This window comes from Duganella sp. BJB1802 (assembly GCF_013369445.1).
GTDB classification, from domain to species: Bacteria; Pseudomonadota; Gammaproteobacteria; order Burkholderiales; family Burkholderiaceae_D; genus Rugamonas; species Rugamonas vulcania_A.
Genome location: NZ_JABWEF010000010.1, coordinates 113691 through 225773 on the forward strand (window position 1 = coordinate 113691; position 112083 = coordinate 225773).

Consider the following 112083-nt stretch of genomic DNA (forward strand, 5'->3'; position numbering starts at 1 on the left):
GGCGGCGAGGATATCCGCGTGCTCAACGGCGGCGCCGACTGGCCGCGCATGCACCTGCGCTACACCCTGGAGCAGGACGGCAAGGTGCTGCGCAGCGGCGACGAGCAGGTGTCGAACATGAACTACATGCAGGGCTTCAGCCGCTACAGCGACGGCGACACCCTGCGCTTCGAGAAGCAGATGCTGGACGACTGGTTCAACAAGACCATCGTGCCCAAGGTGGCCAAGCGCTGACGCGCGGCGTCAGCCGATGCGGTTGACCTTGGGGAACTTGGCCAGGAACTCCGGCGCCATCGGCGTCACCTGGCCGCTCTGGTAGTTGAAGAAGACGAAGCCCGACTTGGCCATCGCCACCAGCTTGCCGTCCTTGGGGCGGGTCACGCGGAAGGTGATGTCGCCGCCGTACTGGTTGAAGTCCATCACGCCGATCTCGAACAGCAGCTGGTCGCGCGCGTGGGCTTCGGCCTTGTAGGTGGTGGCCAGGTCGGTGACGATGATGCCGACGCCGTCGCTGCCGGTTTCCTGCACGCCGAACTCGTACAGGAAGCGGGCGCGCGCCTCGGAGATCATCGAGATCATCGAGTCGTTGCCCAGGTGGTTGGCGCCGTTGATGTCGGTCACGCGCACCGTCAGCTGGGTCGAGTAATAGTATTGGTCCTCGGGGAAGGCCAGCGTCAGGCGCGCCATTACAGCTGCTCGCCGATGAACAGCAGCGTGTTGCCGTGCGCCTGGGCGGCGGCGCGCTGATGGTAGGACGAGCGGTGGTTGCAGTTGAAGCCGTGCTCCGCGCCCGGATAGACGTGGATCTCGACCTGCTCGTTGTCGCCGAAGCGCTCGGCGATGCTTTGCACCGCGGCCGGCGGGATGTGGCTGTCGGCGCCGCCGAAGTGCATCAGCACCGGCACCGTGATCTCGCCGGCGCGGTCGAGCGCGTTCTGGATGCCGCCGCCGTAGTAGCACACCGCCGCGTCCACCAGGCCGTTGGCGGCCGTGTGGTAGGACAGCTTGCCGCCGTAGCAGAAGCCGATCGAGGCGATCTTGTCGCCCACGCCGTCCAGCGCGCGCAGCGCCTTGACGGTGGCGGCGATGTCCGACTGCGCCAGCGCGAAGTCGTTGGCGTTCATCAGTTCGACGGCGCGCTTCCAACCGGCGTCGTCGTAGCCCAGCTCGATGCGCGCGCCGTGGCGCCAGAACAGGTCCGGCGCGATCACCACGTAGCCGTCGGCCGCGTACTGGTCGGCGACGTTGCGGATATGCTGGTTGACGCCGAAGATCTCCTGCAGCAGCACGATGCCCGGCCCCTTGCCGCCGCGCGGCAGCGAGACGTAGGCACCGAAGCTGCCGTCGGCGGTGGCGATGTCGATCCAGTGGCTGTTGGTTTCCATGATGTTCCTTGTGCGGTGGTTCGGGGAGCGGCCATCCTACCCTGTTTTGCGCGGCGGCGCAGCGTCGCCGTGTGCTCACATCTAGCGCTTGACCTTGCCGAAGGCGTCGCCGGCCTTCCAGCTTTGCATGGCCGGCGCGTTGCCGACCGCGTAGCCGAGGTTGAGCGTGAACTGCGCCTGCTGCACCATGCCCGACAAGTCCCAGTCGGCGTGGTATTCGTCGGTGACCTGGTGGTAGTCGTTTTTGAACGCGACCAGGCGCGCGGCCGATGCCGCCGGGTCCTTGACGAACTCGAAGTGGCCGTCGCCGGAGAACACCGCCGAGCCGACGTTGAACGCCGGCACGCCGGCCTTGGCGAAGTTGAAGTGGTCGGCGCGGAAGTAGGCGCCGGACAGGTCGGGGATGGCCGGCGCCAGCTTCAGGCCCATCTTGCGGGCCACGCCTTGCGCCGCTTCGTACAGGCTGCTGCGCTCGGCGCCGGCGACGCCGATGTCGCGCGTGAGGCCGACGAAGTTCATGCTGTCCAGATTGAGGTCGGCCGTGGTCTGCGCCAGCGGCCAGGCCGGGTTCTGCACATAGGCCGCGCTGCCCAGCAGGCCCTGCTCCTCGGCGGCCGGCCACAGGAAGACCTGGGTGCGCCTGGCCGGATGCTTGACCGCCTCGGCCGCCATCGCCAGCAGGGCGGCGGCGCCGGAGGCGTTGTCGATGGCGCCGTTCCAGGTGTGGTCGCCGCGGTCGTCACGGCGCACGCCTTCGTCCATGCCCAGGTGGTCCCAGTGGGCCGAATAGACCACCGCCTGCGTTTTCAGCTTGGCGTCGCTGCCCGGCACGATGCCGGCCACGTTGAACTGCTCGATCTGGCGGATCGCGCTGTGCACCTCGGCGTGCACACTGGTCTTCAGGTCGACCGGGCGGAAGGCGCGGGTCTCGGCCTGGGCGCGCAGGGCGTCGAGGTCGAAGCCGGCGGCCTTGAACAGGGCGCGCGCGGTGTCCTCCTGCAGCCAGCCTTCGACCGGATTGCCGGCGCCGGCCAGGTGGAAGCGCTCGTGACTGAAGCCGTTGGCCGGCACGCTCCACGGATAGGAGGCGGACGGCGTGGTGTGAATCAGCAGCACGCCGGCCGCGCCCTGACGCACTGCCTCTTCGTACTTGTACAGCCAGCGGCCGTAGTAGGTGTAGGCCTTGCCGGCGAAGCGGTTCGGCTCCTCGGCGGTGGGCTGCGGATCGTTGACCATCATGACCAGCAGCTTGCCCTTCATGTCGACGCCCTTGTAGTCGTCCCACTTTTCTTCCGGCGCGATGGCGCCGTAGCCGACGAACACCAGCGGCGCGTCGATGGTGAGATCGGCCTTGCCGGCGGCGGTGCCGAACACGATCTCGCTGCCGTTCTTCGGCGTGATGCTCTTGCCGTTGGCGTCGAAGCGCACGAAGCTGCGGTCCAGCAGCTTGGTGCCCTCGATCTTGACCGGCATGCGGTAGCCGCCGCCGGCCAGCGGCTTGAGGCCGATGACGGCGGCCTGCGTCTCCAGATAGCGCACCGCCAGGTCGCCGCCGCGCTGGCCCGTGCCGCGGCCCTCGAACAGGTCGTCGGCCAGGAAGGACAGGTGGGCGCGCAGCGGCACCTCCGTCAGCACCGGCGCCTGCTGGGCGGCGGCGTGGAGGGAGGCCAGACCGAGGCCGGCGGCGATGGCGAGTACTGGAAGACGCATTTTTACTCCGTAATGTGTGAATCTGTGCAGAAGCGGGCTATCTTACTGTACTTGCCAAAATAAGGGATAGCCTATGAAAGTCATCATCATCACCGGGAGTTCGGACGGCATCGGCGCCGAGATGGCGCGCCAACTGGCGCGCGCCCATGGCGGCGGCGTGGCGCTGGTGCTGGCGGCGCGCAACGCGGCGGCGCTGGAACAGGTGGCCGCCGATTGCGCGGCGGCCGGCGCGCAGACGCTGGTGGTGCCGACCGATGTGTCGGTGCAGGCGCAGTGCACGGCGCTGGTGGCGGCCTGCGTGGCACGCTTCGGCCGCGTCGATGCGCTCATCAACAACGCCGGCCGCTCGGCGCACGCGCTGTTCGAGGAAGTGGCCGACCTGGCGTGGTACGAGGAGCTCATGAAGATCAACCTGTGGGGCAGCGTGTGGTGCACGCATGCGGCGCTGCCGTACCTGAAGCAGTCGCGCGGCAGCATCGTCGCCGTGTCGTCGCTGGCGGGGCTGGTCGGAGTGCCGGGACGCACCGCCTACGGCGCCACCAAATTCGCCATGAGCGGCTTCTTCGAGGCGCTGCGCGTGGAACTGAAGGCGGCCGGCGTGAGCGTGACGATCGCCTATCCGGGCGTGGTGGCGACGCAGATACGCTATCGCGGCTTCAACGCGGCCGGCGGGGCGCTGGGCAGCAGCAGCCTGAAAGAGGACAAGGCGATGCCGGTGGAGGAGTGCGCGCGGCTGATCGTCGACGGCATGCAGGCGCACCGGCGCGAGGTGGTGATGTCGGCCAAGGGCAAGCTGGGACGCTGGATGAAGCTGATCGCGCCCGGTCTGGTGGAGCGCATGGCGCTGGCGGCGCTGAAGGACGAGGTGAAACCGCATTGAAGGGCGAGTTGTAAGCGAGTGTAAGAGTCGGTAAGAGGTTGTAATGGGCGTCAACTGATCGATGGCTTGCGCCGTTTTTTGCTCATGCGACACGGGATAGTCCCGATGCCGAAACCCAGAAAAAGGAAATACATCATGACCAAAATTATCGCTTCCCTGATCGCCGGCCTGTTCGCAACCGCAGCATTCGCACAAGCGCCAGTCGCCGCCACCACCGCTCCAGCCGCCAAGCCGGCTGTGGTGAAAACCGAAGCGAAGGCCGAAGTGAAAGCGCCTGAAGTCAAAACCGCCGATGTCAAGACCGAAGCCAAGGCCGAAGTGAAGACCGCGAAGACCAAGACGCATCACAAAATCAAGGCAGACAAAGAACCCAAAATCGCAGCGCCAGTCGCCGCTGCGAAAGTAGACACCAAAGTAGCAGCAGCCAAGTAATTCAATAAACGATATAAATCAATTTAAAGGAATCGCATCATGAAAAAAGTAATCGCCACCCTGATCGCCACCCTGTTCGCAGGCGCCGCATTCGCCCAGGCTCCAGCCGCTTCGGCGCCAGCTGCCGCCGCCGCATCGACCCCGGCTCCAGCCGCATCGGCGCCAGCAGCCAGCGCACCGGCCAAGAAAGTGCATCACAAGAAGGCAAAGACCACCAAAGCCGCCAGCGCACCGGCAGCTTCGGCACCAGCGGCTTCGACCCCGGCGCCGGCAGCATCGGCTCCAGCAGCCAGCAAGTAATCCGCCGTATCGCGGAACGCAGCGAGGCTTCGGCCGGAATGCCGCCCAGTTCACACTGGGCGGCATTTTTTTCGTTCATCCCGATCACGTCTCAGACATATGCAGGGCGGGGTCTATTTTTTCGGCTTTTACTAAAACCCGCTAACCATTACTACCCAATGCTAACCATCGATATTTCGTGCGACTCCGCGCTATTTTCGGAACTAAAAAATACTAATCGCCTCTAACGAATACAGGCCGAGAAAATTAGTAACGATTAGCGTTCGGCACGGAATTTTTAGTACGTGATAGCGCTGTGTAGTACAGGTTAGCGGTGGTTAGCAGCGCTTAGTAAAAAACCGATTTTAGAGAGCCCCCCCCATGCCTACCTCGCCCAAGATCAAGCCCACGTACAACCTCCAATTCCCCATCCGCGTACCGGACGACGTGCTCGTCGAGTTGGGCGAATTCACCGGCAATTTCTGGTCGGATTCCCTGGCGCAGGAGCCCTTCGTTATCGAAGCGATCCGCAACTACATCAATCCGCCGCCGCTCGCCCCGCAGCAGCCCGCAGCGGCATCCGAGGCCGGATACCAATGGAAGCAGGTCTTTCTTCCCGAGGGCACCAGGCTGCGCGCCAGCTTCGGCAGCAAGCCCTATTTCGCCACGGTGGTGGGGGCCGAAATCAAATATGAAGGGCACGCGGTATCGCCATCGTGCTTCGCGAACCTGCACGGGAGCGGCAACCGCAATGCGTGGAAAGCGGTGTGGCTGCGTCTTCCCGGCAGCAGCGAATGGTTGCTGGCCGACGTCTGCCGCTCGGCGCGAAAAGCCGCGATAGTACGACTGCACGAGGGAGGCGCACAGGCAGACCGCGACCCGGCCGAAGGCGAACGCGCGCCGGCGCCGCCATCTGCGCGCCAGCCCGCAGCGCGCCATCCCCCGGCCAGTCAAACGTGGCCGCGACCAGCCGTAGGCCAAAGCAGCGCACCGGCGGCGCAAAAGAGTGACGCTCAGCGCAGGTCCGGCTCAGGAAGCAGCTCCCGTCGCAGGAAGCGTCGGGCGCTGAAGAACAAGGCGAACCCGCACTGAGAGTGTTTGCGGCGAGTTGTAAGCGAGTGTAAGAGTCGGTAAGAGGTTGTAATGAGCGTCAACTGAACGATGGGCTGCGCCGTTTTTTGCTCATGCGACACGGGATAGTCCCGATGCCGAAACCCAGAAAAAGGAAATACATCATGACCAAAATTATCGCTTCCCTGATCGCCGGCCTGTTCGCAACCGCAGCATTCGCACAAGCGCCAGTCGCCGCCACCACCGCTCCAGCCGCCAAGCCAGCCGTGGTGAAAACCGAAGCGAAAGCCGAAGTGAAAGCCCCTGAAGTCAAAACCGCCGATGTCAAGACCGAAGCCAAGGCTGAAGTGAAGACCGCGAAGACCAAGACGCATCACAAAGCCAAGGCAGCCAAAGAATCCAAGGACGCAGCGCCAGTCGCCGCTGCGAAAGTAGAACCGAAAGCAGACACCAAAGTAGCAGCAGCCAAGTAATTCAATAAACGATATAAATCAATTTAAAGGAAATCACATCATGAAAAAAGTAATCGCCACCCTGATCGCCACCCTGTTCGCAGGCGCCGCATTCGCCCAAGCTCCAGCCGCTTCGGCACCAGCCACCGCCGCCGCATCGACCCCGGCTCCAGCAGCATCGGCGCCAGCATCGAGCGCACCGGCCAAGAAAGTGCATCACAAGAAGGTCAAGGCCACCAAAGCCGCCAGCGCACCAGCAGCATCGGCTCCAGCAGCCAGCAAGTAATCCGCATCCGCTAGTGCAGGACGTGCCGCCCCGGACCTCTGGCCTGGGCGGCGCAAGAAAGAAGACAGGCTCCGGCCTGTCTTTTTTTTGGGGGCGGCGAACGTCGCGCTTTTGCTGACAAATGGCCGTTTTTGCCCAAAAACCGGCCCAAAGCGTCGATAGAGAGTAAACTACGCACAAATTTCTTTCGCAATTAGGCGATTCGAACATACTTGTGAGTGACGCCATGTCTGAAACCCCAACCTCCCCCATCACCCTTTTTTCCGATCTGAACCTCAGCGCGCCGTTGATCAAGGCCCTGAAGGAAGTCGGCTACGAGTCGCCGTCGCCTATCCAGGCCGCGACCATCCCGCTGCTGCTCGATAACCTGGACGTGCTGGGCCAGGCGCAGACCGGGACGGGGAAAACCGCCGCCTTCGCGCTGCCCATCCTGTCGCGCATCGATATCAAACAGACCACGCCGCAGGCGCTGGTGCTGGCCCCGACGCGCGAACTGGCGATCCAGGTCGCCGAGGCCTTCCAGACCTACGCCAGCCATATCCCCGGCTTCCACGTGCTGCCGATCTACGGCGGCCAAAGCTACGGCCCGCAGCTGTCGGCATTGCGCCGCGGCGTGCACGTCGTGGTCGGCACGCCGGGCCGCGTCATCGATCACCTGGACAAGGGTTCGCTCGACCTGTCCAAACTGAAAACGCTGGTGCTGGACGAAGCCGACGAAATGCTGCGCATGGGCTTTATCGACGACGTCGAACGCATCCTGCAGGAGACCCCGGACTCGCGCCAGACCGCGCTGTTCTCGGCGACCATGCCGTCGGCCATCCGCCGCATCGCCAACACCTATCTGCGCAGCCCGAAGGAAATCACGGTCGCCGCCAAGACCGGCACCGCCGAGAACATCCGCCAGCGCTACTGGCTGGTGTCGGGCATGCACAAGCTGGACGCGCTGACCCGCATCCTGGAAGCGGAGAACTTCGACGGCATGATCATCTTCTCGCGCACCAAGCTCGGTACCGAGGAACTGGCCAGCAAGCTGCAGGCGCGCGGCTTCTCGGCCGCCGCCATCAACGGCGACATCCAGCAGGCGCAGCGCGAGTGCACCATCCAGCAGCTCAAGGACGGCAAGATCGACATCCTGGTGGCGACCGACGTCGCCGCGCGCGGCCTGGACGTGGAGCGCATCAGCCACGTGGTCAACTACGACGTGCCGCACGATCCGGAAAGCTACACCCACCGTATCGGCCGCACCGGCCGCGCGGGCCGCAGCGGCGAGGCGATCCTGTTCATCACCCCGCGCGAAAAGAACCTGCTCAAATCGATCGAGCGCGCCACCCGCCAGCCGATCGGCATGCTGGAGCTGCCGACCATCCAGGCCGTCAACGACGTCCGTATCGCCAAGTTCAAGTCGCAGATCAGCGAGACGCTGGCCCAGGGCGAGCTGGAACAGTTCCAGTCGCTGATCGAGGACTTCGAGCGCGAACAGAACATCCCGGCGATCGAGATCGCCGCCGCGCTGGCCAAGATGGCGCGCGGCGACGTGCCGCTGCTGCTGGATAAAAAGCAGCAGGTGGCCGCGGCGACCTGGGACGAGCGCCCGGGCCGTCAAGTGGGCTTCGAACGCAACGACCGTGGCGACCGGGCCGACCGTTTCGAGCGCGGCGACCGCGCCGAACGCAGCGAGCGCTTCCCGAAAAAGGAACGCATCGTGCGCGCCGCCGATCCCGGCATGCAGACCTTCCGCATCGAAGTGGGCTACCAGCACGGCGTCAAGCCGGGCAACATCGTCGGCGCCATCGCCAACGAGGGCGGCATCGACTCCAAGAACATCGGCCGCATCGAGATCTACGACGACTACAGCGTGCTCGATATGCCGGACAGCCTGACCGCCGACGTGCTCGAACACCTGGCCGGCATCAAGGTGGGCGGCCAGCAGCTGCGCATCAGCCGCGATAACGGCGATGCCGCGCCGTCGGCGCCGTCGGCTGCACCTGCGGCCCGTCCGGTGCCGGCCCGCGCGCCGGCCGCCGCCAAGGCTGCGCCTTCGGCCGCTCCGGCCGCATCGCCGCTGGCCAAGGCCGCGCGCGTGGAGTCGACCGAGGTGGAAGCCGAAGCCGCGCCGAAGAAGAAAAAGGAAAAGCCGGGCAAGGTCACGCTGCCGATGAGCGCCTTCCGCATCGAGGTGGGTAGCAACCATGCGGCCACGCCGTCCAACATCGTCGGCGCCATCGCCAACGAGGCGGGGCTGGAGGCCAAGCATATCGGCCGCATCGAGATCTTCGACACCTACAGCATGCTGGAGCTGCCGGACGGGATGCCGCCGGATCTGTTCAAGCACCTGGGCAAAGTGTGGGTCGGCGGCGCGCAGCTGAAGATCAGCCACGCAGACCGCATGCCGCCGGAGTCCGGAAAATCGACGCCGCCTAAAAAGCCGGCGCCGGGCGCCAAGGACAAGTTCAAGAAAAAGTACTGATCGGGTACTGAGTACGCAAACGACAGGGCCGCAAGGCCCTGTTTTCATTTGGGCCGCCTGCACGCGCACGGTGCGCCCGGCCGCCGCCATGCACCACAAGCACGCCTGGCGCGAACCCCGGCGCCGCCGCTTTCATAGGAGAGCGGCGGCTGGCCCACTTATTGCATTGGATCAAGGGAACCGACAAATCGTTGAGTAAGGAGCACGGAATGACCGCATTGTTTCTACACTCCCGAGGCGCCGATGCTGCTGCGGAATGACCTGCTGCAGTACACGCATCCCGCGCCGCGCACCTTGCGGGTGCTGTGGATCGCGCCCGAGCAAAGCCACGCCTACGTGTTCGACGTGGCGGCGCGTTCGGCCGACGTCGAGCTGGTCGCGCTGCCGCTGCTGCAGGCCGACCTGCGCGCCGGCCGCGCGCGCGTGCTGGCGGCCGATCCCTACCTGATGGTGGTCAGCCAGGAGCTGCTGCCGCCCAAGCACCTGCAGCTGCGCGCCCGCGCGTGGCGGATCGTCGAAGCGCTGGTGGCGCAGGAGCCGGGCATCTACGAGGCGCGCCTGCGCGGCCAGCTGGTGGCGCAGGCCACCGTCGACCATGGCGTCTCCCATCCGACTATCTACCGCTACCTGCGCCGCTACTGGCAGCGCGGCCAGACACCCAACGCGCTGCTGCCCGACTACTGCAACTCCGGCGGTCGCGGCAAGGTACGCCAGGCCTCGGCCGGCGTCAAGCGCGGCCGCCCGCGCAAGAACGACGCCGGCGACGGTCCCGGCCTGAACGCCGACGAGGAGATCCGCCGCACCTTCCGCGTCGCCATCGCGCGCTACGCGGCGGGCCACGCCAAGTTCTCGCGGCTGGGCGCCTACCAGCAGATGCTGGCCGATTTCTTCAGCGGGCGCCGCGTCGATGCCGACAGCGGCCGCGTGCTGGCCGCGCAGGACGCCCCCGCTGCCGTGCTGCCGACCTTCGGCCAGTTCAACTACTGGCTCGACCACGACGACGACCGCCCGCCGGAAGTGGCACGCCGCAGCGCCGCCGCCACCGCGCGCGGATTGCCGCCACAGGGCCTGCAGCCGGCCGGCGCCGGTCCGCCATCCACACCGGCCCGGACACCAACGCCGGCATGGGGCCCGGCGCCGACGGTGGCTGGCAGCCTCCTTCCGACGGCCGTCCCGGCGCCTGCTTCCACCTGGACGTGGTGCGCGCCGAAGTGCAGCTGGTCTCGCGCGCCGACCGCCAGCAGACCATCGGCCGGCCGCTGGTCTACGTGGCGATCGACGCCTTCAGCCACATGGTGGCCGGGGTTTACATCGGCATGGGCGCCGCCAGCTGGCAGCACGCCATGCTGGCGCTGGCCCACTGCGGCGCCGACAAACAGCGCTACAGCCAGCAGTTCGGCCGCCGCATCGAGGCCGCGCAGTGGCCCAGCCGCCACCTGCCGGACACGCTGTCCACCCACGCCGCCCTGAGCGGCGGCGCCCAGCGCGACACCCTGCTCAACAACTTCAACCTGCGCTGCGTCGCCGCCAACGATGGCCCGGACGACTGGCGCGCGGTGCTGGCCAAGCGCTTCCAGCTGCTGGCGCCGGACGCCGCCGGCGCCCCGTGCCGGCTGGACGGCGTGCTCGATCTGGAGCAGTTCACCCGCATCGTCATCGACTGCGTCCTGTACCACAACAACAGCGCGCCGCTGCCGTACGCCGGCCACGCCACGCCGCGCGCACTGTGGGAATGGGGCGTGGCCCATCGCGGCGGCAGCCTGAAGACCTATCCCGAACAGCTGCTGCGCTGCAGCCTGATGCCGGCGGCGCAAGCCACCGTCACCGCCGACGGCATTGAACTGTCCGGCGTCGCCTACACCTGTGCGCGCGCCATCAACGAGCGCTGGTTCGAGCGTGCGCGCTCGCGCGGACAATGGCATGTGCGGGTGGCCTACGATCCGGCCGACATGGACATGATTTATTTGTTGGACCCCAACGCGCCGATGCAATTCCACGCCTGCCACATGGCCGACGGCGGCGGCGGCATGCAGCGCCACCTGGCCGCGGAGGAAATCGCCCTGCTGCCGCGTCCAGTTCCCGCCATCCCCGCAGCACCCCTACGTAGCACTACGCACGCCATCGCCAGTTTCGCCAACTGAAACGCCCACGGCGCTGTCCAGCGCCGTGCATACCACTTCTTCCCATTCCGGTGCGCGCCTCTCGCTGGTGCGGCGCGTCGCCTCCACATTCGCTTCGCCCGCGCCGGAGGGACAAATAAAGTCTGTCGCCGCCGGCGTCCTTTCGTGCCTCCGGCGCGGCGGACAAGGGCCGCGAAAGAACATTGTTTTATGCCGTTCCGCCTTGCGCCATAAGGATCGCTTCAACGGCGAAGCATGTTTATTTTGTCCCGCGCCGTGGCACGCCGATTGCTAGATAGGGGCTATGGAATCGCAAGTCACGAAAGGGCGTCGATGAATAGCAAAACAGTAAAATCGTTTAAATCGTTTAGTTCATTTACTCGAAGGGATTTCCTGTACCGCGCGGCAGCGGTCAGCGGCACCGGCCTGCTGCTCAACACCATGAACGCCTGGGGCATGGGCATGGATTCGACGGCGTCCGCGCCGCCGGCGCTGAGCGGCAGCGGCAAGGGCAAGAAGGTGCTGATACTGGGCGCCGGCCTGGCCGGCATGACCGCCGCCTACGAGCTGGGAAAGCTGGGCTATCACTGCCAGATCCTGGAAGCGCGCGCCTTCGCCGGCGGCCGCTGCCAGACAGCGCGCAAGGGCTTCAGCCTGACCGAGCTCGGAGGCGAAAAGCAGACCTGCGATTTCGACGACGGCCAGTACATCAACCACGGCCCATGGCGCATCCCGCTGCACCACCAGTCCACGCTGCACTACACGCGATTGTTCGAGGTGCCGCTGGAGGTCATGGTCAACGATAACGACCACGCCTTCGTCTACTCGGAAAACGCCGGTCCCTACGCCGGCAAGCGCATGCGCGTGGCCGAGATCAAGGCCGACATGCGCGGCCACGTCTCCGAGCTGCTGGCCAAGTCGGTCAAGAACAAGCAGCTGGACCAGGAACTGACCGCCGACGACCAGCGCCTGCTGCTGGACTACCTGGCGCACGAAGGCCAGCTGGCCGGCGCCGACCTGCAATACAAAGGCCGCAGCGGCCGTGGCTTCACCGTCAATCCCGGCGCCGGCCTGTCGCCGGGACCGGGCACGCCGTCCGATCCGCTGGGCTTCAAGGACCTGCTGGCGTCCAAGCTGGGCAACGTCTACAGCGCGGTGCAGGACTTCCCGATGCAGAACACCATGTTCCAGCCGGTCGGCGGCATGGACGCCATCGCCAAGGCGTTCGAAAAACGCGTCGGCAAGAACATCCGCTACCGCGCCGAGGTGCAGACCATCCGCCAGAACGACAAGGGCGTCACCGTCACCTACAAGGACACCGGCAGCGGCAAGGTCGCCAGCATCGGCGCCGACTACTGCCTGGTGGCGATGCCGCTGTCGGTGCTGCGCCAGATCGACACCGACTTCTCGGACAAGTTCAAGAAGGCCGTCGCCACGGTCGCCTACGCGCCGGTCGGCAAGATCGGCCTGCAGATGAAGCGCCGCTTCTGGGAGGAGGACGAGCACCTGTACGGCGGCCATATCCTCACCGACCTGAAAGGCATCAACACCATCTCGATGCCGTCCTACGGCTGGCAGAAGAAGAAGGGCGTGCTGCTCGGTTATTACCAGTACCAGACGGCCGCCATCGAGACCAGCGCGCTGTCGCCGAAGGAGCGCGCCGCGTTCGCGCTGGAGGCGGGACAGAAGATCTTCCCGCAGTACACCGAGAACTTCGAGACCGCGTTCTCGGTCGCCTGGCACCGCGTGCAGTACAACCTGGGCGGCTGGGCCGAATGGACCGAGAAGACCCGCGCCGCCGCCTACCCGATCCTGCTGGAGGGCGAGGGCCGCGTGCTGCTGGCCGGCGAGCACCTGAGCTACCTGACCGGCTGGCAGGCCGGCGCCATCGAATCTGCGTGGCAGCAGATCGCCAAGATCCATGAAAGGGCCAGCGCATGAAGGAAGCGTTGATCAAGGCGGCGATGGTGCTGGTCGCGCTGTTGGCGGCCGGCGCCAGCGCGCCGTCGCGCGCGCAGCAGATGGATGGCAAGGCGCTGTTCCTGAAAAACTGCGCGGCCTGCCACCAGGCCACCGGCAAGGGCATACCGGGCGCCTTCCCGGCGCTGGCGGGGAACAAGTTCGTGCAAGGGAAGGGCACCGACGTCGCCACGGTGCTGCTCAAGGGGCGCGGCGGCATGCCGGACTTCAGCGACAGCTTGAGCGACGCGGAAATCGCCACCGTGCTCAGTTTCGTGCGCAGCAGCTGGGGCAACCAGGGCGCGCCGCTCAGCGAGTCCGAAGTGCTGGCGCTGCGCGACACGCTGCAAGTCGACCATTTTAGCAACGGCCAGATGTCCAACAAACACTGAAGGAAGAACGCATGAAGAAATCGCTCGCCACCCTGTTGATCCCAGCCGCGCTGGCGTTGTTGCCCGCCGTCGCAGGCGCCGCGCCGAAAGCCGCCGCCGATATCGTCCGCCACAAGATCCCCGGCTCGGACTTCCCGATCGCGCTGGCCGTCACCGTGCCGGCCACCGCCACCATCCACTTCGTCAGCGGCCAGGTGCCCGCCATCGCCGACGCCAGCGCCGCGCCGGATTCGCTGGCCGCCTTCGGCGACACCAGGACCCAGTCCGAGTCGGTGCTCAAGAAAATCAAGGAAGTCCTGGAGGGCATGAAGCTCGACATGAGCGACGTGGTCAAGATGACCGTCTACCTGGTCGGCGATCCGGCCAAGGGCGGCAAGGCCGACACCAAGGGCTTCATGGAAGCCTACACCCAGCACTTCGGCGGCGCGCAGACCAAGCTGCCGGCGCGCGCCGTGGTGCAGGTGGCGGCCCTGAGCAATCCGGGCTGGCTGGTGGAAATCGAAGTCGTCGCCGCAAAAAAATAATTACGCAGCAGGTCTTACTTTCTTTTTCATTCAATGGGGATTCAATATGCATAAGGCCATACTCAAAACCGGCGTCGCCGCCGTGCTGTCCACCCTGGCGCTGGGCTCCGCCTACGCCGCCGCAGCGGGCGCCGACGACAACGCCGCCGCCACGCCGGCCGCCGACGCCACGGGCGAAGCACCGGTCAGCGCGGTGATCGTCACCGGCACGCGCTCGAGCGGCATCAAGGTGGAGAACAGCGCCTCGCCGATCCAGGTGCTGGACGCGGCCTCCCTGCAGCGCACCGGCCAGCCGGACCTGATCCAGGCGCTGGCGCAGAACCTGCCGTCGTTCACCGCGCAAGCCTTCGGCGGCGACACCGCCAACCTGACGCTGTCGGCCCGCCTGCGCGGCCTGAGTCCCAACAACACGCTGGTGCTGATCAACGGCAAACGCCGCCACGGCACCGCCAACCTGGCCGTGCTGGGCGGGCCATACCAGGGCGGTGCGGCCGCTGACCTGAACTACATCCCGGTCGCCGCGATCGACCACATCGAAGTGCTGCAGGACGGCGCGGCCGCCCAATACGGCTCCGACGCCATCGCCGGCGTGATCAACATCATCCTCAAGTCGAACAACCATGGCGGCACCGCCAGCGCCACCGGCGGCGGCTACTCCGACGGCGGCGGGCGCACCGGCGACGCGGCGGCCAACATCGGCGTCGAACCGTTCAAGGACGCCTATCTGAGCCTGACCGCCGAATCCAAGTACCACGGCTACAGCGACCGTGGCGGCATCGACCCGCGCGTGGTCAACCCGGCCAATATGGCGAAGTATCCGGAGATGTTCCAGCAGGCCGGCTACCCGCACGTCAACCACATCTCGGGCGACGCGCAATACCACCTGAACGTATTGGCGGCCAACTTCGGCTACGACTTCGCGCCGGACAGCCAGCTGTACGCCATCGCCACCTGGGGCCACAAGGAAGCGCGCGCCTACGAGAACTATCGTTTGCCGAGCCGCCTGCCGAAGGTCTATCCGACCGGCTTCTCGCCGAAGGAAACCATGAAGCAGGACGACTACGCGCTCACCGCAGGCGTCAAAGGCGTGGTGGCCGGCTGGAACATGGACCTGAGCTCCACCTACGGCAAGGACACCAGCAAGATCGGCGTGGCCGATTCGGGCAACGTCTCGCTGTTCAACGACACCGGCAGCACGCCGACCGTGTTCCACGCCGGCGCCTTCATCGCCAGCCAGCTGACCACCAGCCTGGAGGCGAGCCGCGAGTTCGCGATCGGCTGGGCCAAGCCGCTGAACGTGGCGGCGGGTCTTGAGCACCGCATCGACAAGTACGAGATCGAAGCGGGCGACGCCGCCTCGCGCTACAAGGAAGGCTCGCAGTCGTATCCCGGCTTCTCGCTGACCGACGCCGGCAGCCACCGCCGCACCAACGAGGCGGCCTACATCGACCTGGCCGGCAATCCGGTCACCGACCTGACGCTGGACCTGGCCGGCCGCTACGAGCACTTCAGCGACTTCGGCAACGCCAAGGTCGGCAAGTTCACCGCGCGCTACGACATCTCGCCGATGGTGGGCGTGCGCGGCACCTTCAGCAACGGCTTCCGCGCGCCGACCTTGGCCGAGGAATACTACTCGGCCACCAACGTCGGCCCGACCACCGCCTTCGTGCAGCTGGCGCCGAATTCGGCCGGCGCCAAGCTGGTGGGCGTGGACGGCCTGAAGCCTGAGCGCTCGACCAACTTCAGCCTGGGCCTGGTGTTCAATCCGACCGCCAACCTGGCCATCACGCTGGACGCCTACCAGATCAAGATCCGCGACCGCATCGTCGGTTCCGGTGCGCTGTACGGCTCGGGCGGATCGGACAACTCGCCGGCGGTGGTGGCGGCGATCCTGGCCAACGGCAATGTGCTCGACAACACCGTCAGCCAGACCGGCATCAACATCTTTTCCAACGCGGTCGACACGCGCAGCCGCGGGCTGGAGTTCGTCGCCACGCTGAACGAGAGCTACGGCACGGCGGGCAAGGTCGACTGGTCGGTGGCGGCCAACTACAACAAGGTCGAAGTCACCAAGATCAACCAGGCGCCGGCCCAGCTGCTGCCGCAGACGCTGTTGGACAAGACCGCGATCTCGGACCTGGAGACCGCGTCGCCGAAGGTCCGCATCAACCTGGGTGCGCTGTGGAAGATCGGCGCCTGGACCATCAACCTGCGTGAAGCGATCTACGGCAAATCGTCGGAGTACGGCAGCGAGGACGGCTCGGTGTACCACCTGACCGAAATCTCGGCCAAGGCGATCACCGACCTGGAGGTCGGCTACAAGATCAATTCCGCGTGGTCGGTGGCGGTGGGCGCCAACAACCTGTTCAACAAGTATCCGAACGGCGTGAATCCGGCGCTGCTGGCCGACCAGCGCGCGGCCGGCGACAACGCCGCGGTCAACATCCTGCCATCGTTCTCGCCGTTCGGCATCAACGGCGGCTACTACTACGCCCGCGCCAACTACAAGTTCTAAATCCGTCGGTCAACTTTGGGGTCAAGTCTGACATTCGGACACGAGCTCCACCGTAGCGGCCTGCTACGGTGGAGCTCGTGTCCGATTGCCAGACTTGACCCCAATTTGCGTGTAGCATGACGGCATCGTCTTTTGGAGTACACGCATGTCCAACCCTATGACTTTGCAGGAATATATGGCGCTGGGCGGGCCGGCGCCTACGCTGCATGTCGCCTATGGCGCCGCGCCGTCGCAGTTCGCGGAATTGTTTGTGCCGGCCGGCGACGGGCCGTTTCCGGTCGCGCTGGTCGTTCATGGCGGCTGCTGGTGCAAGGAATACGCCGGCATCTCGCAGATGCGCAATATCGCCGGCGATCTGCAAGGGCAGGGCGTCGCGGTGTGGAATATCGAGTATCGCCGCTTCGATGAGGAGGGCGGCGGTTATCCCGGCATGTATCTGGACGTCGCCACGGCGGTCGACCTTCTGCGCTCGCTGGCGACGGAATGGCGGCTCGATCTGTCGCGCCTGGTGCTGGTCGGGCATTCGGCCGGCGGCCATCTGGCGCAGTGGGCGGCCTCGCGCGCGCGGCTGCCGCGCAGTAGTCCGCTGTATGCGGATGATCCGCTGCCCGTGTCCACCGTCATCAGCCTGGGCGGCCTGGCCGACCTGCGCAACGAGGAACAACTGATCAAGACCAGCTGCGAGCGCGATATCGTGCAGCTGGCCGGCAGCCCCAGCGCCGGGCGGCCGGATATTTTCTCGGACACCTCGCCCGTCGAGCTGCTGCCGTCGGGCGTACGCACGGTGCTGATCCACGGCGAGTTCGATACCATCTCGCCGCTGCGCGCCGGCCAGGATTACGCGCGCCGCGCCCAGGCCGCCGGCGACCAGGCCGAGGTCATCGTGCTGCCGGGCGGCAGCCATTTCGACGAGGTGGCCGCCACCTCGCCGTCGTGGACCATCGTCTCGACGCAGATCCGCAAGGCGCTGGGCTTGTAGGGCCGCCGGCCGCCGCACCGCACCTCCCACCGCACGGCTCACGGCAGGCGGCGCGTCACGCGCGCGGCACCTCGTGCCGCAGGCGGAATTGCACGCCGTAGCCCTCGCCGCACGGCCGCCCGCGCCGCCCGCCGGTCCGGCGGCGGCCAGTGTATGCTGTCGCCATGGATTCCCTGATCGCCGCGTCCGCGCGCGCGCTCGCCGCCGGCGACGCGCTCGGCGCCCTCAAACACGTCGCCCTGCGCGACGATCCGCCGGCGCTGGCCCTGCGCGGCATCGCCATGGCCCAGCTGGGCGAGCATGTACGCGCCCGCGAACTGCTGCGGCGCGCCGCGCGCGGCTTCGGCTCGCATGAGGAGGTGTCGCGCGCCCGCTGCGTGGTGGCCGAGGCCGAGGTGGCGCTGGCGGTGCGCGATTTCGCCGGCTCGCCGCGCGCGCTGACGGCGGCGCAGGCCGTGCTGTCCGCGCACGCCGACCACGCCAACGCCCTGCATGCGCGCCTGATCGCGGTACGCCGCCTGTTGCTGCTGGGTCGCCTGGCCGACGCCGGCGCCACGCTGGCGCGGCTCGACGGCCTGGCCCAGCCGCCGGCGCTGGGGCGGTGGCCGAACTGGCGTCGGCGGAACTGTCGCTGCGCTCCCGCGCGTGGCGCCGGCGAAGGCGGCGCTGGCCCGCGCCCAGGCCGCCGCCGAACGCGCCGGGCATCCCGGCGCTGCTGGCCGAAGCGGCCGAGGCCCGCGCCGCGCTGGAGCGGCCCGCCGCGCCGCCTGGCCGCCGGCGCCGAGCAGCTGCTGCGCCTCGCCGAAGTGGCCGCGCTGCTGGCCTCCGGCGCGCTGGTGGTCGACGCCTGCCGCCGTGGCCTGGCCAGCGGCGACGCCTGGCAGCCGTTGGCGCGCCGTCCGGTGCTGTTCGCGCTGGCGCGCGCGCTGGCCGAGGCCTGGCCGGACGACGTCCCGCGCGAGGCGCTGATCGCCGCCGCCTTCAACACCCGCGATCCGGACGAGACGCACCGCGCCCGCCTGCGGGTCGAGATCGGCCGCCTGCGCGCGCTGACCAGAGCGCAGGCGGGCGTCGAGGCGACTCCGCGCGGCTTCGTGCTGCGGCCCCTGGGCGCGGGCGGCGTGGCGCTGCTGGCGCCGCCCGTCGACGGCGAACAGGGCGCGCTGGTGGCGCTGCTTTCGGACGGCGCGGCGTGGTCGACCTCCGCGCTGGCCTTGGCGCTGGGCGCCAGCCCGCGCACCGTGCAGCGCGCGCTGGCCGAGCTGGAGGAGGCCGGCCGCGCGCGCCCGATCGGCCAGGCGCGCACGCGTCGCTGGCTGGCGCCGCCGCTGGCCGGATACACGACAATCTTGTTACTCCCTTCGGCGCTGCCGTTGGCATAAAGTGCTCTTGCGGCGCCGCTCCCGGCGCATCAACCTTCAGGAGGCAGCAATGAACGCGAACACCAGCACAACCAAGCTCCAGCCCAAAGCCCGCGCGGCCGACATCGTGCGCGAATACGGTCCCTTCGACGGCGCCGGCCAGGTCCACGGCGTCACCCACGACGGCCAGCGCGTCTGGGCCGCCACCGGCGCGCATTTGATCGCCTTCGATCCGGCCAGCGGCGCCACCACCCGCACGCTGGACATCGCCGCCGACGCCGGCACCGCCTTCGACGGCACCCACCTGTACCAGATCGCCGAACGGCGCATCGACAAGATCGACCCGGCCAGCGGCAAGGTGCTGGCCTCGATCCCGGCGCCCGGCGACGGCTACGATTCCGGCCTGGCCTGGGCCGAGGGCAGCCTGTGGGTGGGCCAGTACCGCGACCGCAAGATCCACCAGGTCGACCCGGCCACCGGGGCCGTCATCCGCAGCATCGATTCGAACCGCTTCGTCACCGGCGTGACCTGGGTCGACGGCCAGCTGTGGCACGGCACGTGGGAAGGGGAGGAGAGCGACATCCGCCGCATCGACCCGCGCAGCGGCGAGGTGCTGGAGCGGCTGGAGATGCCGGCCGGCGCCGGCGTCAGCGGACTGGAATCGGACGGCGCCGACCTGTTTTACTGCGGTGGCGGCGGCAGCGGCAAGGTGCGCGCCGTGCGCCGGCCGAAGCAGGCGGCCTAATACTGGTCGTATTTGCGGGCGTCGCCGCGCACCAGGTCGGCCGGATACTTGGCGGCGTTGAGCGCCATCTTCTCCAGCGCGGCGGCGTGCAGGTCGACGCCGCACTGGTCGGCCAACTGCACCAGGTAGAGCAGCACGTCGGCCAGCTCGTGGCGGATGCCGGTGCGGCGGGCGTCGTCCAGCTCCGCGTCGGCGCCGGTTTGCAGCCACTGGAAATGCTCGGCCAGTTCGGCCGCCTCCACCGTCAGCGCCATGGCCAGGTTCTTCGGCGTGTGGAACTGCCGCCAATCGCGTTCGGCGGCGAAGCGGCGGGTCAGTTCGCGCAGCGCGAGCAGGCTGTCGGTGGCGGAGGGGGCGGCGGGAGCGGTCATGGCGGGCGCGGGGCATGGGAAGTCGGAGCCCGCCATGATACCATCGCCGCTTTGCGCCGCCGCCGCCGCGCGCCCACTTACCCGATCACCTCATGCAGAATATTTTCGGCGCCATCGGGCGCTGGTACGACCGCCGCACGGCGCGCTTCAATCATCCCGCCACCTTGCGCCGCGCCGCCTGGCTGGTGCCGCTGGCCTTCGGCCTGCTGTCGCTGCTGCTCGGCCAGGACGACAACTGGGACCTGCGCAACTACCACCTGTACAACGCCTACGCGCTGCTCAACGGCCGCATCGGCTTCGACCTGTCGCCTGGGCAGTGGCAGAGCTACTTCAATCCCACGCTGGACCTGCTGTACTACGGCTTGAACCGCGCGCTGCCGCCGCCGGTGGCCGGCTTCGTCATGGGCGTGCTGCACGGCCTGAACTTCGTGCTGGTGCTGGCCATCGCGCGCCTGCTGCTGCCGGCGCCGGACGCCGCCGACCGCTATCGCCTGCCGCTGCTGCTGGCGCTGGCCGGCACGCTGGGCGCCGGCTTCCTGTCCGAACTGGGCAACTCGATGGGCGACAATATGAGCGCGCTGTGCGTGCTGGCGTCGCTGTACCTGGTGCTGCGCCACTGGCCGCGCTGGCGCGCCTTGGACCGCCGCGCGGCGGCCTGGCTGGCCTTGTCCGGGCTGGTCATGGGCGTGGGCGCTGGCCTGAAACTGACCAACGCCACCTTCGCGCTGGCGCTGTGCGCGGCGCTGCTGACCGTCGGCGGCGGCTGGTGGCAGCGCCTGCGTCTGTCGCTGGTGTTCGGCGTGGCGGTGCTGGCCGGCCTGGCCGCCGCCGCCGGCCACTGGTTCCTGCGCATGTGGCTCATGTTCGGCAATCCGCTGTTCCCGCAGATGAACGATGTGTTCCGCAGCCCGCTGGCGCAGCCGGTCGGCGTGGCCGACACCGCGCACCTGCCGCACAACCTGGCCGAGGCGCTGCTGTGGCCTTTCATCTTCACGCTCGACGGCCACCGTGTGTCCGAGCTGGTGATGCGCCAGATGATTTGGCCCGTGGTGTATGTACTGTTCATCGCGCTGGCCGCGCGCCTGCTGGCCGGCCGGCTGCGCGGCGCCGTCGCCGTCACTGCCGCCGGCGACGCGGCGGCGACGGCTGGCCGCGAACGTTTGCTGCTGGTGTTTTTCGCGCTGGGCTACCTGGGCTGGCTCAAGCTGTTCGGCATCTACCGCTACCTGGTGCCGCTGGAGCTGCTCGCGCCGCTGACGGTCTGGCTGCTGCTGCAGCGGCTGTGCAAGCCGCGACTGGCGCGCCGCGCCGGCGCCTGGGCGCTGACGCTGTGCGCCATCGTGGTGTTCCCGTTCTCCGCCTGGAGCCACAGCGGCTGGACCGCGGCCGGCTTCACCGCCGACGATCCCGGCCTGGACGATCCGTCCTCCAGCCTGGTCTACACGGCGCACGGCGATCCGCCGATGGGCTGGATGGCCACCCTGCTGCCGCCGCAGGTGCCGGTGGTGGCGCTGGCCGGCGGCTTCCCGGAATCGCCGGCCTACCTGGAGCGCATCCGCGCGCTGGCGGCCAGCCGCCACGGCACCCATTACGTGATGCTGATCGCCGCCGCCAACCACGAGGAGCTGACGCTGGCGAAAAAGAACCAGCTGACTTCCTGGCTGGGCCAGACCGGCAGCGAGGCCGCCTGCGCGCGGTTGGAGCGGATGATGGCCAAGGTCCGCTTCCACGTCGGCGTCGAGCCGCTGGCGGCGCCGGACGGGCCGCGCTGCCGCCTGGCGCTGCTGCCGCAGTACCGCGTGGACCTGGCCGCGCGCAACCTGGAGCTGCAGCGCAAGGCGGCCGAGGACCTGCAACGCTACGGCCTGCGGCTGCGGCCGGACAGCTGCCGCGTCCACCGCGCGGCGATCGGCACCGAGCCCTATCCCTACCAGTTGTGCGAGGTCGACAAGTAATACAGCAAACGGCGCCCGGGGCGCCGTTTGTGCGTCCCGGCCCCCGTTTTCTGCCGTTCGTCGCACGGCGCGGGCGCGGCCCGGGCGGCGGCGCTACAGTGTCGATACGATAACTTCAGGGACGATTCCATCATGCGCAACGCCATCTCCATCGCCGTCATCTCCGCCCTCGCCACCATCGCAGGCTGCGCCGTCATCGTCGTGCCGGACGACGGCGGCGGCAACGGCGGCGTGCACTACAGCTCCGCCTTCGGCAGCTCGGCGGTGCAGGGCAACGGCCAGCAAACCACCGAACGCCGCGACGCCGCCGCCAGCGACGGCATCGACATCAACGGCCCGATGCAGGTCGAGGTGCGGGTCGGCGAGGCCGCCTCGCTGCAGGTCGAAGGCGACAGCAACCTGCTGCCGATGCTGCGCACCGACGCCACCGGCGGCATGCTGCGCATCTGGATCGACGGCAGCATCCGCAGCGCCAACCCGCTGCGCGTGATCTACACCACGCCGCAGCTGCGCCAGGTCAACGCCAACGGCTCCGGGCGCCTGTCGGTCAGCGGCTTGAACGGCGCGCCGTTCAACCTGAGCCAGAACGGCTCGCGCCAGGTGCAGCTGTCGGGCAATGTCAGCCGCCTCGATGTGCGCGTCAACGGCTCGGGCGCCGTCGACGCCGCCGGCCTGCAAAGCGGCTCCACCGTCGCCAGCGTGAACGGCTCCGGGCGCCTGGACCTGGGCCGCCTGAGCGGCGACACGCTGAACCTGGAGGTCCGGGGCTCGGGCGGCGCCAGCGCCACCGGCAACGTGCGCGGCATGAACGTGCGCGTGTACGGCTCGGGCAGCGCCGACCTGGCCGGCCTGAGCGGCCAGAGTGCGGAGCTGGTGTCCTACGGCTCCGGCAGCATCTCGGCCGGCGTCAGCCAGTCGCTGGTGGCCGACGCCTCCGGCTCCGGCCACGTCACCGTGTACGGCAATCCTTCCCAGCGCAGCATCAGCGGCAAGCACGTCAGCGTGATGCAGTAAGCGGCCCGGCCGCGCGGCGGCGGAACGGGACAGACGCCACGCGTGGTGCCCCGCCGCTCAGCGCACCTTGAAGAAGGACATGGAACTCTGCAGCTGCCCAGCCTGGCCGCTCATCTCCTCGGCGGTGGCGGCCAGTTCCTCGGAGCTGGAGGCGTTCATCTGCGTGGTCTGGCTCAACTGGCTCATGGCCGAGTTGATCTGGCTCGCGCCCGTGGTCTGCTCCTCCGACGCCGCCGTGATCTCCTGCACCAGGCTGGAGGTGCGGCGGATGTTGGGCAGCATGGTGTCGAGCAGGGCGCCGGCCTTCTCGGCCAGGTTGACGCTGCCGCTGGCGACCTGCTCGATCTCCTGCGCCGCCACCTGGCTGCGCTCGGCCAGCTTGCGCACCTCGGCCGCCACCACCGCGAAGCCCTTGCCGTGGTCGCCCGCGCGCGCCGCCTCGATGGCCGCGTTCAGCGCCAGCAGGTTGGTCTGGTAGGCGATGTCGTCGATGATGCCGATCTTCTTGGCGATCTCGCGCATCGCCACCACCGTCGAGCGCACCGCCTCGCCGCCTTCGCCGGCCTCCTGCGCGGCCTTGCCGGCCATGCCGTCGGTGACCTTGGCGTTCTCGGTGTTCTGCGCGATCGAGGCCGACATCTGCTCGATGGCGGCGCTCGATTCCTCGGCGGCCGCGGCCTGCTCGCTGGCGCCCTGCGACAGCGATTGCGCGGTGGCGCTCACTTCCTCCGAGGCGCTGGCCAGCGCCTCGGCGCCGTTGTTGACCTCGGTCACCACGCGCGACAGGTTGCCGACCATGGTGTGCATCGCCGCCAGCAGGCTGGTGCTGTCGCCCGGCTTGAGGCGCACCTGCATCGTCAGGTCGCCGGCGGCCACGCGGTTGACCACCTCGGCCGCATAGTCGGGCTCGCCGCCCAGCTGGCGCAGCAGCGCGCGCGTGATGAGGGCGCCGATCAGCGCCACCGCCACCAGCGTGCAGGCGGCGATGATGATCGAGGTGTGCATCGCCGCCGCCTTCATCGCCACCGCGTCGTCCGCGCCCTTCTGCCCCAGCGCGATGTTGTAGTCGAAGTGGTTGTCGATGGCGGTCTGCATCACCTGGATTTCGGGCCGCGCCTGTTCCAGCAGCACGCGCGCCTTGTCGTTGTGGTTGGCGCGCGATTCGGCCAGCACCGCCTCGATCATCGGCTGCACCTTGGCCCATGAGTCGTGCTCGCGCGCCAGGATGGCCTTGTCCTTGTCGTCGCTCACCAGCGCCTCGTATTTCTTGAGGTTGTCGTCGACGCCCTTGCGCATCTCGGCGATCTGGCCGTCGATCTCCGCCATCTTCTTGTCGTCGGTGTTGAGCACGTGCTGGTTGACGCGGATACGCATGCGCAGGAAGCTGTCGCGCACCCGGTCCAGCGTGACCAGGCTCGGCACCGTGTTGACGGTCGAGTAGCTGGCCGATTCATACACCCGGTCCATCTGATACTGGCTCAGGCCGGCCAGCAAGGCGATGCCGGCCAGCGCGGCGCCGGCCAGCGCGATCATTTTCTGTACCACGGTCAGTTTCATCGTTCACTCCCCAGTTGTACGTGGCTTACACGGCAGCCACCGCCGTTTTCCCCTGCAATCGGTCGATCAGTTCGGCCAGCGGCGCCGGCCGCGCGTACAGGTAGCCCTGCATGCAGTCGCAGCCGTGGGCCACCAGGAAATCGGCCTGCGCCCGCGTCTCCACGCCCTCGGCCACCACCCGCAGGCCCAGGTGGCCGGCCATCGCCAGGATGGACTGCACCAGCGCGCGGCTGTTGGCGTCGTCCGGCGTGTCCATGATGAAGCTGCGGTCGATCTTCAGCTCGTACAGCGGCATCTTCTTCAGGTAGGCCAGGCTGGAATAGCCGGTGCCGAAATCGTCGATCGAGAAGCGCAGCCCCAGCGCCGCCAGTTCGTGCATGCGGGCGATGGTCTGCTCCATCTTGTCGATCAACAGGCCCTCGGTCACCTCCAGCACCAGCAGCGCGGCCGGGGCGCCGGTGTCGGCCAGCGCGCGCCGCACCACGTCGACGAAATCGGCCTGGCGGAACTGGGTCGGGCTGACGTTGACCGACAGCGGCACGGCCAGCCCGGCGCGCGCCAGCTCCAGCACCGCCGCGCAGGCCTGGCGCAGCGCCCACGCGCCCAGCTCGACGATCAGCCCCGACTCCTCGGCCACCGGGATGAACACCTGCGGCGGCACCATCTCGCCGCCGGCCAGCGGCCAGCGCATCAGCAGCTCGCCGCCGACCACGCGGCCGTCGCGGTCGACCTGGGCCTGCACGTGCATCCGCAGCGCGCCGGCCGCCAGCGCGGCGGCCAGGTCGCGCTCCATCGACAGGCGGCGCTCGAGCTCGGCCTGCATCGCGGTCTCGTAGAAGGCGATGCCGTTGCGGCCCTCGGCCTTGGCGCGGTACATCGCGGTGTCGGCCTCGCGCAGCAGGTCCTGCGCGCTCTGGCCGCCGCGCGGCAGCATGGTCACGCCGATGCTGGCGGTGGAGTTGTAGGTCTGGCCGCCGATCTCGAAGTCCCGGCCGATGGCGGTGCGGATCTTCTCGGCCACCACCGACGCGGCGTGCGTGGCGGCGTGCAGCTCGTGCGCCAGGTGGCCCAGCAGCACCACGAACTCGTCGCCGCCGATGCGCGCCACCGTGTCGGCCTTGCGCATCAGCTGCGACAGGCGCTCGGCGGCGTTGCGCAGCAGGGCGTCGCCGATGGCGTGGCCGCGCGCGTCGTTGATGGTCTTGAAGCGGTCCAGGTCGATGAACATGACGGCGCTGTAGGTGGCGCCGCGCTCGGAGCTGGCCAGCAGCTTGTCGATGCGGTCCATCAGCAGGCGGCGGTTGGGCAGGCCGGTGAGCACGTCGAAGAAGGCCAGCCGGTGGATGTCGTCCTGCGATTTCTTGCGCTCGGTGATGTCGCGCTCGACCGCCACCCAGTGCGTGTTGACGCCGCCCTCGTCGGCGAACGGCACCAGCTCGGTCTCCACCCAGTAGGGCTCGCCGGCCTTGGTGTAGTTCAGCAGCTCGGCGCGCACCGCCTCGCTGCGCGCCATGGCCCGTTCGATGTGCTCCAGCACGGCCGCCTCGGTGTCGGGCCCCTGCAGCAGGCGCAGGCCGCGCCCCAGCACCTCGCCGCGCCGGTAGCCGGTGCGGCGCTCGAAGGCGTCGTTGACGAAGATGATGCGCTGGCCGGAGGCGCCGTCCGGGTCGACCTCGGCGATCAGCACCATGTCGTTCAGGCGCGACACGGCGGCCGAGGTCAGGCGCAGCTCGGCGTTGAGCGCCGACAGTTCCTGCTGGTGGTGCTGCAGCTCGCCGAAGGAGCGCGCCAGATGCTGCAGCAGCACCGCGCACGACAGCGTCAGCACCGCCGTCATGAACAGGAAGTTGAAGGTGATGATGGCCGACTTGAGCAGGCCGTAGTCCGGCACGCCGGCCAGCTGCAGCTGGGCGTTCTGGTCGAAGCCGACCACCAGCACCGCCAGCCCGGCGATGCCCAGCGTCCACAGCGCCGGGCGCAGGCCCAGCAGCAGCGCCGCCAGCACCGGCACGGCCATCAGGTAGATCTGGCTGACCGGTCCGACCTTGAGCAGCAGGCCGATGCCGACCAGGAAGGCGATGCAGAGGAAGTTGACCACCCGCAGCGTGTACGGCAGGCGGCGCCAGCGCCAGATCACCGCCAGCCAGACCAGCGCGACGATGTCGATGACGACGATGGACCAGATGCCCTCGCTGGCGGCCAGCAGCACGCTGGGCACGGCCGTGGCCGCGCCCAGGACGAACACGACCAGCAGCAGCTTCGCAAAGATTTGCGCGCGCCAGTGCGCGATGTCGTTCGGCACAGCCACCGTGTCGGCCTCCGGGGTGCGTTGCGGTTCTTGTGTGTTTGATAGTAACCGCAATCGCCCGGCGTGTCAGCAGGGCAAGTTAGTCCCCGGCGGTGAAACTGCCGATGCCGGCGATGGACTTGTTGACGGTCTTGGGATGGCCGAAGTATTCCAGCTCGCCCATGCCCTTGGCGACCGCGTTGAGCAGATCGGTGGCGTGCACGCTGACATGGCCCACGCCCTCGAAGTTGACGTCGACCCGCTCGGCCACCAGCGCCTTGGCGTCGATCTCGCCGACACCCTTGGCGTTGACGCGCAGGTATTTGACCTTGCCGTTGGCCACCACGTGGCCGGCGCCCAGGTAGCCGATGTCGAGGCGCTCGCCGCTGACCTTGTTGAGGATGGTCTCGCCCGCGCCCTCGACCTTGACCCGGCTCAGCGAGGGAACGGTGATGGTGATGCGCGCCTCCTCGCCCTTGCCGGACTTGAAGCTCTTGTCCGGCATGGTGATGGACAGCTCGTTGGCCACCACCTCGGTCTTGAGCGTGGAGACGAACCGCTCGCCGCCGCTGATCACCACCGACTGCGTCTTGCCCACCTCCACCGTCATGGCGAAGGCGCCCTTGGCGTTGATGGCGACGAAGGACGGCAGCTGGCGGGTCGATTCGGCGGCCGCGGCGGCGGCGCTCACGGCAAACAGGGCGGGGATCAGGACGGCGGCAACGGTACGGCGCATGGTAATTCCTCGGTGATTGTCAATTTGAACAAAGTGAATTTTACTTAAGCTGGCCGCCGCTGCCGACAAGTTTGCGATAAACGGTAGAAATCCCGGCATGTGTTGCATTATGGATACGTTCAATGGTGGAGGGCGGCACGCCATTGAAGGGAAAATGAAAGAAATCAGGCGTATGATCGGGAAAATTCCGGCGGACCCGTTCCGACCCGATTCACACAACAGCGAGACATCCATGACCTCCTCTTCCTCCCCCGCCCGGCAGTCGCATTTCAGCACGGTGTTCCGCGTCGTCAGCGGCAACTTCATGGAAATGTTCGACTTCTTCCTGTTCGGTTTTTACGCCAACGCCATCGCCAAGGCCTTCTTCCCCAGCGGCGATGAAGTCGCTTCGCTGATGATGACCTTCATGACCTTCGGCGCCGGCTTCCTGATGCGACCGCTGGGCGCCATCATCCTGGGTTCCTACGTCGACCGCGTCGGCCGCCGCCAGGGCCTGATCGTCACCCTGGCGCTGATGGCGCTGGGCACCCTGCTGATCGCCTGCGTGCCGGGCTTCGCCACCATCGGCTACCTGGCGCCGGCGCTGGTGCTGATCGGCCGCCTGCTGCAGGGCTTCTCGGCCGGTGTCGAGCTGGGCGGGGTGTCGGTCTACCTGTCGGAGATGGCCACGCCGGGCCGCAAGGGCTTCTATGTGAGCTGGCAGTCGGCCAGCCAGCAGGTGGCGGTGGTGGCCGCCGCCGCGCTGGGCTACGCGCTCAACCAGTGGCTCACGCCGGCCGAGGTGGGCGAGTGGGGCTGGCGCATCCCGTTCTTCGTCGGCTGCCTGATCGTGCCGGTGCTGTTCGTGATCCGCCGCTCGCTGCAGGAGACCGAGGAGTTCAAGGCGCGCAAGCACCGTCCCGAGTTGAAGGAAATCTTCCGCTCCATGCTCAACAACTGGGCGCTGGTGATCGCCGGCATGATGCTGGTGGCCATGACCACCGTGTCGTTCTACCTGATCACCGTCTACACGCCGACCTTCGGCAAGAACGTGCTGCACCTGTCCACCACCGACGCGTTGATGGTGACCTTGTTTGTCGGCCTGTCGAACTTCTGCTGGCTGCCGGTGATGGGTTCCTTGTCGGACCGCGTCGGCCGCCGTCCGCTGCTGATCTGCTTCACCGTGCTGGCGATCTGCACCGCGTATCCGGCGCTGCACTGGCTGGTGCAGGCGCCGAGCTTCGGCCGCATGCTGGGCGTGGAGCTGTGGCTGTCCTTCCTGTACGCCAGCTACAACGGCGCGATGGTGGTGGCGCTGACCGAGGTGATGCCGGTCGAGGTGCGTACGGTGGGCTTCTCGCTGGCCTACAGCCTGGCGACGGCGGTGTTCGGCGGCTTCACGCCGGCCATCGCGACCGGCCTGATCGAATACACCGGCGACAAGAGCGCGCCGGGCTGGTGGATGACCTTCGCCGCCGTGTGCGGCCTGTGCGCCACGCTGTTGCTGTACCGCCGCCAGGAGCGGCAGCAGCGGCACGCGGCCGGCGCGGCGGTCGCGGAATAAGCATCGGTGTCTGGGCAAAATCTTGCCAGTAATTTATGATGAGGCCCTTACCAACGGCAAACACGTAGGATCAAATGAGCGATGCTGACCAAGCAGTCCTGGCCGAGGCCCGCGCCAGCAACGGCCATCCGGTTTTTTTTCTGGGCTGCTTTGAGCGGCGGGTGACGTTCTACTCGCAGCAGGTCCGCGCCTTCAATCTGGCGCACGCGCTGATCAGTGCCAAGGCGGTTCGCGATCACGGCCACATGGCGATTGTTGGCGGTGGTATTGCCGGGGCAACGCTGGCGGCGGCGATGGCGCAGGCTTTGCCTGGCTTGAAAATCACCATCTTCGAGCAGGGAGACAGTCTCTTTTACCTGCAGCGCGGAGGGCGGGACCGCTTTGTGCATCCGCATATTTTCGACTGGCCCGATGCCAGCGCTGACAATCCCCAGGCCGGCCTGCCGTTGATGGATTGGCATGCCGCACCGTCGGATCAGGTGGTCCAGCGGATGGCGAGTCAGTTCGCGGCCATCAAACAGCAGGGCAGTATCGTCGAGCGCCTCGAGACTTGCGTGGAGGGCGTCGAATCGAACCAGCTGTCGGCGCGCCTGAAGGTCGGCGGTGCGACGGAACCGCAATGGTATGACGCGGTCGTGCTGGCGATCGGCTTCGGCCGCGAACATCATGTCGCGCCGCAGTCCAATCCATCCTACTGGTCGCCGTCGGCATTGCCGACACCGTTGCTCGGGGCCAGCCAGACCAATAAGATCTTCATCTCCGGCAATGGTGACGGCGGCCTGACCGATTTCGTGCTGGCTGGCTTCAGAGGCAATACGCATCAGGACATTATCCGCATTGTCGAGCAGGACTCGCTGGACGAGGTGAAGCAGGTATTGCTGGATATCGAGGCCAGGGCCTGGTGCGATCCTTTGTTCGATGTGTACGGCGCGTACTGGGCGGAGCTCAAGGAGGTCTTGCCCAGCAGCTTGCTGCAGAATTTTAACGATGGCTTGCGATCGAATGCGGAAATCGTTTTTCATACGCGCGAAGAGCGGCTGTTCAAGCGCGAAACAGCGATCCTGAACCGCTTCCTGGCTTTTCTGATCATCTATGCGGACCAAAAATTCGAACATCACCATATCACGGTGGTGACGAACTGCGCATTGCTATCCAGCCCCGACGAAGCCAACGTCGTGCAACTAGCCGGCGAAAAAAAATACGTCGCGGCGATGCGGCTGTTGCGCTTCGGCCCCAATGGCAAAGACAATCTCAACCCGTTTGCCGAGTGGGCAGAACTGTATACCGCAGCGCATATGCACTCGCACAAGCACCGGCCGGCCACGCCCGGGTTGACCGCTGGCGCACGCCTGCGATGGCCCGACGTTCCGGCCATCGATGCCGCGCCGGCGGTTGCGCCGCCAGCGGACGCCGGCGCCCCAGCCGGGACCGCGCCTGCGGCCGGCCCCTCGGTGCGCATCAATTGCGTGGGCGATGTTGCGGCTGGCGCCAGCGTCAGTCAGCAGTATTTCGGCAAGTAGCTCATAGCCGCTGATAGCGGTCTTCGTGCCGCTTGAGCTTGTCCAAGAAATCTTTCGACCGCTTGGCGTTTGACAAGGCGCGGTGCAAGAAAGTCCAGCCCGGGTCGGTGGCGGGCCATTTGAATTCATGGCCTTGGGAGACGGCGAAACGAAACGCATTGGTCCCTTCCAGCGGCGAGCCGTCGCGACCTTTGAAGCGAAAAAAGCGCAAGTCTTCGCGGTCGATGGTTAGCCGGTCGGCCACGCCGCACAGCGCTTTGGCTTCGGCACCGCTCAGTTGCAGCAGCTCGACGTCGAAACTTTCGGGCGTAAAGGCAGCGCCTTGCTGGTGCAGGGTGAGCCAGCGTTGGGACAAGATCACCATGGCAAATCTCGCGTGGTCCGGCGATGCTGCGGCAAACGCCATCATATCCTGCTGCATCAGCGCCGTCAGCGGCTGGTGCGCCGGAGCCGGGTTTTCGGCTATGCGCTGGAAAATTTCTTGAAGACTTGTTGCTTCGAGCGGTTTGATGTTTGCGCAGATCAGCGTCCGGTAGGCCACCGCCATGCCGTAGGCCTCGCTGGTTTCACCGCGTGCGATGCATTGATTCACGTACGCGAGATAATAGTGGCCTTCACGATCAAAGCGCTGGGACAGTTCTGGCAGCCACGTCAGGTCCGCATGCAACTGCTCCAACAGCTTGCGATGGTCAATCAGGTCGCGGCTGAGCATGGCGCTGCGGCAGACGTCGGATGCCAGGTCGCCGAACTCCTGGCTGCGCCGAGCAAGCCGGTGCTGCGCGAATGTTTGCGTGCGCAAGGTGCGATAGGCGGGCGACGTTGGCGCAGCGGTGCCCAGGCTTGCCAGCAGATTCCGCAGGCACAGGTATTCGATGTGGCGGTCGCCGCCGCGCCGGCCGAAGCCGATGCCCAGTTCGGCGATCTGGCCGGCATCGGCCAATGCGCGATGTCCAGGTTGCCCGCTCTGCTGTCGTTGCAAGCCTGACGCCAGCAAGACGTAACTGGTTTGTGCGGCGCTTTCGGCCAGCGCGCTCCAGACGTCGACGGCGATTGCCGTGCCGCTTCGGTCGTGGGTTTGCGCGGCCGCGCCCAGCATCGTAAAGGCCGAGCAGAAGTGCGCAAGTTCCTCGTCCAGGACCGGGTAGGCGTGGCCGTTGGTGGTGAAGTGATCGACATCGTATTCGGTGGCGATGCCGGCGATTGCGTCGTTGATGGCGCGGCGATACAGCGCGATGGCCGGCATCAGCGCGTCTCGATCCGGCGGCTGCCGCTGTTCGAGCGCGGCAAAGTAGGCGGGCGCCAGTAAGCGGATCCGGGCGCCGGGGATCTGGGCGATCCGCAGCATGCGTGGCAGCAGCCATAGACCGGTTGCGGCGAAGTCGCTGGCGAGTTGTGTCTGCAGGGCGGCGATGCGGTCGGTGACGTCCTGGGCGCTGCCAGCCCTGGCCAAGGCAAACGAGTGCTCCACCATTTGACCGATCGCGTCGCTGTAGCGCGCCTGTAAGGTGTCCTGATTGATGATGGTGCGCACCTCGGCCAGCTCGAATCCCTCGCCACGGATGCGGCAGATTTCGTCCAGCAAGGCAAGCAGATCGTGGACCGCGCAGGTGGAGTGGCGCATGCTGGTCGACAGCAGGTAAAGCAGGTCCGCCCGCGGCAAACGCGACATGGTGGCGGCCAGGCGTGTGCGCGTCTGCCGGCGCGCAAAGTCAAACAGCATGGCGACCTGTTTGACGGTCATTCTCGGAATGTCGGTGTAATACGCTCCGGCGTTGAGCGGAGGACGCAGCAAAACCTGGATCAGGCGCTCGCCCAGCGCATCCGGTTGCAGCGCCCAGTAGGTGTGATCGGTGATACCGCTGTACTCCAGCACCTGGCGCGCCTTCGACTCATCGTGGAATTCGATGGCCTCGGCCAGGTCGAGCAGGGTTTGCCGGTGGCGCGCGTCGGCGGCGTCTTCGATGTCCGCTGCATCGTCGATCCGGCTGGCGTCCACAGGCGGCCGCTCGCAACTGCGCACGATATCGATTTCGTTGGCCAGCGTGGTGGCGAACACCATCCTGCTGGCGGCGCTGAACAGTGGCTCGGCTGACGCATGTTTCTGCCACAGGCGCAGCTCCCGCCCCAAATGGATATCCAGCAATTGGCGAGGCATGGTCAGCTTCGCCATACTCGCCACCTGGTTGAAATGCATGGCGGCTGCGGCCAGTGCGACCAGCAGCGGGCGGCCGTCGTCTGTCATTTTCCGCAATTGCTTTTGACTGATTTGGCTGACCATGCCGGCGGCCTCCTGCGGTGTCCTGCCAGCCGCCTGCAGAACCAGCCCCAGCAGCTCTGTTGCCTGGGCGCCGAGCGGGTTGACCTGCAATGGGTCGGCATGGCGCGCCGATTCAATCAGCCCCCAGCTGTATCCGGCCTCCAGTCGCAGCCGTTTGAGCCAGGTTGACTGCATCGAAGCGTCGCGTTCCACCAGCAGTACCCGGACTTTGGGGCCTTGCGGATCGGCCTGATGCTGCAGGATTTCCAGCATGGTGCTTAACTCGCGACCATGCGCGGCGGCGTAATCGACCACCCAGATCGTGTCACGGCTTGGCTTCCAGTTGGCCACCGCGCCGGAGATCAGGCGGTCGGCCCGCAAGAAGCCGCCGTCCCAGCCGGCGCTGTGGCTTTGGACGAAATCGTACGCCAGCCTGCTCTTGCCGACTCCCGCCGGACCGTACAGCGCCCACCACTGGAATGGCCGTGGATCGCGCAAAAACTGCTGGAGCCTGGCGATTTCCTGCGCGCGGCCAACGAGGTTGAAGTGATGCTGGTAGAACAGCAGCCATTCGGCGGAAAAGACCGGCGGCGAATTTTTTGCAAAGCTGGCCGCTTGCAGCGTTCCAGCGCCCGGCGCGTAGACTTGCAGATTTTTTGCGTTCTCGCCGAGATTGCCGGTGCAATTAATTGAAATGGAGGCAGGTGATTGCATGGATGGAAAGGGCGCCGCCATGGGTACCCGCAATGGCCGATAGAGGAACTTGCCGCAGCAAGCGCGAAACGGAAAGCGCCATCCGAGGATGGCGCTTTTTAAGTGCGGCGCGGCTTACTTGCCGCTCAGGCAGCCCTTCATGAAGGTCTTGCGCTCGTCGCCCTTCTTGCCGGCGGCGTCGGCGTTACAGGCCTTCATCTTGTCCTGCTGCGTCATCTTCGGCGCCGGGGCTTCGGCCTTGGCGCTCAGGCACTCCTTCATGAAGGCTTTGCGCTCATCGCCTTTCTTGCCGCTCGCATCGGCGTTACAGGTTTTCATCTTGCTTTGCTGGGCCGTCGGCTCGGCCGCAAACACGGCGCCGCTCAGGGACAGGATCAGACTGGCAACGAACAGTTTTTTCATTTTTCAATTCCTCGAAAGTCGAATGACGGTGGGCGCGGCGGATGCACTTGCCACATGGGCACTATAACCGAGTTGCCCACCGTCCGGCTATCCTATTGCGCCTCCTCCACGAACACCACGGCGCTGCGCGCGGCCACGGTGAACTTGCCGCCCACCGGGCTGTAGTTGCCCACCCGCGCGTTGCGGCCGCCGTCGGCGCCCAGCAGGATGCGGTGCACCGTCAGCTTGCGCCCGGCCAGCTCCGGCACGGCGATGCTCTTGCCGACCTTGTCGACGTTGAACACCGCCACCACCATCTTGTAGCGCGCACCCTCGTAGCGGCGCGGCTGCTGGCCGTCGATGCTCATGACGATCAGCCCCGGCACCTGCTGCGGCCCGGTGTTGTAAAAGCGCAGGCGCTCCGACACGTCCTGCGCCGTGCGCAGGCGGAACAGGCTGCTGTCCTGGCGGATCGCCAGGAAGGCGTTGACGGCGTTGCGCGCGCTGACGATGGCCACGCTGTCCGGCTTGAGCAGCGGATTGCCCAGCAGCGGCGACATCAGCGGCCAGTTGTCTTGGTTCACGCCGGCCATCGGCAGGCCGACGCCGAAGTTGTTCGACTGGTAGCTGTAGTCGAGCTTGTTGAACCAGTCGCCGGCGTCGTAGCTGTCGCGGTCCATCGATTTCGAGCGCAGCATCTCCTGGCCGGCGTGCAGGAAGGGCACGCCCTGCGCCAGGATGTTGATGGCCGCGCCCAGGCTCTGCACCCGCACGCGCTCGGCCATGCTGGTGGCCAGCGGCAGCTTGTAGACGTTCAGGTCGTACAAGGTCTGGTTGTCGTGCGCCTCGACGTAGTTGATGGTCTCCGAAGGCTGGGCCGCGAAGCCGGCCTGCTGGCCGAAGTAGTCGATCTCCGAGTTCTTGCGCAGCGCGCCGGTGCGGTCGGTGAAGCTGTAGTCGCGCAAGGTGCCGGACAGGCTCACCTTGACCAGGTCGCCCAGGCGCAGCAAGTCGTCCTTGGTCTGCGTCGATTGCGCGTTCGGATCGAGGTAGGCGCCGTTGATGAAGCCCTGCTGGCTGATCAGGCTGGAACCGCTGTCGCAGCAGCCGCCGCCGCGCACGGTGTCGCGGATGCGGTCGTTGAACGAGCCGATGCCGCTGCCGTACATATTGGCCTGGCGCGCCTGCACGAAGCGGGCGTCGTTGCCGACCGTGCCGAAGTTCCACGCCTCGCCGTACAGGTAGATGTCGCGCCCGGCCGCGCTGTTGACGGCCGTCTGCAGCCGCTGCATCACCGCCAGCGGCGTGAAGCCCATGATGTCGAAGCGGAAGCTGTCTACCTGGTAGTCGCGCGCCCAGGTGCTGACCGAATCGATCATCAGCTTGGCCATCATGGCGTTCTCGGACGCGGTGTCGGCGCAGCAGCTGTCGTTGGTGATGCCGCCGCCGGCGTTGAGGCGGTAGTAGTAGGTGGGCACGATCTTGTCCAGCACCGACAACGGTCCCTGCTGCGAAGCGCTGGTGTGGTTGTAGACCACGTCCATCGTCACCCGCAGGCCCTGTTTGTGCAGGCCCTGCACCATGGCGCGGAACTCGCGCACGCGCACCGCGCCGTCGTTGGCATTGGTGGAATAGCTGCCTTCCGGCGCCGTGTAGTGCACCGGATCGTAGCCCCAGTTGAAGCAGTCGCCGCCGCGCGTGGCTTCCACCGCCGCCTGCTGGTCGGCGGAGTTGGCGGCCGCGTTGGGAATCGACGGCGTGGTGCAGCCGGCCTCGTTGACGCTGGCGTAGTCGAACGACGGCAGCAGGTGGATGTGGGTCAGGCCGGATTGCTGCATCAGGCGCAGGTGGCGCATGCCGTCCGAGTCCTGGTCGGTGAAGGCCAGGTATTTGCCGCGGTGCGCGGTTGGCACGCTGGCGTCGCCGGCGCTGAAGTCGCGGATGTGCAGCTCGTACAGGGCGATGTCGGTCGGGCTGTCGAGGCGCGGCACGGGATGGTGGTCCCAGCCGTCCGGCTTGAGCGCGGCGCTGTCCAGGTTGGCGACGAAGCTGCGTTGGCTGTTGGCGTTCAGGCTGAAGGAATAGGGATCGGTAACGCTGTTGTCGACCACCGTGTTGCCGGCCCAGCGCGACAGCACCCGCACCTGGTAGGTGTAGTAGTAGCGGTTGACCCAGCTGGCGTCCGGCGCGGTGTAGCTCCAGATGCCGCTGGCGGCGTCGCGCGTCATGACGCGGCTCTGCGTGCTGGCGCTGGTGGCATCCGGGTACAGCTGCAGGCTGACCGACTTGGCGGTCGGCGCCCACACGCGGAAGGTCGGCACGCCGGCGCGATCGTAGCTCAGGCCCAGCGTGGCGTTGGCGGCGGCCGGGGCGAACACGCTGTCGAGCATGCCGCTGATCTGCAGCGAGGTCACCTGCAGCAGCTTGCCGCCGGCGTCGAACTGGGCCACGGCGAATTGGCCGCTGGCCTTGGCCGCGATGCCGGCCGCGTCGGCGTCGGCCATGGTCAGCGCGGTGGCGCCGGCCAGGTGCGGATATTTTTCCCGCAGGGCGGCCGGCAGCGCGCCGGTGGTCAGCGCGATGCTGCCGTCGGCGCCGGTGACGCCGCCGGCGTCCGAGCCCAGGCCGCCATTGGCCGCGTAGTACAGGCGGTAGCTGCCGCCGGCGGGCGCGCCCGGCCAGGCCAGCGTCGAGGCGGACAGCCAGTGCGCGCTGGCGTTGTTGAGGTTGCCGTAGCTGATGGTGGGCGGCGCGCCGTAGACGGTGCAGTCGCCTTCCAGCATCCAGACCTCCTGGCCCTTGCTGGCGATGTCGGGTGTGAAGTTGGCCGACTGGTCGCTGCCGCAATTCTTGTTGCCGCTGCCGTCGGTGACCAGGAACCAGATCGCGGATTTGGCGGTGTTGACGGGGATGTCGACGTAGCCGCCGAAGTCGTCGCCCTGGGTCATCATGAAGCGGCCGGTGATCCAGCCGGCGCTGGGATTGACCGGGCCGTCCCACGAGTACACGCCCCACTGGCTGGCGTCGCCTGCCGCGCGGTGGAAGTGCATGCGGATGTTGGCCGGGGCCGGCGGCGCGGCCGCGATGCCCGCCACCATCGTGCCGGCCAGCAGCTTGTTGGCCGGGGCGGCGGTGCCAGCGCCGTCGCTGCCGCCGCAGGCGGCCAGCAGGGCGAGCGCTCCCATGGCCGTGATCAGTTTTAGTTGTGAAACTAAACTACAGTGCGGTTTCATGCTTGTCTCCGTGTTTTATGGTTTTTTACCTACAATCGTCTATGGACTGGATGGGTTCGTAATATTACTACCTAAAAAATATGGAAATGATAAATATTCGGCGGAGTGTTGTTGGGCGTGGACAGACAAGAAGATTGGGGCGCAACCCTGGGCTGAGCCTGGAACTGCCGGATTGAATCATGGTGACAGAATCTGGCACTATGGTGACCTAAACTGAGTTTTCTTACCTAACAGAAGGAAACCATGATGAACAATACCCAAGCCCTTGAAATCGCCCACGCCTACGTCAACGCAATTGCTGCCAAGGACGTCGAGAAAATCGTTTCGTTGTCAGCGGACGATGTGGTGTGCAACTCGCCCATCGGACAATTGCAGGGGACGGAGCGCTTCCGCGCTTTCCATGACGGCTTTGCTCGGATGAGCACGAAACTGACCGTACTTGCTGTCTTTGGCGGAGAGGAGCAAGCGGTGGTGGTCTATGACGTGGAAACCCACCCCGTCCCGCACGCTATCACCGCCGAGCTCATTCAGGTCAAGGACGGCAAGCTGGTTTCAACCGAAGTGATCTACGACGCCACTCCTTTCGCCGCCTATATGGCATCGATACAGCCCCACTGACTGACGCAAGGAGCGCATATAGCATGATCACGGACGTAAGGAGTAGTTTGCAATGAAGCGTATCCAATATGACGAATATGGCGGCCCCGAATTGATGCGGATCGACGACTTTGAGTTGGAAGTACCCGGTCAGGGGCAGGTCGCTGTGCAAATCAAGTTCGCGGCCGTCAATCCCATCGATTGGAAGGTGCGCAATGGGCATTTGAAAATGGTGACGGGACGGGTATTCCCCCGTGCCATGGGGAGCGACTTTTCCGGCACGGTGATCTCGATTGGTTCCGGTGTCACGCGTTTCAAGCCTGGCGATGCCGTGTTCGGCTTGGCGAGAATTAAGGAAAGCGGCGCGCTTGGCCAAGCTGTTGTCACCAATGAGGGCTTCCTTTCAAAAAAACCGGACACGGTGTCTTTCCAGGACGCTGCATGCCTTGGAACTCCTGGTGTCACCGCTTGGAACGGTCTGGTAGATAAAGCCAGGCTGACCAAAGGCAAGCATGTGTTCGTCAACGGCTGCACCGGCGCGGTGGGTGAGGCTGTGGTTCAGATCGCCCGGATGCTGGGCTGCGTGGTATCCGGCAGTTGCAGCGCGGCGGCGATGCAAAGAGCGCAAGCCCTTGGACTTCAGCGCATCTTCGACTATCGAACGACCGATTTGTCGATGCTCAACGAACGATACGATGTGGTCTACGATACTGCCGGAACCATGGCGACTGCGGTTGGGCTCAGATTGGCGGCCAAGGATGGGTTATTTCTGGATATCGATCCGAGCCCGGGAAAATTCATTCGTGCGCTCTTTAACCGCCGACTAAAACCCATCGTCTGCACCCCGAAGGCCGATATCCTCGACGCCCTTGCCCAAGCGGCAGGGGAGGGCAAGTACCGCTTGCCCGTCGCCGAGATCGTGACGCTGAAAGAGGCGCCTCGGTTGATCGCTGCTCTTGAAGCGGGCCGCAAGCTGAACGGAAAAGGTCTGGTTGTGATGGAGTAAGCATGGCGCGTAGCCTTCGACTGTTTGACCTTATGCAGGTTCTTCGCCGGCACCGTGGAACGGTGTCCGGCCGGGTTCTTGCGAGCGAGGTCGGCGTGTCGTTGCGCACGATCCGTCGCGACATCGTGACCTTGCAGGCGATGGGGGCGGACATCGATGGCGAGCCGGGCGTCGGGTATATCCTGCGGCCCGGCTTTCTCCTTCCACCGCTATCGTTCACAGTAGAGGAGCTTCAAGCACTTGTGGCTGGCGCACAATGGGTCAGCCACCAGACCGACGATGCGCTAGCGCTCGCCGCGCAGAATGCGCTGGCGAAAATTGGCGGCGTGCTTCCCCAGGATATGCGGATGGCGCTGGACGACGACGCGCTTTATATCGCCCGAAAAAGAGAGGAGACCTCCGACCTGGATCTGGCGCGAGTCCGGAGGGCGATGCGGGAACAGTGCAAGATGCATATCGTCTACGCGGATCAGGCAGGCACTCCTTCGGAGCGGGTTATTTGGCCGATCATGCTCGGCTTTGTCGAGTCGAAGCGGTTCATAGCCGGGTGGTGCGAGCTGCGCGAAGACTTCCGGCTATTCCGTGTCGATCGTATTGTGAAGGCCGATTTTCTGTCTGAACGCTACGCTCAGAATCGACGGCAACTAGTGAAGAAATGGCGCGCTCAGGAAGATACTCGACGTAAGTGAAAAGTTGGCATCCACGCGGCCTCGCCACCAGTGAACCTGGTGGCTCATGGTGACGGTGCTAAGTTCTTGAGCTAAAAAAATCAGGCGGCCCTGGCTCCCTCCGCGCGGCCGCAGTAGCGCTCCACATACGCCTGGTGCGTCGGCAGCTGCACCACGATGCGGTCCACCCGCGACTTGATGCCGCCCAGGAAGTGCCTGAGTTCCTCGTCGCCCATCAGGTCGGCGGTCTGGTGGTGCGAGCGCGGCATGATGCCCTGGCCCAGCATCACCTGGATCCACGAATTCTCCGCGAATAGCTCGTTCGGCACGCGGAACACGCGGCCGGTCTCGCGGAACAGGTCGATGCGGTGCCGCAGTGAGGCCGGGATGCTCATCTCGCGCGCCTCGGTCCAGAACGGCGAGTCGGTGCGGTTGTTGACGTGGTAGTGCAGGATGATGAAATCGCGGATGTGCTCGATCTCGCTGTTGCACTGCTGGTTGTACTCGGCTATGTCGGCCTGGCTGATGCCGTCGGTGGGGAAGGTCTGCATCAATCGCACCACGGCGCGCTGGATCAGGTGGATGCTGGTCGATTCGATCGGCTCCAGGAAGCCGCTGGCCAGGCCCATCGCCACCACGTTGCCCTTCCACGTCTGCTGGCGCTGGCAAGGCTTGAACTTGATCACGCGCGGCGTGACCAGCGTCTTGCCCTCGACGTTGGACAGCAGCTGCTTCATCGCCGCGTCGTCGTCCAGGTGGCGGCTCGAATACACGATGCCGTTGCCGACCCGGTGCTGCAGCGGGATGCGCCATTGCCAGCCGGCCTGGTGCGCCATCGAGCGCGTCAGCGGCACGGCGTCTCCCACCGACTCGGTCTGCACCGCGATGGCGCGGTCGCAGAACAGCCATTGCGACCAGTCCTCCATCGGCTCCTGCATGGCCTCGCCGATCAGCAGGCCGCGGAAGCCGGTGCAGTCGATGAACAGGTCGCCTTCGATTTCCTGGCCCGATTCCAGCACCAGCGAGCGCACGTCGCCGTTGTCCTCGTGCTTGGTGTAGCGCACGATCTTGCCTTCGACGCGCTTCACGCCGCGCGGCTCGCTCAGGCGGCGCAGATATTTGGCGTAGCGGCTGGCGTCCAGGTGGTAGGCGTAGTTCATGCCGTTGTCCGGCAGGTGGGCGAAGCGGTTTTCCAGCGAGGCCTTCAGCTCCAGGCAGTAGTCGCCGTAGTCGCCGGCCAGGCCGCGCTCGACGCCCTTGTGCCAGAAGTGCTGGAAGCCGGCGGTCCAGTGGTCGGTGCCGGTCATGCCGAAGGAGTGGATGTAGTCTTCCCTGACGTTGCGCCAGCCCTCGAAGCTGATGCCCAGCTTGAACGTGGCCTGGGTCTCGGCCATGAATTCCTGCTCGTTGATCTCCAGCAGATTGTGGAAGTTGATCAGCGTCGGAATGGTGGCCTCGCCGACGCCCACCGTGCCGATCTCGTCGGACTCGATCAAGGTGATGTCGAGCCGCTTGCCCAGCACCTTGGCGATGCCGGCCGCCGCCATCCAGCCGGCGGTGCCGCCGCCGGCGATGACGACGCGGCGCACCGGCCGGCGGGTGTTCGGATCTCGGATGGTAGGGTGCATCGATGTCTCCTTATCGGTGTATTTTTTTCAGGGTCTGGGCGCGCAGCACGCGCGCGGCCTCGTCGTTGAGCGGCGCCAGCACATGGCGGGCGTGCTCGGGAATGTGCGCGGCCGTGGTCTCGTCGGCTTCGAAGATGTAGTGGCGGAAGATCTCCTGCCACGCCTTGCGCTGCGCCGCCGGCAGGTCGCGCATGGTGAGGAAGGCCAGCATCAGCGCGCTGGTCGGCGTGTCCATGTAGTCCGGCGACTGGCGCCACCAGTAGTTGACCAGCACGTTGAACGGGTCCAGCGATTCGATGTGGTGCCACCACATGCTGGGGATGAAGATGGCGTCGCCCGGCCCCAGCTCGGCGGTGCGCGCGTGCGCCAGCGCCTCGGCGAACTTCGGATATTTGTCGAAGTCCGGGTTCAGCAGGTCCACCAGGCTGACGGCCTGGCCGGCCGGCGTGAAGTCCAGCGGGCCGATGTACAGGTTCTTGAGCTGCTCCGGCGGGAACAGCGTGAAGCGGCGCCGGCCGGCCGCCACTACGGCCAGGTTGTCCGGCACGTCGTAGTGGGCGGCGATGCGGGTGCGGTTGCCGATCCAGATGCTGGCCAGCGCGTCGCGCCCGCCCAGGTCGATGTCGTTCTGTTCGCGGAAGCCGGGCAGGCAGGTCTCCACCGTGGTCGAGCCGACGTAGACGGTGGCCGGGTTTTCGTGATGGCGCTTGGCTTCGATCTCGTCCAGCACGGCGGTCAGCTTGGCGTGCACGGGATAGAAGTTGAAGCCGCTCATGTCGGCGTTGTAGAAGAAGCGGCCGCCCGCTTCCGGCGGGCCCAGCATCGCGCCGACCGTGGCGTCGCGGTAGTGGCTGCGCAGGTAGGCGTCGCCGCCGCGTTCGTCCGCCAGCGTCGCGCGCACCATCGGCCAGCTGGCGGCCAGGCCGCGCAGCACCAGCGGCTCAGTGGAGGTGAGGATGTCGTCGCCCAGGTCGTTGACGCCCAGGCCGCTGATCTCGCGCAGGGCTTCAGGCATGGGCGTTCTTGCGGTCGATGAGCATGCGGAAGTTCGACAGCGAGGCCAGCACCATGTAGATGCTGTGCAGGTGGCCGGCCCGGTGCAGCGCGGCCACGGCGTCCGCGTCCAGCGCCGCCAGCTTGTCCTCGTTGATGGTGTAGAAGCCGACCAGGCGGTTCTGCGAGCCGTCGTTCAGCTCGACGTCGAGCACGAAGCTTTCCAGCAGCTCGTGCTGCAGCAGCGCCGACAGCAAGGCCGGCGTGGCCTGCAGGCCCTGGTGGATGGTCAGTAGCATCGCGCTGACGCGCTCCAGGAATTCGCTGTTGCCGCCGTGCGGCAGGAACACCGGCTCGCCCTCGTCGCGGCTGACGCGCGGGCTGTCGGCGTCGATGTGCACCATCAGCTCGGTGCCGTTGACGCCGATCAGGAAGGGCTGGCGCTCGATCATCAACGGCACGTAGGGCGCATCCCAGCGCTGGCCATCGAGGAACAGGTTCTCCTCTTCCTGGAAGCCGAACAGCGCGACCGGCTCGAAGCCCAAGCCGTCCGTGGTCTTGCGGAACACGATGGGGTAGCAGGCCTGCACGTCGCGGAATTCGGAAGGGAAGGTGGTCGCCCACATCTGGCGGTCGCCGAACTGCGCGCCGTGGCGGGTGATGACGCGCAGGTCCTTGTGGTCTACATTGTTGAGCAATACGATGTTCGGCATGTGGTCTCTCGTGATTTAGATTTTCTGCAAGCCGTGGCGCTTGATGTGGTTGATCAGTGTGCGGTTGTCCGGCAGTCCGCCCAGCATCTTGTGGGTCAGCTCGGCGGCCTCGCGGAAATAGCCGTCGGCCAGCGCGGCCTGGCGCGGCTGGGGATTCGTGAATTCGCTGCGGAAGCCCATGCCGTACAACACGTACTGGTAGCTGGCCCACGGGAACACTTCCTCGATGCGGTTGAAGTCGTTGCGCGATGGCGCGCGGTGGCGCCACAGGGTCAGCAAGTCGCCCAGCCGGTCGGGGACGGCGGCGGTGTTGTCGCGCCAGTAGTCGCTGTCGCGGCGCTGGCTCAGCACGTAGTGCAGCTTGAGGAAGTCGATCACCCGCTCCCAGCGGTAGGTGAAGGCTTCGTTGAAACGGGCGGCGACGATGTCCATCGCCGCGCGCGTGGCCGGCAGTTCGTCGCTGACCATGGCGGCCGACATTTCCGCCAGCGCCAGCGCCGACGCCTCCAGCGGCTCGATGAAGCCGGCCGACAGGCCGATGGCCACGCAGTTGCGGTGCCAGAAGCGTTCGCGGTAGCCGGGGTTGAAGCTGAGCTTGCGCGGCGGCGGGATGTCCTGCGGGCCGCCGGTGTCGGTGATGTAGCGGCGCAGCTCGGCCTCGGCCTGCTCGTCGCCGATGTGGGCGCTAGAGTACACGTGGCCGACGCCGCGCCGGGTCGGCAGGCCGATGTCCCAGATCCAGCCGGCGCTTTGCGCGGTGGACGAGGTCTGCGAGGCGATCGGGTGGTTGTCGTCGGGGTAGGGGATCTGCACCGCCAGCGCCGTGTCGTTGTACAGCACGTGTTTCTGCGACAGGAAGGGCACCTGGTAGTGTTTGCCCAGTAGCAGCGACTGCATGCCGGTGCAGTCGATGAACAGGTCGCCTTCCAGCGCGCCGTGCGTTTGTGTGTGCAGCGCGGCGATGTCGCCGTTGTCGTGGCTGGCGATGCCGACCACGTTGTCCGGCACGTAATGCACGCCCAGCTTTTCCAGGCAGTGCTTGCGCAGGAAGACACCGAACTTGCCGGCGTCGAGATGGTAGCCGTAGTTGGCCACCGACGAGAACTCCGGCGTCACCACCTGCTTGGGCGCGCGGCCGTGGACGCACAGGTGCGGCTGGTAGCTGACCAGGTCGGCGAACGGGATGTCGGGATGCTGCGCCTGCCATTGCTCCGGCAGGTTCACTTCGTCGTAGCCTTGCGGCAGCACGAAGGGATGGAAGTAGTAGTCGTTGTCCGCGCCGGTCACCCAGCGGTTGAAGCGCGAGCCCTGCTTGAACGAGGCGTCGCACTCGCGGAAGAAATCGGATTCGGACACGCCGATGCGGCGCAGCGTGTCGCGCATGCTGGGCCAGGTGCCTTCGCCCACGCCGATGGGCGCGATGTCGGGCGACTCGATCAGGGTGATGTGCAGGGACGTGCCCTGGTGGTCGGCCGCGATCAGGCCGGCCGTCAGCCAGCCGGCGGAACCGCCTCCCACAATCACGATGCGTCGGACCATATTGCTCGCCTTGGTTTAAGGATGAGATTGCTAAAGTCTAACCGAAAAGGGCCGCTGACAGGCAGCGGCCCCGGAACGATCAACTACCGGTTAGAACTTGTAGCGCGCGCCGATCATGTAGCGCGGGCCCTGCTGCGTGACCGACTCCAGCTGCTGCTTGGTGCGGCTGTGCACACGCTGGATCGAGTTGCCCACGTTGATGCCCTCGAACTGGAAGCTCAGCTTCTCGTTGTAGTTGTAGCCGATGCTGACGTCGACCTGGCCGTACGCTTCCACGTACTGCGGGTTCGGGCCGGAGCCGTCGAAGGTCGACGACAGGAACTCGCCGCGCCAGTTGTAGGCCAGGCGGGCGGTGAAGTTCTTGTCCTCGTAGATGCCGACCACGTTCGACGAGTTCGACAGCCCGACCAGCGCGAACTGCTCGCCCAGCTTGGCGTTGTCGTACTTCAGGCCCGAGTGCACATAGGTGTAGTTGGTCGACACGCCGAAGCCGCTGTTGCCGAACATGTGCTGCAAGTTCACCTCCAGGCCGTTCAGGCTGGCCGCCTTCTGGTTGGAGAAGGAGTTGATCTTGAAGTTGGCGACCGGATCGCTCGGCTGGCCGACGATGGTGCCGGTGGTGTGCTTGCTGTCGCCGGTTCCGGTATCGGGGCCGCGCGTCACGCCCGGCGCGCCGTCGTGGTTGCGGAAGATGTAGTCGCGGATGCAGGTGGTGTCGGCGGTGGTGCAGCCGCTGGCCAGCGCCTCGTTCCAGAACTTGCCGCCCACCGGCGTGTGCAGGTTGAACGGCGTGGCGTCGAACTGCGACTGGCCGGCGTAGTTCTCCAGGTTCTTGCGGAAGTAGCCCAGCGAGAAGAAGTTCTGCTTGCCGTAGTACCACTCGTAGGACAGGTCCAGGTTCTTGGACTTGACCGGCTTCAGCGCCGGGTTGCCCTGGCTGCCGGTGCCGCCGTTGGCGCGCACCAGCGAGTCCAGCGTAGTGCCGCCCTGGATCTGGTCGTAGCGCGGACGGCCGATGGTCTCGCCCAGGCTCAGGCGTAGTTTCTGGTTCGGCGTCAGCTCGATGTCGGAGTCAAAGCTCGGCAGCAGGTTGTGGTACTTGCCGGTCAGCGTGGTGAAGGTCGGATCGCCGAAGGTGATCGGCAACTCGTTCTGCGACACCCAGCTGATGCCCACCGCCGCCGGCACCAGCGCGGTCGAGGTGACGTCGGTGGTTTCGTAGCGCAGGCCGACCGAGGTGCGGATCGGCAGCTTGGTGTCCCAGTCGGTGTTGAACTGGACGAAGGCCGAGTTGGACTTCTCGGTGGTGCGGGCGTCGTGGTCGAAGGTGGTCTTCGGCAGGTACAGCTCGGGCTTGCCCGACGCGGTCGCCGCCAGCTGGCGCACCTGGGCGAAGTTGAAGGTGTAGAACTGGTTGAACAGGCTGGGGCTGCCGCTGCCGTCGATATGGTCGAAGTACTGGCGCACCGACTCGGGATGCCACACGCTGCTAGGATAATCGGACGGCTTGGTGGCGCCGCTCCAGGTGTCGCGCTGCTGGTTGGAGAAGGCCGAGCGGTTCTTCACCTCGGACACGGTGGCGCCGAACTTCAGCTCGGACGCTTCCAGCACTTTCCATGCGCCCTTGACCTGGGTCTGGTCGACCTCGCCCTTCATGTAGCCGTTGGTGAACACCGAACCGGTGACCTGCTGCGGCGCCTTGGTGAAGTCGGCGCCGGCGATGCTCAGCACCGGGAAGTCGTGGCTGAAGTCGGCCGTGGTGTCGCCACGGCTGAAGCTGGCGGTGCCGAGCGTGTTGCTCGAACCGAAGGGGCTGTCGGCGCGCGACTCGGCGGTCGAGTGGTGGGTGTCGAGCTCGAAGCGCAGGTCGTTGGTCGGCTTCCACACGGCGTTGAAGCCCAGCGATTTGTTCTGCGTCTTGGTGGCGAAGTCGGCGCCGCCCATGGCGATGTCGGAGGTGCCGTCCAGGAGTTCCTTGTAGATCAGCGGGCTCTGGACCGGGCCGCCGGTCCACGAGCTGTTCGACCCACCGAAGTTGAACCAGGCCGAGATGTCGTTGCGCTTGGTCTGGATCTTGTTTTCGGAATAGGTGTAGTCCAGCGTGGTGACCAGCTTGTCGACCGGCTTGTACTGCAGGGTCAGCTGGGCGTTGGTGCGCTGGCGCTTGACGCCGTTGAAGTTGTAGTTCAGGTTTTGCGGCACCGAGTACAGGTCGCTCGCGCCGGGGGGATTGGTGGCGCTGCCCTTGGGGATGGTGCCCCAGCTGTTGTCGTCGCCGCGGAACGGGCCCTTCCAGCCGTTGGAGACGGCCGCGGTGTTGTAGCCCAGGTTGCGTTCCTGGTAGCTGCCGGTCAGCGCCACGCCGAACTTGTTGTTGTCGAAGGTGTTCGAGTACAGGCCGGACAGTTCCGGCGTGGTCGAGCGGCTGGCCTTGATGTCGCCCGGCAGGTTGCCGTTGGTGCTGTCGTACACGCCCTTGACGCCCACGCTCGAATGCATGCCGGGACGGTCGAACGGGCGCGCCGTCATCACGTTGACGGTGGCGCCGATGCCGCCGGTCGGCGTTTCGGCGCGGCTGGTCTTGTACACCTGCAGCTGCGCGATCGCTTCCGAGGCCAGGTTGGCGAAGTCGAAGGCGCGGCCGTTGAGGTCGCCCAGGTTGGAGGTCGGCATCTGGCGGCCGTTCAGCAGCACCAGGTTGAAGTCGGGGCCGACGCCGCGCACGGTGATCTTCGAGCCCTCGCCGATCGAGCGGTCGATCGACACGCCGGAAATGCGCTGCAGCGATTCGGCCAGGTTGGTGTCGGGGAACTTGCCGATGTCCTCGGCCACGATGCCGTCGACGATGCCGTCGGAATTGCGCTTGAGGTTCATCGACGAAAGCAAGCTCTGGCGCAGACCGGTCACCACCACGCTCTGGACTTCCGGTTCGGCGGCCTTGGCGGGCGCTTCCTGCGCCAGCACCTGGGCGGCCGCCGCCGCGCAGGCGCCGGCCACCGCCAGACTCATTAATTTTTGTCGTGTCTTTGGATAATGCATGTCATCTCCTGTGTTTTTTATGAACTGCCCGCTGCCAACTTCCGTCGATCTAGAATTGGAAAGGTTTCCAATTCATGTGGCAAATATAGCACCGAACGAATTTCGAAGTCAATTTGCGATGCCGCATAAACGGGGCCGGGTTTTCGTTGACAGAGGAAAGCAAGCCGTGCAACATGTCTGGGAACGTTTCCAAAAAGAGACACTTTGCATGCACACCCCATCGGAAAGGCGGTCGCCATGGCCACCATCAAGGACGTAGCCCGCCTGGCGGGCGTAGGACTGGGCACCGCCTCGCGCGTAGTCAGCGGCAAGGGATCGGTGTCGCCGGCCACGCTGGCGCGGGTCAGGGCGGCCATCGAGGCGCTGGACTTCCGGCCTTCGCACGCGGCGCGCACGCTGCTGTCGGGGTCGAGCCAGATGATAGGCGTGTACATCCCGGTGCTCAGCGGCACCTTCTACACGCCCATCCTGCAAATCATCGACAACGAATTGCGCGCCGCCGGCCTGCACATGGTGGTGGCCTTCGGCGCCGGCCTGGGCGGCGCGCGCCAGCAGGCGATCGAGGGCATCGCCTTCCTGATCGAGCGCGGCTGCGACGGCCTGATCCTGATGACCAACGTGCTGCAGGAGGAGGACATCGTCGCGCTGCGCTTCCAGCACAAGCGCATGGTGGTGCTCAACCACAGCTTCGACAGCCTGGCCGGGCAGTGCTTCACGGTCGACCACATGCTGGGCGGGCGGATGGCGGCGCGCACCCTGCTCGACCACGGGCACCGCGAGATCGCCGTGGTGGCCGGGCCGGCCAGCCTGCCGGACAACGTGGTGCGGGTCAACGCCTTCCTCGACGAGCTGCGGGCCAACGGCGTCGACACCGCCAGGCTGTGGGTGACCGAGCGCGACTTCTCGCCGGCCGGCGGCTGGTCGGCGGCCAAGGAGTTGATGGACTCGAAGCACCCGTGCAGCGCGCTGTTCTGCGCCAACGACGAGATGGCGGTGGGCGCGCTGTCCTACTTCCAGGAGGCCGGCATCCGCGTGCCGCACGAGCTGTCGGTGATCGGCTACGACGACACGCCCAGCGCGGAATTCTCGGCGCCGCGCCTGACCACGGTGCACATGCCGTGGCGCGAGATGACGCAGAACGGCATCAACGCCTTGCTCAACAGCTGCTACGACCTGCAGCGTCCCGTCACGCGCGGCTATCCGGTGACGATGACCTTGCGCGCCTCGCTGGCCTCGCATGCGGCCTAGCCTATAATGGAGGCCGTTGCCCGCAGGGGCGGCGGACCTTTTTTATGGAGTGGTACACATGGTTTCGTTACAAGATCAATTGCTGAAGGCCGGCCTGGTGGCCAAGAACAAGGTCAAGGTCGCCAATCAGGAAAAGAGCAAGCAGAAGAAGGAAGAGCGTCGCACCGGCACGCAGAGCGTGGACGAAGCCAAGCTGGCCGCGCAGGAGGCGCAGCGCAAGCTGGCCGAGCGCAACCGCGAACTGAACGCGCAGCGCGACGCCGCCGCGCAGCAGAAGGCCATCCTGGCGCAGATCGCGCAGATGGTGCAGCAGAACCGCCAGAGCAAGGGCCACAACGGCGACATCGCCTACAACTACACGCACGGCAGCAAGATCGAGCGCATGTTCGTGACGGCGGCGGTGCGCGAGCACCTGGTCGCGGGGCGGCTGGTGATCGTGGTGCTGAACGGCGTGGCCGAACTGGTGCCGCGCGTGATCGCCGACAAGATCGCCGAGCGCGATCCGGCGCTGGTGGTGCGCGTCAACAAGAGCACCACCGCGGTGGAGGAAGACGATCCATACGCCGCCTTCCAGATCCCCGACGACCTGATGTGGTGATCAGGCGCTCAGGCGCGCCTTCAGCAGGGTCAGGCCCTGCGCCAGCAGGCCGTCGGCCGGCATTTCGCCGTGCGGCGTCAGCTGGTCGATAATCTGCGGCAGCATGCCGGCCAGGCCGGACGACACCTGCTGCGGATCGATGCCGGCGTGGCCGGCGATCTGCTGTAACTGGTCCGAGCCCAGCGCCGCCTCCAGCTGGTCGCCGGAAATGGCCTGGTTGGCGCCGGTGCCGATCCAGGACATGACCTGGTCGGCCAGGCCGCTCTCCTTGAGTTTCTCCAGCACGGCCGGCACGCCGCCGGCCCGGTCTATCATCACCATCACGCCCGACAGCAGGTTCCCCTGCTGCGCTTCTTCGCCCTGCTGGCCGCCCAGCGATCCCATGACCTGCCCTGCAAGTTGATCCAGTAAGCTCATCGTATTCTCCTGTTGGGTAAGGCAATGGAGATATCATTTTTGCATTGATTCAACGGCAGGGCAAGCGGCTTTTGGTGTGCGGCCTCAGGCCAGCAGCTTGAGCAGCGCGGCGGCGGCCGCTTCCGACGAGGCCGGGTTCTGGCCGGTCACCAGCAGGCCGTCGGTGATGGCGTAAGCTTGCCAGTCGCCCAGCTTGGAGTAGATGCCGCCGTGTTCCTTCAACATGTCCTCGACCAGGAAGGGCACGACCTGGGTCAGGCCGACCGCTTCCTCCTCGGTGTTGGTGAAGCCGGTCACCCGCTTGCCGCGCACCAGCGGGCTGCCGTCGGCCGCCTTCACGTGGCGCAGCACGCCGGGCGCGTGGCACACCGCCGCCACCGGTTTGCCGGCCGCCAGCATGGCTTCGATCAGCGCGATCGAGGCGCGGTCCTCGGCCAGGTCCCACAGCGGGCCGTGGCCGCCCGGATAAAACACGGCGTCGAAATCGGCCGCCGAGACCTCGGCCAGCTTGCCGGTGTGGGCCAGCGCGGCTTGCGCCTCGGGATCGGCCTTGAAGCGGATGGTGGCCGGGGTCTGCGATTCGGGCGCGTCGCTCTTCGGATCCAGCGGCGGCTGTCCGCCCAGCGGCGAGACCAGCGTCAGCTGGGCGCCGGCTTCCTTCAGCGCGTAGTACGGCGCGGCGAATTCCTCCAGCCAGAAGCCGGTCTTGTGGCCGGTGTTGCCCAGTTGGTCGTGCGAGGTGAGTACCATCAGGATGTTCATGTCGTGTCCTTTGTGTGTGGGGTGGAATTACAGTGCGGCTTCGAGGATGCGGCGGCTGCGGGCCAGGTCGATGTCGCGGTGCTCGCCCAGGCTGGTCATGCCGTGCGCCTGCAGTTGCGCCAGCACGGCCTCGACCGCCTCCTGGCCCAGCTGGTAGGCCGACAATCGGGTCGGGATGCCCAGGCCTTCGAAGAACGCGCGGGTGCGGGCGATGGCGGCGTCGATGCGTTGCTCGTCGCTGCCGTCGCGGATGCCCCAGACGCGCTCGCCGTATTGCAACAGCTTCGCGTGTTTGCTGTCGCGCTGTACGTCCAGCAGCGACGGCAGCACCAGCGCCAGCGTGCGCGCGTGGTCGATGTCGTACAGCGCGGTGAGCTCGTGGCCGATCATGTGGGTGGCCCAGTCCTGCGGCACGCCCGCGCCGATCAGGCCGTTGAGCGCCAGGGTGGCGGTCCACATCAGGTTGGCGCGGGTGGCGTAGTCGTCGGGCGCGGCCAGCGCTTGCGGCGCGATCTCGACCAGCGTCTGCAGCAGGCCCTCGGCGAAGCGGTCCTGCGCCAGCGCCTGCACCGGATAGGTCAGGTATTGCTCGACCGTGTGGACGAAGGCGTCGACCAGGCCGTTGGCGACCTGTTTGATCGGCAGCGTGAAGGTCTTGGCCGGATCGAGCACCGAGAACTGCGGGAACAGCAGCGGGCTGCGGAACGGCAGCTTGGCGTGGGTGGCCTTGTGGGTGACCACGGCGCCGTTGTTCATCTCCGAGCCGGTGGCGGGCAGGGTCAGCACGGCGCCGAAGGGCAGGGCGCGGCGCACCTTGGCGCCGCCGCTCTGGGCGATCTCCCACGGCTCGCCGTCGTACAGCGCGGCGGCGGCGGCGAACTTGGTGCCGTCGATGACCGAGCCGCCGCCGACCGCCAGCAGGAAGTCGATCTCGTCGCGGCGCACCTGGTCGACGGCGCGCATCAGGGTTTCGTAGCTGGGGTTGGGTTCGATGCCGCCGAACTCGCGGCTGATGCGGGCGCCGAGGGCGCGGCGCACCTCGGCCAGGGTGCCGGTCTTTTCGGCGCTGGCGCCGCCGTACAGGATCAGCACGCGGGCCGATTCCGGCACCAGACGCGACAGTTGAGCGACGGTGTCCGCGCCGAAGACGATCTTGGTGGGGTTGTGGAATTCAAAATTCTTCATGCTGGCTCCTGATATTAGACTGGTCGTCTAGAAATGGGGTCAAAAAATGGGGTCAAGTCTGACATTCGGACACGAGCTGTTCAGTAGCAGCCCGCTACTGAACAGCTCGTGTCCGAATGTCAGACTTGACCCCCAAGGTTGAGGATGGACAGCGTGGCTTGCCAGGCGGCGCGCAGCGCGCTGGGCTCGCGCCGCAGCTTGGTCAGCAGCGCGGCGCCCAGCCACAGTTGGTACAGTGTCAGCGCCGTGTGCCGCGCATCGCCGACGTCGCGCAGCGAGCCGTCCGCCATCGCCCGCTCGATGCTGCCGGCCAGCCGGCCGACGATGCGGTTGGTGCCTTCCAGCAGCGTGGTGCGCATGGCTTCCGACATGTCCGCCACTTCGCCGCTGAGCTTGACCACCAGGCAGCGGCAGTCGCAACTGTCCGCGTCGAGGTCGTCCCAGCTGGCCCAGTAGTCCATCAGCGAGCGCGCGGCGCTCTGGCCGGGCTGGTTCAGCGTGACGTCCATCTGCGCCAGGTAGCGCTCGATATAGTCGTCCAGCAGCGCCTCGCCGAACAGCTCCTTGGACTTGAAGTAGTGGTAGAAGGAGCCCTTGGGCACGCCGGCCGCCGTCAGGATCTCGTTCAAGCCCACGCCGGCAAAGCCTTTGCCGGTGATGATGGTCTTGCCCGTGTCCAGGATGTGCTGGCGGACGTTTTGGTGTTCTGTCGTCATGGTGGCGCCATCATAGCACAATTAGACCAGTCGTCTAGTGTTTTCTCCAAAGCAGCTTCGCCGCGTCCGGGGATGCGGTATGCTGGCGGAATGCCACAACCGAACCCCCAACCCGGATCCCGTTTCTGGCGCGACGCCAGCCTGCCCTTCATCGAGGCCCGCACGGTCGGCGACGGCCGCAAGCTTTGCTACGGCAGGCACGCGCACGAGACGTTCTCGATCGGCGCGATCCGCGCCGGCCGCACCGATTACCTGAACCGGTCCTCGCGTCAGCAGGTGGGGCCGGGCACCGTGGTGCTGATGAATCCCGGCGACGTCCACGCCTGCAACCCGATCGCCGACGAGACCTGGTCCTACCGCATGCTGTATGTGGACCGCGCCTGGCTGGCGGACCTGCAGCGCGAATGGGGCTTCCACGATTTCCGTCCGTTCGCGGCGGCCATGAGCACGGCGCCGGCGCTGTACGCGGGCTTCAACCGCTTCTACGACGTGCTGACGGCGGACGGCGCCGACCAGCTGCTGCGGCAGTGCGCGGCGGTGGACTTCTTCGGCCAGGTGCAGTCCAGCCTGGACCCGGCGGCCATCGTCGAGCGCGAGGCCAACCGCAAGCTCGACCGCGCGGCCGACTACATCCGCGACCACTGCGCGGCGGCGCTGAAGCTGGAGGACATCTGCGGCGCGGCCGGGCTGTCGCCGTCCTACCTGATCCGCGCCTTCCGCAAGCGCTACGGCATGACGCCGCACGCCTACCTGCTGAACCGCCGCATCCAGCTGGCGCGCGGCCTGCTCAAGGGCGGCGCGGCGATCGCCGAGGTCGCGCTGGCGACCGGCTTCGCCGACCAGGCGCATTTCCAGCGCACCTTCAAGCAGCTGCTGGCGGCGACGCCGGGGCAGTACCTGCGCTGAGCAGCAGGTAGAGCGCGCTGGCCGCCAGCAGCAGCGCCATGGCGCGGTTGAAGCGGCGCATGCCGGCCGGATCGGCCAGGCGCCGGCCGAGGAAGGCGCCGGCGTAGGCCCAGCAGGCGATCGAGGCATAGCAGATCACGAAGTACAGCGCGGCGAACCGCCACACCAGCGCGGCATCGCCGTCGGCCGCGAACGCGCCCATGCCCGCCACCGCCGCCACCCAGGCTTTCGGATTGAGCCACTGCATGGCCGCGCCCATCGCCAGCGACGGCCGCCTGCCGTGGCCGCCGGCCGCGAGCGCGCCGTCGTCGCGCGCCAGCTTCCAGGCCATGAACAGCAGGAAGGCCACGCCGGCCAGCTGGATCGCCCGCGTCAGCGCCGGCGCGCGGGCCAGCAGTTCGTGCAGTCCCAGGCCGGTCAGCAGCAGCAGCGCGGTGAAGCCGACGGTGGCCCCGGTCACGTGGCGCAGGCTGGCGCGCAGGCCGTGCCGCGCGCCGCTGCTCAGCGCGACGATGTTGACCGGGCCGGGGGTGATCGATGAGGCCAGCGCGAAGGCGGCCATGGAAAGCAGGATGGTCATGGTGGGGGGGCTCCGATAAGAATTGACAGTACCGGGGCGGACGATACGCGGCGCGGCCGCCGCCGTATTGAAGGAAATGACCCCGCCCGCTGTGATAATGTGAGAGTTTTCATCCCCGTAAATCGCACATACTTGGTCTTTGCCTGGTCGATGACACTTCGAGGTGCCGCCTATGATGTCGAGCAACACACCGGAACAGCCGCCCGGCCAGCCCGCCGCCCAGGGCGGGAACCGGCTGCCCATCATGTTCTTGGCCATCTTCCTCGTGGTCCTGGTGTGCGTGTCGCTGATCGGCGAGCAGGCCTGGCTCAGCGTGCGCGCCCGGACGATCCAGTTGAAGGAATCGGAAACGGCGGCCGCCAACCTCGCCGAGGCGGTGGCGCAGCATGCCTACGACACCATCAAGGAGGCTGACACGGTGCTGGTCGGACTGGTGGAGCGCATCGAAAACCAGGACCCGGCGGGACGGGAATTCGGCCGCATCCACGACCTGCTGGTGCACCGCGTCGCCGAACTGCCGCAGCTGCACGGGATATTCATCTACGGCGACGATGGACGCTGGCTGGTCAACTCGCAGCCGGTGCTGCTGCGCGGGCAGAACAACTCGGACCGCGAGTACTTCATCTACCACCGCGAACATGCGGGCCGGGGCATCCACATCGGCCCGCCCGTGCGCAGCAAATCGACCGGCGACTGGATCGTGACGGTGTCGCGCCGCTACAACCGGCCGGACGGCGGCTTCGGCGGGGTGGTGCTGGCCACCATCAACATGGAATACTTCCAGAAGTACTTCCAGCGCTTCAATATCGGACAGGAGGGCGCCATCCAGCTGGCGCTGGAGGACGGCATCCTGCTGGTGCGTCGGCCCTTCAACGAAAAATCGCTGGGGCGCGACATCTCGAAATTGCCGCTCTTTAGCTACTACCTGCCGAGGGCCGCCGCCGGCACCGTCACCTTCCCGTCGGCCCAGGACGGCGTGACGCGGATTAACAGCTACCGGCGCCTGGATCAATATCCGCTGGTCGTCTCGGCGGCGCTGTCCAGGGACGAGGCGCTGGCGCAGTGGCGCGACGATGTGTACCTGGACAGCGGCGGCATCCTGCTGCTGGTGCTGGTGACCGGCATGCTGGGCGTGCGCCTGGTGCGCCAGATCCGGTGGCGGATCCAGGCGGAGGACGAACTGGTACAGGCCCGCAACGGGCTGGAGGCGCTGAACCACGAGCTGGAACGGCTGGCCATGCAGGACGGCCTGACCGGCTTGAGCAACCGCCGCCATTTCGACACCGCGCTGCAGAACGAATTCAGCCGCGCCATGCGCAGCGGCAGTCCGCTGGCGCTGGTCATGCTCGATGTCGACTGCTTCAAGCAGTACAACGATATGTACGGCCACGCCGCCGGCGACGAGTGCCTGAAGGCGATCGGCAGGGTGGTCGCGGCCAGCAAGCACCGGCCGGGCGACGTCGCCGCGCGCTATGGCGGCGAGGAGCTGGCGGTGCTGCTGCCGGGGACCGACGTGGCGGGCGCCGTCGCCGTGGCCGCGAAAATCCTGGCCGCCATCGAGGCGCTGCAACTGAAGCACCCCGGCAATCCCACCGGCCATGTGACGCTCAGCGCCGGGGTCGAGTCGTTCGCGCCGGTGCGCTTCGAATCCGAGCCGGTCGATCTGATCGAGGCCGCCGACCAGGCGCTGTACCGCGCCAAGTCGCAGGGCCGCAACCGCGTCGCCTCCAACATCGTCGGGCCGGGGTGGGAATCGCCGGAGCTCACATCTTCAGCGTCAGCATCGTGACGCCGAACGTGAAAAACATGAGCGCGCTCAGGCGCGACAGCAGCCGCGCGCTGCCGGGGCGGCTCAGCCAGACGCCGGCCCTGGCGGCCAGGCCGGCATACAGCCCGTGGATCAGGACCAGCGCGATGCAATAGGTCGCCACCGCCAGCACCTGCCACAGCGGCTGCCCGCCCGCGCCACGGGCGACCTGCGGCAGCACGGACAGGAAGAAGAACAGCGACTTGGGATTGCTGGTCTGGAGCAGCGCGCCGTCCAGCAGGCGCTTGCGGGCCGCGCCGGCGGCGGGGGCGGTCTCGCGGCGGTCCATGGGCGCTGGCGTCTTCGGATCGCGCCGCCAGGTCTTGAACGACAGGTGGAACAGGTAGGCGACGCCCGCATATTTGAGCAGCTGGAACAGCGACGGCGAGGAACGGACCAGCAAGCCGATGCCGGCCGATGACAGGCCCGCCATCAGCGCCGCGCCGAGCGCCAGTCCCAGCACGCCCTGCATCGCCGCGCGCCAGCCGCCGGCGACCGCGTTATCGAGCGTCATCAGCACGCCGGGACCGGGGCTGGCGACGGTGAACACCACCATGACCACAAACAACCAATACGCCTCGCCCATCGCCTGTCCTCCCTGTTGTGCACCATGGCCGCAATGATGCGTTGCCGCCCGCCGGCGGGCAAACGAGTTTTTGGTATGATGCGTTGAGTATTTCTCAACACTAGCGGACCGCCATGTCACTTCAACTGCCACTCAATGCCCTGCATGTCTTTTGCGTCGTCGTGCAGGAGGGCGGCTTCCGCCAGGCCGCGCAGGCGCTGCACCTGACGCCGGGCGCGGTCAGCCGGCAGGTCCGGTCGCTGGAAGCCCACCTGCGGCAGGTGCTGTTCGACCGCAACGCCGGCGCCCCGGCGACGCTGACGCCGGCCGGGCGCAAGCTGCACGACGGCGTAGGCGCGAAGATGGCGGCGATCAAGGAGGCGCTCGATACCGGCGGACGCGCGCGGCGCCAGGCGTCCATCCTGGTCGACACCAGCGTGACGCTGGCGATGCACTGGCTGATCCCGCAGCTGCCGGCGTTCCGCGAGCGCCACCCGCGACTGAACGTGCAGATCCGCACCGTGGAGGGCGACATCGACCCGGCCTCGCCGGCCGACGTGTTCCTGCGGCGCGACGTGGCGGAATTGCGCGGCCTGCCGTTCCAGACGTTCATGCGGGAGCGTTCCGTGCTGGTTGCAAGTCCCGCCTTCATGTCGGGCATGGCCGCGCGCAAGGTGGAGCAGCTGCGCTGGCTGGGCAAGGCGCCGCGCATCGGCACCCGCTCCCGTCCCGACCTGTGGCCGGGCTGGTGCGGCGCGCACGGCCTGGACGCCGGCGCGCTGGAGCCGACGCTGGAGCTGGACAACACGGTGTTGGCGATCCAGGCCGCCGTCCAGGGGCTCGGCGCGCTGGTGGTGCCCGAGGCGTTTGTGCGCGCCACGCTCGACATCGAGGCGCTGCGGTGTCTTTCAGGGCCGGTGGACAGCGGTAGCTATTCGTATGCGATCGGCCGCAGGCAGGCATCCGCGCGCGTGACGATATTCACCGAGTGGCTGAAGGAAGCCGGGCGCCGGGAAAATGAACGCAGCGTCTCTTTTCGGGCGCATAAAGCAGGATTTTCCTAGCCAATAATTTTTGACGGGCATAGTATCGAATGCTGAAACAGACCGGATGACGTGGCATATAACTGTTGAACTGAAAGGGAGAACCTATGAAAAAAACGAATATCCTCGCCATGGGCGCCATGCTGGCCTTGTCATGCGCCGCCTACGCACAAGACCATGCCGAGCATCCGCACTGGGGCTATCAGGGCAAGGGCGACCCGGCGCATTGGGCCGAGCTGGACGCGGCGAACACCGCCTGCAAACTGAGCAAGGAACAGTCGCCGATCAATATCGAAGAGCGCAACGCCAAGAAGGCCCCGCTGGCCCCGCTGGCTTTCAACTACGCGGCCGGCCCCGCCGAGATGATCAACAACGGCCACACGGTGCAGATCAACCTGCCGCCCGGCAGCGCGCTGAAGGCGGGCGACGACAGCGCCAACCTGCTGCAGTTCCACTTCCACACGCCGAGCGAGGAAAAGATCAACGGCGTCAATTATCCGATGGTGGCGCACTTCGTCCACAAGAGCGCGGACGGCAAGCTGTCGGTGGTCGCCGTGCTGTTCAAGGAGGGCGCCGAGAACAAGACGCTGGCGCCGGTGTTCGACGCGCTGCCGGCCGAGGGCAAGCCGGTGCAGCTGGCCAGCTTCAACCCGGCCGACGTGCTGCCCGCCAACCACGCCTACTTCAAGTTCATGGGCTCGTTGACGACGCCGCCGTGCAGCGACGGCGTGCGCTGGCAGGTGCTGCGCACACCGGTCGAGCTGTCGAAGAAACAGCTGGCCGAATTCCACAAGCTCTACAAAATGAATGCGCGTCCCGTGCAGCCATTGAACGGCCGCGTGGTCGAGGTCAGCGAATAGCGGCGGCCTGATCGCCGGCCGCCGCCTGGCCGGCGATTTGTAGCGCCGGCCTTGCATGGCCAGCGGACCCTCGGCGGGCTCGCCACGTGGTCAGTCTATGCCATAGAGCGGCCGGTTGTATCGGCCGATTCCCCCGGCCGACGGAACACGCTATCATCTGGCGGCCGATGCATACACCGTGCGTCACCAACCCGAGAGCGCGCTGCCGGACATGCACCCGAAAAAATACCCTCATCTCTTGCTGATCCTGGCGCTGGCCGCGGCGAACGCGGCCCAGGCCGGCACCATCCGCGTGTTGCAGGCCAATCTGTTTTCCTGGTCGGCGATGGACCCGGCCAAACAGCCGCCGCCAATCGTCAAGCTGTCGCAGTACGTCAACCAGCAACGCCACGATTTCGTCACCACCCAGGAGAACGAATACCGGCTGACGGACGACCGCTACCAGCTCAGCCCGGACTACAAGCTGGCCGGCGAACTTCAGGATGCCTCGATCTTCTACGACAGCACGCGCTGGGAACCGGGCGGCGCGCCGTGGTCCAGGATCGCGGTCAGTGCGGACGGCGGCGGCGAGCGCCTGGCGGTGTTCAGCCAGTTCCGCAACAAGGCGAGCGGCGAGACGGTGGTGATCGCCACCACCCATTTGTGCATCGCCTGGGGCGGGCATGCGGACTGCAACGGCGGCCAGTATGCCGCCCACGTCGCCGATTCGCGCAGCATCGGCCGGCACCTCACCACGTATGCGCCTGCCGATGTGCCGTTGATCGTGACCGGCGACTTCAACAACTTCGAGCGCAACGCCGAGCAGTCGGCGGCGATCGAGCAGGCGTTCGCCGCGCACGGCCTGGCGGCGGTCAAGGCCGGCAAGGACTTCATCGGCCCGACGTTCGAGGCATCGACCATCGACTTCGTCTATTCGCGCAAGCTGGTGGTGCAGAGCGCGTCGTTGTACGGGGCGGCGGCCGGCAATCCTTCCGACCACGCGGCGATCGATGTCATCTTTGTCAGCGGCGGGGCGGCTGGCGCGAAATCCCAGGGCGCCAGTCCGATGCCGTGATGGGGCGGGGCGCGTCGACGGGATGGCGGAAGAGCCCGCCGTGATCGTTTGGCGACAGAAGTCGAGCGATCCGCGACGGCGGGTCGGCCGCAGGGCCGGTACGCTGGCATGGTCTCAACGCACCTTCCCAACCCGACCGGAAAGACCAGATGAACACCAACAAACTGCTTGCTCTCGCCTTCGGCGCCCTGTTGACGGCCTGGGGGGCCGCCGCCATGGCCCAGACGCCGGCCTTTACGCTGTCCAGCCCGGACCTGGAGTCGGGCACCTTCTCCCAACGCCATCTCCTCAACGGCTTCGGCTGCGCCGGAGAGAACCTCTCGCCCGCGCTGGTCTGGAGCGATGCGCCGGCCGGCACGCGGAGCTACGCGGTGCAGATGCTTGACCTTGACGCCCCGACCGGCAGCGGCTTCTGGCACTGGGCCGTGTACAATATTCCGGCCTCGGCGACCGGCCTGGCGCAGGGAGCGGGCAACCGGGCGGCCAGCCTGCCGGCGCCGGCGTACGGCGGCACGTCCGATTTTCAAGACACCGGCGCGACGGGCGGGAACGGCAACTACGGCGGTCCGTGCCCGCCGGCCGGCGACCGGCCCCACCGCTACGTGTTCACGGTGTATGCCCTGGCTGTCGGCGACCTGCCAGCCGCCGGCGGCGTGCCGCGGTCCGGCGCGCCCGCCCTGTATGCGTTCGTGCTGAACAAGGGCATCGGTGGCGCCGTGCTGGGCAAGGCCAGCTTTACCGCGCAGTTTGCGCGCTAGCGCGGCCGGGGCCACGCCGGGTTTGAATCATTCCGCCAGTGAGGTATCCATGATTGCCTATCCAACCGGGAGCGAACCCCGGATCGCGCTGCGTCCCGGTGTGGGCGCGACCGCCGGCGTGTCGCAGGAGCAGGAACTGGCATTCAAGCGCCTGTTCATCGAGGGCCCGATAGTGATCGTGGTCGAGCAGGGCTCCAAATCGTTGCGGTGGCCGGGCGGCGCCTGCGAGATACATGCAGGGGAGGCGATCGCGCTGGCGGGCGGCCAGTCGGTCGATGTCACGAACCGGATCGGCGAGCAGGGAAGCTATCGGGCCCGGTGGGTGGCGTGGGATGGCGCTTTGATCGCCGCGCACGCCGACGCCCATGCCCAGCAGGCCGTGATCCGGCATGCGCTGCCCATCGTCGGCGCGCCGGCCGATTTCATCGCGGCGTTCGGTCGGGCGGCCGAGGCCATGGAGGGCGGGCGCGTGCCGGTCGATATCGCGCGGCACCGGGCCGCCGAGCTGCTGCTGTGGATGGGCCTGCACGGCGGCAGGTTCGAGCAGTCCCGGGACTTGACCTTGGCCGTCAAGCTCAGGCGCATGGTCGGCAGGGACGTGGCGCGGGAATGGAGCGCCGGTGTCGTGGCGTCGGAGTTCGCCGTCAGCGAGGCGACGTTGCGACGCAAGCTCGCCGACGAGGGCACTTCGCTCAGCGCAATTCTGGTCGATGCGCGGATGACGTTCGCGCTGCAGCTGCTGCAATCGACGGCCCAACCGGTGACGCAGATTGCGCTCGCGGTCGGCTACCAGACCCCCTCGCAGTTCGCCATGCGCTTTCGGGACCGCTTCGGCTTTGCGCCGACGGCGGTGCGCGGGCATCGCCGTCAGGCTATTGTTTGAATCGCCGTCCAGATGAAGGCGTGGCGATAGTGGAGCCCCACGCGCCGCGCGGTCCAATGGCGTCTTCAAGCCTCAATTGGCCTCGCCAGCGATGCTGCGGCCGTGACGGTATATCATGTCGGTCGTTTAACGATAGGACCAGGCATGATCATAGCGACTCACAGCGGCAAGTTTCACGCGGACGACGCGTGGGCGGTGGCCGTACTGAAGATTTTATTCCCCGACGCGGACGTTGTCCGTACGCGCGATCCGGCGACCATTGAGGCGGCCGACTTTGCGGTCGATGTCGGCGGCATCTGGGACCCGGCCACCGGCCGCTTCGACCACCATCAAAAAGGCTTCGACGGTGCGCGGCAGAGCGGCGTGCCGTATGCCAGCGCGGGCCTGGTCTGGCGGGAGTATGGCGCGCGCTGCGTCGCGGCGCTGGCCCTGGCGCATTGCGGGCATCAACTGGCGGACGACAAGGCGCGGGAAGTGGCCTACGGTATCGATGCGGACGTGGTGCAGTATCTCGACTTGTCGGATGTGGGCGCCGCGAAGAGCGCGCCGGGCGGGTATGGATTGTCGGCGGTGGTCTCGGGCTACAACACCAACTGGCTCGACGAGCAAAGGCTGGGCTACGGCGAGGCAGTGGACGCCTACCGCATGGAGCAGTTCCGCCGCGCGATGGCCATGCTGACCGACGTCATGCTCAATGCCGTGCGCTACCGGGTTGGCGCATTGCTCGCGCTGGAGCAGGTCCGGCAAGGGGAGGTGCTTGAAGGCGGCAAGGTGCTGTTCCTGAAAAACGGCGCGCTGCCGTGGAGCCAGGTGGTACGCAAGGAAATGCCGAAGGTGCTGTTCGTCATCAGCCATAACGTCGCCGAGCAGCGCCACATGCTGCACACCGTGTCAGTCAGCGCGGAGAGTTTCGATGCGCGGGCCGACCTGCCCGAAGCGTGGGCGGGCCTGCGCGACGCCGAGCTGGCGGCGGTGACGGGGGTGGCGGACGCGGGCTTCTGCCACAACGGCAGGTTCATCGCGTCGGCCAAATCGTACGAGGGCATACGCACGATGGCGGCCTTGGCGCTGCAGGAGATCGGCGAAGGCGGCGCAGGCTAAGCGGCTTTGGCGGCCATTTTCAAATCATAGGCTTGTTGCAGGTTGAGCCATGATTGCGGATCGCCACCGAAGCAGCGCGCAAGCCGCAGCGCGGTATCTGCGGTTATCGCGCGTTTCTCAGTGAGGATGTCATTGATATGGGACGGCTCCACATGAAGCGCCTTCGACAGCGCATATGGCGTCATCCCCAACGGGGCAAGAAACTCCTCGCGCAAGATTTCGCCGGGATGGCGGGGCATGAGCTGTGCCAGTGCGGCACACTGCCGCTGTCGTCAGGCGATCGGAATGGCGTAGCGCATTTGCGAGCGTTCGGACAGCGGATCGAAGCTGGCGTCGTAGATTTCCAGATCGGGGCCGCCGTTGTGGCGGTAGGCGGACTGGCATAGCCAGCTCGAATAAATATAGTCCACCGTACGGTCGACCAGCTTGCCCAAGCCGTGGTGCAGAAAAGTCGCGTACGTCGCGGCCGGCACTTCTATCCTGTGCATGCCCGCGGGAAGCGCGTCGGCTTGCCGCACTTCGATGGCGGCGTAGTACTCCAGTTCATCGGAGTCGCCCGCCACCGGCAGCACCACGCCATAGCAGCACCCCGGCACCGCGTGTTCCACTTCCTTCAGCCGCGCAATGAAGCGCTCCCAAAGGGGCGGCAGCTTTTCGCCCAAGTTGTTCTTGTCCGACTCGCTGCCGTAAAAACGTGTGTGCATGCCGACCAGCAGCATCGCCGGCCGTGCGCCAAGCTCCGGGATGTGCTCCATGTTCTGGTGGACATGGCGTAGATAGTCCTCATCCATTTTCAGCTTGCGCACGATAAGATTGCGCCGCCCGCGTTGCCGGAATTCGTTGGGCGTTTGTGCGTAGTGTTCCTTGAAGGCCCGCGTGAACGCTTCCTGGCTGTTGTAGCCAGCCAGGAGGGCGATATCGAGGATGCCCAGGCGCGTCTCCAGCAATTTATCCAGCGCGTTGGCGAGGCGGCGCGAGCGGATATAGGTCTTGAGCGTCTCCTTGGTCAGCGCCTTGAAAATGCGCTGATAGTGCCATTGGCTCAAGCCTGCCTCGCGCGCCACCGTTGTCAAGGCGATGTCCTCCTCCAGATTGGTTTCGATGAAGTCGATGCCTTGCTGGATTTGATTCAGGTAATTCAAAGGGACTCCATCGCAACGCCGGGAGATGTTCAGATATCGAAGAAACCAGCGATTGCCACAAGCCGGCCGGCTTCATTGTAATGGCCCACGCTGACGCCGTCACCAATGACATTGCCCAGCCGGTCCAGCATGTCCCACTGCGCGACGCTCTGCCCCTGGTGGTAGCGGAAGCGGCGCGTGACGAAATGACCGCCAGGGATCTGCTGGTGGAAGTTCGACATATAGGCCATCAGGTTGTCCCAGCCGTCGACCTTGGTCAGCGGGTCCCGGTAGGTGCACTCCCGCTCCAGGCTGACTTCGAACAGCGCGCGCGTGTCGTCGGCAGTTTCTGCTTTCCAGGCGGACGTGTACGTTTCCCACACCTGTTGGTGATCGATTTGCATGGTGGATTCCCGGTTGATTGACAAGGCAACCATGATGCGACAGGGCGGCGCATCGGTTTTGATATTTTGTGCTGCCGCCGTGTGGAACTGGAGGAAGGCGTTAGTTATAGCAACGCGAGCGCGTCCTCGCCCGCAGCTATCCGAATCGGGCACGACGGGGCGCTTGCCGCGCGCCAGACTGCTTCCGCAACGTCTTCCGGATTGGTGACGGCGGACGAAGTCGCCATGCCTTCAAAGATGCCTTGCGCGAAGGCTGCGTAGGGCGCCGGGATGCTGTCGCTTGTCATCCGAGCTTTCGCGTGCTCTCCGAAACGTGTGCCGGGCGCGCGGCCGGGCTGCACCAGACGTACGCGGACATCGAATTGAGCCAGCTCGAGCGCCAGCGATACGCTGAACGCATCGACCGCCGCCTTGCTGGCCGCATAGACAGAGATCAGAGGGAATGGCGCGGCCGTCACAATCGACGTCACATTGACGATGACGCCTGCGCGCCGTGCCCGGAACTGGGGTAGCACGGCCTGCGTCACGGCCATCGTTCCCAGGGTGTTGGTCTCGAAAATTGCGCGCGCGGTTTCCATTGAGGTTCCTTCCAGAGCCCCCATCACGCCGATTCCCGCATTGTTGACCAGGACGTCGATCGGGCCGGCGGCTTCGATCGCCTGACGGATGCTGTGCGGATCGGTAACGTCGAGTGCGATCACGCGCAGGTGTTCCGATTGCGGGAGCTTGTGTTGCTGAGGTGTCCGCATCGTGGCGATGACCTTCCAGTCTCGCGCGAGAAAATGACGGGCGGTTTCAAGACCGAATCCGGAAGAGCAGCCGGTGATCAGAACGGTTCTCATGGTGTGTTCCTTTAAGTGGGTGAACAAGCTGAGAACAATAGTTCAACGTAGCAGGATTTGCTACAATCAGAAGTCCACATTTCATTAGTAGGAGTCCTGGCTTGATCGATCCATTCGCAGAGGTGGTAGCGTTGTTGCAGCCTGGGGCGGCGCTCTCGAAAGTCGTTGCCGGAGCTGGTGCGTGGCGGGTGCGGCGCTCGGAAATGGGACAACCTTTTTATTGCGTCGTCCTCGAGGGCAGCTGTCTTTTGACACTGGACCGGCGCATGCCCATCACACTCGCGGAAGGCGACTTCGTCCTGATCCCTGCCGCATATGATTTTGCGATGTCGAGCATCGCGCCGGTCGGCCAGGAGTTCGATACGCCCCCGCTCGCACTCGGACCTGGCGAGTTCAGGCTCGGGATCGCATATGGCCCGCATGACGTTCGACTGATCGTTGGCCACTGCGTATTTGGTTCGCCGGATGCGGCTTTGCTGGTTTCCCTCCTGCCTGAACTCATTCATGTGCACGGGGCACGCAGGTTGGCTTCGCTTGTAGAACTGGTGCGCGATGAGTCCCGCGAGCAGCGCCCTGCGCGCGATATCGTTTTGCAGAAAATGCTGGAGGTTCTTCTGATCGAAGCAATCCGCGGCCACGAAGTGAAACCAGAGTCGAAGGGTTTGTTGCGCGGGCTCGCTGACGAGCGCCTGGCGGCGGCGTTGCGAGGAATGCACCGAGTCCCCGACCATGCCTGGACCGTCGCACTGTTGGCGCAGGAGGCGGCCCTTTCCAGATCGGCATTCTTTGCGCGGTTCACCGATGCCATGGGAGTCGCGCCGATGAAATACCTGCTCACTTGGCGCATGGCGCTTGCAAAGAACCTGCTGCGAAACGGCTGCCGGATCGCGGACGTCGCCGAACGCGTCGGCTATAGCTCGGCAAGCGCCTTCAGCGTTGCGTTCTCACGCCATGAGGGAATGGCGCCGGTCCACTATGCGCGGGGATAAATGTACTGGAGGGCGCGCAGCCGGAAGCCAGGATTTCCTGCGTCGGAAACAAAAACGCAAACCTGCAATGGGTTGGCGTTATGTTGCTGTTCTTGTTGGAGCCGGTGCGAGAGGGCTTTATCCCTTGGGGGCCGTCCAATTATCAGGCAACTTATACCGGTCGGTCACCGGCGTCACGCTTCGCATTTTTTCGAATAAGTCGGCTTGGATTTTTTGGCCTTTCTCCTTGTCGGAGGGGCTGAGTTGGGACAGGAATTCGTCAAACATGCTACACGGCGACGTTGAATTCGGATCTGCGGTAGCCAAGCAGGGCCGAATCGCCGGTCGACGGACGCTCGGTTGAAATGGCGTTTGCCGCCCCAGAAGCGACAACGCCCACTTGCATGAGTGGGCGTTGCGTGAGGTATGTTCGACACAAGGATTTTCAAGACTTGTGTCGGCTCGCCAGCGTTCACGCTGCCAATGCTTGGCCGTTGTTGCCGCCGACGTTACGCGGCTCGATCTCATCGATAATTTTTTTCATTGCCAGTCTGGTGGCCATTTTCAAATCATATGCTTGTTGCAGGTTGAGCCATGACTGCGGATCGCCACCGAAGTAGCGCGCGAGCCGCAGCGCGGTATCTGCGGTGACGCCACGTTTTTCGTTGACGATGTCGTTGACACGGGACGGTGCCACACGAAGCGCCTTCGACAACGCATGTGGCGTCATCCCTAACGGGGCAAGAAACTCCTCCCGCAAGATTTCGCCGGGATGGATGGGCCGCATTTCATTCTTCATCATTTCACAGCCTTGATCAGTTAGTGGTAGTCAATGATTTCCACGTCTTTCGGCCCGCCTTCTGTCCAGACGAAGCAGATTCTGAACTGCGCATTCACTCTAATACTGTATTCGCCCCGGCGCTCGCCGCTGAGCGCCTCCAGATGATTTCCGGGCCGAGAGCGTAAGAAATCCAATGTGGCTGCGCTGTCCAGTAGCTGGAGCTTCCGTTCTGCACTGGAGCGAAAATTTGCGAACTTGGGCACTGCCTTTCCTTCGAACAGCCTTTTGGTTTGTTTGCACCGGAAGGACAGGATAGCCATATTGTATGCCGTTTATCGGGGTGTGATAGGCAAGCGTAGCACCTCTTAAGCACGCTGCGGATGAACTGCGTCAGCACATGCCGCCGAGCTTGAGGTTTAAGCTACCGCCGTCCAAGGACATCAACTCAGAATGTTGATTTCGAGGGCGGGGCCAAGCCGTTCGGTGCACTATTCCAGGTAGGGGGCGAGCACGTTTTCGATCCATTTCATGAAGGTGCGGACTCGGCGCGACAAGTTGCGCCGATGCGCTACTACCAGGGAGACGTCGAGCGGCTTGTGCTGAAAATCTGGTAAAAGCTCTATCAACGCTCCACTCTCCAAGTACCGGCCAATCGCCAACAGTGGTGCCTGAATCAGGCCAAGGCCGGCGATGCCAGCTGCTTCGTAGGACTGTACGCTGTTGACGTGCAGCGCACCTCGCAACTGAAGCCTTGCATAACTGTCGCCGTGCGGGTACTCCCATCCATAAGGTTTAGCGCCGAGCGTCCTCGCGAAATGAATTGCCCGATGTTCCTGGCGCTGCAGATCTTCCAGTGATCGAGGAATGCCGTAGCGCGCCAAATAGGCCGGACTGGCGGCGTTGACCATGCGTAATTTGCCCAGCGGGCGGGCAATCAGCGTCTCGTCTCCGATGGGACCAAGTCGCAATACGCAGTCAAACCCCTCTTGAACCAGATCAACTTGGCGATCCGTGCTTGATACTTCCAGCTCCAACTCGGGATAAGTCTCCATGAAGATCGGCAAGGCTGGCACGATAGTGGTGCGCGCCAGCTCACTCGGCAGATCAACGCGTAAGCGCCCGCGAAGTGTAACTCGATCGCCTGCGAACATTGAGTGCAGATCATCGACTTCAGCAAGCAGATCGCGTGCACGTGCATGAAATACCCGCCCGTCTTCGGTCAACTGCACGTTACGCGTCGTCCGATGCAGAAGCCTGACGCCGATATCTTCCTCCAATTTTCGTACCGCCGTTGAGGCTCGTCCCTTTTGGATGCCCAGACTTTCGGCGGCGTGGGTGAAGCTCCCCATTTCCGCTACCGTGATGAAAATGAGGAGGGGTTCGAGATTTTGCATTTCGTGCCTTGGTATGCAATTGATCACTATAAAGAGAACAGTGCGTTCATTTCATAGGCGTTTATCACGCCTGAAAGACACAGTATGCTCCGAATATTGAGATAGCCCATCGGAGAAATGACAAATGGCTGAAACTATGAACCCACATCGGGTACCAGAAACCTTGACTTCGCATCGCGCCATTTGGGCCGGCCGGATAATGAGCGCGTTTGTCGTTATCGCTCTGCTGGCAGACGGCGCTATCCAGCTTTTCGCGCCGGCACAGATCGCGAGTATGTTGCAGGAAACCGGCTTCGCGATGAACCTAACTCACGTCGTGGGTTCGATCCTACTTGCTTGCACCATCCTTTACGCCATCCCGGCCACCGCCGTCCTCGGCGCAATCCTCTTGACGGGCTTTTTGGGCGGCGCTATCTGCGCCCACGTCCGCATTGGTGAGTTGGGGTCACCGCCGGAAATCATTTCCCTATTTCTGGGCACGATGGCATGGGGTGGTCTCTACGCGCGCGATCCCCGTATCCGGGCGATTCTTCCGCTCATTCGTTGAGCCAACAGGGACTGTGTTGTGTCCCTCAAGTTCAGAAGAAACGCCAATTTTTTTAGCAACCGGGGGCAGTGCTCTGCCTCTTCAATGTCAGGAGAAACGTATGTTTTTAGTAATGGGAATAACGGGAAAAGTGGGCGGCGCAGCGGCAGAACATCTGTTGGCGCAAGGTAAGCAAGTACGCGCGCTAGTCCGTGATCGCGAGAAGGCGTCAAGCTGGGCGAACCGGGGCGTGGAACTGGTTGACGGTGACTGGGGTGACTCGGCAGCCATCGAGCGGGCGCTCAAGGGCGTCGAAGGCGCGTTTGTCATGTTGCCGGCTGTCTGGGCTCCCTCGCCCGATTACAAAGAGGCCAAGGGCGTGATTGCGAGCTATGTCGAGGCGCTTGCTAAGGCAGCGCCGCCACGGGTGGTGGCGCTTTCGTCGATGGGGGCGAACAGGACCAGCGGGCTTGGGATGATCACAGCCTTGTCGCTTCTGGAGCAAGGTTTTCGCGACCTGATATCACCAATTGCATTTGTGCGCGCCGGTGGATTCTACGAGAACTTCCTCTACGGCTTGCAGGTCGCCCAAGGCGGAACGCTACCGGTCTACTACAATCCGACAAACCGGAAATCGACCATGGTCGCGACGAACGATATCGGCGCGGAGGTCGCAAGCCTTTTGACTGGGCCGGTGTGGTCGGGGCGGCGCGTCGTCGAGCTCGGTTCGATGGTCACCGCAGATGAAGTAGCGGAGCAATTGGGTGAAGTCCTGAATCTTCATGTGAAAGCCTTTGCAGTCCCACGTGCAGGATGGGCGGAAGCTTTCGAGCAATTCGGCATTCCGAAGGGGCACACCGGACCTGCCGAAGAAATGTTTGAAGCCGTGAATGCAGGATGGATGGATCTCGGCGTCGAGGGTACGGAGCATGTAGCGGGTACAACGTCCGCACGTGACGTCTTCGCGGCGGCCCAGAAGGCCCAGAAGGCTTAAACCACGACGTGGAAGGCGGGGAAATGGACCGGACACAAGGACTGTGAGCCCACATACAAAAAACGCCAACCGGTAATGGTTGGCGTTTCGTGAAGTATGTTCTTGGTGGCCCGGGGCGGAATCGAACCACCGACACAAGGATTTTCAATCCTCTGCTCTACCAACTGAGCTACCAGGCCAAGGGCCGCAATTATAGCAGACGCCCCCTGGGGTTTGGCAAGGGCCTCCCAGCACTTTTATTGACAGTAATAATTTCGGGGTATAAGTTAGTCGCTTTGCATGACATCGATAGGAGCACTATGAAGCGGGCGACCTGGTTGGCGGCGGGATTGGTGGTGGCGGGCGCGGCGCATGGCGCCGATCTGACGCCGGTGCAGAAGCAGATGCGCGAGATTTATCAGGAACTGGTGGAAACCAACACCACCAATTCCACCGGCTCCTGCACGGTGGCGGCCAACAAGATGGCCAAGCGCCTGAAGGCGGCCGGCTTCCAGGACGCCGACCTGCACCTGATCGTGCCGCCCGGCGGTCCCGCCAAGGGCAACCTGGTGGCGCGCATCAAGGGCGACGGCAGCAAGAAGCCGCTGCTGCTGTTGGCCCACATCGACGTGGTCGAGGCCAACCGCGCCGACTGGGTGCGCGATCCGTTCAAGCTGGTCGAGGAGGACGGCATGTTCTACGCGCGCGGCGCGTCCGACGACAAGGCCATGGCCGCGTCCTTCGTCGCCAATATGATCCGCTACAAGAAGGAAAAGCTGGCGCCCAAGCGCGACGTCGTCATGGCGCTGACCTGCGACGAGGAGATGGTGCCCAGTAAATTCGACGGCGCCGAGTATCTGTTCAATCACCACCGCGCGCTGATCGACGCCGAGATCGCGCTCAACGAAGGCGGCGGCGGCCTGCTGGACAAGCAGGGCAAGCCGGTACGCCACGGCATCCAGGCCGGCGAGAAAATCTACCAGAGCTTCCAGCTGGAGGTGACCAATCCCGGCGGCCACAGCTCCGCGCCGTACCGCGACAACGCCATCTACCATCTGGCGGAGGGCTTGTCGCGCCTGGGCCGCTTCGCCTTCCCGTTCAAGCTGTCGGACGTGACGCGCTCCTACTACGAGCGCATGTCCACGGTGGAGCAGGGCCAGGTGGCCGCCGACATGAAGGCCATCCTCGGCGATCCGCCCGACGCGGCGGCGCTGGAGCGCCTGTACGCGGTGAGCCCGGTGCACAACTCCACCGTACGCACCACCTGCGTGGCGACCAGGGTCGATGCCGGCCATGCCGACAACGCGCTGCCGCAGCGCGCCCGCGCCACCGTCAACTGCCGCATCCTGCCGGACGAGAAGGTGGACGATGTGCAGGCCACGCTGCAGCGCGTGCTGGCCGATGACCAGATCAAGATCACCCGCATCGGCGAGGGCCTGAGCGCGCCGATGCCGCCGCTGACGCCGACGCTGATGAAGGCGGTGGAGGAGATCAGCAACGATATGTGGCCCGGCGTGCCGGTGATCCCGACCATGTCGACCGGCGGCACCGACGGCCGTTTCCTCAACAGCGGCGGCATCTGGACCTACGGCATCAGCGGCATGTTCGCCGGCCCGGAAGGCAGCGGCGCGCATGGCTTGAATGAGCACATCCGCGTCAAGTCGCTGTACGACGGCCAGGAGTACCTGTATCGCCTGGCCAAGCGGCTGGCCACCGAGTAGGCCTTACTCCGGCACGACGATGCGCCAGCGCCACGGCTTGAGCACGGCCTGGCCTTCTTCGCCGGCCAGCTTGTACTTCTGCAGCGTGGCGGTCGGGTTGACGATCACGCGCACATTGTTCTTGCCCTGCTGGCGCTTGAAGGCGAACAGCTGGTCGTTGCCGACGTCGAGCAGCTGCACCACGCCGCCGCTGGCGCCGTTCCACAGCGCCTGGTTTTCCTTCTTCAGCTGATTCAGGCCGGCGTAGAAGCCTTCCAGCTCGTAGGTCTTCCAGTCGATCGGATCTTTTTCGAAGAACTCCAGCTTCTTGTCCAGCCGCGCTTCCTGGCCGCTGTACACCAGCGGGATGCCGGGCAGGGTGTAGCTCAGCACCGCCATCGCGCCATAGGCCGGGCCGTACAAGTCCTTGTCCGTGCCCTGCCACGAGTTGATGTCGTGGTTGTTGGTGAACTGCAGGCGGTAGGCGTCGCGCGGGTAGGCCTTCGGCGGATTGGCCACGAAGGCCTTCAGTTCAGCCGCTCCGGCCTGGCCCTTGCCGATTTTTTGCATCAGCGCGTTGAGCGGCCAGTCGTAGCTGGCGTCGAACGCCTTCTCGTGCAGCGCCGGCTCGTCCGATTCGGCCAGCATGAACACCGGCTTGATCTTGTCGAGCTGCGTGCGCGCCTGGTTCCAGAATTCGGTCGGCACCAGGCCGGCGGCGTCGCAGCGGAAGCCGTCGATGCCGGCCTCGCGCACCCAGAACGCCATCGCTTCCGTCATGCCCTTCCACAGGTCCTTGTTGGCGTAATCGAGGCCGATCACGTCGGTCCATTCCTCGGTGCCGCCGGCTTCGTTCTTGAAGCTGACGGAGTGGATTTCGCCCTTGTCGTTCTTCTTGTACCAGTCGGGATGCTGGGTGGCCCACGGGTGGTCCCAGGCCGTGTGGTTGCCCACCCAGTCCAGGATCACGTGCATGCCCAGCGCGTGCGCCTGCTTGACCAGCTTGCGCAGGTCGTCCATGGTGCCGTAGTCCGGGCTGACGGCCTGGTAGTCCTTCACCGCGTAGTAGCTGCCCAGCGTGCCCTTGCGGTTTTGCTGGCCGATCGGGTGCAACGGCATCAGCCAGACGATGTCGACGCCCATCTGCTTCAGGCGCGGCAGCGTGGCGGCGAAGGCGTTCAGCGTGCCTTCCTTGCTGTACTGGCGCAGGTTCACTTCATAGACGTTGGAACTGCGCGACCAGGCCGGGTGTTTCACGGCGCTGGTTTGGGCGTGGGCCGCGAGCGGTCCAAACATGAGTGCTGCCAGCGGCAGCAGGGCGGCGAACTTTTTCATGGATCTCCTTATTTTTTCAGCGTGCGTTCGAACAGCTGGTAGATGCGGCGGTATTCATCGTACCAGCTCTCCGGGTGGACGAAGCCGTGGCGCTCCATCGGGTACGGCGCCAGCTCCCAGTTGTCTTTCTTCAGTTCGATGAAGCGCTGGGCCATGCGTACCGAATCCTGGAAGAAGACGTTGTCGTCGATCATGCCGTGGGCGATCAGCAGGTTGCCCTTCAGCTGATCGGCGTATTCGATCGGCGACGAGATCTTGTACGCGTCCGGGTCCAGCTCCGGCGTGTTGAGGATGTTCGCGGTGTACTCGTGGTTGTAGGTGGTCCAGTCGGTAACGGGGCGCAGCGCTGCGCCGGACTTGAACTGCTCCGGTGCGCGCAGCATCGCCATGAAGGTCATGAAGCCGCCGTAGCTGCCGCCGTAGATGCCGACGTTGGCGGGATCGCCCTGGTGGTTGGCCACCATCCAGTTCAAGCCGTCGATGTAGTCTTCCAGTTCCGGGTGGCCCATCTGGCGGTAGATGGCGGTGCGCCAGTTGCGGCCATAGCCCAGCGAGGCGCGGTAGTCCATGTCCAGCACGATGTAGCCTTTTTCCACCAGCAGGTTGTGGAACATCTGCTCGCGGAAGTAGACCGGGTAACGCTTGCTGACGTTCTGCAGGTAGCCGGCGCCGTGCACGAACATCACCACCGGATATTTTTTGCCCGCTTCCAGCGTGGCCGGGCGATACAGCTTGGCCCACACCGGATCGGCGCCATGCGTGGACGGCACGGCGACGATCTGCGGCGCGATCCACTCGCGCGCCTTGAAGTCGGCGCTGCGGGTGTCGGTGAGCTGGGTGGCGGCGCCGCCGCTGCTGGCGACGGTGGCGATCTGCGTCGGCATGTAGGCGGTGGAGTAGCGTACCAGCAGCTTGCGGCCGTCCGGCGACAGCGCGAAGCTCTCCACGCCGCCCAGCGATGTCAGTTCGCGCAGGGCGCCGTCCTTGGTGGAGGTGGAGCACACCTCGTAGGTGCCCGGCAGCTTGGGATTGCACAGGAAGTAGGCGGTGCTGCCGTCGGCGTTCCATTCGATCTCGCTGGTTTCCCATTTGCCCGAGGTCAGCGCGCGCGCCTTGCCGTCGGCGGTCTGCGTGTACAGGTGGGCGTAGCCGCTTTCCTCCGATTGATACCACAGCGTGCTGTTGTCCGGCTGCCAGCCGAAGTCGTTGCCGCGGTTGTTGACCCAGGCGGCGTCGCTCAGGCGGTGCACCGGTTTCAGTTTGGCGCCGGCCAGGTCGACGGTGGCGATCCAGCGGTCCTTGTTGTCGATCGCCTGCGCCATCACGGCCACCTGCGCGCCGTTGGCGCTCCAGCGGATCGAGTCCTCGCGGTTTTCGAAGCGCAGTGCGCGGTTGCCCTTGAGCGGATCGAGCTTGTGCGCGGCGCGCAGCTCGGCCAGCGGATCGACGGCGATGCCGGGCAGGGTGTCGAACGACAGCTCGCTCACCTTGCGGGTCGATAGTTCAACCAGTTTCAGTTGGTGCGGCTGCGGGCCGGTGTCGCTGACGCGCTTGCGCTGGTCGTCGGTTTCCTCGTAGCCCGATTCGGTCACGTACTTGGCCAGCTTGCCGACGCGGCGCTTGTCGCCGTCCTTGGCGCTGGTGACCACCAGCAGGTAGCGGCCGTCCGGCGACAGCGCGCTGGTTTCGATGACGACCTTCTCGCCGAGGTAGATGGGCAGCGGCGCGCGGGTGGCGTCGGCGCTGCGCTCGGCGTTGCGGCGGTCGCGGGTGGCGTCCTTTTCGTCCTTCAGGCGCGCCAGCGTGGAGAGCAGGCGCAGTTGCAGGTCGCGGCGGCTGTCGGCGTCCGGCGCGGCGTCCGGGTCCTTGGCGGTGCGCAGCAGCGCCACCGGCGACACCAGGCGCTCGGCGCGGCTCCAGCTGAACCAGTCGCTGCCGACGCGGAACTGCACGTGGGCGCCGTCGGCCGCGTACTGCGGATCGGCGGCCGGCGTGGTGCCGCGCAGGATCTGCGTCAGCGTGCCGGTCTTCAGGTCGCGCTCGAACAGGTCGCCGTTGCGCAGCAGGATGGCGCGCGTGTGCTCGTGGTTGTAGACCGGGGCGGCGGCGTCGAGGTTGGCCAGCTGCTTGTCGTCGACCGCCTTGGCGGCGCCGGGAGCGGCGATGATGTAGGTGTCGCGCAGCGGCGAGCCGGCGCGCTTTTGCTTGTAGTAGACCTGGCGGCTGTCCCAGCCCCACCACGCGGCTTCCACCGGATTGCCGATCCAGTCGGGATTGGACATCGCCTGGTCCAGCGTGATCGGGGTGGGAGTGGCGCCGGCGCTGGCGGAGAACGAGCCGGCCATGGCGGCGGCTAGGAAGGGCAGGACAAAACGCATTGGTTGGGTCGCTTTGAAGTTGGGTGAACGGGAGCGCCGGATCGCGGCGCGTCCGAGATTCTAGCCCAAGCTTCAGTAGCGAGCCATCTTGTCGGTCCGCCCGTGGCGCGCGTCCGGGCCGCCGCGGCGCGGGGCCAGGCGCAGGGCCAGCAGCAGGATGGCGCCGGCCGCCAGGTACATGGCGATCAGCACGGCCAGCATGGCGGCGCTGCCGCCCCAGGCCTGCATGCGCGCGCCGAGCGCGGGACCGAAGGCGCCGCCGGCCAGGCCGCAGAGCTGACCACCAGCGCGATGCCGGCCGCCGCGCGCCGGCGCGACAGCAGGTCGGTGGCGATGGCGACCAGCAGCGGCGCGGCCGAGGCGATGCCGAGCGACGCCAGCGCCAGCCCGGCCAGCGACCAGGCCATGCCGTTGTTGGCGGCGATGGCCAGCGCCAGGCCGCCTGCGGCCAGCACCATGCAGGCGACGAAGTGGCCGCGCCGTTCGCGCCGGCGGTCCGAGTCGTAGCCGATGGCGATCATGCCGGCGACGCCGGCCAGGTGCGGGATGGCGGCCAGCAGACCAGGCTGCATATGGCTTTGTTCGGCCCAGCGCTGCACCAGCGCGGGCGCCCAGGAGGCCAGCGCGTAGCTGGCGCCGATCAGCAGCAGGTTGGCGGCGGCCAGCAGGCACAGGGCGCGGTCGCGCAGCAGCGAGGCGAGGACCGAGGTGAAAGGCGCGTCGTCCGCCGGCTGGCCGGCCGGCGCGGCGGCCTGCAGTTGCGCCTCGTCGCGCTCCAGGTCCTGTTCGATCATCAGCTGTTCGAACGGCGACAGCCAGCCCGCGTCGTCTGGACGCTCGGCCAGGCAGGCGTAGGCGACGATGCCCAGCAGCGCGGCCGGCAGGCCTTGCGTCAGCAGCAGCCATTGCCAGCCCCGCAGGCCGGCGGCGCCCTGCAGCGCGGCCAGCGTGGCTTCGCTCAGCGGCCCGGCGCCGGCGGCGGCCAGCAGCGCGGCCGAGCCGAACACCGCGTACACGCGCGCGCGGCGCGCGGCCGGATACCACCAGGTCAGGTAGAGGATCACGCCGGGATAGAAGCCGGCTTCGAACACGCCCTGCGCGAAGCGCAGCAGGTAGAGCTGGAACGGCGTGCGGACGAAGGCGGCGGCGGCCGACGCCAGGCCCCAGCCCAGCATCATGCGCAGCAGCGTCTTGCGGGCGCCGATTTTTTCCAGCAGCAGGTTGGCGGGGAGCTGGCACAGGCAGCAGCCGGCGAAGAACAGCGCGGCGCCCCAGGCGTAGACGGCGTCGCCGAAGGCCAGGCTGGCCTGCATCTGCCGTTGCGCGTAGCCGAGGTTGAGGCGGTCCAGGCAGGCGACCGCGTAGCACAGCATCAGCAGCGGCAGCAGGCGCCAGCCGACCTTGCGGTAAATGGCGTCCATGCCGGCGGCGCCGCGCAGGTGCAGTACGGTGGCGGAAGGGGTCTGCATGCAGACGATATTATCCGCACGTTTTTGCTTAGGCAAGCTTTAGCGGCGCGCGGCGGAACGCAAAACAACAGTGCGCCAAATAGTGCGCCCGCGCCTGCGGCGGATCAGGCCGCCGCCGCGCCGGAGCCGCTGGCGTAGATGCGGGCGCGGCGCGGACGCAGCTCCGGCTGGGTGGCGGCGCCGTTGTCCTCCTGCGCCAGGAACTGGCTGCCGATCTCGAACCACTCCTCGCTGGAGATCACCTTTTGCGCCAGCGGCAGCAGTTCCTGTTCTTCCTTGTCGAGGCGCTTGAGCAGGTTCTGGCAGTACAGGTCCACCGTGCGGCACAGGAACTTGCCTTGCGAGGCGCTGCGGCGCATGGCGCGGCGCAGGCACTTGTGCACCGCGTTGAGCATGGCGCCGCCGAGGCGGCTGAGCGATTCGAGGTCGTTGATCAGGGCGCCGCAGCTGGCGTCGGCCGCGCGCACGGCCGGCATCAGGCAGGCCTCGACCTTGCGCTGGTGGCGCGTTTCGGCAAAGGTGGTCAGTTCCTTGAGCTGGGACTCGATGAACACAGGATCGATTTCCTGCGGGCGGCGCGCGATCGCCTGCACGTACTGCAGCAGGCGCGCGATGAAGTGGCGTTCTTTCTTTTGTTCGATGGATAGTGTCAATAAGACATAGGTGGCAGTAAGCATAACGTTTCCCGTATTTCGTCTGACTTCGGCTGCGCGGCAAGCGTTGGATGGCGGACGCGCCCGAGGTGGAGACTGCTACCTTAGCGCCGTGGCGGGCTCATTCAACGTCGATTTACAATTGTTCACAACTGGTTGTGTGGCAATAACAGTATCGAAACAAGATCGCGAAGATTACCGGCGGGGAAAACGAATGTACGCATGTCAAGCCGGTCGTGAACATGCGTACTCTTCCTGGCTGAGTGGGAAATTATGCACCTTTTTTGCTCGCGAAAATACGTGTTTTATTGCGTCGATCAAAAAATATTTTGTATCGGTCCCGGCGATTTTTCGCGGCGGCCAAATTATTGCGATGCGGTATCCGGAAAGCAACGCTCGGCTTGCCGGTCCTGGTGTAAGGTGGGGTTGCTCGGCATTTGCCGATCGATGTGGACGGGGGAGCAATGAAAAAATTCATCGCCTTAACAGCCATCGGCGCCGCGCTGCACGCCACGGCGGCGCAGCCGGCAACCACCATACAACTGGCCAGCCTGGAGTGGATGCCTTTCAGCGGAGCGACCTTGCCCGGCGATGGCTTGTCCGGCACCGTCGTCGCGGAGGTGGAGAAGCGCCTGGGCAACAACGTCAAGGTCAAATATTTCGAGTGGAAGGAAACGGTCGCCAAGGGCGAGTCCGACCCCGAGTATGCGGGCTATTTTCCGGTGTATTACACGGCTGAACGGGCGGAGAGCAAATGCTACTTGTCCCAGCCGATCGGCAAGAGCGAGACCGGGATCGGCTACCTGAAGGAGACGCCGGTGCTGTGGAAAAAAACCAGCGACCTGGCGGCGTTCAAGATCGGCGTGGTGGAGGGCTACGCCAACAGCGCCGAGTTCGACGCCGCCGTGAAGCAGGGCAAGCAAGCGGTGGAGGTGGTCAGCAGCGATACCAACAACGTCCGCAAGCTGGTCGGCAAGAAAGTGCCTGGGATCGTCATCGACAGGCTGGTGCTGCGCTACCTGACCCTGCACACCGGCGCCAGGGACAGCGTGATGTTCAGCGACCATCTGCTGACGGAAAGCACGCTGCACGTCTGTTTCCGCCGTTCTCCCGCCGGCAAGGCGATGCAGGAGGCGTTCGACGCCGAGTTGAAAAAGGTCGACACCGCCAAACTCGAAGCGGCCTACCTGAAGCGCCTGGAAGCGGGCGCCAAGTAAGTCTCGATCAACGTGGCGGGGGGAATCATGCACCTGAACTGGACCAGGGTTTTTCGGGGCGGCGCGTTGTGCGCGGCTGCGCTCGCCTGCGGCGCGGCCTGCGGCGAGGACGCGTTGCACATCGGCGGCGCGATACGGTTTAACTACGTCTACAAGAACTGGCAGCCCGACCATCCGCACGGCTTCTTCGGACTGGACACGGCGCGCCTGGACGTCAACTACGACGATGGCCGGTGGCTCGGTTCGGGCCAATATCGCTACAACGATTTCCCGCAGGGGCAGGGCGACTACACCGAGCATTTCCTGCACCACGGCTGGGTCGGCATGCGCTTCGAGGACAAGAGCACCGTGCACGTGGGGCTGGATAAAATCCCGTTCGGCCTGCTGCCCTTCGCCTCCAACAACTTCTACGAATCGATGGCGTTCTACACCGGCCTCGAGGACATGTATGACCTGGGCGTGACCTACGCCAGCAAGCCCGGCGCGCTGGAATGGCAGCTCGGCTTCTATCCGCGCGACGGCGGATCGTACGGCGGGAGTTCCAACACGGCCGGGGCGTCGAACCGCTACTCGTTCAACATCGTCGCGGACGACGACGCGCAGGGCTACGCCACCGGGCAAAAGGACAGCGAGCGCAACACGTTGGCCGGGCGCGCCGCGTGGCACTTCGGCGCCGGCGACAAACAGGAGCTCGGCCTGTCCGGCCTGAGCGGCGAGATACGCAACGGCGCCGGCGAACACTCGCGCCGCAACGCCGTCGCCGTCCACTACAAGGGGGCGTTCGGCCCCGTCGGGGTGATGCTCGAAGCCCTGCGCTACAGCTACCACACGCGGCACGCGCCGGGCCAGACCTACGGCGGCCTGGACCCGAACAGCTTCGTGATGCTGGGCGCGTTCGGCTATCCCTATCCGGTGGCGGCCAAGGGCGACATCCTGGTGGCCAACCTCAGTTATGACATCCCGGGATCGGTGGGGCCGTTCAGCGGCTTCAAGCTCTACAACGACTACAGCGTCCTGACCAAGCGCGTCGGCAACTACAAGGACTCGCAACAGAACGTGACCGGGCTAAGCTTCTCCGCCGGCAAATGGTATTTCTACGCCGACTACATGCTGGGCCGGCACCAGCCGTACATGGGGCCGGATTTTGGTGGATTGGGCTCGACTTCCAGCAGATATGATAGTGTCACCCATCGGGTCAATCTGCAGGCCGGATACTACTTTTGATTTTCCGAGCCTGGAGATGGAACAATGCGTGGTGCGGCGATTGTCCTGTGGTGGTTGCTCGGCCTGTCTTTTGCCGGACTGGCCCGGGCGGAAACGGTCACCATCGCCACCGGCGAATTTCCGCCGTGGACCAGCGAAAGCGCGCGCTACGGCGGGTTCGTCAACCGCGTGGTCGCGGCCGCGTTCGCGCGGGTGGGGATCGACGTCAAGTTCACCTACATGCCGTGGAAGCGCGCGGAAGCCGAGACCAGGGTGGGACGCTACGACGCCAGCGCGTTCTGGTTCGCCAGCCAGGACAGCGAGGTCGACTTCATTTTGAGCGACCCGATCTCCAGCCACAAGGAGGTGTTTTTCCATCTGAAGTCCAGGCCCATCCCCCGCTGGGAGACCTTGTCCGATCTGCACGCCATTAAAATCGGCGCCACCCTGGGGTACACCTACACCGGCGAATTCTGGACGCTGGCGCATGACGGCAAAATCAATGTGGAGGTGGCCGCCCGCGATGTGCTGAACCTGAAAAAAGTGGCCATCGGCCGGATCGACGCCTTTCCCATCGATGAGATGAGCGGATGGCTGCTGCTGTCCAATCCCAAGCTGTTTCTTCCCGGGGTCAAGAACATGTTTGCGACGGAGGCGCGGCCCTTGCGCGCGACGTCCGGCTACCTGCGCTTCCCCAGGCGCCAGCCGCGCACTGCCCGTCTGCTGGCGAAATTCAATGCCGGCCTGCTCGCACTCAAGAACGACGGCAGCTACGACCGGTATTTGCAGGACCTGATTGCCGGCGCATATTGACCGGGCGGCCGGCGCGCCGCCCGATGCTTGCGCTTTCCTTATGCCGCGCGCGGTTCGCCCAGGTAGATGCTGCGCGGAGCGCCGAAGCCCTGCTTGACCTGGTGCGCGGTGTCGTCGGTGAGCACCTCGTCGTGGCCCGCCTCCAGCGCTTCCATGATGGCGCGGGCGATGTCGGCCGGCGCCGACTTCGGCGCGTCGACGCCGTTGGTCATGTCGGTGTCCATATAGCCCATGTGGGCGCCCAGCACCTGCGTGCGTTGCGCGTGCAGCTCGCCGCGCAGGCCGTTGGTCAGCGCCCACGCGGCCGCCTTGGACACGCTGTAGGTGCCGCTGGTCGGCAGCGTGAACCAGCTGAGCGCGGACAGGATGTTGACGATGGCGCCGCCGCCGTTGCGCGCCAGCGCGGGGGCGAAGGCCTGGCTGAGCGCCATCGGGCCGTACAGGTTGGTGTCCAGCTCGGCGCGCAGCGCGGCGGCCGCGTCCGCCGCGCCCACGGTGCTGCCGGTGAAGATGCCGGCGTTGTTGATCAGGATGGTCAGGTCGGGGATGGCTTGCGCGGCGGCGGTGATGTCGGCCGGGTTGGTGACGTCGAGCTTGATCGGCGTGACGCCCGCCAGGGTGACGGAGGCGGGATTGCGCACACCTGCGTACACCTTGCGCGCACCGGCGGCCAGCGCGGCTTGCGCCAGCGCGTTGCCCAGGCCGCGGTTGGCGCCGGTGATGAGGATGACTGCGTCTTTCAGTTTCATGGTGTTTCCTTTCGGTGAGAAATGATATAAAACAATATGACCGGTCATCTTAAATCCCGGCCAAAAAAAACCGCGTCACAACAGGATGCGGTTCAAAACCATGTCGGCATAGCGGTCCAGCGGAGCGCGGTTGTGAGCGGCCTTCGCGCGCAGCACCGCGCCCTGCCAGGCGTCGATGATGAAATGGGCCAGCTCCAGCGCCGGCTGCGGGGCGGCCACGCTGCCGTCGCGCTGGGCCTCGGCGATCACCGCCGCCAGGCGTTCGGCCCAGCCGTCGAAATTGCGGCACAGCGACTCGCGCACGGCCGGGATCTGGGCCGACAGCTCGGCGCTGAAGTTGCCCAGCATGCAGCCACGGTTGTAGTCGGTGGCGGTGTTGAAGCCGATCAGCAGGTCGAAGTACTGGCGCAGCCTCTCTTTGGGCGGCAGGCTGCGGTCGTCCAGCACGGCGCGGTAGCCGGCGGCGTCCTCGACGTAGCGTTCCAGCACCTCCACCCCCAGCGTTTCCTTGCTGGCGAAGTGGTTGTAGAACGAGCCCTTGGGCACGCCGGCAGCCTCGGTGATGTCCTGCACGCTGGTGGCGTTGAAGCCCTTGCTGTGCAGCAGATCCAGGCCGGCGGCGACGAGTTGTTGTTTGACGTTAGGTTTAGCCATGCCTCAAATATGACCGGTCGTCTCAAAATAGTCAAGATTTATTTTAGTTATCAATATATGATGTCAATACATTAATCATAATTTCTTTACAAGGATTTTGACTATGAATTTCAAACAATCCTGGGTATTGGGTGGCCTCTGTGCCGGGTTGCTCGCTGGTTGTGCTTCCACCACCGACACCAGCGACGCCGCGCCGGCGCAAGCGTCGGCCGCCACGACCTGTCGCGGTTCCGAGCCCACCACGGGCACGTCGATCCGCCGCCGCGATTGTTCGACGGACGCGAAAATCGTCAATGCCGAGGACGTCAAGAGCATGCCGCGCAACAGCATCGGCACCAAGTAAGGCGCGGCGATATCCGCTCATTCAAGTATCGGCAAGTAACAAGGGCATAACTGTTTTGCTTGCTGCACTGCGATCTTGGTATCATGCCGGCAGCCGGCCACCAGCCGGTATTTTTCTTATAACGTCGGAGATCACCGAATGAGATTATCACTGCTGCTGCTGGGAACCGCTGTCGCGGCCTCCAGCGCCACCGCCGCGCCGCGCGGTTTCACCGTTGAGGACATGGTCAAGATGGAGCGCGCAGGCAGCCCGGTGCTGTCGCCGGACGCTTCCCGCATCGTCTACACGGTCCGTTCCACCAACATGGACAAGAACCGCGGCAACACCCAACTGTGGATGCTGGACCTGCGCGCGCCCAAGGCCGCGCCGGTGCGCCTGACCCAGGCCGACGCCAGCAGCAGCGATCCAGAATGGTCGCCGGCCGGCGACGCCGTGTACTTCCTGTCGGCCCGCTCCGGCTCGCAGCAGGTGTGGCGCCTGCCGCTGGCCGGCGGCGAGGCGGCGCGCGTGACCGACCTGCCGCTGGACGTGGAGAACTTCCGCCTGTCGCCGCAGGGCGACCGCCTGGCGCTGAGCCTGGCCGTGTTCCGCGACTGCGCCGACCTGGCGTGCAGCAAGGCCCGCCTGGACGCGCAGGGCAAGGTCAAGGCCAGCGGCAAGGTCTACGACAAGCTGTTCGTGCGCCATTGGGACACCTGGGCCGACGGTCGCACCAATGTGCTGTACGCGGCGCCGATCGACGCGACCGGCAAGGTCAGCGCGCAGCCGGTCAGCCTGTCCGGCATGCTCGACGGCGACGTGCCGTCCAAGCCGTTCGGCGACCATGACGAGTACCACTTCAGCCCGGACGGCAAGACCGTGGTGTTCTCGGCCCGCATCGCCGGCAAGACCGAGGCGTGGTCGACCAACTTCGACGTCTACACCGTGCCGGCCGAGGGCGGCGCGGCCAGGAACCTGACCGCCGACAACCAGGCCTGGGACACCAAGGCGATCTACTCGCCCGACGGCAAGACGCTGGCCTACCTGGCGATGGACAAGCCCACCTTCGAGGCCGACCGCTTCCACCTGGTGCTGATGGACGTCGCCACCGGCAAGAAGCGCACCGTGGCCGACCACTGGGACCGCTCGATCGCCGACTATCGCTGGACCCCGGACGGCAAGACCCTGCTGGCCACCGCCGACGACATCGGCCAGCACCGCCTGTTCGCCATCGACGCCGCCAGCGGCAAGGTGGCGCCGCTGACCGGCAACGGCTACGTCAGCGGCTTCGACGTCGCGCACGACACCGTGGTCATGGCGCAGGCCAACCTGGCCTCGGGCGCGCAGCTGTTCAAGTTCAAGCTGGGCGGCACGGCCGACAAGGCGCAGCAGCTGACCACGCTCAACGCGCAGGCGCTGGCCGACGTCAAGTTCGGCGAGTACGAGCAGTTCTCCTTCACCGGCGCCAACGGCGAGACCGTCTACGGCCACGTGATGAAGCCATGGAACGCCCAGCCCGGCGTGAAATATCCGATCGCCTTCCTGGTGCACGGCGGTCCGCAGGGCAGCTTCGGCAACTCGTGGAGCTACCGCTGGAATCCGCAGGTGTACGCCGGCGCCGGCTACGCCACCGTGTTCATCGACTTCCACGGCTCGACCGGCTACGGCCAGAAGTTCACCGATTCGATCAGCGGCGACTGGGGCGGCAAGCCGCTGGAAGACCTGCAAAAAGGCCTGGCGGCCGCGGTGCAGAAGTTCCCGTGGCTGGACCGCGAGCGCAGCTGCGCGCTGGGCGCGTCCTACGGCGGTTACATGATGAACTGGATCGAAGGCAGCTGGCCGGACGGCTTCAAGTGCATCGTCAACCATGACGGCGTGTTCGACACGCGCGGCATGGCCTACGCCACCGAGGAGATCTGGTTCACCGAATGGGAAAACGGCGGCGCCTACTACGACGTGCCGGAACTGCACGAGAAGTTCAACCCGGCGCTGAAGGTGAAGAACTGGAAGACGCCGATGCTGGTGGTGCAGGGCGACCTGGACTTCCGCATCCCGACCACGCAGGGCCTGGGCACCTTCACCGCGCTGCAGCGGCGCGGCATCCCGAGCAAGCTCTTGATGTTCCCGGACGAGAACCACTGGGTGCTGAAGCCGGCCAACTCGGTGCTGTGGCACCACACGGTGATCGACTGGCTCGACACCTACCTGAAGAAATAATCAACCAGTTTAACAACGCAACGCCCGCAGCCCTTGCGGGCGTTGCCGCATTCAAGGAATATCCATGAAAAAATCCATGATCGTGGCCGCCGTCGCGCTGGCCTATGGCGCCGCGCAGGCCGCCGCCCCCGCCGCCAACGCCGCCGCGCCGCGCGCGGAAAACGCCTTCCTGTCGCAAGCCGACGCCGCCGCCCGTTCGGCGCGCGTGTCCAACGTCGACTACACGCTGGACTTCACGCTGACCGGCAAGGAGACCTTCTCCGGCACCACCACGCTGGCCTTCGACCTGAGCGACGCCAGCGCACCGCTGACCATCGACCTCGACAAGGCCAACATCGTCAGCCTGACCGTCAACGGCAAGGAAGTCGCGCCGCAGTACAACCAGTGGTTCATCACCATCGCCCCGGCCGACCTGAAGGCCGGACGCAACAGCGTCACCGTCAGCTACACGCGCCTGCACAGCACCAACGGCGAGGGCCTGCACCGCATGGTCGACCCGGTCGACCACCGCGTCTACACCTACTCGCACTTCGAGCCGGCCGCCGCGCACCAGATGTTCCCGGTGTTCGACCAGCCCGACCTGAAGGGCACGTATGAGATCACCGTCACCGCACCGGCGGACTGGGTGGTGTCGTCCACCAAGCGCGAGACCGGCATCCAGGACATCGGCAACACCAAGCGCTGGACCTTCCCGCGCACCAAGAAGCTGAGCTCGTACAACTTCGCCATGCACGCCGGCCCGTACAAGGTGTGGGAAGACCACAGCGGCCCGTATCCGCAGCGCCTGTTCGCGCGCCAGTCGGTGGCCGCGCAGGTGTCGCCGCAGGACTGGTTCAACTACACGCGCCGCGGCCTGGCCTTCTTCGACCGCTACTTCGGCGTGCCCTACCAGTTCGAGAAATACGACCAGCTGCTGGTGCCGGACTTCCTGTACGGCGCGATGGAAAACGCGGCGGCGATCACCTTCGCCGAGGGCCGCTTCCTGCACCAGGACGAGATGACTGCGGCGCAGAAGCAGAACCTGGCCGGCGTCATCATGCACGAGATGGCGCACCAGTGGTTCGGCGACCTGGTGACGATGAAGTGGTGGAACGGCCTGTGGCTCAACGAGAGCTTCGCCTCCTTCATGGGCACGCTGGCGACCGCCGAGTCGACCGAGTTCACCAACGCTTGGCAGGGCTTCTACTCGGGCGCCAAGCAGGGCGCCTACGTGCAGGACCAGCGCGTGACCACGCACGCGATCGAGACGCCGGTGCCGTCCACCGCCAACGCCTTCGACAACATCGACGCCATCACCTATTCCAAGGGCGCGTCGACCCTGAAGCAGCTGCGCCACCTGCTGGGCGAGGAAGTGTTCCGCCAGGGCGTGCACAACTACCTGGTCAAGTACTCGTACCAAAACGCGAAGCTGGACGACTTCATCGGCAGCCTGGGCGAGGCCGCGCACCGCGACCTGGGCGGCTGGACCAAGCAGTGGTTGTACGAGCCGGGCGTGAACACCATCGCGGCGGAATACAGCTGCGCCGCCGGCAAGATCAGCAGCTTCAAGCTGCACCAGAGCGCGCCAAGCAAGGCGATGCCGACGCTGCGCGAACAGCGTGTGCAGATCGGCCTGTTCAACCTGGGCGCGGATGGACTGGCGCTGAGCAAGAACGTGGCCGTCACCTACCAGGGCGCGGTGACCGCCGTGCCGGAACTGAAGGGCGCGGCTTGTCCGGACCTGGTCTATCCGAACTATCAGGACTGGGGCTATGCGCAGGTGCAGCTGGATAAAAAATCCTTCGCCACCGCGCAGTCCAGCCTGGGCAAGGTGGACGATCCGCTGCTGCGCTCGATGCTGTGGCAAAGCCTGTGGGACGGCGTGCGCGCCGCCAAGCTGCCGCTCAACGAGTTCCTGAAAGCCGCGCTGGCCAACGCGCCGGGCGAGAAGGATTACACGCTGCTGGGCGACATCACCGGCAAGATCCGCGCGTCCAAGGCTTACCTGGACAAGATGGGGCCGTCGGCCGCGGCCTACACGGCGCAGATGACGGTGCAGCTGGAGCAAATGGCCTTCGCCGCCGCCAACGCCGCCAGTGGCGACAAGAACTTCCAGCGCCGCTGGTTCGCGACCTACCTGGACGTGGCCAGCAGCCCGGCCGCGCTGGCGCAGCTGGCCGATATCCTGGCCGGCAAGCTGGTGGTGCCGGGGCTGAACGTCAGCCAGGACGTGCGCTGGGATATCGTCAACCGCCTGAACCGCTACGCCTATCCGGGCGCGGCGGCCTTGCTGGCGGCCGAACAGGCGCGCGATCCGTCCGACAGCGGCCAGGCCGCCGCGCTGTCGGCCGCCGTGGTGCAGCCGGATGCCAAGGTCAAGGCCGAATGGCTGGCCAATATCGCCGACCTGCAAACCAAGCTGCCGTTCTCGAAGGTGCGCCGGGCGATGGAGAGTTTGTATGCGCCGGAGCAGGGGGCGTTGAGCGAGTTGAGCGCGGCGCAACGCCTGGCGCAGCTGGGGCAGGTCGACAAGGCGGCCGGTCCGGTGTTCATGCGCGCGTATGCCAACACGATGATTCCGGCCAATTGCACGCCGGCCAGCGTGCAGCGCTTGCAGGGGGCGATCGGCAAGTTGAAGGACTTGTCGGCCGGCACCCGGCGCGCGCTGCTGGTGACGCATCAGGAAGACGAGCGTTGCGTGGCCATCAAGAAGGCGATGCCCCTCAATTAGTGTTCTGCACGCAGTGGCCGGCGCGGCAGACTGCGCCGGCATCCACTGCCATCATGCAGTTCGACAGCACATGGCCGCGCTTGTCCTCCTCGACGCGGGCGGCGGCGTGCTGCGCCACCAGCTGCTTGAGCCTGGCGCCATCCTGCGCGCGGTCCGACCACGCGATGTAGCGCTCCGGCCCGCCGCAAGCCTTGGCGCCGACGGCGATGGTGTGGCATTGGCTGTCGCGGTCGCAGCCGGTGTCGGCGTTCTGGGCTTCGATTTTTTGCCACAGCGACGCCGCGTTCGTGTTGGCGGGCGGCGCGCTTTGGCAGGCGGCGGCGATCAGCATCAGCGCGCCGACGGCGGCCAGGCGCAGGGGGAGGAGAGAGGTTTTCATCGCCACATCATGTGCCTGTTCCCCATGTTTTACAAGCGTTCTCCGAGGCGTGCCTTGCGCGCCATGCCGTCCGGGCCGAACAGGATGACGAAATCGGCATAATGCGGCTGGCCGTCGGCGGTGCGCCGCAACGACGGATAGCGGTAGCGCCACTCTTGGTAGCCGCTGTCGAAACGGACCACGCTGGCCTCGCCGAGCGCCGCCTGCATATGCTGCATGCTGCGGTGGTCGTCGGCCACGGCGATGTCGGCCGCGACTGGCGGATCGTCCTGATAACTCAATTCCAGCAGCGTGTCGTCGGACCAGTTGCGGTCCCACAGCGGCGCGTAGAAGCTGCGGTCCAGCAGCACCTGGCAATCGCAGAAGGGCAGCGTGGCCGGCGTCTGCGTGCCGTCGGCGAACAGCATGTCGAACGGCAGCGTCTCGCTGCGCGCGCCGTCGTGCAGCGTGACGGCGAACAGCGGCCGTTCGCTGAAGAACAGGTAGTTGCCTTGCGGCGAGGAGCAGACCCGGTCGGGGTCGGCGAACAGCTCGCCCAGCCAGGCAAACATCCGCGCATTGTTCGACACCAGGCCGGCCTGCATGCCGACCAAACACTCCAGCCGCAGATCGCCCAGCCGCCGCATATTGGCCGGCACGCCGGGACTGCGCACCTGCGCGCGCCAGGTCAGCGTGCTGGTCTTGCTGCTGGCGATGAGGGCCGCGTCCTCCTTCAGCGCCTGGTCGTTGAGCGGCAGCGTGAAGGTGTGGTCGGGCGCCACCGCGACCGGCAGCGACAGCGTGTCGCCAACCACGCGCAGCGTGATGCCGTCGAGCCGCGTGGTGGGCAGGCGCGGCAGCAGTTCGAAGCGCAGCGTGGCTTGCGGCGCCAGCGCGTGGTCGCGGTCGAAGCGCTGCATGCCGGCGATCATCTTGCGGTAGGACTTGTCGACCGGGTCGCGCGTGGCCGTGACCGTCACGCGCGGCGGTTCGGCTTGCTGGGCATGCGCGGCGCCGGCCAGCGCCGCAGCCAGCAGCCAGACGTGGACTCGATTGCGCATCGCCGTTCCTTCCGGCTAAAACCTAATGGTAGAGGCTTGCACGCCACGGCGGCGCACCGCTGGTTGACGGTTCAGCGGCCTGTCACCGGCGCCGCATCCACGCGTGTGGCGGCGGGCCGCTCCGTGGACGGCTGGCTGATCTTCTGCTGTTCGATCCAGCGCAGCAGCTCGCGGCCGAACACGCGGGTGCGGGCGGTGTCGAGCTGGCGTTTCTTGTAGGCGTCGTGGCTGGCCGGGCCGGTCAGGCTGCGCTGGTAGCTGGCCTCGTCCATCAGCTGGATCTCGTATTCGAAGAAGAAGCCGACGTCGTAGTCCTGCTCCGGTCCGGCGTCGAGCTGCTGCACGTGGATCATCTTGCGCACCGTCACCTGGATGCTGTTGAAGCCGCTGCCGCTGTGCGGATTGTCGCAGCGCGTTTGCGGCTGCGCCAGCTCGGCCAGCTCGGCGTCCATGGTTTGCAGCAGCGCGGCCGGGTACTCGTCGCTGTGCTCCAGCCGGGCGCGGTACTTGGTGAAGATCTGCTTGGCCGCCTCCAGGTCCAGCAGCGTGTTGCGGGTGCGTTCGGCGTCGACGTTGGTGATCGACAGCAGGTGCGCGCGCTGCAGCGTGCGCAGCGCCAGCAGGCATTCGAAGCGGGTGGCGAACACCAGCCGCACGCCGAGGTGGTCGAAGATGTCGGCCGCCAGGTAGGCGGCCTTCTGCAGCAGCTTGAGCAGGATGCTGTTGCGGCCCTTGTTGTCCTTGCGGTCGTAGTGCAGCATCGGCAGGCACACTTCGCCGTCGGTCAGGTAGTGGCGCTCGCCGTCGTGGCGGATCACCTCGTCGAGCGTGCCGAACACCTGGGCGCGGATGGCGTGGAAGTGGCGCAGCTTGAGGTTGTTGTCGATGTAAAAAATCCCGTGCATCACCTTGAGCACCGCGCACGACCACATGCGCCGCACGTCCACGTGCTGGCCGCGCAGCGAGGCGTACACCAGCAACTGCAAGGGGTCGTCGGGATGGGCGACCTCGTGCGGGATCAGCGCGGCCTGTTCCGGCGCCAGGAAGCTGTGCAGGATGAAGTCGACCGCCTCGCGGTGGGCGCGGCGTATCAACCCCGCTGTGGCGGGCTGGTCCAGGTCGAAGCCGTATTCGCGCACGAACTGCCGGGCGTCGTGCAGGTTGCGCAAGGCCAGCGCGCCCAAGTCGATCGCCGACACGCCGTTGGCGATCGCGTTGAGATAGCTCCAGTTGAGCGAGAACTTGCCCCCGCTCTTGAGCGAGGCTTTGAGTTCGGACATGGCATCAGTCACAGGCTGTGATGATTCAGTATCGCAGCCCATTTGCCCAGCGTCAATGCTGCACCGCCGCACCGCTTGGTTGGCAAAATCCTTGGGGATTAAGGTCCACATTCGGTAAGTAACGAGGAACGGGAGCTGTTGCGCTCCCTAACTGTTATTGCGGTTGACGTTGAACCCAGTCATGGAAGTTTTGTACAAACGTGATCTTCCCGGATTGGAAAAAGATCGATATCGTGTAATCCACCTTTAAGATCGCGGGCAAACATCGTCCCTCGCTATCGGTGTGATAGACCAGAGAGAAGTTTACGGTTTTCATACCGGGAAGATTGATTTTTTCTGCAGTGCCTTCTACCTTGGCCACCGTTCCATTCGCCGAATCGAACCATATGTTCGCTGTGATCGGGAACTTGCCGTTGATAAAGCGGGCGTGGACCTGGTAAACGCTTAGCACCCTGCCTTCCTCCATTGTTTCCCCCAACGAAACGATGGAATCGGGCGTTTGAAATAGTTCCTCCGGCTTATCCGCAAAACGTGTGGCCAGCGACAGGTCCAGAGCCGCCATTTTATAAGCGCGCCGGCTCGCTTCGTCGTCGCCGTCCAGCTGCCGCGATGCCTCCCCATTTTTATTCCATTGTCGAACACGCGTCGTGTATTGTCCCGTTTGAGGGACCTTGTCCCCAAGGACTTCAAATGAAGAGGAGATTTCGGCGGCCGCCAGACCAACATTTCTGTGCAGTTGAGTCTGCAGCAATTCCCAAGATTTCATTGGGTCTTGGGCTCGCGCAACTGCGCTTTGGACCGTGGATGTGGACATTATGCCTCCCCAAAATACGGAACAAATGATTAATGACCGTGGCATGTACTTTTCAGCAGAGTTCATTTTGGAAATGTCCGCATTCAAGGTTGATCGGTTTATGCCCCCAGATTTTCTGGGGGCATAAATTACTTACGGATCAGCCATCTAGCCCTTATAGAGAGCTAATGAACCTCACGACCGCCACCAGAAACTCGAGAAAGCTCATCAGAAAATTTGAAAGGACAGGCACTGCTGCACCTACGATTGACTCAACCATGATAATTCTCCCTTCGTATAAAAACACCGCCGAGGCCCGGCGGAGGCATCCCATAACATGGGTTAGGAATTCATGGGTACGCGCAGCTGGGACTGCGCGCTTCTTTTCGAATTATGGTTTTAAGTGTAGGCGAAGTGGATGTTAAAAATTCTGATTTTCAATATTAGTTGAGTTCTGTCAATTTATTCAATACTCGTTCGTTTCGAGTTTTCAGTTTTCAGAACAGCTACGCAAACCGCTATTTATCAATACAATAAGTTGACCTTATTTGAATCCATGGAGTCCGCATGTCCTTCCTGATTGTTCTTGCCGCACTCGTGTTCCTGATGCTGGCCGCCTATCGCGGCTACAGCGTGATCCTGTTCGCGCCGGTGGCGGCGCTGGGCGCCGTCCTGCTGACCGATCCCGGCGCGGTGGCGCCGGTGTTCAGCGGCATCTTCATGGAGAAGATGGTCGGCTTCGTCAAGCTGTACTTCCCGGTGTTCCTGCTGGGCGCCGTGTTCGGCAAGCTGATCGAGCTGTCCGGCTTTTCCGAGTCCATCGTGGTGGCGGCCATCAAGTACATCGGCCGCTCCCGCGCCAACGCCGTCATCGTCGCCGTGTGCGCCTTGCTCACCTACGGCGGCGTGTCGCTGTTCGTGGTGGTGTTCGCGGTCTACCCCTTCGCTGCCGAGCTCTACCGTCAGAGCAACATCCCCAAGCGCCTGATGCCGGGCGCGATCGCGCTGGGCGCGTTCTCGTTCACCATGGATTCGCTGCCGGGCACGCCGCAGATCCAGAACATCATCCCCACCACCTTCTTCAAGACCACCGGCTGGGCCGCGCCGTGGCTGGGCGTGATCGGTTCGCTGTTCATCCTGGTGGTCGGCCTGAGCTTCCTCGAATGGCGCCGCCGCGCGGCCATGGCCGGCGGCGAGGGCTACGGCGCCAGCGCCGCCAAGGAGGCCACGCGCGCCGCCAGCGCCGGCCTGCCGCATCCGCTGCTGTCGGTGGCGCCGCTGATCCTGGTGGGCGTGGCCAACTTCGTGCTGACCAAGCACATCCCCGGCTGGTACGGCGAGAGCTATGCGCTGACCACGGAGGCCCTGCCCGGCCTGCACGCGCCGGTGGCGGTGCCGATCAAGACCGTCATCGGCATCTGGGCGGTGGAGGGCGCGCTGTTGATGGGCATCCTGCTGGTGGTGGCCACCGCGTTCGGCCGCATCCGCAGCAGCTTCGCCGAGGGCACCAAGGCGGCGGTCGGCGGCGCGCTGCTGGCGGCGATGAACACCGCGTCGGAGTACGGCTTCGGCGGGGTGATCGCTTCGCTGCCGGGCTTCCTGGTGGTCAGCGACGCGCTGCGCAGCGTGCCCAATCCGCTGGTGAACGCGGCGGTGTCGGTGAGCTCGCTGGCCGGCATCACCGGCTCGGCCTCGGGCGGCATGAGCATCGCGCTGGCGGCCATGGCCGACACCTTCGTCAAGGGCGCGCAGGCGGCCAACATTCCGCTGGAAGTGCTGCACCGGGTGGTGGCGATGGCCAGCGGCGGCATGGACACGCTGCCGCACAACGGCGCCGTGATCACGCTGCTGGCGGTCACCGGGCTGACGCACCGCGAATCGTACAAGGAGATCTTCGCCATCACGCTGATCAAGACCACGGCGGTGTTCTTCGTGATCGCCGTGTACTACCTGACCGGCCTGGTGTGACGGCTCAGCCGGCGCGCCGGCGTTGCGCCTGCGCGGCCTCGGGTCGCGCGGGCCGGCGGCCCAGCACCTTGTACAGCCAGACGCCGCACACGGCCATGGCGATCAGCAGCAGTTGACTGAACCCCGGCAGCGCCACGGCCAGCTTGCCGAGCAGGCCCGGCTTGATGGCGCCGCCGCCGGCCGCCAGCGTCGCCAGGTCGTAGGCGGCCAGCCGGTCGGTCCTGGCGTCGAAGTCGGTGTAGCGCCGGCCCGCCGTGAAGGCGGCGGCCGCGGCCACCTGGTGGATCCCGCGCTTGACCTGCTCGAACTGGTTCATGCCGGCCACGCCGTTGAGCACCAGCGCGCCCTCGCGGCCCAGCAGGCGGACGTTGTAGCTCAGGCCGTTCTCGTTGCTGCCCTCGGTGTGCAATTCCTTGGCCCACGACAGCTGGTGCCGGGCGCGGTCGTAGCGCGGCGGCTCGGCCCAGCCGATCAGCGTCATCGCCGCGTAGCCCTGTTCGCGGCGCGCGGTGTTGCGGTCGGCCACCGCCTCCTTCATCTGCGCCAGCAGGCCGGCGTAGTCGGCGCCGGTGTCGTCGTCGCGCACGTGGCCGTCCTGCTCATATCCGATGATCACGCCCCAGCCGGCGGCGCCCAGCAGATCGACGCCGGCCGGCACGATCATGCCCAGGGTCGGCGGCCCCGGCGGATTGCCCCAGCTGTCGACCAGCACCTTGCGGGCCTCGGCCGGATCCAGGTAGCGCAGCTGCGGCGGCAGGTCCAGCGTGGCGACGCCGCCCGGCAGCGTGACCTTGCCGGCCATGGCGCGCAGGCCGTCCGGCGTGGAGGCGGCGCCGGCCAGCAGGGGCGGGCACAGGATCAGGCACAACAGGGCGGTCAGCGTGCGGCGCATCGTCACTCCTTGCTAGAAAAGCCATATCCTACAGGAAAGTATTGCGTATTTGGTAATTATTTTCGATAGTACGACGTTTGGCGAAAACGGGACGCGCGGTAGGCCCCGGCGTGATTGCCGCGTAGTTGATTTCATGTCAGTATTGCCTCGCTGTTCAATTAAAAAAATTACGGAGACAGATTTGAAAAACACCCTCTTCATTTGTTCGCTGCTTGCCGCCGCCACCGCACAGGCGGGCAGCGGTCCGGAGTTCGACGCCAAGCATTTGTCGCAAGACGTCAAGGTGCTGGCATCGGACGAGTTCGAAGGTCGCGGCCCGAACACGGCCGGCGAGACCAAGACCGTGGCCTACCTGATCGAGCAGTTCAAGGCGGCCGGCCTGCAACCGGCGGGCGACCTGCTCAAGGGCCAGAAGACCCAGCGCAGCTGGACCCAGGACGTGCCGCTGGGCCGTTTCGAGATCAAGGGCCCGGTCAAGCTGGTGGTCAGCGACGGCAACACCCGGCAGGAACTCAAACAGGGCGACGACATGGCCGTGCGCGCCGCCATGAACGGCAGCCGCCAGGTCGACTTCCGCAACGCGCCGCTGGTGTTCGTCGGCTACGGCGTCAACGCGCCCGAGCGCAAGTGGGACGACTTCAAGGGCTTCGACCTGCGCGGCAAGCTGGCGGTGGTGCTGATCAACGATCCCGACTTCGAGACCGGCGTCGGCGACTTCGGCGGCAAGGCCATGACCTACTACGGCCGCTGGACCTACAAGTACGAGGAGATGGCGCGCCGCGGCGCGCTGGGCACCATCATCGTGCACGAGACCGCGCCGGCCTCCTACGGCTGGGCCACGGTGAAGAACTCCAACACCAACGTCATGTACGACATCGTGCGCAAGCAGCCGGCGTCGGCCCACGCGCCGATGGAGGCGTGGATACAGCGCGACCTGGCGGTCGACCTGTTCAAGCGCGGCGGCCAGGATTTCGAGGCGCTCAAGAAGCTGGCGCAGACCCGCGCCTTCAAGCCGGTGCAGCTCAAGGGCGTCAACCTGAGCGCCAGCTACGCGGTGGACGCGCAGACCATCGTGTCGAAGAACGTGGCCGGCCGCGTGGTCGGCAGCACCGCGCCGGAGCAGACCGTGATCTACAGCGCGCACTGGGACCACCTGGGCGTCGGCCTGCCGGACGCCAAGGGCGACAAGATCTACAACGGCGCGGTCGACAACGCCACCGGCATCGCCGCCCTGCTGGAGCTGGCGCGCGCCTACGGCAAGGCGCCGGCGCCGCAGCGCAGCGTGGTGTTCCTGGCCGTCACGGCCGAGGAGAAGGGCCTGCTCGGCTCCGAGTACTACGCGGCCTATCCGCTGTATCCGCTGGCCGAGACGGCCGGCGTGATCAACATGGACGCGCTCAGCCCCTACGGCCCGGCGCGCAACTTCACGATCTCCGGCAGCGCCAAGCTGGACCTGCTGGACCAGCTGATCGCCAAGGCCAGGCAGATGGACATGGCGTACGCGCCCGATCCGAAGCCCGAGGCGGGCCACTTCTTCCGCTCCGACCACTTCCCGTTCGCCAAGCGCGGCGTGCCGGCGATCTCGTTCGGCTCCGGCGACGACTGGATCGACGGCGGCCTGGCCGCCGGCCGCAAGGCGGAGGAGGACTACAACACCAACAACTACCACCAGCCGTCGGACGAGTGGAGCGCCAACTGGCCGTTCACCGGCATGGCGCACGACCTCGGCCTGTTGTATGGCCTGGGCCGCGACCTGGCCGATTCCAACGCCTGGCCGAACTGGGCGCATGACGCGGAATTCCGCGCCACCCGCGACGCCAGCTCGGCGCGCCGCAAATAGTCGCCAATTTAATTAAAAGGCAATAGAATACCTGCGCACCTGCTATAAAGCCGGTGCGCTTTTTTTTGCAGCCTGCCATTCCCCATCAAGGAGATCCGCATGACCCTGTCCTTCCGCCGCACCATCCTCGCGGCCTCGATCGCGCTGGCCACCGCCGGCGGCGCGCTGCACGCCGCCGAGCCGGCCAAGTCCGCCAAGTCCGATATCGCCATCCCCGACATCCCGTACACCAAGTTCGTGCTGAAGAACGGCCTCACCGTGCTGGTCCACGAAGACCACAAGACGCCGGTGGTGGCGGTCAACACCTGGTACCACGTCGGCTCGAAGAACGAGAAGCCCGGCAAGACCGGCTTCGCCCACCTGTTCGAGCACCTGATGTTCAGCGGCAGCGAGCACTTCAACGAGGGCACCTTCATCAACGCCATGGAGCGCATCGGCGCGACCAGCCTGAACGGCACCACCAACACCGACCGCACCAATTATTTCGAGAACGTGCCGACCTCGATGCTGGACTACACGCTGTTCGCCGAGAGCGACCGCATGGGCCACCTGCTCGGCGTGCTGGACCAGAAGAAGCTGGACCTGCAGCGCGGCGTGGTGCAGAACGAGAAGCGCCAGGGCGAGAACCAGCCCTACGGCGTGGCGCGCCAGCTGCTGGCGGAGAACACCTGGCCGGCCGGCCACCCGTATTCGTGGACCGTGATCGGCTCGATGAAGGACCTGGACGCGGCCTCGATGAGCGACGTGCAGGAATGGTTCAAGACCAACTACGGCCCGAACAACGTGACCCTGGTGCTGGCCGGCGACATCACGCCGGAGCAGGCGCGCGAGAAGGTCGAGAAGTACTACGGCGAGATCCCGGCCGGCCCGCCGCTGGCGCGGCAGGAGGCGTGGATCGCCAAGCGCACCGGTACCCATCGCGGCACCGTGCAGGACCGCGTGCCGCAGGCGCGCGTCTACCGCGTGTGGAACGTGCCGGGCTCGAACACCGCCAACGAGCCGCTGCTGGACCTGGCCGCGCGCGTGCTGGGCGGCGGCAAGACCTCGCGCTTCTACAAGCGCCTGGTGTACAAGGACCAGCTGGCCACCAGTGCCAGCGCCAGCAACTACACGTCGGAGATCGCCGGCCAGTTCACGGTGGTGCTCAACGCGCGTCCCGGCGCCGACAGCCACAAGCTGGAACAGGCCGCCGACGAGGAGCTGCGCGCGCTGATGAAGTCCGGCCCCACCGCCACCGAGCTGGAGCTGGCCAAGACCGCCATCCTGGCCGACTTCACCCGCATCGTCGAGCGCGTCGGCGGCTTCGGCGGCAAGAGCGACATGCTGGCCACCTGCGCCACCTACACCGGCCAGCCGGACTGCTACAAGGATTACCTGAAGGCGGTCAAGGCCGCCACGCCGGCTGAAGTCAGGCAGGCCATGAACGCCTGGCTGGCCGACGGCGACTACGTGCTGGACGTGCAGCCGTACCCGACCGGCCTGTCCGCCACCGCCAAGCTGGACCGCAGCGCGCCGCCGGCGCTGGGCCAGCCCGAGTCGCTCAAGCTGCCGGCCATGCAGAGCGCCACGCTGTCGAACGGCCTGAAGGTGGTGCTGGCCGAGCGCCACAGCGCGCCGGTGGTCAACCTGTCGATGCTGATCGACGCCGGCTACGCGTCCGACGCGCAGGACCTGCCCGGCCTGGCCAACCTGTCGCTGCGCATGCTGGAGGAGGGCACGCCGACGCGCGGCGCGCTGAAGATCAGCGAGGAGTTCGAGGCGCTGGGCGCCGAGTACTCGGCCAGCAGCAACCTGGACGGCGCCTTCGTCCAGCTCAACGCGCTCAAGGCCACGCTGCCCAAGGCGCTGGAGGTGTACGCCGACGTGCTGCTGCATCCGGCCTACGCCCAGAACGAGCTGGACCGCATGAAGAAGGACCAGCTGGCGTCGATCGCGCGCGAGAAGTCCAATCCGCAATTGATGGCGCTGCGCGTGATGCCAAGCCTGATCTACGGTCAGGGCCACGCCTACAGCCTGCCGCTGACCGGCAGCGGCACCGAGGCGGCGGTGGCGCGCATAGGCCGCGACGACCTGGTCAAGTACCACCAGACCTGGTTCAAGCCGAACAACGCCACGCTGCTGGTGGTGGGCGACACCACGCTGGCGGAGATCACGCCGCTGCTGGAAAAAACCTTCGGCGGCTGGAAGGCCGGCGCGGTGCCGACGAAGAACGTGGCCCAGGTCGCGCCTGCCGAGAAGCCGGTGGTCTACCTGATGGACAAGCCGGGCGCGCTGCAAAGCGTGATCTACGCCGCGCAGCTGGCGCCGCCGCGCAACGCGCCGGACGCCGTGCCGCTGCAGGTGGTCAACAACATCTTCGGCGGCACCTTCAGCTCGCGCATCAATATGAACCTGCGCGAGGACAAGCACTGGTCGTATGGCGTGTACGCCGGCCTGCAGCCGGCGGTGGGCCAGCGCCTGTACCTGAGCACCTCGCCGGTGCAGACCGACAAGACCGGCGCGGCCTTGCAGGAGCTGGTGCAGGAATACGCCAACATCGCCGGCGCCAAGCCGATCACCGCGGCCGAGCTGAGCAGCGCGCAGGAAAACGAGACGCTGCGCCTGCCGGGTTCGTTCGAGACGTCCGGCCAGCTGGCCGGCGCCTACGGCACCATCCTGCAATACAAGCTGCCGGCCGACTACTACAACACCTTCACCGGCACGGTGCTGGCGATGACGCCGGAGCAGGCCAACGCGCTGGCGGCGCGCACCATCACGCCGGGCCGGTTGACCTGGCTGGTGGTGGGCGACCTCGGCAAGGTGGAGGCGAGCGTGCGCGCGCTGAACCTGGGCGAGGTGCGCAAGATCGACGCCGACGGCAAGCCGCTGCCTTAAGCGGCAGGGCGCCTCCGCGCCGGCGCATCCCCGCCGGCCCTGCGCGATCAGGGCCGGCGGGGATTTTTTTTCGCACGCGGCAAGGCCGCGGCCTGCTCCGCCGCCGGCCGATGCCGAAGCGCATATCGGGCGCGTTAAAAATGTGATTGGAGGGATTTTCGCCGCCGCCGTAGCATGGGATGAGAATCAAAACAAAAAAACCCTCAATCGCAATGGAGACAACCATGAAGCGTCTACTGTCATGCCTGGCCGTGCTGCTCTGCCTGGCCGGCCCGGCCTTTTCCGCGCGCGCCGCCATCACCATGAACACCAGCGTGCAATACAAGATCAAGAACGTCAACAGCGGCCTGGTGCTCGGCATCGACGGCGCCAGCCAGGCCGCCGGCTCCAAGGTGGTGCAATGGGCCGACAACGGCACCGCCGACCATCTGTGGCACTTCATGCCGATGGGGAATGGCCAGTACAACATCGAGAACATGCTGACGCACCAGGTGCTGGGCGTGGCCAACGCCGGCACCGCCGACGGCGCGCAGGTCATGCAGTGGGCCGACAACGGCACCAGCGACCATCTGTGGACCGTGACCCAGGCCGCCAGCGGCAACTTCCTGATCCAGAACGTCAACAGCGGCAAGTATCTGGAGGTGTTCCAGGCCAGTAACCTGAACACGGCCACCATCGACCAGTGGGGCTCGACCGGCTGCACCTGCCAGGAATGGCAGCTGGTGAACACGCAGACCAGTCCGTACCCGGCGCCGCGCGCCGTGAGCGGCGCCGGCATCTTCGTGCACGATCCGTTCATGCTGCGCGACGCCGGCGGCAAGTACTGGCTGTACGGCAGCCACCAGACGCTGGCCACTTCGACCGACCTCAACACCTTCACGCCGTACACCAGCTGCACCACCGCGCAGATGGGCGGCTACGCGCCGAACTGCCCGCCGATCGGGCCGGACTTCAGTTCGTGGAGCGGCCTGCAGACGCCCAAGGGATGGAACAACGGCGCCAACACCGACATCTGGGCGCCCAGCCTGCTGCTGGCGAACGGCACCTACTACCAGTACTACTCGATACCTTACCTGCCGAGCTCGGGCGCGGAGGCGGTGATCGGCGTCGCCACCAGCTCGGCGCCGCAGGGACCGTGGACCGACAAGGGCTTCGTCACCAAGTCGTGGACCAGCAGCACCAACGCGCCGCCGGCCGGCTTCACCAAAACCACCGACAACGCGATCGATCCGGCGCCGTTCACCGACGCCAGCGGCAACTGGTGGATGGCCTGGGGCTCGTGGACCGACGGCACCCATCTGATGCAGTTGAATCCCGCCACTGGCCTGCAGTCGACCACCAACACCACGGTGTACACGCTGGCCCAGCGGGGCTCGCCGACGTCGGCCGAGGAGGGCCCGTTCATCTACTACTACAACGGCTTCTACTATTATTTCGCGCCGATCAACGTGTGCTGCAGCAGCACCTCGCCGTACCGCACCATCGTCGGCCGCTCGACCAGCGTGACCGGGCCGTACGTGGACCGTGGCGGCGTCGCGCTGACCGCCGGCGGCGGCACCATCCTGCTCAGCACCCACGGCAACGTCATCGGACCGGGCGGCGGCAGCGTGTTCACCGACGCCGGCCACAACAACCGTCCCACCTTCGTCTACCACTACTACGACGGCAACAACAACGGCCGGCCCACGCTGGGCATCAACCCGCTCGGCTTCACCGCCGACGGCTGGCCGTACGTGATGGCGAACTAGAGGTAGCGCGCCAGCAGCGCGCGGTCCAGCGACGGGTCCAGTTCGATGCGCACGATGTGGCCGCTGCCCGGCGCCACCGTGATGTCGGCGCCGTCGTCGGCGCGCATGCGCGTCAGCGTCAGGTCGCGGTTGCCGCTAGGGTGGATCACCTCGATCCGGTCGCCCACCGCGAAGCGGTTCTTGACCTCGACCCTGGCCCAGCCGTCCTGCACGCCCAGCACGTCGCCGACGTACTGGCTGCGCTCGGCCTCGGAGGCGCCGCGCATGTAGTTCTGGTGCGCCTGCGTGTGGTGGCGCTGGTAGAAGCCGTCGGTGTAGCCGCGGTTGGCCAGGCCCTGCAGCTGGCCCAGCAGGCCGATGTCGAACGGCCGCCCGGCCACCGCGTCGTCGATGGCCTGGCGGTACACCTGCGCCGTGCGCGCCGCGTAGTACAGCGACTTGGTGCGGCCCTCGACCTTGAGCGAGGTGACGCCGATCTTGACCAGCCGCTCGATGTGCTCGACCGCGCGCAAGTCCTTGGAGTTCATGATGTAGGTGCCGTGCTCGTCCTCGATGATGGGCATCAGCTGGCCCGGCCGCTCGGCCTCCTCGATCAGGTAGGGCTGGTCGGCCAGCGGATGGCGCGGCTGCTGGTGCAGCGTCGACCACGGCCGGTTGGCTTCCTCCAGCGCCTGCTGGAACTGCAGCGGGATGACTTTCGTCGGCCCGAGGTCGCCGCTGGCGTCTTCAAAGGCCGGCTGCACCTTGTAGTCCCAGCGGCAGGAATTGGTGCAGGTGCCCTGGTTGGGATCGCGGTGGTTGAAGTAGCCCGACAGCAGGCAGCGGCCCGAGTAGGCGATGCACAGCGCGCCGTGCACAAACACTTCCAGCTCCATCTCCGGGCAGCGCTGGCGGATTTCCTCGATCTCGTCGAGCGACAGTTCGCGCGACAGGATCACCCGCGTCAGGCCCATGCGGTGCCAGAACTTGACGTCGGCCCAGTTGACGGCGTTGGCCTGCACCGACAGGTGGATCGGCACGTCCGGCCATTCGTCGCGCACCATCATGATCAGGCCGGGGTCGGCCATGATCAGCGCGTCCGGCTTCATGGCGATCACCGGCGCCATGTCGCGCAGGTAGGTCTTGAGCTTGGCGTTGTGGGCGAAGATGTTGGAGGCGACGAAGAATTGCTTGCCGCGCGCGTGCGCGCCGTCGATGCCCTCCTGCAGCGCCTGCAGCGTGGAGAAGTCGTTGTTGCGCACGCGCAGGCTGTAGCGCGGCTGGCCGGCGTAGACGGCATCGGCGCCGAAATCGAAGGCGGCGTGCATCTTGGCCAGCGAGCCGGCGGGGAGGAGGAGTTCGGGGGCGTGGAGCATGACGGATGGGCAAAAGTCAGGCAGTCTATGGCCCCCGCCGTCAAATTTCCTTGACCTGGATCAAAATTTCCCGGATCCGTCTACAGCGATTTGCTGCACAGCTTGAAGTCCGGATCCTCGTCGTACGGACGGATCTGGAAGCCCAGGCTGGCCATCAGCTTGAGCATGCCGCTGTTCTTGCACAGCACCAGGCCGTCGATCTCGCTCAGGCCCTTGTCGCGCGCCACGTCCATGATGCCCAGCATCAGCCGCGTGCCCAGGCCCTGGCCGCTGTAGCGGTCGTCCACCAGCAACGAGAATTCGCAGCTGCTGTGGTCCGGGTTGGCGATGTAGCGCGACACGCCGATGATGCTGTCGGTCTCGACGAAGTCGCCGTCCGGCCCCGGCGCGCGCTGGGTCAGCACCGCCACCAGCGCCATCTCGCGGTCGTAGTCGATCAGCGTGTAGCGCGCCAGCATCTGCACCGACAGCTCGCGCAGCGACGAGGCGAAGCGGTAGTAGCGCGACTTCTCCGACAGCCCGCGCACCAGCTCCTGCAGCATCGAGGCGTCGTCCGGCTGCACCGGGCGCAGCGTGTACTGGCCGCCGCCGCGCATCGGCCACTCCTGCGTGTAGCTGGACGGGTAGGGCAGGATGGCCAGATGGTCGTAGCCGTGCGCCGACGGCGGCGCGGCGTCGATGACGATGCGCGCGTCCACCGCCAGCGCGCCGTGCTCGTCGACGATCAGCGGGTTGATGTCCATCTCGCGCAGCTGCGGCAGCTCGCACACCATCTCCGACACCCGCAGCAGCATCTGCTCGATGGCCTCGCGCTGCACCGGCGGCGCGCCGCGCCACTCGCCCAGCGTGTTGGCCGCGCGCACCCGGCCCATCAGGCGCTGCGCCAGGAACAGGTTGAGCGGCGGCAGCTCGACCGCGCGGTCGTCGATCAGCTCGATCATGGTGCCGCCGGCGCCGAAGCTGATCGCCGGCCCGAACAGACGGTCGGTGACCACGCCGATGTACAGCTCGCGCCCGTTGCGCTTGCCGGCCATGCGCTGCACCGTCACGCCGTTGATGCGCGCCTCCGGCAGCAGGCGGCGCACGGTGGCCATCATGTCGCCGTAGGCGTCGCGCACGGCCGCCGCGTTGAGCAGGTTGAGCACCACGCCCTGCACGTCGGACTTGTGGGCGATGTCGGGCGAATCGATCTTCAGCGCCACCGGGTAGCCCAGCTGGCTGGCCACCATCATGGCCTCGGCCGCGCTGCGCGCCAGGATGGTCTGCGTGATCGGGATGTGGAACGCCGCCAGCAGCGCCTTCGATTCCATTTCGGTGAGCACCTTGCGGCGCTCGGCCAGCACGCCCTCGATCAGCAGGCGGGCGCCGTCCAGGTCGGGCTGGGCCAGCTGCGACAGCGGCGGCGGGGTCTGGTGCAGCAGCTGCTGGTTCTGGTAGAACGAGGCGATGTTGGAGAAGCCGTCCACCGCCGCCTCCGGCGTGCGGAAGGTGGCCACGCCGGCCGCGTTGATCAGCCGGCGCGCCTCGGCCACCTGGCGGTCGCCCATCCAGCAGGTCAAGAGCGGCTTGCCGAGGCCGGCGTTGAGCGCGCTGACCGCGCGCGCCACCGCCGCCGGATCGCTGCCCAGCTTGGGCGAATAGATCACCAGGATGCCGTCCACCTGGCTGTCGTGGGCGCAGGCCTGCACCGCCTCGGTGAAGGCGTCGGCGCCGGCCTCCTCGGTCAGGTCGAGCAGGTTGGTCAGCGTGGCGTGCGGCGGCAGCTTGGGCGCCAGCGCCTGCGCGCCGGCCTCGGACAGCCGCGCCAGTTGCAGGCCCAGCTCGGCGATCCAGTCGGCCGCCAGCACGCCGGGCCCGCCGCCGTTGGTGACCACGGCCAGGCGCGGCCCGACCGGGCGGTAGCGCGAGGCCAGGCACTTGGCGGCCGAGAACAGCTGGACGAAGGTCTTCACCCGCACCGCGCCGGTGCGGCGCAGCGCGGCGTCGAACACCATGTCGCTGGCGACGATGGCGCCGGAGTGGGTCAGCGCGGCCTGCGAGGCGGCCGAGGCCTTGCCGGCCTTGAGCACCACCACCGGCTTGGTGTTGGCTGCGCCGCGCAGCGCCGACAGGAAGCGGCGGGCGTCGGTCAGGCCCTCCATGTAGATGACGATGCTTTGCGTGGCCGGATCGGTGGCCAGGAAGTCCAGCGTCTGCGCCAGGTCGACCGCGGTGTTGGCGCCCAGCGAGACCACGGTGGAAAAGCCCACCGCGTTCTGGCTGCCCCAGTCGAGGATGGCCGAGGTCAGCGCGCCCGACTGCGAGATCAGCGCCAGGCTGCCCGGCTGCGCCAGCTGGCCGGCCACGCTGGCGTTGATGTTCAGGCGCGGGCGCTGGTAGCCCAGGCAGTTCGGTCCCAGCAGGTGGATGCCGTGCTTGCGGGCGATCTCGTGCAGCTCGCCGGCCAGCGTGCCATCGACGCCGCTCGACAGGATCAGCGCGGCGCGGCACTGGATGCGGCCGGCCACCTCCAGCGCGAAGCTCAGCTCGTCGTTGGGCAGGGCGATCACCGCCAGGTCGGCGCGCGACTGGGCCAGGTCGGCCAGCGTGCCGCTCATGCCGACGTCGAGGTAGGTCACCGGCCCGGTGAAGCCGCCTTGCTCGAGCTGGGCGCGGATGCCGCGGCCGTAGCAGGTCTGGCTGTCGGGCTGGTCGGCCTGGCCGGCGAAGACCACGATGGACTTGGGCGAGAACAGCGGCGTGAGGTAGTGGGTTTCCATGGCGGTGCGATCGTGAGAGGGTTAGTCGTCCATGCCGAGCAGGACTTTGACGTGGGCCGCCGCGCTGCGCGCCAGCGAGGACAGCTCGTAGCCGCCCTCCAGGCAGGAGACGATGCGGCCCTGGCTGTGGCGGGCGGCGACGGCGACGATCTGCTTGGTGATCCAGGCGTAGTCGGCCTCGACCAGGCCGAGGTTGCCCATGTCGTCGTCGCGGTGGCCGTCGAAGCCGGCCGAGATGAAGATCAGCTGCGGCTGGAAGCGCTCCAGCGCCGGCAGCCATTGCTCGGTCACGGCCTGGCGCAGCAGCTCGCCGCCGGAGCGCGCCGGCAGCGCCACGTTGACCATGTTGGCGCCGCGCGGCACGTTGCCGCAGAACGGATACAGCTTGTCCTCGAAGATGGAGCACATCAGCACGCGCTCGTCGTCGCGCAGGATGTCCTCGCTGCCGTTGCCGTGGTGGACGTCGAAATCGACCAGCGCCACGCGCTCCAGCCCGTGCACATTGAGCGCGTGGCGGATGCCGACCGCGGCGTTGTTGAAGAAGCAGAAGCCGCCGGCGGCGCCGTACTCGGCATGGTGACCGGGCGGGCGCACGTTGCAGAAGGCGGTGCCGGCGCCCTCGGTCAGCACCAGGTCGGTGGCCAGTACGGCGGCGCCGGCGGCGCGCAGCGCGGCCCGGTAGGTGTGCGGGTTCATGCTGGTGTCCGGGTCCACCTGCACCGAGCCCTCGCGCGGCGACAGCGCGGCGATGGTGTGGATGTACAGGCTGGAGTGGGCTTGCGCCAGCTGCTGCTCGGTGGCCAGCGGCGCCTCGCAAGGCTGCATGAAGTCGAGCAGGCCCTTGATCAGCAGCATGTCGCTGACCGCGCCGATCCGCTCCGGGCATTCGGGGTGCTGGTCGCCCATGGTGTGCTTCAGGCAGTCGGGGTGCGAGATATAGGCTGGCAGCATAGGAATCCAATATAACCTGAATTGAGTGTACTGAGGGAGATCAAACAATTCGTTGATTTAAGTCAAAAATTACAACACCAGTCCAAATGGACTGGGGGGATTTCATCAAACCGTCACAATTAAAAAATATAATACTGTCACTATTTTTCGGTCCTGGATTGGCGGCGTATGAAACTGTTGTACAAATTCAATCTCGTACTGCTGCTGATTTTTGCGCTGGGCGGCTACACCACCGCCCAGCTGACCCGCACCGTCTTGCAGGACAACGCCCAGCGCGAGGTGGTCAGCCACGCCAGCCTGATGATGGAGGCGGCGATGGCCGCGCGCGAATACACCACCAACGAGGTCAAGCCGCTGCTGGCGAAGGAGCTGGAGAGCCGCTTCCTGCCGCAGTCGGTGCCGTCGTACGCGGCCACGCAAAGCTTCACCAAGCTGCACGCCGCGCATCCCGACTACAGCTACAAGGAGGCGGCGCTGAACCCGACCAATCCGCGCGACCGCGTGGTGGACTGGGAGGCCGACGTGGTCCAGCGCTTCCGCGACCACGCCGAGCTGAAGGAGGTGACCGGCCAGCGCCAGACCCCTTCCGGCCCGTCGCTGTACCTGGCGCGGCCGATCCGCATCAGCGATGGCCGCTGCCTGGCCTGCCACAGCACGCCGTCCGCCGCGCCCGACACCATGAAGGCGCTGTACGGCAGCAACAACGGCTTCGGCTGGAAGCTCGGCGAGGTGGTCGGCAGCCAGATCGTGTCGGTGCCGCTGTCGGTGCCGCAGAGCGAGGCCGAGCGCGCCTATTCGCTGATCATGGGCGGCATGGCCGTGACCTTCGCCGTCATCCTGGTGGCCGTGAACGCCTTGTTCTACCTGCTGGTGCTGCGGCCGGTGAACCGCATCGCCCGCATCGCCGACGCCGTCAGCGGCGGCCGGCTCGACGTGGAGCACTTCGACGTGCGCGGCAAGGACGAGATCGCGGTGCTCAGCAACGCCTTCAACCGCATGCGCCGCAGCCTGGAAAAAGCCATGGCCATGCTGGCTTGAACGCGGCCATGAGCCTGGACGTATTCCTCAGCCACTCGCATGTCGACAAGGTGTTCGCCGACGCCATCTGCCATCGGCTGGAGGCGGCCGACATCCGCTGCTGGGTGGCGCCGCGCGACATCCGCCCCAGCGAGGACTGGGCCGAGGCCATCATTAACGCCATGGACCAGGCCAGGATGCTGGTGCTGATCTTTTCGGCCAGCTCGAACAGTTCGCCGCAGGTGCGGCGCGAAGTCGAGCGCGCCGTCAACAAGGGCTTGATGGTGCTGCCTTTCCGCATCGAGAACGTGCCGCTGTCGAAGAGCCTGGAGTATTTCATCAGCACCCAGCACTGGCTCGACGCCATCACCGGCGACCTGGAAGACCACCTGACCCAGTTGTGCAGCAGCGTGGCCATGCTGCTGGAGCGCCTGCCGCCGGCCGCCGCGTCGCCGCAGCCGGGCGCGCCGCCGGCGTTCGGCACGCAGCCATCGGCCGCCAACGCGCCACCGCAAGGCATGCCGGCGGCCGCGATCACGCCGGCCATCGCGCCAGCCGTGCTGGCGGCCATCGAGCAGGCGCTGGCGCAGGAGCTGGGACCGATCGCCCGCCATCTGGTGCGGCGGGCGCTGCTGGCCGCGCCGTCGCGCCAGCAATTGGTGGCGGCGCTGGCGCTGGAGATCGACGACAGCGCCGAGCGCCAGCGCTTTGTCGCCCGCTGCCATGCCGCCGGCTGACGAGGGCGCGCCGTCGCCCTACGCGCTGCCCTTCGTGGTGGCGCTGACCGGCCATCGCGACCTGCATCCCGACGACGTGCCGGTGGTGGCCGCGCAGCTGTTCGAGGCCATCGAACTGATCGCGGCGGCGCTGCCGCACAGCCCCATCCACTTCCTCTCCGCGCTGGCCGACGGCGCCGACCAGCTGTTCGCCGAACAGGTGCTCAAGCTGCAGCGCCAGTGCGCGCTCGCCGCGCCGCAGGCCCGGCGCCGCATCGAACTGATCGTCCCGCTGCCGATGCCCTTCGACTACTATTGCGTCGAACAGGCCGGCGGCGCGGCGGCGCGCCAGCGCGATCCGCTGCGGTTCGAAGCGGACCGGCAGGCGTTCGCGGCGCGCTTCCTGCGCTACAGCGCCGGCGCCGGCCAGGTGTTCGAGATACCGAAGGCGCCGCCGGCCGGCGTGCTGGCCGCGCCGCGCACCCCGGCGCAGGCGGCGTACGCGCAGCTGACGCGCTACCTCGGCATCCACGCCCAGTTGCTGATCGCCGTGTGGGACGGGCAGGGCGAGACCGCGCGCCACCCGCGCCGGCCGGGCGGCACGCTGGACCTGGTGCAGACGCTGCTGCACGGCGTCGAACGCAGCGGCCATCCGCGCAGCAGCAACCGCTTCGCCGCGCCGGCGCACGGCACCGTGCTGCACGTGTACAGCCGGCGCGCGCAGGAATCGTCGGCCGGCTTGCCGAGCGCGCAGGCGGCCGGCGGCTTCCGCCTGGCGCACGGCGAACAGGCCGGCGCGATCGGCCACTGGGACGCGCCGCAGCCCGGCTGGCCCGGCGTGCGCGCGCCCGGCGCGGGACAGTTCCTGCGCAGCCCGGTGCGCGCCTGCGAACGCTGGGCCGCGCACCGCGCCTGGCGCGCGCTGGTGGCGCGGGTCGAGCACCGGCTGGGCCGCCGCTGCGCGCCGCGCGCCCTGGCCGTGCTGTACCAGGTGCACGCCGACGGCCGCGAGATCGACACGCTGAACCTGTTGCACCAGCGCGCGCTGGCGGGGCACGATGCGGCGGCCTACGCCGACAGCCTGCGCGCGGCCGGCCACGGCTACCTCGCCAGCCTGGCGCTGCCCGGCGTGGCCGCGCTGCCGGCCGGGATAGGCCTGGGACTGGGGCCGCTGCTGCGCGCCTTCTGCGCGGTCGACGTGCTGGCCGAGCGCAGCAAGCGGTACTGGAGCTACCGCTGGCGATTGCTGGCGTCGGCGGCCGTGCTGGCGGCGTCCTCGTCGTCGCTGCGGCTGCTCAGTCCCGCGCATGGCGACCTGATCGAATCGATGGCGTTCGCCGCCGGCGCCTGCGGCGCGGTGGCCATCTATCTGTGGGTGGTGCTGTCGCGCCAGCGCAATGCCTACCTGGACTACCGCGCGCTGGCCGAAGGGCTGCGCTTCCAGATGTACTGGCTGTGCGCCGGCGAACCGGCGCTGGTGACCGACCACTATGTGCAGAAGTACAGCGGCGATATCGGCTGGGTGCGCCACGCGCTGGACGCCTGCCTGGTGGTGCATCCGGTGTCCGGCCTGCCGGCGCGGCGCGTGGTGCAGGGCTGGATCGCCGACCAGCTGGCCTACCTGAACGGCAACGGCAACCGCCGCCGACGGCGCCGCCACACCCGCTCGGTCGCGATCGGCAACGACCTGCTGTTGTCCGGCCTGTTGTGCGCGGCCGCCGCGCTGACGCTGGTGCTGACCAGCGGGCGCAGCTACGCGTCGCTGCTGGCGCTGCTGCTGTCGGGGATGAAGCTGGCGACCGGCGTGGGCGCGGCCTGGCTATCGCTCAACAACAAGATGGGGCACGGCGAGACGCTGGCCCAGGCCGACCAGCTGCGCGGCCTGTACGGGCGCGCCCGGCTGGCGCTGGAGCAGATCGAGGCCGGCGAGGGCTCGACGGCGGAAAAGGAACGCCACGCGCGCGACCTGCTGTTCGCGCTGGGCAAGGCGGTACTGGAAGAAAACGCCGGCTGGCTGGCGGCCCATCAGCAGCGCCGCCTGAGCTGGCATGGCAAGTGAGGGCGGGCGAGGGCAGGCTTACGCGGCCACTGCGGCGGGCAGCGCGGCGGATTTTCCCTGCTTCGCCCCGCGCAGCAGGATCCACAGCGCGAAGGCCACCTCGCCCAACTGGCAGGGGAAGGCGAGGCCGGCGACCAGATCGTTCCATTCCGGGCGCAGCAGGCCGGCATAGCTGAGCGCCAGGTAGGCGAAGCCGTTGATGGTCAGCCAGACGGCCAGGAAACGCGGCAGGAAACCGCTGCGGTACACCAGCGCCGCCAGCGGGAACAGCCACAGGCCCCAGAAGATTTCCGAGGCATAGGTCATCATGCTGTGCACCCGCAGGAACAGCGTCGCCAGCCCGTCGCGCTGGGCCTTGCTAAAGGCGGACAGAAAGTCCGGACCCTGCACCAGGATCAGGGTGGCCATGTCGTTGAGCGTGTTGAAAAAGTACAGCGGCGTGTCCATGAAGCCCAGCATCAGCATCAGCAGGGCGGCGTTCTTGTTCACGTCCCGGAACAGCCGGTACAGCGTGAAAGTCAGCACCAGGCTGACGGCGCCGGTGATCAGGTCGCCGGCGATGCCGAAGCGGAACAGCTGCTCGTGTGCCGCGATGCCCGCGATGGTCGCGGCCGTGTCGCCGTTGATGAACAGCTTGCTGGGGATGTAGACCAGGCGTAGCGGCGCGATCAGGATGACCAGCAGGTAGAAGAAGCCGGCAACCCTGGCGTTTTTGCTGAGTGTGTTCATGCTGATGCCCTTAAGGAAAATGGCGCCGGATGTGCGCCCGGTTAAGATATTTTCAATTTCATGTGTCAACAATATCTGACATATGAAATGAACGCAAGATAAATCTGCCCGCCGATCACGGCAGCGGCCGCGAGACCTTTGCTAGAATCGCATCCTCCTCATATTCAAGGGTGTGAGCCGATGAAAAAAATTCTGATGGGTGGTGTGCTGCTGGCGTCGCTGTGCGCCGGCGTGCAGGGGCAGGAGTGCAAGAGCCAGGCGGAGTATGCCAAGGCGCGGGAAGTGATCAGGGACCTGGGCCGCATCGTCGCGCCGTCCGGCGTGCAGGAAGCCTACAAGGCCAGGATCGGCGGCATCGACCAATGGATCAACGTGCGCGGACAAGACAAGGACAATCCCGTGATCCTGTTCGTTCATGGCGGTCCGGCGTCGCCGCTGATCCCGGCTATCTGGCAGTTCCAGCGTCCCCTGGAAGAATACTTCACCATCGTCAACTACGACCAGCGCGGCGCCGGCAAGACCTTCAATGAAACCGCGCCGGATACGCTCAGCGACAGCATCCACATTCCGCGCTACATCGACGATGCGATCGAAGTCGCCGAGTACATCAAGGCCCGCTACCACAAGGACAAGGTGATCCTGATGGGCCACAGCTGGGGCACGGTGATCGGCATGGGCGCGGCGCTGAAGCGGCCTGACCTGTTCCATGCCTACGTCGGCATCGGCCAGGTGATCAGCACCCAGGAAAATGAGCGCATCAGCTTTGACTACGCGGTCGAGCAATCGAAGGCGCACCACAACGAGAAGGCCATCAAGGAGCTGGCGGCCATCGCGCCGTATCCCGGCGACCAGCCGCTCACCCGCGAGCGTATCGTCACGGAGCGTACATGGGCGCAGTATTACGGTGGCTTGAGCGCCTATCGCGACAGTTCGGACTACTTCTATGACGCCGGCAAGCTGTCGCCGGAGTATAACGACTGCGACGTCAGCGCCATCGACGCCGGTAATGTGTTCTCGCTGGGCCGCTTGCTGCCGGAGTTCCTCCGCGTCGACTACCGCAACGTGCGCAGCTTCCCGATCCCGGTGGTGATGTTCATGGGCCGCAACGACTACACCACGCCGTCGGTGCCGACCGAGCAGTGGCTCAAGCGCGTCAAGGCGCCGTACAAGCGCGGTGTGTGGTTCGAGCATTCCGCCCACATGATTCCATGGGAGGAGCCGGGCAAGATCCTGGTCAGCCTGCTGGAGACAGTGCGGCCGCTGGCGGTGGCGCGGCCCAAGCGCAAGTAGCCGCCCTGGAATTTCAATCCATCGCTGCGGAGACTGCTCTCGACTTGATGGCCTGGATAATCGTGCGGTAGTGCTTTTGCACCGTCCTTTGCCTGCCGAATCTGGCCACCGCCGGATGCAGCGTCCTGAAACAGTCGATGCGACCGTACGTGAAGTGCCACAGTTCCTTCGGCACGTGCACACGTACGGTCGTGCGCTTCGGTGCCTCGAACAGTGACTTGACGACAGCGTCGTGGGTGGCGCTGCAGCCGAGGATGACCACGTCCGGCTGGAGCAGTTCAAGCTCGTAGCGGAACAGTTTGGCGGAAAACTCCGTCAGCGCCGCCGAGTGATTCCGGGCGTTTCTGGATTTTCCTTTTCCCCTGAACACGTCCATTTTGAATAGATTGTTCCAGATGACCGAGCCGGGGACGCCGCCGGCCAGTTCGCGCTCGAGAAGGAGCCGCGTCTTCAGGAAGTGCGAACGGCCGGGGGCCGCAAGCAGGCTCTTTTCGTAACGGGCAAGCAGGGCTGGCACTCGGCTGGCCGGATCGTTGAGCACTTCCGGCAGCCGACAAAGCCAGCCCTTGGTTTCCTGGCCGATGTACATGACCCGGGGGCGAGCGGCGAAATAGGCTCTTGCAGCGGTGAGGTTCAGCAGAAATGGGGCGGAAAGCATGGCCGCCTTTTCTTCCTGAAAGCCTGCCGTGTGGCGCAGGGCGGAGAGTGCCTCCAGATAAAAGCCTGATAACTTGGCGTGCATCGCCTCGACATCGTCATTCAAGATGGTCACGCCCGGCGCCGCCTTCCCTTTGCGATTGGGTTCAGAAAGCAAAAACGCCAACCTGCATGGGTTGGCGTTCTGTTTTGACACTGTTCTTGGTGGCCCGGGGCGGAATCGAACCACCGACACAAGGATTTTCAATCCTCTGCTCTACCAACTGAGCTACCAGGCCAAGGAGCAGAATTATAGCAGGCTTAAGCGAAATTGCAAGGGCGAATTTCTCGGGCGCACAAACGCTATAATGTTCGGATGACTATTCCATCCTCCCCCGCCGCGCTGCGCGTTACCGAGAGTGATATCTGTATCGTTGGCGATGGCGCGATTGCCAAGACCGCCGCGCTGGGCCTGGCCCAGGCCGGCTTTAGCGTCACGCTGCTCGGACCACCGTCGCCTCCGGCCCGGCCGGCCGCCGCCGATCCCGGCTGGGATGCGCGGGTTTATGCGCTGAACCACACCGCCCACAATCTGCTGTCGTCGCTGAAGGTCTGGCAGGCGCTGGACCACGCCCGCGTGGCGCCGGTCGACGCCATGATCGTCCACGGCGACGGCGCCCAGGCCGGCGGCCTGGCCTTCGACGCCTACGGCGCCCACACCGGCACGCTGGCTTGGATCATGGAAGACCGCAACATAGGTCAGGCGCTGGACGCCGCCCTGAAATTCGCGCAGAACGTGCGCGTGGTCCAGGGCCGCGCCACCGGCCTGCTGCGCGGCGACGACAGCGCCTCCGTGCACCTGGACGACGGCTCCAGCATCAAGGCCTCGCTGGTGGTCGGCGCCGACGGCGCCCAGTCGTGGGTGCGCGGGCAGTGCGACATCGGCCTCGATTACCGCAGCTACAACCAGCGCGCGGTGGTCTCCAACTTCGCCTGCGCCAAGCCGCACCACGGCGCCGCCTATCAATGGTTCACCGGCGCCGAGGGCATCGTCGCGCTGCTGCCGCTGCCGGGCGACCAGGTGTCGCTGGTGTGGTCGGCGCCGGAGGCGCTGGCCGACACGCTGCGCGCCGAATCGGCCCGGCAGATCGCCGACCGCCTGGCCGTCTACGCCGCCGACAAGCTGGGCGCCCTGACGCCGCTGCAGCCGGAGCTGGTGCGCGACTTCCCCCTGCGCCTGATCCGCCCGCACGCCATGAGCGCGCCGCGCGTGGCGCTGGTGGGCGACGCCGCGCACGTGGTCCATCCGCTGGCCGGTCATGGCATGAACCTGGGCTTCGCCGACGTGGCGCAGCTGGTCAAGACGCTGGGCGAGCGCGAGGCGCAGCGCGGCATCGGGGACACCCGCGTGCTGGCCCGCTACGAGCGCGCCCGCAAGGAGGACGTGCTGCTGATGCAGCTCACCACCGACGGCCTGGCGCGCCTGTTCGGGGCGGATATCGAGCCACTGCGCGTGGTTCGTAATTTCGGATTAAAC

General features: G+C 66.1%; 98 protein-coding genes, 2 tRNA genes and 1 pseudogene (2 of these 101 running past the window's edge). 53 read left to right on the plus strand and 48 right to left on the minus strand.

All coding sequences use genetic code 11. The features are described from left to right. A protein-coding gene (locus HUX88_RS17070; protein ID WP_176362536.1) for a DUF3016 domain-containing protein crosses the window boundary here: on the plus strand, window positions 1-234 show its 3' end. Its footprint begins 258 nt before the window's first position; only the last 234 of its 492 coding nucleotides appear in the window; its start codon lies off the left edge, out of view; its stop codon occupies window positions 232-234. A 9-nt stretch (window positions 235-243) separates the two neighbouring features. Here the strand turns inward: HUX88_RS17070 and HUX88_RS17075 are convergent, their stop codons facing one another. The 3 genes from HUX88_RS17075 to HUX88_RS17085 form a co-directional block, all read right to left on the minus strand. Beyond that, the gene (locus HUX88_RS17075; RefSeq protein ID WP_117014313.1) at window positions 244-687 is read right to left on the minus strand and encodes a thioesterase family protein; all 444 of its coding nucleotides are present in this window, start codon (window positions 685-687) and stop codon (window positions 244-246) included. After that, a complete protein-coding gene (locus HUX88_RS17080; protein WP_117014312.1) occupies window positions 687-1385 on the minus strand; it encodes a dienelactone hydrolase family protein in 699 nt (232 codons plus the stop codon). Before HUX88_RS17080 ends, HUX88_RS17075 begins: the two co-directional genes overlap by 1 nt. A gap of 81 nt (window positions 1386-1466) precedes the next feature. Then, window positions 1467-3095, minus strand: coding sequence for a M28 family peptidase (locus tag HUX88_RS17085; protein WP_176362537.1), 1629 nt, complete (start codon window positions 3093-3095; stop codon window positions 1467-1469). A 73-nt stretch (window positions 3096-3168) separates the two neighbouring features. On the opposite strand from HUX88_RS17085, the gene HUX88_RS17090 reads away from it, so the two are divergent. From HUX88_RS17090 to HUX88_RS17160, 16 genes and pseudogenes are all read left to right on the plus strand, one after another. Beyond that, entirely contained in the window at window positions 3169-3975 is an 807-nt protein-coding gene (locus HUX88_RS17090; RefSeq protein ID WP_176362538.1) for an SDR family oxidoreductase, read from the plus strand. Window positions 3976-4110: 135 nt separating this feature from the next. After that, on the plus strand, window positions 4111-4407 hold the full coding sequence (locus HUX88_RS17095; RefSeq protein WP_176362539.1) for a hypothetical protein: 297 nt from the start codon (window positions 4111-4113) through the stop codon (window positions 4405-4407). A gap of 39 nt (window positions 4408-4446) precedes the next feature. After that, window positions 4447-4707 (plus strand): hypothetical protein, encoded by a 261-nt coding sequence (locus HUX88_RS17100; RefSeq protein WP_176362540.1) that lies wholly within the window; start codon window positions 4447-4449, stop codon window positions 4705-4707. A 360-nt stretch (window positions 4708-5067) separates the two neighbouring features. Then, entirely contained in the window at window positions 5068-5778 is a 711-nt protein-coding gene (locus HUX88_RS17105; RefSeq protein ID WP_176362541.1) for a hypothetical protein, read from the plus strand. A gap of 143 nt (window positions 5779-5921) precedes the next feature. Further along, window positions 5922-6230, plus strand: coding sequence for a hypothetical protein (locus HUX88_RS17110; RefSeq protein ID WP_176362542.1), 309 nt, complete (start codon window positions 5922-5924; stop codon window positions 6228-6230). A gap of 40 nt (window positions 6231-6270) precedes the next feature. Continuing rightward, window positions 6271-6495 carry a hypothetical protein gene (locus HUX88_RS17115; RefSeq protein WP_176362543.1) on the plus strand — a complete coding sequence of 75 codons (225 nt, stop codon included), beginning with the start codon at window positions 6271-6273 and terminating at the stop codon, window positions 6493-6495. A gap of 226 nt (window positions 6496-6721) precedes the next feature. Further along, on the plus strand, window positions 6722-8962 hold the full coding sequence (locus tag HUX88_RS17120; protein WP_176362544.1) for a DEAD/DEAH box helicase: 2241 nt from the start codon (window positions 6722-6724) through the stop codon (window positions 8960-8962). Between the two features lie 243 nt (window positions 8963-9205). Further along, window positions 9206-10432, plus strand: a complete 1227-nt coding sequence (locus HUX88_RS32440; protein WP_229219388.1) for a hypothetical protein — start codon at window positions 9206-9208, stop codon at window positions 10430-10432. Next, window positions 10315-11103 carry a Mu transposase C-terminal domain-containing protein gene (locus HUX88_RS17125; RefSeq protein ID WP_229219401.1) on the plus strand — a complete coding sequence of 263 codons (789 nt, stop codon included), beginning with the start codon at window positions 10315-10317 and terminating at the stop codon, window positions 11101-11103. The genes HUX88_RS32440 and HUX88_RS17125 overlap by 118 nt, the downstream gene beginning before the upstream one ends. A 312-nt stretch (window positions 11104-11415) precedes the next feature. After that, the gene (locus tag HUX88_RS17130; protein ID WP_229219389.1) at window positions 11416-13023 is read left to right on the plus strand and encodes a flavin monoamine oxidase family protein; all 1608 of its coding nucleotides are present in this window, start codon (window positions 11416-11418) and stop codon (window positions 13021-13023) included. After that, window positions 13020-13433, plus strand: coding sequence for a cytochrome c (locus tag HUX88_RS17135; RefSeq protein ID WP_176362546.1), 414 nt, complete (start codon window positions 13020-13022; stop codon window positions 13431-13433). The genes HUX88_RS17130 and HUX88_RS17135 overlap by 4 nt, the downstream gene beginning before the upstream one ends. A gap of 11 nt (window positions 13434-13444) precedes the next feature. Beyond that, window positions 13445-13957 carry a RidA family protein gene (locus HUX88_RS17140; protein ID WP_176362547.1) on the plus strand — a complete coding sequence of 171 codons (513 nt, stop codon included), beginning with the start codon at window positions 13445-13447 and terminating at the stop codon, window positions 13955-13957. A gap of 46 nt (window positions 13958-14003) precedes the next feature. After that, window positions 14004-16472 carry a TonB-dependent siderophore receptor gene (locus HUX88_RS17145; protein ID WP_117014299.1) on the plus strand — a complete coding sequence of 823 codons (2469 nt, stop codon included), beginning with the start codon at window positions 14004-14006 and terminating at the stop codon, window positions 16470-16472. A 145-nt stretch (window positions 16473-16617) separates the two neighbouring features. Then, window positions 16618-17451 carry an alpha/beta hydrolase gene (locus HUX88_RS17150; protein ID WP_229219390.1) on the plus strand — a complete coding sequence of 278 codons (834 nt, stop codon included), beginning with the start codon at window positions 16618-16620 and terminating at the stop codon, window positions 17449-17451. Between the two features lie 164 nt (window positions 17452-17615). Beyond that, window positions 17616-18833 (plus strand): annotated as a pseudogene (locus tag HUX88_RS17155) (helix-turn-helix domain-containing protein). A gap of 49 nt (window positions 18834-18882) precedes the next feature. After that, the gene (locus tag HUX88_RS17160) at window positions 18883-19557 is read left to right on the plus strand and encodes a hypothetical protein (protein ID WP_176362548.1); all 675 of its coding nucleotides are present in this window, start codon (window positions 18883-18885) and stop codon (window positions 19555-19557) included. Here the strand turns inward: HUX88_RS17160 and HUX88_RS17165 are convergent. Further along, entirely contained in the window at window positions 19554-19928 is a 375-nt protein-coding gene (locus HUX88_RS17165; protein WP_176362549.1) for a nucleotide pyrophosphohydrolase, read from the minus strand. The genes HUX88_RS17160 and HUX88_RS17165 overlap by 4 nt on opposite strands. A 92-nt stretch (window positions 19929-20020) precedes the next feature. Between HUX88_RS17165 and HUX88_RS17170 the strand changes: the two genes are divergently transcribed. Both HUX88_RS17170 and HUX88_RS17175 read left to right on the plus strand, forming a co-directional pair. Further along, on the plus strand, window positions 20021-21883 hold the full coding sequence (locus HUX88_RS17170; RefSeq protein WP_176362550.1) for a glycosyltransferase 87 family protein: 1863 nt from the start codon (window positions 20021-20023) through the stop codon (window positions 21881-21883). A 132-nt stretch (window positions 21884-22015) separates the two neighbouring features. Continuing rightward, a complete protein-coding gene (locus HUX88_RS17175) occupies window positions 22016-22897 on the plus strand; it encodes a head GIN domain-containing protein (protein ID WP_176362551.1) in 882 nt (293 codons plus the stop codon). A 57-nt stretch (window positions 22898-22954) separates the two neighbouring features. Here HUX88_RS17175 and HUX88_RS17180 read toward each other — a convergent pair whose 3' ends face one another. From HUX88_RS17180 to HUX88_RS17190, 3 genes are all read right to left on the minus strand, one after another. Further along, window positions 22955-24454, minus strand: coding sequence for a methyl-accepting chemotaxis protein (locus HUX88_RS17180; RefSeq protein WP_117014292.1), 1500 nt, complete (start codon window positions 24452-24454; stop codon window positions 22955-22957). A gap of 25 nt (window positions 24455-24479) precedes the next feature. After that, on the minus strand, window positions 24480-26762 hold the full coding sequence (locus HUX88_RS17185; protein ID WP_176362552.1) for an EAL domain-containing protein: 2283 nt from the start codon (window positions 26760-26762) through the stop codon (window positions 24480-24482). Between the two features lie 79 nt (window positions 26763-26841). Further along, a complete protein-coding gene (locus HUX88_RS17190) occupies window positions 26842-27477 on the minus strand; it encodes a GIN domain-containing protein (protein ID WP_117014290.1) in 636 nt (211 codons plus the stop codon). 232 nt (window positions 27478-27709) lie between these two features. On the opposite strand from HUX88_RS17190, the gene HUX88_RS17195 reads away from it, so the two are divergent. After that, window positions 27710-29020: an MFS transporter gene (locus HUX88_RS17195; protein ID WP_176362553.1), complete on the plus strand. Its 1311-nt coding sequence runs from the start codon at window positions 27710-27712 to the stop codon at window positions 29018-29020. Window positions 29021-29094: 74 nt separating this feature from the next. Beyond that, the gene (locus HUX88_RS17200) at window positions 29095-30540 is read left to right on the plus strand and encodes an NAD(P)-binding protein (RefSeq protein ID WP_176362554.1); all 1446 of its coding nucleotides are present in this window, start codon (window positions 29095-29097) and stop codon (window positions 30538-30540) included. Window position 30541: 1 nt separating this feature from the next. Here the strand turns inward: HUX88_RS17200 and HUX88_RS17205 are convergent, their stop codons facing one another. The 3 genes from HUX88_RS17205 to HUX88_RS17215 form a co-directional block, all read right to left on the minus strand. Next, window positions 30542-33511: an ATP-binding protein gene (locus tag HUX88_RS17205; protein ID WP_176362555.1), complete on the minus strand. Its 2970-nt coding sequence runs from the start codon at window positions 33509-33511 to the stop codon at window positions 30542-30544. A 114-nt stretch (window positions 33512-33625) separates the two neighbouring features. After that, complete coding sequence (locus tag HUX88_RS17210; protein ID WP_176362556.1) at window positions 33626-33913, minus strand: PsiF family protein; 288 nt, start codon at window positions 33911-33913, stop codon at window positions 33626-33628. Between the two features lie 92 nt (window positions 33914-34005). Beyond that, window positions 34006-37077, minus strand: a complete 3072-nt coding sequence (locus HUX88_RS17215) for an alpha-1,6-glucosidase domain-containing protein (RefSeq protein ID WP_229219391.1) — start codon at window positions 37075-37077, stop codon at window positions 34006-34008. 294 nt (window positions 37078-37371) lie between these two features. On the opposite strand from HUX88_RS17215, the gene HUX88_RS17220 reads away from it, so the two are divergent. The 3 genes from HUX88_RS17220 to HUX88_RS17230 are packed head-to-tail and all read left to right on the plus strand — an operon-like array spanning window position 37372 to window position 39417. Further along, a complete protein-coding gene (locus HUX88_RS17220; protein WP_176362613.1) occupies window positions 37372-37743 on the plus strand; it encodes a nuclear transport factor 2 family protein in 372 nt (123 codons plus the stop codon). A gap of 52 nt (window positions 37744-37795) precedes the next feature. After that, window positions 37796-38728, plus strand: a complete 933-nt coding sequence (locus tag HUX88_RS17225; RefSeq protein WP_176362558.1) for an NAD(P)-dependent alcohol dehydrogenase — start codon at window positions 37796-37798, stop codon at window positions 38726-38728. Between the two features lie 2 nt (window positions 38729-38730). Further along, window positions 38731-39417, plus strand: coding sequence for a YafY family protein (locus tag HUX88_RS17230; protein ID WP_176362559.1), 687 nt, complete (start codon window positions 38731-38733; stop codon window positions 39415-39417). A gap of 80 nt (window positions 39418-39497) precedes the next feature. Here the strand turns inward: HUX88_RS17230 and HUX88_RS17235 are convergent, their stop codons facing one another. The 5 genes from HUX88_RS17235 to HUX88_RS17255 form a co-directional block, all read right to left on the minus strand. Beyond that, complete coding sequence (locus HUX88_RS17235) at window positions 39498-41024, minus strand: tryptophan halogenase family protein (RefSeq protein ID WP_176362560.1); 1527 nt, start codon at window positions 41022-41024, stop codon at window positions 39498-39500. Between the two features lie 10 nt (window positions 41025-41034). After that, window positions 41035-42039, minus strand: coding sequence for a cupin-like domain-containing protein (locus tag HUX88_RS17240; RefSeq protein WP_176362561.1), 1005 nt, complete (start codon window positions 42037-42039; stop codon window positions 41035-41037). After that, window positions 42032-42730, minus strand: a complete 699-nt coding sequence (locus HUX88_RS17245) for a SapC family protein (protein ID WP_176362562.1) — start codon at window positions 42728-42730, stop codon at window positions 42032-42034. Before HUX88_RS17245 ends, HUX88_RS17240 begins: the two co-directional genes overlap by 8 nt. A 15-nt stretch (window positions 42731-42745) precedes the next feature. Beyond that, window positions 42746-44269, minus strand: a complete 1524-nt coding sequence (locus HUX88_RS17250) for a tryptophan halogenase family protein (protein ID WP_176362563.1) — start codon at window positions 44267-44269, stop codon at window positions 42746-42748. A gap of 90 nt (window positions 44270-44359) precedes the next feature. After that, complete coding sequence (locus HUX88_RS17255; protein WP_176362564.1) at window positions 44360-47308, minus strand: TonB-dependent receptor; 2949 nt, start codon at window positions 47306-47308, stop codon at window positions 44360-44362. A gap of 237 nt (window positions 47309-47545) precedes the next feature. On the opposite strand from HUX88_RS17255, the gene HUX88_RS17260 reads away from it, so the two are divergent. After that, window positions 47546-48556 carry a LacI family DNA-binding transcriptional regulator gene (locus HUX88_RS17260; RefSeq protein WP_176362565.1) on the plus strand — a complete coding sequence of 337 codons (1011 nt, stop codon included), beginning with the start codon at window positions 47546-47548 and terminating at the stop codon, window positions 48554-48556. Window positions 48557-48614: 58 nt separating this feature from the next. Next, entirely contained in the window at window positions 48615-49154 is a 540-nt protein-coding gene (locus tag HUX88_RS17265) for a DUF2058 domain-containing protein (protein ID WP_117014280.1), read from the plus strand. Here HUX88_RS17265 and HUX88_RS17270 read toward each other — a convergent pair whose 3' ends face one another. From HUX88_RS17270 to HUX88_RS17285, 4 genes are all read right to left on the minus strand, one after another. Then, entirely contained in the window at window positions 49155-49571 is a 417-nt protein-coding gene (locus tag HUX88_RS17270; protein ID WP_117014279.1) for a YidB family protein, read from the minus strand. Between the two features lie 84 nt (window positions 49572-49655). Beyond that, the gene (locus tag HUX88_RS17275; protein WP_176362566.1) at window positions 49656-50333 is read right to left on the minus strand and encodes a type 1 glutamine amidotransferase domain-containing protein; all 678 of its coding nucleotides are present in this window, start codon (window positions 50331-50333) and stop codon (window positions 49656-49658) included. A 27-nt stretch (window positions 50334-50360) separates the two neighbouring features. After that, window positions 50361-51518: an iron-containing alcohol dehydrogenase gene (locus HUX88_RS17280; protein WP_176362567.1), complete on the minus strand. Its 1158-nt coding sequence runs from the start codon at window positions 51516-51518 to the stop codon at window positions 50361-50363. A 119-nt stretch (window positions 51519-51637) separates the two neighbouring features. Next, window positions 51638-52234: a TetR/AcrR family transcriptional regulator gene (locus HUX88_RS17285; RefSeq protein WP_117014491.1), complete on the minus strand. Its 597-nt coding sequence runs from the start codon at window positions 52232-52234 to the stop codon at window positions 51638-51640. Window positions 52235-52324: 90 nt separating this feature from the next. Here HUX88_RS17285 and HUX88_RS17290 point away from each other — a divergent pair, with 90 nt between their 5' ends. Further along, window positions 52325-53140: an AraC family transcriptional regulator gene (locus HUX88_RS17290; protein ID WP_176362568.1), complete on the plus strand. Its 816-nt coding sequence runs from the start codon at window positions 52325-52327 to the stop codon at window positions 53138-53140. Here HUX88_RS17290 and HUX88_RS17295 read toward each other — a convergent pair. Further along, window positions 53097-53720, minus strand: a complete 624-nt coding sequence (locus tag HUX88_RS17295) for a LysE family translocator (protein WP_176362569.1) — start codon at window positions 53718-53720, stop codon at window positions 53097-53099. The two genes, HUX88_RS17290 and HUX88_RS17295, sit on opposite strands and share 44 nt — an antisense overlap. Window positions 53721-53892: 172 nt before the next feature. Between HUX88_RS17295 and HUX88_RS17300 the strand changes: the two genes are divergently transcribed. Further along, entirely contained in the window at window positions 53893-55509 is a 1617-nt protein-coding gene (locus HUX88_RS17300) for a sensor domain-containing diguanylate cyclase (protein ID WP_176362570.1), read from the plus strand. Here HUX88_RS17300 and HUX88_RS17305 read toward each other — a convergent pair. Further along, window positions 55484-56113 carry a LysE family translocator gene (locus tag HUX88_RS17305; RefSeq protein WP_176362571.1) on the minus strand — a complete coding sequence of 210 codons (630 nt, stop codon included), beginning with the start codon at window positions 56111-56113 and terminating at the stop codon, window positions 55484-55486. The genes HUX88_RS17300 and HUX88_RS17305 overlap by 26 nt on opposite strands. A gap of 113 nt (window positions 56114-56226) precedes the next feature. Here HUX88_RS17305 and HUX88_RS17310 point away from each other — a divergent pair, with 113 nt between their 5' ends. From HUX88_RS17310 to HUX88_RS17335, 6 genes are all read left to right on the plus strand, one after another. Beyond that, a complete protein-coding gene (locus HUX88_RS17310; RefSeq protein ID WP_176362572.1) occupies window positions 56227-57156 on the plus strand; it encodes a LysR family transcriptional regulator in 930 nt (309 codons plus the stop codon). A gap of 86 nt (window positions 57157-57242) precedes the next feature. Continuing rightward, a complete protein-coding gene (locus HUX88_RS17315; protein WP_117014271.1) occupies window positions 57243-57995 on the plus strand; it encodes a carbonic anhydrase in 753 nt (250 codons plus the stop codon). Between the two features lie 178 nt (window positions 57996-58173). After that, on the plus strand, window positions 58174-59049 hold the full coding sequence (locus HUX88_RS17320; protein ID WP_217916359.1) for an endonuclease/exonuclease/phosphatase family protein: 876 nt from the start codon (window positions 58174-58176) through the stop codon (window positions 59047-59049). A gap of 149 nt (window positions 59050-59198) precedes the next feature. Continuing rightward, complete coding sequence (locus HUX88_RS17325; protein ID WP_176362573.1) at window positions 59199-59807, plus strand: YbhB/YbcL family Raf kinase inhibitor-like protein; 609 nt, start codon at window positions 59199-59201, stop codon at window positions 59805-59807. A gap of 49 nt (window positions 59808-59856) precedes the next feature. Beyond that, window positions 59857-60690 (plus strand): helix-turn-helix transcriptional regulator, encoded by an 834-nt coding sequence (locus HUX88_RS17330; protein ID WP_176362574.1) that lies wholly within the window; start codon window positions 59857-59859, stop codon window positions 60688-60690. Between the two features lie 144 nt (window positions 60691-60834). After that, complete coding sequence (locus HUX88_RS17335) at window positions 60835-61791, plus strand: MYG1 family protein (protein WP_176362575.1); 957 nt, start codon at window positions 60835-60837, stop codon at window positions 61789-61791. Here the strand turns inward: HUX88_RS17335 and HUX88_RS17340 are convergent. The 4 genes from HUX88_RS17340 to HUX88_RS17355 form a co-directional block, all read right to left on the minus strand. Then, a complete protein-coding gene (locus tag HUX88_RS17340; protein WP_176362576.1) occupies window positions 61788-62030 on the minus strand; it encodes a HigA family addiction module antitoxin in 243 nt (80 codons plus the stop codon). The genes HUX88_RS17335 and HUX88_RS17340 overlap by 4 nt on opposite strands. A gap of 33 nt (window positions 62031-62063) precedes the next feature. After that, entirely contained in the window at window positions 62064-62933 is an 870-nt protein-coding gene (locus HUX88_RS17345) for an AraC family transcriptional regulator (protein WP_117014266.1), read from the minus strand. Window positions 62934-62962: 29 nt separating this feature from the next. Next, the gene (locus HUX88_RS17350; RefSeq protein ID WP_229219392.1) at window positions 62963-63316 is read right to left on the minus strand and encodes a nuclear transport factor 2 family protein; all 354 of its coding nucleotides are present in this window, start codon (window positions 63314-63316) and stop codon (window positions 62963-62965) included. 104 nt (window positions 63317-63420) lie between these two features. Further along, a complete protein-coding gene (locus HUX88_RS17355) occupies window positions 63421-64158 on the minus strand; it encodes an SDR family oxidoreductase (protein WP_176362578.1) in 738 nt (245 codons plus the stop codon). A 101-nt stretch (window positions 64159-64259) separates the two neighbouring features. Here HUX88_RS17355 and HUX88_RS17360 point away from each other — a divergent pair, with 101 nt between their 5' ends. After that, window positions 64260-65147 carry an AraC family transcriptional regulator gene (locus HUX88_RS17360; protein ID WP_176362579.1) on the plus strand — a complete coding sequence of 296 codons (888 nt, stop codon included), beginning with the start codon at window positions 64260-64262 and terminating at the stop codon, window positions 65145-65147. Between the two features lie 117 nt (window positions 65148-65264). Here the strand turns inward: HUX88_RS17360 and HUX88_RS31860 are convergent, their stop codons facing one another. The 4 genes from HUX88_RS31860 to HUX88_RS17375 form a co-directional block, all read right to left on the minus strand. Then, window positions 65265-65414 (minus strand): hypothetical protein, encoded by a 150-nt coding sequence (locus HUX88_RS31860; RefSeq protein WP_217916360.1) that lies wholly within the window; start codon window positions 65412-65414, stop codon window positions 65265-65267. A 184-nt stretch (window positions 65415-65598) separates the two neighbouring features. Beyond that, the gene (locus tag HUX88_RS17365) at window positions 65599-65928 is read right to left on the minus strand and encodes a HigA family addiction module antitoxin (protein WP_117014262.1); all 330 of its coding nucleotides are present in this window, start codon (window positions 65926-65928) and stop codon (window positions 65599-65601) included. A gap of 17 nt (window positions 65929-65945) precedes the next feature. Further along, complete coding sequence (locus tag HUX88_RS17370) at window positions 65946-66227, minus strand: type II toxin-antitoxin system RelE/ParE family toxin (protein WP_117014261.1); 282 nt, start codon at window positions 66225-66227, stop codon at window positions 65946-65948. Window positions 66228-66395: 168 nt separating this feature from the next. Then, window positions 66396-67301 carry a LysR family transcriptional regulator gene (locus HUX88_RS17375; protein ID WP_176362580.1) on the minus strand — a complete coding sequence of 302 codons (906 nt, stop codon included), beginning with the start codon at window positions 67299-67301 and terminating at the stop codon, window positions 66396-66398. 199 nt (window positions 67302-67500) lie between these two features. Between HUX88_RS17375 and HUX88_RS17380 the strand changes: the two genes are divergently transcribed. Both HUX88_RS17380 and HUX88_RS17385 read left to right on the plus strand, forming a co-directional pair. After that, window positions 67501-67848 (plus strand): DoxX family protein, encoded by a 348-nt coding sequence (locus HUX88_RS17380; RefSeq protein WP_229213595.1) that lies wholly within the window; start codon window positions 67501-67503, stop codon window positions 67846-67848. Between the two features lie 100 nt (window positions 67849-67948). Beyond that, complete coding sequence (locus HUX88_RS17385) at window positions 67949-68821, plus strand: NmrA family NAD(P)-binding protein (RefSeq protein ID WP_117015808.1); 873 nt, start codon at window positions 67949-67951, stop codon at window positions 68819-68821. A gap of 103 nt (window positions 68822-68924) precedes the next feature. On the opposite strand, the gene HUX88_RS17390 is transcribed toward HUX88_RS17385, so the two are convergent. Further along, window positions 68925-69000: transfer RNA gene (locus HUX88_RS17390), tRNA-Phe, on the minus strand. Window positions 69001-69120: 120 nt separating this feature from the next. Between HUX88_RS17390 and HUX88_RS17395 the strand changes: the two genes are divergently transcribed. Next, the gene (locus HUX88_RS17395) at window positions 69121-70521 is read left to right on the plus strand and encodes a M20/M25/M40 family metallo-hydrolase (protein ID WP_176362581.1); all 1401 of its coding nucleotides are present in this window, start codon (window positions 69121-69123) and stop codon (window positions 70519-70521) included. Window positions 70522-70524: 3 nt separating this feature from the next. Here the strand turns inward: HUX88_RS17395 and HUX88_RS17400 are convergent, their stop codons facing one another. The 5 genes from HUX88_RS17400 to HUX88_RS17415 form a co-directional block, all read right to left on the minus strand. Further along, window positions 70525-71835, minus strand: coding sequence for an alpha-amylase family glycosyl hydrolase (locus tag HUX88_RS17400; protein WP_176362582.1), 1311 nt, complete (start codon window positions 71833-71835; stop codon window positions 70525-70527). 8 nt (window positions 71836-71843) lie between these two features. Further along, window positions 71844-74213: a S9 family peptidase gene (locus HUX88_RS17405; protein WP_229219393.1), complete on the minus strand. Its 2370-nt coding sequence runs from the start codon at window positions 74211-74213 to the stop codon at window positions 71844-71846. A 72-nt stretch (window positions 74214-74285) separates the two neighbouring features. Beyond that, the gene (locus tag HUX88_RS32445; RefSeq protein ID WP_229219394.1) at window positions 74286-74441 is read right to left on the minus strand and encodes a hypothetical protein; all 156 of its coding nucleotides are present in this window, start codon (window positions 74439-74441) and stop codon (window positions 74286-74288) included. After that, entirely contained in the window at window positions 74399-75682 is a 1284-nt protein-coding gene (locus HUX88_RS17410; RefSeq protein ID WP_229219395.1) for an MFS transporter, read from the minus strand. The genes HUX88_RS32445 and HUX88_RS17410 overlap by 43 nt, the downstream gene beginning before the upstream one ends. 104 nt (window positions 75683-75786) lie before the next feature. Next, window positions 75787-76359, minus strand: a complete 573-nt coding sequence (locus tag HUX88_RS17415) for a hemerythrin domain-containing protein (protein ID WP_117015812.1) — start codon at window positions 76357-76359, stop codon at window positions 75787-75789. A gap of 440 nt (window positions 76360-76799) precedes the next feature. Between HUX88_RS17415 and HUX88_RS17420 the strand changes: the two genes are divergently transcribed. The 3 genes from HUX88_RS17420 to HUX88_RS17430 are packed head-to-tail and all read left to right on the plus strand — an operon-like array spanning window position 76800 to window position 79568. Beyond that, a complete protein-coding gene (locus HUX88_RS17420) occupies window positions 76800-77552 on the plus strand; it encodes an ABC transporter substrate-binding protein (protein WP_117015813.1) in 753 nt (250 codons plus the stop codon). A gap of 27 nt (window positions 77553-77579) precedes the next feature. Continuing rightward, window positions 77580-78776 (plus strand): hypothetical protein, encoded by a 1197-nt coding sequence (locus HUX88_RS17425; protein ID WP_229219396.1) that lies wholly within the window; start codon window positions 77580-77582, stop codon window positions 78774-78776. A 24-nt stretch (window positions 78777-78800) separates the two neighbouring features. Then, window positions 78801-79568: an ABC transporter substrate-binding protein gene (locus HUX88_RS17430; RefSeq protein ID WP_176362583.1), complete on the plus strand. Its 768-nt coding sequence runs from the start codon at window positions 78801-78803 to the stop codon at window positions 79566-79568. Between the two features lie 38 nt (window positions 79569-79606). On the opposite strand, the gene HUX88_RS17435 is transcribed toward HUX88_RS17430, so the two are convergent. Both HUX88_RS17435 and HUX88_RS17440 read right to left on the minus strand, forming a co-directional pair. After that, window positions 79607-80317: an SDR family oxidoreductase gene (locus HUX88_RS17435; RefSeq protein WP_176362584.1), complete on the minus strand. Its 711-nt coding sequence runs from the start codon at window positions 80315-80317 to the stop codon at window positions 79607-79609. A 75-nt stretch (window positions 80318-80392) separates the two neighbouring features. Then, window positions 80393-80971 carry a TetR/AcrR family transcriptional regulator gene (locus tag HUX88_RS17440; protein ID WP_117015816.1) on the minus strand — a complete coding sequence of 193 codons (579 nt, stop codon included), beginning with the start codon at window positions 80969-80971 and terminating at the stop codon, window positions 80393-80395. A gap of 103 nt (window positions 80972-81074) precedes the next feature. Here HUX88_RS17440 and HUX88_RS17445 point away from each other — a divergent pair, with 103 nt between their 5' ends. From HUX88_RS17445 to pepN, 3 genes are all read left to right on the plus strand, one after another. Continuing rightward, the gene (locus HUX88_RS17445) at window positions 81075-81314 is read left to right on the plus strand and encodes a hypothetical protein (RefSeq protein WP_147330562.1); all 240 of its coding nucleotides are present in this window, start codon (window positions 81075-81077) and stop codon (window positions 81312-81314) included. A 138-nt stretch (window positions 81315-81452) separates the two neighbouring features. Continuing rightward, a complete protein-coding gene (locus tag HUX88_RS17450; protein WP_176362585.1) occupies window positions 81453-83510 on the plus strand; it encodes a S9 family peptidase in 2058 nt (685 codons plus the stop codon). 64 nt (window positions 83511-83574) lie between these two features. Continuing rightward, the gene (gene pepN / locus HUX88_RS17455) at window positions 83575-86220 is read left to right on the plus strand and encodes an aminopeptidase N (RefSeq protein WP_176362586.1); all 2646 of its coding nucleotides are present in this window, start codon (window positions 83575-83577) and stop codon (window positions 86218-86220) included. On the opposite strand, the gene HUX88_RS17460 is transcribed toward pepN, so the two are convergent. From HUX88_RS17460 to HUX88_RS17475, 4 genes are all read right to left on the minus strand, one after another. Next, window positions 86213-86599 (minus strand): hypothetical protein, encoded by a 387-nt coding sequence (locus tag HUX88_RS17460; RefSeq protein ID WP_176362587.1) that lies wholly within the window; start codon window positions 86597-86599, stop codon window positions 86213-86215. The two genes, pepN and HUX88_RS17460, sit on opposite strands and share 8 nt — an antisense overlap. Window positions 86600-86628: 29 nt before the next feature. Further along, window positions 86629-87639, minus strand: coding sequence for a hypothetical protein (locus HUX88_RS17465; protein ID WP_176362588.1), 1011 nt, complete (start codon window positions 87637-87639; stop codon window positions 86629-86631). Window positions 87640-87710: 71 nt separating this feature from the next. Then, window positions 87711-88919, minus strand: coding sequence for a TIGR04552 family protein (locus HUX88_RS17470; protein ID WP_176362589.1), 1209 nt, complete (start codon window positions 88917-88919; stop codon window positions 87711-87713). A 154-nt stretch (window positions 88920-89073) separates the two neighbouring features. Further along, window positions 89074-89733, minus strand: coding sequence for a hypothetical protein (locus HUX88_RS17475; protein ID WP_147330563.1), 660 nt, complete (start codon window positions 89731-89733; stop codon window positions 89074-89076). A gap of 546 nt (window positions 89734-90279) precedes the next feature. On the opposite strand from HUX88_RS17475, the gene HUX88_RS17480 reads away from it, so the two are divergent. Beyond that, the gene (locus tag HUX88_RS17480) at window positions 90280-91680 is read left to right on the plus strand and encodes a GntP family permease (RefSeq protein ID WP_176362590.1); all 1401 of its coding nucleotides are present in this window, start codon (window positions 90280-90282) and stop codon (window positions 91678-91680) included. A gap of 4 nt (window positions 91681-91684) precedes the next feature. Here the strand turns inward: HUX88_RS17480 and HUX88_RS17485 are convergent, their stop codons facing one another. Continuing rightward, window positions 91685-92572, minus strand: a complete 888-nt coding sequence (locus tag HUX88_RS17485) for a DUF2167 domain-containing protein (RefSeq protein WP_176362591.1) — start codon at window positions 92570-92572, stop codon at window positions 91685-91687. Window positions 92573-92753: 181 nt separating this feature from the next. Between HUX88_RS17485 and HUX88_RS17490 the strand changes: the two genes are divergently transcribed. The 3 genes from HUX88_RS17490 (at window position 92754) to HUX88_RS17500 (ending at window position 99034) form a co-directional block, all read left to right on the plus strand. Then, window positions 92754-94412: a M28 family metallopeptidase gene (locus tag HUX88_RS17490; RefSeq protein WP_176362592.1), complete on the plus strand. Its 1659-nt coding sequence runs from the start codon at window positions 92754-92756 to the stop codon at window positions 94410-94412. A 99-nt stretch (window positions 94413-94511) separates the two neighbouring features. Continuing rightward, window positions 94512-97286, plus strand: a complete 2775-nt coding sequence (locus tag HUX88_RS17495; RefSeq protein ID WP_176362593.1) for a pitrilysin family protein — start codon at window positions 94512-94514, stop codon at window positions 97284-97286. A 224-nt stretch (window positions 97287-97510) separates the two neighbouring features. Next, complete coding sequence (locus HUX88_RS17500; RefSeq protein ID WP_176362594.1) at window positions 97511-99034, plus strand: family 43 glycosylhydrolase; 1524 nt, start codon at window positions 97511-97513, stop codon at window positions 99032-99034. On the opposite strand, the gene yegQ is transcribed toward HUX88_RS17500, so the two are convergent. The 3 genes from yegQ to HUX88_RS17515 all read right to left on the minus strand — a co-directional run bounded on the left by yegQ (window position 99031) and on the right by HUX88_RS17515 (window position 104099). After that, entirely contained in the window at window positions 99031-100389 is a 1359-nt protein-coding gene (yegQ, locus tag HUX88_RS17505; RefSeq protein ID WP_176362595.1) for a tRNA 5-hydroxyuridine modification protein YegQ, read from the minus strand. The genes HUX88_RS17500 and yegQ overlap by 4 nt on opposite strands. A gap of 80 nt (window positions 100390-100469) precedes the next feature. Next, on the minus strand, window positions 100470-103148 hold the full coding sequence (locus tag HUX88_RS17510) for a bifunctional acetate--CoA ligase family protein/GNAT family N-acetyltransferase (RefSeq protein WP_176362596.1): 2679 nt from the start codon (window positions 103146-103148) through the stop codon (window positions 100470-100472). Window positions 103149-103169: 21 nt separating this feature from the next. Beyond that, complete coding sequence (locus tag HUX88_RS17515; protein WP_117015831.1) at window positions 103170-104099, minus strand: histone deacetylase family protein; 930 nt, start codon at window positions 104097-104099, stop codon at window positions 103170-103172. A gap of 168 nt (window positions 104100-104267) precedes the next feature. Here HUX88_RS17515 and HUX88_RS17520 point away from each other — a divergent pair, with 168 nt between their 5' ends. Genes HUX88_RS17520 through HUX88_RS17530 form a run of 3 tightly spaced genes read left to right on the plus strand, consistent with a single transcriptional unit; the run spans window position 104268 to window position 107891 of the window. After that, window positions 104268-105137, plus strand: coding sequence for a DUF3365 domain-containing protein (locus HUX88_RS17520; RefSeq protein ID WP_176362597.1), 870 nt, complete (start codon window positions 104268-104270; stop codon window positions 105135-105137). Between the two features lie 8 nt (window positions 105138-105145). Then, a complete protein-coding gene (locus tag HUX88_RS17525; protein ID WP_176362598.1) occupies window positions 105146-105853 on the plus strand; it encodes a toll/interleukin-1 receptor domain-containing protein in 708 nt (235 codons plus the stop codon). Next, window positions 105840-107891, plus strand: a complete 2052-nt coding sequence (locus HUX88_RS17530) for a hypothetical protein (RefSeq protein WP_176362599.1) — start codon at window positions 105840-105842, stop codon at window positions 107889-107891. Before HUX88_RS17525 ends, HUX88_RS17530 begins: the two co-directional genes overlap by 14 nt. Window positions 107892-107909: 18 nt before the next feature. On the opposite strand, the gene HUX88_RS17535 is transcribed toward HUX88_RS17530, so the two are convergent. Continuing rightward, window positions 107910-108620 (minus strand): DUF4386 domain-containing protein, encoded by a 711-nt coding sequence (locus HUX88_RS17535; RefSeq protein WP_176362600.1) that lies wholly within the window; start codon window positions 108618-108620, stop codon window positions 107910-107912. Window positions 108621-108800: 180 nt separating this feature from the next. Here HUX88_RS17535 and HUX88_RS17540 point away from each other — a divergent pair, with 180 nt between their 5' ends. Beyond that, window positions 108801-109910: an alpha/beta fold hydrolase gene (locus HUX88_RS17540; protein WP_176362601.1), complete on the plus strand. Its 1110-nt coding sequence runs from the start codon at window positions 108801-108803 to the stop codon at window positions 109908-109910. Between the two features lie 13 nt (window positions 109911-109923). Here the strand turns inward: HUX88_RS17540 and HUX88_RS17545 are convergent, their stop codons facing one another. Together HUX88_RS17545 and HUX88_RS17550 are read right to left on the minus strand one after the other, a co-directional pair. Next, on the minus strand, window positions 109924-110682 hold the full coding sequence (locus tag HUX88_RS17545; protein ID WP_117015837.1) for a hypothetical protein: 759 nt from the start codon (window positions 110680-110682) through the stop codon (window positions 109924-109926). Between the two features lie 87 nt (window positions 110683-110769). Then, window positions 110770-110845, minus strand: a tRNA-Phe gene (locus HUX88_RS17550). Between the two features lie 77 nt (window positions 110846-110922). Between HUX88_RS17550 and HUX88_RS17555 the strand changes: the two genes are divergently transcribed. Further along, window positions 110923-112083, plus strand: the 5' portion of a protein-coding gene (locus HUX88_RS17555) for an FAD-dependent monooxygenase (RefSeq protein WP_176362602.1). 60 nt of this gene lie beyond the right edge of the window; only the first 1161 of its 1221 coding nucleotides appear in the window; it begins with the start codon at window positions 110923-110925; its stop codon lies beyond the right edge, outside the window.

Bases quoted from the DNA above. Each gene is read 5' to 3' on its own strand.
- HUX88_RS17395 (WP_176362581.1), top strand. From the start codon at position 69,121: ATGAAGCGGGCGACCTGGTTGGCGGCGGGATTGGTGGTGGCGGGCGCG.
- HUX88_RS17220 (WP_176362613.1), top strand. From the start codon at position 37,372: ATGAACAATACCCAAGCCCTTGAAATCGCCCACGCCTACGTCAACGCA.
- HUX88_RS17190 (WP_117014290.1), bottom strand. From the start codon at position 27,477: ATGCGCCGTACCGTTGCCGCCGTCCTGATCCCCGCCCTGTTTGCCGTG.
- HUX88_RS17175 (WP_176362551.1), top strand. From the start codon at position 22,016: ATGCGCAACGCCATCTCCATCGCCGTCATCTCCGCCCTCGCCACCATC.
- HUX88_RS17335 (WP_176362575.1), top strand. From the start codon at position 60,835: ATGATCATAGCGACTCACAGCGGCAAGTTTCACGCGGACGACGCGTGG.
- HUX88_RS17105 (WP_176362541.1), top strand. From the start codon at position 5,068: ATGCCTACCTCGCCCAAGATCAAGCCCACGTACAACCTCCAATTCCCC.
- HUX88_RS17135 (WP_176362546.1), top strand. From the start codon at position 13,020: ATGAAGGAAGCGTTGATCAAGGCGGCGATGGTGCTGGTCGCGCTGTTG.
- HUX88_RS17520 (WP_176362597.1), top strand. From the start codon at position 104,268: ATGAAACTGTTGTACAAATTCAATCTCGTACTGCTGCTGATTTTTGCG.
- HUX88_RS17300 (WP_176362570.1), top strand. From the start codon at position 53,893: ATGATGTCGAGCAACACACCGGAACAGCCGCCCGGCCAGCCCGCCGCC.
- HUX88_RS17365 (WP_117014262.1), bottom strand. From the start codon at position 65,928: ATGATGAAGAATGAAATGCGGCCCATCCATCCCGGCGAAATCTTGCGG.
- HUX88_RS17370 (WP_117014261.1), bottom strand. From the start codon at position 66,227: ATGGCTATCCTGTCCTTCCGGTGCAAACAAACCAAAAGGCTGTTCGAA.
- HUX88_RS17485 (WP_176362591.1), bottom strand. From the start codon at position 92,572: ATGCGCCGCACGCTGACCGCCCTGTTGTGCCTGATCCTGTGCCCGCCC.
- HUX88_RS17405 (WP_229219393.1), bottom strand. From the start codon at position 74,213: ATGCGTTTTGTCCTGCCCTTCCTAGCCGCCGCCATGGCCGGCTCGTTC.
- HUX88_RS17435 (WP_176362584.1), bottom strand. From the start codon at position 80,317: ATGAAACTGAAAGACGCAGTCATCCTCATCACCGGCGCCAACCGCGGC.
- HUX88_RS17180 (WP_117014292.1), bottom strand. From the start codon at position 24,454: ATGAAACTGACCGTGGTACAGAAAATGATCGCGCTGGCCGGCGCCGCG.
- HUX88_RS17145 (WP_117014299.1), top strand. From the start codon at position 14,004: ATGCATAAGGCCATACTCAAAACCGGCGTCGCCGCCGTGCTGTCCACC.
- HUX88_RS17415 (WP_117015812.1), bottom strand. From the start codon at position 76,359: ATGCTTACTGCCACCTATGTCTTATTGACACTATCCATCGAACAAAAG.
- HUX88_RS17265 (WP_117014280.1), top strand. From the start codon at position 48,615: ATGGTTTCGTTACAAGATCAATTGCTGAAGGCCGGCCTGGTGGCCAAG.
- HUX88_RS17255 (WP_176362564.1), bottom strand. From the start codon at position 47,308: ATGCATTATCCAAAGACACGACAAAAATTAATGAGTCTGGCGGTGGCC.
- HUX88_RS17535 (WP_176362600.1), bottom strand. From the start codon at position 108,620: ATGAACACACTCAGCAAAAACGCCAGGGTTGCCGGCTTCTTCTACCTG.
- HUX88_RS17275 (WP_176362566.1), bottom strand. From the start codon at position 50,333: ATGAACATCCTGATGGTACTCACCTCGCACGACCAACTGGGCAACACC.
- HUX88_RS17225 (WP_176362558.1), top strand. From the start codon at position 37,796: ATGAAGCGTATCCAATATGACGAATATGGCGGCCCCGAATTGATGCGG.
- HUX88_RS17075 (WP_117014313.1), bottom strand. From the start codon at position 687: ATGGCGCGCCTGACGCTGGCCTTCCCCGAGGACCAATACTATTACTCG.
- HUX88_RS17510 (WP_176362596.1), bottom strand. From the start codon at position 103,148: ATGGAAACCCACTACCTCACGCCGCTGTTCTCGCCCAAGTCCATCGTG.
- HUX88_RS17420 (WP_117015813.1), top strand. From the start codon at position 76,800: ATGAAAAAATTCATCGCCTTAACAGCCATCGGCGCCGCGCTGCACGCC.
- HUX88_RS17160 (WP_176362548.1), top strand. From the start codon at position 18,883: ATGAACGCGAACACCAGCACAACCAAGCTCCAGCCCAAAGCCCGCGCG.
- HUX88_RS17350 (WP_229219392.1), bottom strand. From the start codon at position 63,316: ATGCAAATCGATCACCAACAGGTGTGGGAAACGTACACGTCCGCCTGG.
- HUX88_RS32445 (WP_229219394.1), bottom strand. From the start codon at position 74,441: ATGCAGGCCTGGGGCGGCAGCGCCGCCATGCTGGCCGTGCTGATCGCC.
- HUX88_RS17540 (WP_176362601.1), top strand. From the start codon at position 108,801: ATGAAAAAAATTCTGATGGGTGGTGTGCTGCTGGCGTCGCTGTGCGCC.
- HUX88_RS17430 (WP_176362583.1), top strand. From the start codon at position 78,801: ATGCGTGGTGCGGCGATTGTCCTGTGGTGGTTGCTCGGCCTGTCTTTT.
- HUX88_RS17100 (WP_176362540.1), top strand. From the start codon at position 4,447: ATGAAAAAAGTAATCGCCACCCTGATCGCCACCCTGTTCGCAGGCGCC.
- HUX88_RS17450 (WP_176362585.1), top strand. From the start codon at position 81,453: ATGAGATTATCACTGCTGCTGCTGGGAACCGCTGTCGCGGCCTCCAGC.
- HUX88_RS17250 (WP_176362563.1), bottom strand. From the start codon at position 44,269: ATGGTCCGACGCATCGTGATTGTGGGAGGCGGTTCCGCCGGCTGGCTG.
- HUX88_RS17110 (WP_176362542.1), top strand. From the start codon at position 5,922: ATGACCAAAATTATCGCTTCCCTGATCGCCGGCCTGTTCGCAACCGCA.
- HUX88_RS17120 (WP_176362544.1), top strand. From the start codon at position 6,722: ATGTCTGAAACCCCAACCTCCCCCATCACCCTTTTTTCCGATCTGAAC.
- HUX88_RS17230 (WP_176362559.1), top strand. From the start codon at position 38,731: ATGGCGCGTAGCCTTCGACTGTTTGACCTTATGCAGGTTCTTCGCCGG.
- HUX88_RS17215 (WP_229219391.1), bottom strand. From the start codon at position 37,077: ATGGGAGCGCTCGCCCTGCTGGCCGCCTGCGGCGGCAGCGACGGCGCT.
- HUX88_RS17170 (WP_176362550.1), top strand. From the start codon at position 20,021: ATGCAGAATATTTTCGGCGCCATCGGGCGCTGGTACGACCGCCGCACG.
- HUX88_RS17080 (WP_117014312.1), bottom strand. From the start codon at position 1,385: ATGGAAACCAACAGCCACTGGATCGACATCGCCACCGCCGACGGCAGC.
- HUX88_RS17245 (WP_176362562.1), bottom strand. From the start codon at position 42,730: ATGCCGAACATCGTATTGCTCAACAATGTAGACCACAAGGACCTGCGC.
- HUX88_RS17280 (WP_176362567.1), bottom strand. From the start codon at position 51,518: ATGAAGAATTTTGAATTCCACAACCCCACCAAGATCGTCTTCGGCGCG.
- HUX88_RS17480 (WP_176362590.1), top strand. From the start codon at position 90,280: ATGTCCTTCCTGATTGTTCTTGCCGCACTCGTGTTCCTGATGCTGGCC.
- HUX88_RS17325 (WP_176362573.1), top strand. From the start codon at position 59,199: ATGAACACCAACAAACTGCTTGCTCTCGCCTTCGGCGCCCTGTTGACG.
- HUX88_RS17530 (WP_176362599.1), top strand. From the start codon at position 105,840: ATGCCGCCGGCTGACGAGGGCGCGCCGTCGCCCTACGCGCTGCCCTTC.
- HUX88_RS17515 (WP_117015831.1), bottom strand. From the start codon at position 104,099: ATGCTGCCAGCCTATATCTCGCACCCCGACTGCCTGAAGCACACCATG.
- HUX88_RS17210 (WP_176362556.1), bottom strand. From the start codon at position 33,913: ATGAAAAAACTGTTCGTTGCCAGTCTGATCCTGTCCCTGAGCGGCGCC.
- HUX88_RS17150 (WP_229219390.1), top strand. From the start codon at position 16,618: ATGTCCAACCCTATGACTTTGCAGGAATATATGGCGCTGGGCGGGCCG.
- pepN (WP_176362586.1), top strand. From the start codon at position 83,575: ATGAAAAAATCCATGATCGTGGCCGCCGTCGCGCTGGCCTATGGCGCC.
- HUX88_RS31860 (WP_217916360.1), bottom strand. From the start codon at position 65,414: ATGTTTGACGAATTCCTGTCCCAACTCAGCCCCTCCGACAAGGAGAAA.
- HUX88_RS17425 (WP_229219396.1), top strand. From the start codon at position 77,580: ATGCACCTGAACTGGACCAGGGTTTTTCGGGGCGGCGCGTTGTGCGCG.
- HUX88_RS17355 (WP_176362578.1), bottom strand. From the start codon at position 64,158: ATGAGAACCGTTCTGATCACCGGCTGCTCTTCCGGATTCGGTCTTGAA.
- HUX88_RS17140 (WP_176362547.1), top strand. From the start codon at position 13,445: ATGAAGAAATCGCTCGCCACCCTGTTGATCCCAGCCGCGCTGGCGTTG.
- HUX88_RS17400 (WP_176362582.1), bottom strand. From the start codon at position 71,835: ATGAAAAAGTTCGCCGCCCTGCTGCCGCTGGCAGCACTCATGTTTGGA.
- HUX88_RS17500 (WP_176362594.1), top strand. From the start codon at position 97,511: ATGAAGCGTCTACTGTCATGCCTGGCCGTGCTGCTCTGCCTGGCCGGC.
- HUX88_RS17310 (WP_176362572.1), top strand. From the start codon at position 56,227: ATGTCACTTCAACTGCCACTCAATGCCCTGCATGTCTTTTGCGTCGTC.
- HUX88_RS17295 (WP_176362569.1), bottom strand. From the start codon at position 53,720: ATGACCATCCTGCTTTCCATGGCCGCCTTCGCGCTGGCCTCATCGATC.
- HUX88_RS17235 (WP_176362560.1), bottom strand. From the start codon at position 41,024: ATGCACCCTACCATCCGAGATCCGAACACCCGCCGGCCGGTGCGCCGC.
- HUX88_RS17260 (WP_176362565.1), top strand. From the start codon at position 47,546: ATGGCCACCATCAAGGACGTAGCCCGCCTGGCGGGCGTAGGACTGGGC.
- HUX88_RS17240 (WP_176362561.1), bottom strand. From the start codon at position 42,039: ATGCCTGAAGCCCTGCGCGAGATCAGCGGCCTGGGCGTCAACGACCTG.
- HUX88_RS17290 (WP_176362568.1), top strand. From the start codon at position 52,325: ATGCCACAACCGAACCCCCAACCCGGATCCCGTTTCTGGCGCGACGCC.
- HUX88_RS17085 (WP_176362537.1), bottom strand. From the start codon at position 3,095: ATGCGTCTTCCAGTACTCGCCATCGCCGCCGGCCTCGGTCTGGCCTCC.
- HUX88_RS17330 (WP_176362574.1), top strand. From the start codon at position 59,857: ATGATTGCCTATCCAACCGGGAGCGAACCCCGGATCGCGCTGCGTCCC.
- HUX88_RS32440 (WP_229219388.1), top strand. From the start codon at position 9,206: ATGCTGCTGCGGAATGACCTGCTGCAGTACACGCATCCCGCGCCGCGC.
- HUX88_RS17385 (WP_117015808.1), top strand. From the start codon at position 67,949: ATGTTTTTAGTAATGGGAATAACGGGAAAAGTGGGCGGCGCAGCGGCA.
- HUX88_RS17305 (WP_176362571.1), bottom strand. From the start codon at position 56,113: ATGGGCGAGGCGTATTGGTTGTTTGTGGTCATGGTGGTGTTCACCGTC.
- HUX88_RS17115 (WP_176362543.1), top strand. From the start codon at position 6,271: ATGAAAAAAGTAATCGCCACCCTGATCGCCACCCTGTTCGCAGGCGCC.
- HUX88_RS17460 (WP_176362587.1), bottom strand. From the start codon at position 86,599: ATGAAAACCTCTCTCCTCCCCCTGCGCCTGGCCGCCGTCGGCGCGCTG.
- HUX88_RS17445 (WP_147330562.1), top strand. From the start codon at position 81,075: ATGAATTTCAAACAATCCTGGGTATTGGGTGGCCTCTGTGCCGGGTTG.
- HUX88_RS17440 (WP_117015816.1), bottom strand. From the start codon at position 80,971: ATGGCTAAACCTAACGTCAAACAACAACTCGTCGCCGCCGGCCTGGAT.
- HUX88_RS17315 (WP_117014271.1), top strand. From the start codon at position 57,243: ATGAAAAAAACGAATATCCTCGCCATGGGCGCCATGCTGGCCTTGTCA.
- HUX88_RS17495 (WP_176362593.1), top strand. From the start codon at position 94,512: ATGACCCTGTCCTTCCGCCGCACCATCCTCGCGGCCTCGATCGCGCTG.
- HUX88_RS17095 (WP_176362539.1), top strand. From the start codon at position 4,111: ATGACCAAAATTATCGCTTCCCTGATCGCCGGCCTGTTCGCAACCGCA.
- HUX88_RS17205 (WP_176362555.1), bottom strand. From the start codon at position 33,511: ATGCAATCACCTGCCTCCATTTCAATTAATTGCACCGGCAATCTCGGC.
- HUX88_RS17410 (WP_229219395.1), bottom strand. From the start codon at position 75,682: ATGCAGACCCCTTCCGCCACCGTACTGCACCTGCGCGGCGCCGCCGGC.
- HUX88_RS17090 (WP_176362538.1), top strand. From the start codon at position 3,169: ATGAAAGTCATCATCATCACCGGGAGTTCGGACGGCATCGGCGCCGAG.
- yegQ (WP_176362595.1), bottom strand. From the start codon at position 100,389: ATGCTCCACGCCCCCGAACTCCTCCTCCCCGCCGGCTCGCTGGCCAAG.
- HUX88_RS17380 (WP_229213595.1), top strand. From the start codon at position 67,501: ATGAGCGCGTTTGTCGTTATCGCTCTGCTGGCAGACGGCGCTATCCAG.
- HUX88_RS17470 (WP_176362589.1), bottom strand. From the start codon at position 88,919: ATGTCCGAACTCAAAGCCTCGCTCAAGAGCGGGGGCAAGTTCTCGCTC.
- HUX88_RS17200 (WP_176362554.1), top strand. From the start codon at position 29,095: ATGAGCGATGCTGACCAAGCAGTCCTGGCCGAGGCCCGCGCCAGCAAC.
- HUX88_RS17375 (WP_176362580.1), bottom strand. From the start codon at position 67,301: ATGCAAAATCTCGAACCCCTCCTCATTTTCATCACGGTAGCGGAAATG.
- HUX88_RS17475 (WP_147330563.1), bottom strand. From the start codon at position 89,733: ATGTCCACATCCACGGTCCAAAGCGCAGTTGCGCGAGCCCAAGACCCA.
- HUX88_RS17270 (WP_117014279.1), bottom strand. From the start codon at position 49,571: ATGAGCTTACTGGATCAACTTGCAGGGCAGGTCATGGGATCGCTGGGC.
- HUX88_RS17130 (WP_229219389.1), top strand. From the start codon at position 11,416: ATGAATAGCAAAACAGTAAAATCGTTTAAATCGTTTAGTTCATTTACT.
- HUX88_RS17525 (WP_176362598.1), top strand. From the start codon at position 105,146: ATGAGCCTGGACGTATTCCTCAGCCACTCGCATGTCGACAAGGTGTTC.
- HUX88_RS17465 (WP_176362588.1), bottom strand. From the start codon at position 87,639: ATGCGCAATCGAGTCCACGTCTGGCTGCTGGCTGCGGCGCTGGCCGGC.
- HUX88_RS17340 (WP_176362576.1), bottom strand. From the start codon at position 62,030: ATGCCCCGCCATCCCGGCGAAATCTTGCGCGAGGAGTTTCTTGCCCCG.
- HUX88_RS17165 (WP_176362549.1), bottom strand. From the start codon at position 19,928: ATGACCGCTCCCGCCGCCCCCTCCGCCACCGACAGCCTGCTCGCGCTG.
- HUX88_RS17285 (WP_117014491.1), bottom strand. From the start codon at position 52,234: ATGACGACAGAACACCAAAACGTCCGCCAGCACATCCTGGACACGGGC.
- HUX88_RS17195 (WP_176362553.1), top strand. From the start codon at position 27,710: ATGACCTCCTCTTCCTCCCCCGCCCGGCAGTCGCATTTCAGCACGGTG.